Consider the following 109,602-nt stretch of genomic DNA (forward strand, 5'->3'; position numbering starts at 1 on the left):
CAGAAAGCGGCGCAGGAAATCCAGATGCTGTTCGCCCCATTCCGAAATCAAATCATAATCTTCACAGTCGCAGATCGTGCCGCAAACCACCAGAAACAGCACTTCCCGCAACCGGTAGGCGACACGCCAGGGATCGCGAACGTCCTCGATCTCACCGAGATGATCGAGCAACAGCTTCAATCGCGACTTCTCAAATCCCTCCAATGCCACAACGTTCATCACCATGCCCTCCGAATCATCGAGGCCATAGGGAATCAGACTTCTGGCAAGCGGGAAATCGCGTTAACCCGAGTTCGGCACCCTGGGGCGGCACTACGGGGCTTGAGCTTGCGGTTACTGGGGTCTTTAGATGCCAGGCTTTGGCTGCTTGGTGGTCGCTTTAGAAGCGGCCATTTGCCAAGCATTCAATCACAGATCGATAAGCCGTTGGCGCAGTACTGCGTTCTCACACTGGTGGCTAAGACTTGGGCGGCTTCTTGAAGCCATTTCTGGAAAGTGACCTAATACATCTGGCCGCCGCTACCTTGGAGTGAAATCGTGTCCCAAATCTACGCATATGACGGTGTGATACCCGTCATCGACCGAACCGCATTTGTTCATCCAGCGGCAGTGCTTATCGGGGATGTGATTGTTGGGCCGGGCTGCTACGTGGGGCCTTGTGCGGTCCTTAGAGGGGATTTCGGGCGAATTTTGCTGGAGACTGGGTCGAACATTCAGGAGACTTGCGTCGTTCACAGTTTCCCCAACTTAGAGGTCATTGTCGGAGAGTCCGGTCACATCGGTCATGGAGCCGTACTGCATGGATGCAAGATTGGTCGAAACGCCATGGTCGGGATGAATGCGGTCGTGATGGATGAAGCTGTCGTCGGCGAGAACTCCATTGTCGGAGCAATGAGTTTCGTGAAAGCCGGGTTTGCCATTCCGCCAAACAGCCTCGTCGTCGGTTCGCCCGCAAAAGTCATTCGTGAGCTAAGTGACGAGGAAATCGCATGGAAGCGACAAGGCACCGGCGTCTATCAGCGCTTGGCCCTCGACGCCAGGGATAAGCTGGTAGCGACAACCGCGTTGACAGAGGTTGAGCCCGATAGGCGGCGTATGAGCGCACCGGAGTATGATCCTTTAATTCTGGAGAGACTTAAGTTCAACGAACAGCCTTAAGGCCTTCTAGCATCAATGTTGTCGCGATATCAGCGTACTCGTCTCTGCTGATCGGGCCATTAGGGCGGAACCACATGTACACCCAGTTCATCATTCCGAAGAGTGACATGGTGACTGGCATCAGCAATGGGCGGTCCTTACTTAAGTCGGGATTTATTTCGCGAATGACTGACGAGAATCGCTTCACAATTTGCCGTTCGATCTGTTGCAGCTCAGCCAACTGGGTCTCCGAGAGCGCGGTGGTACCCATCAGCTGAACCTGATGCTCGTTGTCGCGACCTTCATAGTTTCTCAAAACCGCTTTCACCAGCAACCGTAGCCGATCATGCGGAGCCAAGTCCAGTTTGTCGGCGGCCTCGATCGCTGCATCAAGTTCCGTCAGGTGAATGCGAACGATGTCGAAGATCAGCGCGTCCTTGCTCTGATAGTAATGATAGAGCAGGGCCTTTGACACACCTCCTTGGGACGCAATCATAGACATAGACGCTTTCTCCATGCCTTCCTTGGCAAATACAGCCGCAGCGTTCGCGAGGATTCCTCGACGCTTTTCTTCAAAGTCAACCGCTCGTGTTCGTGCCATGCAACCCTGTTTCTCTCGTTCACGCAGTTTTAGAAAGCTAAACTTCCTATAGACTGAGATTTGGGGGTCGGGCTATCCCGACCTCCCGGTCATTCCTTCGGTCGTTTATCCACCACCCGTTTTGCCTTGCCTTCGGAACGAGCAACACCACCAGGCGAATGCACCTCGATCTTTGTCGAAACGCCCACGATGCTCTTGATGTGATGCGCCAATTCCTTGGCCGAACCGGCCCGAACACCGTCTTCAGCCGCATCATCGATGCATTCGACATGGACGATCATGTTGTCCATGCGACCAGCACGTGTCAGCTCGATCTGGAAATGCGGTGCCAGGCCACGGCATTTGAGAATCTGCTCCTCGATCTGTGTCGGGAAAACATTCACGCCACGCAGGATCATCATATCGTCGGAACGCCCGGTAACCTTCTCCATACGGCGCATGGTACGGGCTGTGCCTGGAAGGAGACGTGTGAGATCGCGGGTCCTGTAGCGAATGATCGGCAGGCCCTCCTTCGTCAACGTCGTAAATACCAACTCGCCGAGTTCACCGTCAGGCAGCACTGCTCCCGTCTCGGGATCGATGATCTCCGGGTAGAAGTGATCCTCCCAGATGTGAAGACCGTCCTTTGTCTCAACGCACTCGTTGGCAACTCCTGGTCCCATAACCTCGGACAGGCCATAGATGTCAACAGCATGCATGTCGAAAGCCCGTTCGATTTCCTCGCGCATGGCGTTCGTCCATGGTTCGGCACCAAAAATTCCAACGGCAAGGGAGCTTTCCCTGGGATCAACGTCCTGACGACGGAACTCGTCGAGAATCGAGAGCATGTAGGATGGCGTTACCATAATGATGCGCGGCTTGAAGTCCTGTATCAACGTGACCTGGCGCTCTGTCATCCCGCCGGAGATCGGGACCACAGTACAGCCGAGCTTTTCTGCGCCGTAATGTGCCCCAAGCCCGCCCGTGAAGAGACCGTATCCGTAGGCGACATGGACAATGTCCCCGGCTCTACCACCGGAGGCCCGGATCGAGCGCGCAACGACGGTCGCCCACGTATCGATATCCTTCTGCGTGTAGCCAACAACGGTCGGCTTGCCGGTCGTTCCTGATGAAGCATGGATTCGAGCAAGCTTTTCACGCGGAACCGCGAACATGCCGAAAGGGTAAGTGTCCCGAAGGTCTTTCTTCGTCGTGAACGGAAATTTGGCAAGGTCCGAAAGAGTTTTCAGATCAGACGGGTGCACGCCAGCTTCATCGAAACGTTGACGATAGAAAGACGAGTTTTCGTAGGCGTGTGTCAGGGACCACTTCATACGCTTGAGCTGGAGGCCCCCGATCTCGTCGCGAGATGCAGTCTCAATCGCCTCAAGGTCGCCGCCAGGGCGTGGTTCAAGATTTTCCATATTGTCCTCCTCCAAGGAATTAACGCGTCAGCCGGCTACCGATTTTCAGGAATGTGCGTGCCTTTGACCGTCCGAGAATGACCCCGGAATTCGGCAATCTGTTCACCCTGTTGGTTGACGACGGTCACGTCATAGATACCTCCGCGACCCCGTCGGGAGACTTCCTTTGCGCTCGCTGTCAGGACATCGCCTTCGAAGGCCGGAGCGATAAACGTCACTGAACAATGTTGGGCCACTGTCCACTGGTTGTAGCCGTTGCAGGCGAAGGCGAGGGCCGAATCCGCCACCGTGAATATGTACCCACCATGACAGGATTGATGACCATTCAGCATGCATCGCGTGACTGTCATCTGGATCGAAGCTTTGCCAGGTGCCACCTCGATCAGCTTCATGTTCAAGAACTGAGACGCGTGGTCATTTGCCCACATGGCTTTGGCGCATGCCTCAGCAAGCTCTTGCGGTGAGAGCTGTTCAGCAACGCTCATTGTCCCTTGAACTCCGGCTTCCGTTTGTCGAGGAAGGCAGAGACACCCTCGGCATAATCAGCACTGTGGCCTGCCTCACGCTGAAGGTCGCGTTCGAGGTCAAGCTGTTGATCAAGAGAGTTCGTTGCGGCAGCCTGGATTGCTCGCTTTGTAAGTCCCAGTCCTTTCGTCGGACCGCTTGCGAGCTGCTGTCCCAGCTTCGTGGCTTCATCCAGGAGCTGTTCGTCGTCAACAGCCTTCCAGATCAGGCCCCAGTCAGCTGCCTTTTCCGCACTCAAAGGCTCAGCGGTCAGCACCAGGGCCTTTGCACGTGCTTCCCCGATCAGGCGAGGCAAGCTCCAGGTTCCGCCCGAGTCCGGGACAAGGCCTATCTTTGCGAACGCCTGAATGAAGCGAGATGAGCGAGCGGCCAACGTGATGTCGCAGGCAAGTGCGATGTTTGCGCCTGCGCCAGCGGCGACCCCATTCACGGCGCAGACAATCGGCTTTTCGATTGTCCTGATAAGGCGGAGCAGGGGGTTGTAATAGGTCTCGATTGTGTGCCCGAGATCAGGCGTACCTTTGCGGGGATCGCGGTCTCCCAGGTCTTGCCCAGCGCAGAAGCCCCGACCCGAGCCCGTCAGAAGGACCGCGCGAATCTCTGCATCATCGCGCGCACGCTCAAGGCCCCGTCGAAGGGCGAGATGCATATCCTCGTTGAACGAGTTGAGCTTGTCGGGTCGGTTGAGCGTCAGGCGCAATAAGCCCTGGCTGAAGTCCTCAAGGACAGTATCGATCTCGAGCATATTTCCTCCTCGGCCGCGACAGGGCGATAAAAAAGACTTGCATAAACCGACCGGTCGGTCAATTGTATTCTCTGCAACAAGGGAGGCTTTCTTGAGCGAATTGTTTGAAAGACATCGGGTCCTGCTGGAGCGGGCTGTGCAGGCAACCCAAGAGCGCACATATTGGTCAGCATTTTCCGAGGTTCCCAGCGGGAAAATATATGGCGAATCCGCCAAGGCCGATGCAGCTGCCGCGTTCGATTCAAGACTTGGAAAGCCGTTTAATCTGCCTGATCATCCGGCTGAGGCGCCTATCGGAAACGAGGTTTCACCATATGGATTTCGCCTTGGCATCACCTATCCATCTGCCTCCATCAACACCTTGGTGAACGCCTCAAAGGCAGCTTCAAAAGCGTGGGCGGAAGTCGAGCCGGAGGCTCGTGTCGGGTCTTGCCTGGAAGCGTTGGTTCGTCTGAACAATCGAAGCTTTGAAATTGCGAATGCGGTGATGCATACGAGCGGACAAGCGTTTGCGATGGCTTTTCAGGCTGGTGGGCCTCACGCTCAAGAACGAGGACTTGAGTCTGTCGCCTATGCCTACGCGGAAATGAAGAAGGTGCCGTCCAAAGCCATTTGGTCGAAGCCCCAAGGCAAGGGCGAACCCATTGTGCTGGAAAAACATTGGCGAATCATACCAAAGGGCATCTCAGTCGTCATCGGATGCAACACTTTTCCGACGTGGAATAGCTATCCCGGGCTTTTTGCGAGCCTAGCGTGCGGCAACACCGTGATTGTGAAGCCTCACCCCTCCGCTATCCTTCCCTTGGCAATGACAGTCGACATCGTACGCCAGGTCCTTGCTGAGCAGGGTCTTCCACCAGATGCAATTTTGCTTGGTCCAGATACGGCAGGTTCTGAAATCACGCGGGACCTCTTAAGTCACCGCGATGTCGCTATTATAGATTACACCGGTTCAACGTCATTCGGGGAATGGATTAAAAACAACACACAAGGTGACGTTTACACAGAGGAAGCCGGGATAAACTCTGTAGTTATAGGCTCGACCGAGAACTTTGCCGGGATGTGCGACAATCTGGCGTTCTCTCTGTCGCTCTATAGTGGGCAGATGTGCACGTCTCCGCAAAATATCTTCATCCCGAGTAAGGGGATTGAGACGAACGAAGGTGCAAAGACGTTCAACGAGGTCGCAAATGGCATCGCCTCCGCCGTCGACAGGCTACTTGCGGACCCGGCCAGAGCGGCGGGCGTCTGTGGAGCGATCGCGAACCCTGCCACACTAGAGCGTGTAGACAGCGGCAGGACGCTCGGTCGTCTCATCCGAGACTCTTCAGCAGTCGAGGGGCAGGGCGATGCCAGAACTGCTACGCCACTTATCGTGGCAGTCGAACCCGACGCCAGCGACACTTATGGCGAAGAACGGTTCGGTCCGATTTCGTTCGTCATACCGGTGGATGATGTTCGAGATGGCATCGACCGCGCAACTGCGTTGGCGTCGAAAAAGGGAGCTATAACAGCAGCTCTGTATAGCACGAACGTTGACGACATTGATTTTGCCGCAAATCGATTCGCCCGAGCTGGGGTGAATCTGTCAGTCAATCTCACCGGCGGCATTTTCGTCAACCAGAGTGCCGCGTTCAGCGATTTTCATGTCACTGGCGGCAATCCGGCGGGAAATGCAAGTCTAACCGACGCTGCATTCGTGGCGAATCGGTTCCATGTGGCGATGTGGAGAAAACCATTTCAGGAAGCTGCTGAATAGGTCGCCCGTCCAACCGAATCTTCTTCCTTTCGCTCATCGACCACATGAGATTCTCATATGACCGTGACCACTTCATATCAGGGCCAGATTGCTGTTGTTTCAATCGATAATCCGCCCGTCAACGCCTTGTCCAAACACCTGCGGCACGACCTTTTAGATGCTGTTATCCGCCTGGATGCTGAGCCCGCTGTCGAGGCTGTTGTGCTGGCATGCGAGGGTCGCACGTTTATCGCTGGCGCTGATGTGAATGAATTCGGTAAGCCACCTGAGGCACCGCATCTGCCGGATGTTGTCGCATCGATCGAGCATGCCAAGAAACCTTGGGTGGCTGCGATACACGGCAACGCGCTCGGTGGTGGCTTGGAGATAGCTCTGGGCTGCAGTTATCGACTCGCCGCGCCCAAGACAAACTTCGGCCTTCCGGAAGTGAAACTTGGGATCATTCCCGGCGCAGGCGGCACAGTCCGTCTGCCGCGACTGATCGGTGTCGAGGCTGCCGTTGACCTCGCGACGTCCGGAGCAGTGATCGGTACCGATAAGGCGCGGGTTCTCGGTCTGATAGATACCGTCGTGGAAGGTGATCTTCGGGAGGGCGCAGTCTCCTATGCGCAATCGATTGTCGGTCTGCCGAAGCCGCCACCACTCTCCCTGCGCAGTGCACCACAAAAGGACGGCGACTTCTGGGGCCAAGCCGAGTCCACTGTCAGATCCAAGTCAAAGGGGGAGATAGCGCCCTCTAAGGCGTTGGCTTCCATTCGTAACGCCACCGAGGTCGACTTCCATGCCGCAATGGCTTTCGAGAGAAGCACATTCCTGGACCTTCGGGCTTCCAAACAGGCTGCGGCGTTGCGACATGTGTTTTTTGCGGAACGCGCTGCCCCGCGTCCTCCGGAACTGAATGGCGTACCCGCGCTGGAAATTCGTTCGGCTGCGGTCGTCGGCGGCGGCACGATGGGGGCGGGCATCATTGCTGCTCTTAGAAACGCCGGACTTCCTGTTATCCTGATCGAGAGGGATGAAGAGGCTGCAGAACGAGGTCTGTCCAACGTCCGCGCCATTTTCGACGGCTTGGTGAAGCGTAGCCGGTTAACGGCTGAACTCGCCGCAGATCGCCTTGCGGGGGTGCAGACGTCCACGGATTACGACACGCTCAAAGATGTTGATCTGGTGATCGAAGCCGTCTTCGAAGATTTGGTTGTCAAGCAAGCTGTCTTCAAGAGCCTTTCTGAAGCTTGCAGTGCAGAGGCCCTTCTGGCCACCAATACGTCGTATCTCGACCCCAACCAGATTGGGGCGCACGTAGAGAACCCGGAGCGGTTCCTCGGCCTGCACTTCTTCAGCCCAGCCAACGTCATGAAGCTCTTGGAAATCGTGCCGACCTCTGTGACAAGTCCAGAGGCCGTTGCAAGAGGGATCGCCTTGGCTCGCTTGCTCGGGAAAATTCCAATCCGCGCCGGTGTATGCGATGGCTTTATCGGCAATCGCTTGCTTAAAGTTACCCGTGCGCAGGCCGAGCGCCTTCTCCTTGCAGGCGCAACGCCGTCTGCTGTCGACGCCGCCATGAGGCAGTTTGGTATGCCGATGGGACCTTTTGAAGCTCAGGATCTTGGCGGACTTGATATTGCCGCCTTTCAGAGGAAGGCGGCGAGGACTCGGGGTGAGGCAGTATTTGCCCCCATCGCTGATAGGCTGTGTGAGATTGGACGCTTGGGCCAGAAAACATCGGGCGGCTGGTACGACTACGCTCCCGGTGACCGCAAGCCACTTCCGTCGGACGTCGTTGCGGGAATTATCTCCAGCGAAGCTGGTGATCGCCCGTCTTTTCCATGGGACGGTGAAACTATTGCCGAAGCTATCATCTTCCCCATGATCAGCGAGGGAGCGGCGATTTTGGACGAAAGGATAGCCCTTTGTGCTGCCGATATCGATCTCGTGGAAATCCACGGATACGGCTTCCCGCGTTGGCGAGGTGGCTTAATGCACTATGGACTGGAGGTCGGTCTCACTAACGTCGTTGAACGGCTTAAGGATCTGTCGTCGCAGGGGCTCGCTCCAACGCCATCACGAGGCTTGGTTGAAGCGGTCGTTTCGGGCTCGTTCGGGGGCTGATGGAGCAGTCTCTCTCGTGGCGCGATCGTGCATCGACGAGTTTGCCCATGTCGGCGGAGGGCCCGATCCGCGCGACAGGCCGAAGCCGGTTGCTCCGCGGTGCATATTCGTACCTGATCTTCATACCGATACGCTAAAGGTGAAAAGCCGGATTTTCATTATCGTCCTTTAAGTGAAACGCGGCAAAAGCGGGACCATTTCAATCGCCCGCCGGAGCATTCCCCCTTGAACAAACATCGCGCAATTTGGAAAAACGAGCCACTCTTCAAATAAACCGTCACCGTCGTTTACTACTTCCGCATCGCTGATTGAACGCGGGAAGGCATCCCAACTTATAAGGGGTGGGGCTCGCTTTGACTTTCATTATCAGACTTTGCCGTCTATATCTGTTGGCAAACGTGGCCCTATTTGCGAGTAGGTTTTAGTCCGTGAATGACGTAACTACAACAAAGATTGAAAACACTACCTTGGCCTCATCGGGTAAGCCCCTGTCTATGCAGCGGCAATCATCCGTGCGTCGGACCATGGAGATTGTTCTGGATACCTGGAACTTCCTGATCCTTCGGGAAGCCTATTTTGGGGTGCGCAGGTTCGACAAGTTTCAGCAGCGGTTAGGAATTCCGCGGCAGACCCTCTCCTCCAGACTGTCTGCGCTTGTCGCAAACGAAATCCTAAGCACCGGGAAACGACCGAACGAACCAGGGCAGCAGTATTTTTTGACGGTGCGTGGCAAAGATCTTTTCCCAACAATGCTCTCTCTTATGGAGTTTGGTGACAAGTGGCTGGCCGGCTCAAGCGAGCCACCCCTCCAACTCATCCACAAGAGCTGCGGCTGCAATTGCCATCCTGTAACCGTCTGCGGTGAATGTCTTCAGCCATTCACCGCCAAGGAGGTGGCACCGAGGGACGGGCCTGGGGCAGGCTATGCTCCAGTTGAAAATCGCCCCACATCGCGACGAAGCTCCGATCCTAGCCTCTTGGAGAGGGTCCGACCGTGTTCGGTGGCACGCACGCTGGGGATTATTGGAGACCGCTGGAGTTTTCTGATCCTCAGGGAAGGATGGAACGGCGTGCGGCGTTACGAAGAAATGCGGGAAAATCTCGGGATCGCGACGAATATCCTGTCCGACCGTCTGGCGCGGCTGGTGCAGGCCGGCGTGTTTCGGAAGGTCCCGTACAATTCCGGCGAGCGGTTCGAATATCGGTTCAGTGAAATGGGTCTCGATCTCTACAAGCCAATGCTGGTGATGATGGCATGGGGGGACCGTTGGCTGGCTGACGGCAAGCCCCCAATGAGGCTGCGCCACAAGGCCTGTGGTCAGGACTTCTCGGCGATCGTCGTGTGCTCGGAGTGCCGCAAGCCGATCGCGGCCAAGGATACCGACTATGTGCTCCGATATCAGTTCGACCTATAGCCGGTCGGCCATCGATTACGGCGCGCCTGTCGCTTCCGTGGAAGTCTGACGTCTCTCGCGGAGCATCTGGAAGATTCTTTCGGGCGTGACCGGGAGTGTCTCCACGGACACGCCGAGATGAGCCAGTGCGTCGGATACGGCGTTAGCGATTGCCGCCGGTGCACCGATCGTGCCGCCTTCGCCCATACCGCGGAAGCCACCGATATTGTTGGGTAGATCGGCCTCGATATGGACGATGCCGATTTCGGGCACGCTGCTCGCGACCGGCACAAGATAATCCGCCAGGCTGGCGGCCACCGCCTGTCCCTGATCGTCATGGACGATTTCTTCGAGCAAGGCTGCGCCGATTCCCTGCGCGACCGCGCCGTGAACCTGTCCGTCCACGATCATCGGGTTGATGATCTTGCCGCAATCCTCCGCCACCACGTAGCGGAGGATTCTCACGCCGTAGGTTTCCGAATCGACCTCGACCATGGCAAGATGCGTCGACGAGCAGGCGGTTCCGAGGTAGGGGTCATAGGTCTCCGATGCCGTCAAGTCCTCGCGCTGGTCGCGCGGAATGCGGCCCATCTGGGTATAAACGGCGGAGGCGACCTCTCTCAACGTCATCGACGAATTCGAGTTTCGGCTGGTGATGATGCCGTCATGAATGTCCAGATCCTCGACACCTTGCTCCATCAGATAGGCTGCTGCGCGCAGCACCTTTGCCTTGACAACGCGTGCGGCAAGCGTTGCGGCGCCGCCACCGAGTACGGCCGAACGACTGGCATAGGTGCCGCTGGCCATCGGAACAAGAGCGCTGTCGCCGTGCTTGACCTCAATGTCCTCCAGCTTGCAACCGAGTTCGTCAACAATGACCTGCGCCAACGTCGTCTCCAGCCCTTGACCATGAGACGAAATGCCGAAGGCGGCGGTGATCGCGCCGGTGGCATCGATCTCGATCCTGGAGGTCTCGGTCCCGGTATTGATCGGCATGCCAGGCGCGACCGAAATCCGCGAGCCTATGCCGGTGAGTTCCGCATAGCTGGCAAGCCCGATGCCGACCCAGCGGCCGGCCTTTCTCGCCTCGTCGCGCTCGCGAACGAGCACTGGATAATCGACATGCCTGCAGGCGCCTTCGAGACACTCCTGAAAGGCCGACTTGTCCCAGATGATGCCGGAGGCGGTGCGGTACGGAAATTCGTCATTCCTCACAAGGTTCTTTCGGCGAAACTCGACCGGGTCCATGCCCAATTTTCGGGCCGCCATCTCAATCAGGCGTTCCATGGCAAAGGTGGACGAGGGACGGCCGACGCCGCGATAGGGGCCGGTGGGCGGCTTTGGGGTCAGCACGCCGCGAATGCGGCCACGGTAATGCTCCATCCGGTAAGGGCCGGGCAGGAAGCTGACGACCTGCACCGTTTCGAGCGCAGCCGTCCACGGATAGATCGAATAGGCGCCGACATCGCCTATCACATCGGCGCGCAGGCCGATCAGCATGCCATCCTTTGTAACCGCCAGTTCCGCCTCGATCAGTTCGTCGAACGCCTGGCTGGTGGCGGAAAGATCCTCGAGGCGGTCGCTGATGTATTTTACGGGCCGCTTCAGCTTCCGCGCCAGTGCGCAGACGAGAATTTCCTCGCCGTAGAGCGATCCCTTGCCACCAAAGCTGCCGCCGACATCCGGCGCAACGACGCGCATCCGCGTTCCAGGGAGATCGAGACAGCTGGAGAGCACGTCTCGAATGACGCCTGGTATATTCGAAGAGGTATAAAGCGTCAGCGATTGCTTGCGACTATCCCATTCGGCGAGATAGGACCGGTTTTCCATGGCGACGGCGGTCTTGCGGGTCATCCGGAACTGGCCCCTTACGGTGACCGCCGCGTCCTTGAAGGCTTCGTCGACATCGCCGCGTTTGAATTCGCGGCGGATGATGGTATTCGTTCCCGCTTCTTCATGCAGGAGCGGCGCGTCGTCCCTGACCGCATCGACCTGCCGGATCGCGAAGGGGAGGGGCTCGTATTCGATGGTAATGTGTTCCAGCGCGTCTTCGGCGGCATAGCGGCTTTCTGCCACGACCGCGACGACCGGCTCGCCGACATAGCGGACCTTACCCCGTGCTAATGGCCAGATCGGCGTGGCGTAATAGCCCGGCATCCGTGAGGTTGGAATGGCAGGCTTTATTTCTCCCTCGAGATCGCTTGCATCATAGATCGCGACAACGCCCGGAACCGAGAACGCGTCACCAATATCGATCTTCAAGATTTTGGCATGAGGCTGGTCGGAGCGGCGCAACGCGACATGAAGCATACCGGCAGGCGCCATGTCGTCGACATATTGTCCAACCCCGGTCAGAAGACGAGGATCCTCCGTGCGCTTGACGCGCTTGCCGACCAGTTTGGGGCGAAGCTCGACGGAACGGTCAGAAGGGGTCATTCATAACACTCCGGACCTTTTTTCAGTCCCTGCCACTGAACGTCGTCATGGCCTGAGATAATCGTATCGCCGCTGTCGCGTAAGGCCTTGAGCCGCGCGAGCGATGTCGCTGCCTTTTCCATGTCCCACGTGTTTTTCGGCGCAAGACCAGTTTCGACATTGGCCTGAAGGGGTGCCGCATCCGAAGCGAGAACGAAGTTGCCGTCCTTCTCCAGCTCGACGCGCGCCACGCTCATGCCCGGCGTATGGCCGGGCATTGGCATGACGACGATACGGCCATCGCCGAACACGTCATGGTCTGCATGGAAAGTCTGGAAGCCCTGCGGCTGTTCCCATTCCGTTCGAAGATAGCCAAGATTTTCTGCACCCTCGGCCTTGGCTGCCGCGGCCTCAGCTTCGTGGCACAGGATGGTCGCCTTGCGGAAATAGGAATTGCATCCGCAATGGTCGGGGTGAAGATGGGAGCAAATGACGACATCGATGTCGTCGGGCTGCAGGCCGATGGCTTCGAGCTGGTGGACGACGGTCTGCTCCGGTGAAAAGATTGGCGTCATGACCTTGCTGAGGCCGCCCCAACGCGCCTGCGGGTCGATCGCCGCTTCCGGATTGCAGCCGCTGTCGAAGAGCACATTGCCCCGGATATGGCGCATCAGCGCGGCATGCACGGGCAGTTCGGTGGTTTCTTCCTTTGCAGCTCCCGCTACAAAGATCGAGCGGCGCATCCGCAGGCGGCCGCCCTCGAGAAAATGCATCTTCATTAGAGAGGTCCTCTTTCCCGCGCCAACTCGCGCACGGCATTGACGATGTGCTCATAGCCCGTGCAGCGACAGATGTTTCCGGAGAGCGCTTCACGGATCTCCTCGTCGCTTTCCAGCGAGTGGTGGCGCAGAAGATCGGTGATAGCCATGATGAAGCCCGGCGTGCAGAAGCCGCATTGCAAGCCATGGTGTTCCCGAAACGCCTTCTGGACGCGCCCGAGCCTGTCGATGCTTCCCTGGCCCTCGATGGTCTCGATCTCCAAACCTTCTGCCTGAACGGCGAGCGTGAGGCAGGAGCGCGCGCTACGCCCGTCAAGAAGGACGGTGCACGCGCCGCATACACCGTGTTCGCAGCCGACATGGGTTCCCGTGAGCCCGAGTTCATGCCGCAGGACATCGCTGAGGAGCACGCGGGGCTCAACTGTGCACGTATAGGACTGGCCGTTGACGCTGAGAGTGATCTGCTTGTCAGCCAAGGCGTGATATCTCCCCATTGGCGCGGCCCCATGCTGCACGCAGCCCACGCCTTGCCAATACGCCAGACAGGTGCCTGCGATAATCCGCTGATGCGTGGATATCTGAGTTGGGGGTGAGGATGTTTGCCAGTCTCTCTACCACCATATTGAGGACGGGTTCGGAAAGATCGGTGCCCTCAACAATCTCCTCGATTTCGGGCAGGCGCAGCGGGGTTTCACCGACGCCCATCATGCCGATGCGAACGCCGCTCGCCGTACCGTTTTCGATGCAAAAAGTTGTTGCGAAGCAGGCAAGCGCAAAGTCGCCGTGGCGGCGGGCGAATTCTTCGAAGGCCCATCCCGCATCATTAGGCATGGCATCGATTTCTACTGCGATGACGAGTTCGTCGTCTTCAAGGGCATTGACGAGTGAACCGGTAAAGAAGTCCGCGGCCGGGATGCGGCGCTCGCCACGCTCGGAAAAGGCAATGATAGTGCCGTTGAGGAAGCGGGTCATCAGCGGCATTTCGGCTGCCGGGTCCGCATGCGCGACGCTACCGCAGAACGTGCCACGGTTGCGCACAGTCATGTGCGCGACGTGACGCATAGCGTCACGAATGATCGGCAGGTGCCGGGCGACGAGCGCATCGGTGGCCGTCATGCGATGACGGACAGTTGCCCCGATCTTCAGCCGGCCGCGGTCGAACTCTATCTTATCCAATCCCACGATCCGGTTGATATCGATAAGGATGGCGGGCTTCACCAGCCGGAAATTGATCATCGGCATCAGGCTCTGCCCACCGGCGATGATCTTGCCGTCACCAGCCGATGCGGCGAGTGCCGCCGCTGCTTCCTCCACAGTTGTCGGTGCGATGTAATCGAACTGCGCGGGCTTCATGGATTCGCCCGTGGCGCCAGCGTGGCCGCCGCTCTGACTAAAGGTCGTGCCATAAGTGTTCCTCCGGCATCATCTCCAACAATGAGGCTCATTGAATATTTGACTTGCATTATTAGACTTAAAAAGAGAATGTCAAGCACGCTGCTCGCGCCGTGCGGGGCGTTCCCGTTCCGATGACAGTTGAGGAGGATTATCCATGGAAATGTCTGGCCAACAATTGATCCCGGCCACCAAGGAAGAGGTCTGGGAAGCGCTCAACGATCCTGAGGTGCTCAAGGTCTGTATCCCCGGCTGCCAGGAATTGACGAAGTCATCTGACACGGAAATGGCTGCCGTCACGGTCATGAAAGTCGGGCCGGTCAAGGCACGGTTCCAGGGGGCGGTAACACTGTCAGATCTGGATCCTCCAAATGGCTACAAGATAACCGGCGAAGGGCAGGGTGGCGTTGCTGGATTCGCCAAGGGGATTGCTGTAGTCAAGCTTTCCGCAACGGATGGCGGGACCGTATTAGACTACATCGTGGACGCGCAGATTGGCGGAAAGCTTTCGCAACTTGGCGGTCGATTGATCGACGTGACGGCGAAACAAATGGCCGGCCAGTTCTTCAAGCGATTTGCCGAGGAAATTCAGGTGCGACAAAACCCGCAGGAGGCCTCCATGGCCGCGGGGTCGGTAGGCGCCGATTCAATGCCGCTACAGGCCAAAGCCGGTTCGTCGCAGTTGGATATGCCTGCGCTGCCCGTTGTTCGACCTCGCGCCCAGGCGGCAGCGACGGCCGGCTCCGGCGTCTCGCTGCCGGTGCTTGGGCTGGTGGTCTTTGCTTCAGTGTTTGTCGCCCTTTGGGTCGTCTATGGTGGGTTGTTGCCGAGCCTTTCTTCCGCGCCCGATCTGCCGGCGCGCATCTCGCCCGATCTTGCCAGCATCGTTCAGCTGGTCATGGCGGCGAGTATCGGCTACCTCTTCGGGCGAACGTCAAAGTAGCCTTTCCCCGCCCCAGCAAAAAAGCCGAAGCGCGAGCTTCGGCCTTTTAATTTTTGCTTGCACAGGAAGACTTCTATTCGCTCCTACGTCGCTCCAGTAGGAGCTTAAGTTCGCCGAACACGCCCCGTCTGAACATCATCACACAGACCACGAAGAACAGGCCGATGATGAATGTGATGGGCAGCCCACTGGTCGACAGGAAATGCTCGAGCCCGAGGACAATTGTTGCGCCGACGATCGGGCCAATGAGCGTTCCCATGCCCCCGAGAAGGGTCATCAGAATAACTTCCCCGGACATGTGCCATGTGACATCGACCAGCGATGCGAGCTGGAAGGAGATCGCTTTCAGTGAACCGGCAAAGCCCGCCAGAGCTGCTGAGAGCGTGAATGCGATCAGCTTGTAACGCTCCGGCTTCAGGCCCAGCGAGATAACACGCGTTTCGTTTTCGCGAATTGCGGACAGCGTATGCCCGAAAGGCGACTTGACCGCGCGCCAGATAACGAGGAGACCGATGACCGTGCCGCCGAGCACGGTGTAGTACATTGCGGTGATGTTCCTCAGATCGATCAGGCCGAGCAGATAACCGCGGGGCACAGCCTGAATGCCGTCTTCACCGCCTGTGAACGGCATCTGGACCGCCATGAAATAGACCATCTGAGCAAGTGCCAGCGTGATCATGGCGAAATAGATGCCGTGACGGCGGATGGCAAGCGCTCCAAAGGCGAGCCCCAGCAAGGTCGCAAACAGCGTTCCAGCCAATACCGCCAGTTCGAATGGCCATTGCCATACCTTTGCAGCCTGGGCCGCGATGTAGGCACCGCCGCCGAAGAAGGCGGCGTGTCCGAAGGACAGAAGACCTGCATAGCCGAGCACAAGGTTGAAGGCCGCCGCGAACAACACGAAGCAGAGGATCTTGATGAGAAAGAGCGGATAGACCACGAGTGGCGCAATCAGCATGATACCCGTAATGGCGAGCATCAGGATGCGGCCGATCATCTGGCCGTGACCGGAGGTGGTGGCCGCATTGGAAAAGGTTGCGCTTTTCATGTCATGCCTCCCGGCTGAACAGGCCAGCTGGCCGGATGAGGATCACGAGCACCATCACGACGAAAACCGCGATCGAGGAGGCTGCCGGGTAGAATGTCTTGGTGAGGCCTTCGATGATACCAAGACCAAGCGCAGTGACGATCGCGCCGCGGATCGACCCCATGCCACCGATGACGACGACGGCGAAGACCGTGATGATGATGCTCGAGCCCATGCCGGGGCTGACCTGATAGAGAGGTGCCGCGAGTGCGCCGGCAAAGCCAGCGAGCCCGACGCAGAAGGCATAGGTTAGCGTCAGCATGAGTGGCACGTTGATACCAAAGGCCTGGACCAGCGACGGGTTTTCGGTCGCCGCCCGCAGATAGGCGCCGAGCTTGGTCCTCTCGATCGCAATCCAGGTCAGCAGACAGATAATGAGCGAGATGACGATTACCCACGCGCGGTACATGGGCAGAAACATGAAGCCGAGATTGATGCCGCCCGTCAGTGCCGCTGGAACTGGATACGGTTTTCCGGCTGCGCCGAAGACGTGTCGGAACAGACCTTCCAGCATCAGCGCGATGCCAAATGTGAGGAGCAGGCTGTAGAGATGGTCCATGCGATAAAGCCGCCTCAGAAACAGCTTTTCAACCACAACGCCGGCGAAACCGACCAGTATGGGGGCCGCGACGAGTGTTCCCCAATACCCAAGACCAAGTGTCGACAGCATGTACCAGGCGACGAAGCCGCCCAGCATGTAGAACGCTCCATGGGCGAAATTGATGACGTTAAGCATGCCGAAGATGATCGCCAGCCCGAGGCTGAGCAGAGCGTAGAATGAGCCGTTGATCAGCCCGAGTAGCAGTTGGCCGAGGAGAACGGGTATCGGCACCCCGAGAAAATCTGTCATGTGATTTTGACCTGTTGAAGTGGGCGCATGGCAATCAAACCCCCAGATATCGGTTTAGCCGGTCCATGTTGGCGTCGAGCGCATCATTGGAGATTTCGTCGATGACCTTTCCTTGGTCGAGGACGAAGTGCCGGTCGGCGACGGAGGCCGCAAAGCGCAGGTTCTGTTCGACGAGAATGATGGTCATGCCGCGATCCTTGAGGATGCGCAGCCCCGCGCCGATCTCCTCGACGATGACGGGGGCGATGCCTTCGGTCGGCTCATCGAGCAGGATGAAATCGGCGCCGGTGCGCAGGACGCGTCCGATCGCCAACATCTGCTGTTCGCCGCCTGAAAGCCGCGTGCCGGGCGTGGTGTCGCGGCCCTTGAGATTCGGGAAGAGGCTGTAGATTTCCTCTACACTCATCCCGCCCGTTTGCCAGGCTGGCGGGAACATCAGATTTTCGATGACGTTCAGCGTTGAAAAAATGCCGCGCTCCTCCGGAACGTAGCCGATGCCGAGCCGGGCGACTTTGTGCGCCGGTGTCCGCAAAAGATCGACACCTTTGTAGATGCTGCTGCCGGCCCGCTTGCTGACGACGCCGATCAGGCTGCGCAGGGTCGTGGTCTTGCCGGCGCCGTTGCGGCCGATCAGGGTGACAACCTCGCCCTTCCTGACGTTGAATTCCACGCCGTGAAGCACGTGGCTTTCGCCATACCAAGCCTGAAGATTGCTGACGTTTAAAAGTGTTTCAGCCATGGGTTCCTCCCATATAGGCCTTGCGAACTTCGCTGTTCGTCGAGACGTCAGCATAGGTGCCCTCGGCAATCACCTCCCCGCGGCGCAGCACCGTGATCGTGTCGGAAAGATCCGCGACGACGCCAAGATTGTGCTCGACCATCAGCACCGTGCGACCCGTGCCAACGCGGCGGATCAACGCCGCCGTCCTGCCGATGTCTTCCGTGCCCATGCCGGCCATGGGCTCGTCGAGCAGCAGCACGTCCGGTTCGAGCGCGAGCGTCGTCGCCAGTTCCAGCGCACGCTTGCGTCCGTATGAAAGCTCGCTGGCTTTTGTCCGGGCCTTTTCGGCGAGACCAACGCTTTCAAGGAGCGCCATCGTCTCTTCGTCAAGGCGTTCCAGACACCGGTTGGACTTCCAGAAGGAGAAGGTTTCCCGCTCGCGGGCCTGCAGCGCCACGCGCACGTTTGCAAGGGCGCTGAGGTGCGGAAAGACCGACGAGATCTGGAAGGACCGGACGAGGCCAAGCCGGGCGATGTCGGCAGGCGCCATCTGTGTAATGTCGCGACCCTTAAAAAATATCTGACCGGAGCTTGGCGAAAGAAACTTGGTCAGCAGATTGAACAGCGTGCTTTTGCCGGCGCCGTTCGGTCCGATCAGCGCGTGGATGGTCCCCGGCCGAATCTGGATGTCGACATTATTGACGGCAATGAAACCGCCGAACGAGCGCGTCAAACTACGCGCCTCGATGATGGGTGCGTTCTCCGGCACGAGTCCTCCCTACCGGCTTGATTTTCTCCTCCGGTGGCCGGGTCGAAACCGGGCCACGTGCCTCATCTAGTAGAAGAGGCAATTTCAGAAAAACACATAAAGTCTAATAATGCAAGCTTGCGTGACGGCGAAAACTCTGCTTATCTTACCCAGGCATAAGGGTGCAGCGCACCATAACGCCGGTTCTTAATCAGAAACAAGTATGATAGCGCAAGTTTAACGTCGGCACTTGAGGAGGAGTTCCAGTGCCGCATCTGGGAGGATGGATTGATGACGCATTTGCGAATTTTGCTGTCTTGCACCGCGGCTTTCGCTGCAATGAGCATGGGGGCTCACGCTCAGGATTCGGGGCCGATCCGGATCGGCGTCCTGACCGATGTCAGCGGCCAGTTCTCACATGAGGCGGGCGAGGGGGCGATCGCTGCGGTGAAGATGGCCGTTGAAGATTTCGGCGGCAAGGTCCTCGACCGCCCGCTGGAAGTAGTCGTGGCCGACCACCAGAACAAGCCGGAAGTTGCCGTCTCCACCGCCCGAGAGTGGTACGAGTCGCAAGGCGTGACGATGATCAACAACCTCATCAATTCTGGCATCGCGCTGGCTGTCACGCAGGTTGCCAAAGACGAGGACAAGATCGCGATCGTCAACGGCTCCGGTTCGTCACGTTTGACGAACGACGGCTGCACGCCAAACAGCATCCATTACTCATACGATACCTACGCGCTGGCCAATGGCACTGCCAACGAACTGATCCGGGAGGGCAAGAAGAACTGGTACTTCTTGACTGCCGACTATGCCTTCGGCCATGCGCTGGAAACGGATGCTAGCCAGATCGTCAAAGCGAACGGGGGAACTGTTTCCGGCGCTGTTCGCTACCCCATAGAAACCTCCGACCACAGCGCCTTTATGCTGCAGGCGCAGGCTTCGCCCGCCGATGTCATTGCGATGGCAGGGTCCGGAACGACCTTCGTCAACGCGGTTAAGTCCGCCGCCGAGTTCGGTCTCGTGTCTTCGGGAAAGACCGTTGCCGGTCTGCTCGTCTGGGATACGGACGTCCATTCACTCGGGCTTGAAACCGCACAGGGCATGATCCTGACCAACGCCTTCTATTGGGATCGCGACGAAGAAACCCGTGCCTTTGCCAAGAAATTCGAGGCGCGTGTCGGCCGTCCGCCACATATGGGCGATGCGGGTGATTACTCCTCAACCATGCACTACCTTCAAGCCGTGAAGGCCGCCGGAACCACCGACACGAAGCAGGTGATGGCGAAGATGAAGGAAACACCGGTCAATGACTTCTTCGCCAAGGGCGGCAAGATCCGCGAGGACGGCCGCATGGTGCATGACATGTATGTCTACCAGGTCAAGACGCCGGATGAATCGAAGAGCGAATGGGACCTTCTGAAGCTTGTCACCACCATTCCAGGCGACCAGGCCTTCCGTCCCCTCTCCGAAAGCCAGTGCCCTCTGGTCAAGAAGTGATCCGAACAAGTGCCCGGCTCTCCTGCGCCGGGCATACCCCAAGCACCGAACGCGGTTGCGATCGGCAGGAAGAGACGAGCAGGCATGACAGAGATTCAGGTCGAGAAAACTGATGGCGTCGCCATCGTTACACTGAACAGGCCCAACCAACGCAACGCCGTGACCTATGCGATGTGGTGCGAGCTTGCCGAGCGGTTTCGCCAGTTCGACGCGGATCCTGATGTTCGCGCCATTCTGCTGACCGGCGCCGGCGCGGACTTCTCCGCCGGCGCCGATATCAGCGAGTTCGATGCGGTAAGGAACGGGGCGGAGGAAAGCACGCGTTACGAGGTCGCCGTCGACGCTGCGGGCGATGCCATCTACGACGTTTCGAAGCCCACGATCGCGGCGTTGCGCGGCTATTGCCTTGGTGGCGCCGCACATTTGGCCATGTCTTGCGATTTCCGGATTGCGGAAGAAAGCGCCGTGTTCGGTATTCCCGCCGCCAGGCTGTCGATTGTGTATGGCGTCTCCGCGACGCGCAAGCTGTTCTCGCTCGTCGGGGTCACGGAGGCGAAACGAATTCTCTATTCGGCTAACCGCTTCACCGCCAGTCAGGCGCTTGGCAACGGCTTCATCGACGCGCTGGCAGATGATGCCACGGCGGCAGCCTTGGAGCGCGCCAATGCCATGGTCGCGAATGCACCCCTGACGATCAAGGGCGCGAAGTTCATCCTTAATGGCTGCGCCCGGGGTGATCTCGACCGAACCGAAGCTGAAAGGCTGATAGACCAGGCGAGTTCCAGCGAGGACTACGCCGAAGGACGCAAAGCCTTCGCCGAAAAACGGTCGCCGCGATTTATGGGCCGCTGAGGGCCAGGTTTCAACCAACCCATCAATCCGCTGCAAAGGCAGCATCTCATCCCAAGGAGACATTCAATGGAAACCAATCTCAAGGGCAAGGTAGCGCTCGTCACGGGCGGAGGCCGCGATGTCGGCGGTGACATCGCGCGAGCTCTTGCGGCCGAAGGCGCCACCATTGCGGTAAACTACGCCCGGTCGAAAGACGAAGCCCAAGCGGTCGTGCAATCAATCGAGGAAGGCGGCGGCAAGGCGAAGGCGTATCAGGCGGATATCAGCGAAAATGCTCAGGTCAAGACGATGGTCGCCGCGATCAAGTCTGACTTCGGAACGATTGACATCCTCGTCAATAATGCCGGTTACGTCAAATACCAGCGATTTGTGGATTCGACGCCGGACGAATGGAAAAAGCAGATCGACGTGTGCCTCTATGGCGCGATCAATTGCTGCTACGAGGTGGCACCGATGATGATCGCCCAGAACTCCGGCAGGATCATCAATCTCGTCGGCGACAGCTCCCGTATCGGCGAAGCCAACCTTGCCCTGGCCGCGGCAGCGCGCGGCGGCACAATCGCGCTCGGCAAGTCGCTTGCTCGCGAATTCGGTCGCAACAACATCACCGTCAACACCGTCTCGCTCGGCCTGATCGAGACCTCGCACTCCGATCCTGACTTCCTCGAGAAGAACCGCGAGAAGATCGTCAAGGCCTATCCGCTTCGGCGGATCGGCAAGCCTGACGACGTGGCGCCGATGGTGACTTTCCTTGCCTCTGGCGCGTCCTCCTGGGTGACCGGCCAGGTCGTCAGCGTCAATGGCGGGTTTGCGATGGTCTAACCGGAGGAAGGGGAGGAACTGAAATGATACATTTCGAACTCATTGCACCTGTCGGAGAGATTCTTCGGCGGAACGCTCGCCTGTACCCGGAGAAACTGGCATTTGAGGACAAGACGAGAGCTGTCTCCTACGCCGAGCTTGATCGTGAAACAGAGGGCCTGGCGGCACGTCTGATCGCTCTCGGTCTACAGAAGGGTCAGGCGGTCGCGATCTATCTGCCGAATTCCGTCAATTGGGTCATGGCATGTCTCGCCGTGGTCAGGGCCGGCGGCGTGGCGGTCCCGATCAGCATTGAATCGACGGAAGCCGAAACAAGCTATCGCATCACCGATTCCGATTGCGTTGCCGTCATTACCCTACCGGACCAGCGCGCGGCGACCGAGTCGTTGCTGCGGCGCCTGGATCAGACCGCCGTCCTCATCACGGCGAACGATAATGCCGTCTTCGATCTGGCGGACGCTATCGACTTCAAAGACGATCAGGACGTCGACCGCCCCGCCTATATCGTCTACACCTCCGGAACGACAGGCCAGCCAAAGGGCGTGCTGCTCTCGACGCGGTCGATGCTGTGGGTCACGAGTGCGTGCTGGGCTCCGATCGCCGGGATGAACGGCAACGATGTCGTCCTCAACACGTTGCCGCTCTATCATTCCTATGCCCTGAATATTGCCGTGCTGTCGATCATCGCGACCGGCGCCAGCGAATATCTCATGGAGAAATTCTCCACCAGTCAGGCTACCGAATTGTTGCGTTCGGGCCGCTTTACCTTCATGCCCGGCGTGCCGACGGTCTTTCATTATTTCCTGTCGGCCTGCCAGGCGAGCGGTGAGAAGCTGTTGGACTCAGTCAGGGTTTGCGTGTCGGCCGGCGCGATCATGCCCGGAACCCTTAATCGCGATTTCGAAGAGTTTTTCGGCGTGCCGCTGCTCGATGGCTACGGGATAACCGAAACATCGACAATGGTGACTATGAACTGGCCCGGCCGCTGGCGCGTCTCCGGATCGTGCGGTCTGCCGCTTCCGGGGCTCACGGTACGCCTCGTAGATCCGAAAACCGGTCTCGATGTACCGGTCGGCATAGAGGGTGAGTTGATCTGCAAAGGCCCCAACCTGATGCAAGGTTATCACAACAAGACGCTGGAAACTCAGAAAGCTGTGGTCGACGGCTGGTATCATACGGGCGATCTTGCCAGGAGCGATGAGAACGGCTTTTTGACGATCACCGGCCGGCTCAAGGAGCTCATCATCCGCGGTGGTCAGAACATTGCCCCCGCAGAGGTCGAGGAAACAATCCTCCTTCACGACGCGATCATGGATTGCGCGGTGATTGGAATGCCGCACACCATGCTCGGCGAGGTTCCCGTCGCCTGCGTGGTGCTGAGGTCGGCGGAACTCTTCGACCAAGGGACGCTGCTGCGCCACTGCAAGGAGCGGCTGTCCGCCTACAAGGTCCCGGACAGAGTGTATGTCGTCAACGAAATTCCCCGCACCGGCTCCGGCAAGATCCTGAGGATCAAACTCAGGGAAAGCCTGCTAGGCGCATGATGCAATACCATAGGAGGTGCCCATGAACCCGTTTGTTTTCAGCACGACCAGCCAGATCGTGTTCCGGCCCGGCGCTTCGGCGGAAATCGGTGGTCTCGTCAAGCCGAAGCTCGGGAACCGGGTCCTGTTCGTCACCGACCCTGGGTTGCGCAAGCTCGGTCTTTGTGATCCGGCGCTGACGTCGCTTTCTAAGGCCGGCATCGAGACGACCGTTTTTGATAGTGTCGAGGCGGATCCGTCGCTTGCGACTGTGCTTGCAGCCAGCCATGCTGCGAAATCCGCCAGCGTGACGGGTGTCATCGGCTTTGGAGGCGGCTCGTCACTCGACGTTGCCAAGGTCGCAGCATTGCTCAGCGGATCCGGCGAGGACATCGAAGGCGCCTGGGGCGTCGGCAATGCCAAAGGGCCGCGGCTGCCACTTGTTCTCGTGCCGACGACTGCGGGGACTGGCTCGGAAGTCACCCCGGTGTCGATCATCACCGTCCAGGGCGACGAAAAGCGGGGTGTATCCTCGCCGATCATCCTTCCCGACATTGCCATCCTCGATGCCGATCTGACCGTCGGTCTGCCGGCGCACATCACGGCTGCAACGGGGATCGATGCCATGGTGCATGCCATTGAGGCCTATGCGTCCAGGAACGCCAACAATAATCCGCTGTCGAAGATGCTTGCCCGTCAGGCGCTTCAATTGCTCGGCGCAAACATCGAGAAAGCGGTTTTCGATGGCAAGGATCGTGACGCCAGAGGTGCCATGCTGCTTGGCTCGATGCTGGCCGGCCAGGCATTCGCCAACTCGCCCGTGGCGGCCGTCCATGCGCTTGCCTATCCGATTGGTGGGACTTTTCATATCCCGCATGGGCTCTCCAACGCGCTCGTGCTGCCACACGTCCTGCGCTTTAACGCACCCGAGGCTGCGTCCCTCTATGCGGACATCGCAGCGGACGTCTTCCCCGATCTCGCGTCGGAACAAAGCACCCAAAGCCGCTGCGCCGCTTTCATCGAGCGGCTTGCCGATCTTTCCTCGAAGCTGGGATTGCAGCCTCGCTTGCGCGATGTCGGTATCGGTGAGGAGCACCTCGCCGCCATGGCGCGCGATGCGATGAAGCAGACGCGGCTTCTCGTCAACAATCCGCGTGACGTCAATGAGGCGGATGCGCTTTCGATCTATAAGGCGGCATGGTGATGGCAGAACGCGCAGCGCCCGCAAGCAGGTCCTCCTACAAGGTCTTTCGCACCATCGCGACGCGCTGGTCCGACAATGACACCTACGGTCACATGAACAATGTCGTCCACTACAGTTTGTTCGACACGGCCGTGAACAGCTTCCTGATCGAAAACGGCGCCTTGAATATCAAAGACGACGCGCATGTCTTTCTCGTGGTCGAAACGGGTTGCCGGTATCACGCTGAGATGACGTTTCCCGATATGGTTACCGCGGGAATTCGCGTTTCGAGACTAGGCAGCTCATCGGTTCGCTACGAGATCGGACTGTTTCGAAACGACGAAGACACGGCGTCTGCGGAAGGCTTCTTCGTCCACGTCAATGTAGACCGCATCTCGCGTAGGCCGAGCCCGTTCGGCGACGCGGCCCGTCGGCTGCTGGAACCGCTCGTCGTCTGAGCAAGAACAAATTTCACGAAAGGACAGTCAAAATGGCAGCACTCAAACTCAAGGATCCATCCCTTCTGCGCGGCCAATGTTTCATTGCGGGCGAGTGGCTGGACGCTGATGACGGCCAGGCGATTGATGTCGACAATCCGGCAGACGGCACGACGATCGCTACCGTTCCGAAGATGGGCCGCACCGAGACCAGACGAGCCATCGCGGCGGCGGAGGCGGCATTGCCGGCCTGGCGCGCACTGACCGGCAAGGAGCGGGCGGCGATCCTGCGCAAATGGTTCGAGCTCCTGATGGAGAACCAGGACGACCTCGCCTCCATCATGACCGCAGAGCAGGGCAAGCCTTTTCCGGAAGCCAAAGGCGAAATTGTCTATGCCGCGTCTTATATCGAATGGTTCGGCGAAGAAGCAAAGCGCGTCTATGGCGACACTATTCCGGCTCCGACCGCGGACAAACGTATCGTCGTCATCAAACAGCCGATCGGGGTGTGCGCAGCGATCACGCCATGGAATTTTCCGGCTGCAATGATCACCCGGAAAGTCGGACCAGCGCTGGCCGCGGGCTGCACGATGGTGATAAAACCGGCGAGCCAGACGCCATTGTCGGCGCTAGCCCTGTGCGTGCTGGCCGATCGGGCCGGCGTGCCGAAGGGCGTGTTGTCGTGCGTGACCGGATCGGCCTCGGACATCGGCGCTGAGTTGACCTCAAATCCCACCGTTCGAAAGCTGAGCTTCACCGGTTCGACGGAGATCGGCAAGGCCCTGATGGCGCAATGCGCGCAGACGGTCAAACGGACGTCAATGGAGCTTGGGGGCAACGCGCCGTTCATCGTCTTCGACGATGCCGATGTCGAAGCGGCGGTCAAGGGTGCGATTGCTTCAAAATATCGAAATGCCGGTCAGACCTGCGTGTGCGCCAACCGCTTTCTGGTCCAGTCAGGAATTCATGACGCTTTCGTCAAGCGGTTGGCAGAAGTAGTGTCCGGCCTCAAAGTCGGGAGCGGTTTTGATGAAGATGTCCAGATCGGTCCACTGATCGACGACAAGGCCGTCGCGAAAGTCGAGGAGTTGGTCTCGGATGCCGTCGGCCGTGGCGGCCGTGTCGTGGCAGGAGGACGCCGCCACGCCCTCGGCCACCGCTTTTTCGAAGCAACGGTCCTTGCCGATGTATCGCCCGATGCTCAGATCTTCGCTGAAGAAATCTTCGGGCCTGTTGCGCCCGTCTTCCGTTTCGACACCGAGGAGGAGGCGATCCGCCTCGCCAACAACACCCAGTTCGGGCTGGCCGCCTATTTTTATGGCCGTGACATCGCGCGCGTCTGGCGCGTCGCCGAGGCGCTCGAATACGGCATCGTCGGCATCAACGAGGGTCTAATCTCGACCGAGGTCGCTCCTTTCGGTGGCGTGAAGGAAAGCGGCAACGGTCGCGAGGGATCGAAGTACGGCATGGATGATTATCTAGAGATCAAATATATGTGCATGGGGATTTCATGATGGTCAATCTGGTCCTCATTGGCCCCCCGGGAGCCGGGAAAGGGACGCAGGCCGAGCGTCTCGTGCGGGACTACGGGCTTTTGCATATCTCCACCGGAGATCTGCTGCGCGAGGCGATCAGAGCAGAGACATCGCTCGGGCTTGCGGCCAAGGCGGCAGTCGATAGCGGGACACTCGTCCCGGATGAGGTCGTAGTCGACCTGGTTGAACAACGTTTGTCTGACAGAAAACCGGAACAAGGATTTATCCTGGACGGCTTTCCGCGAACGGTTGCGCAGGCCGAGGCGCTAGAGCGCCTGCTTTACAGCCTAAACAGGCCGCTCGATCACGTCGTCATATTCGATATCGCGATCGACCTCCTCGAAGCGCGGATTGCGAAGAGAGCCGAACAGTCGCGCGCCGTCGGCGCTCAAACACGCTCCGACGATAACGCCGAGGTGTTGAAGAAAAGAGTCGAAGAGTTTGCTCGCGCTACGGCGGCGTTGTCGCCGTTCTACGAACATCGCCGGTTGCTTCGTCGTGTTGACGCTGCGGCCGGCATTGACAACGTCGCCGCCCAAATCGGCGCTTTGCTGGAGCGGTGAATTAAGTCTGGTGGTGAACTTCTGACCAATATTGATGGGAGGTCGCTAGTGACCCGGCAGGATTTTTGTGAGAACGATGTGGTGGTCCCGACGGTCGCGCTTGTGACAGACGAACCGGCCAGAATCCTGCGCTATGCGCGCGATTCTTTTCTTGCCGGTGTCCCAGTTGCCTTGGTTACGCTGGTTGAGGTTCGCGGCGGCGCGGCGCGCGCGGTTGGAGCACAGATGGCAGTGCGAGGAGACGGCCGATACTGCGGCTTTGTCTCCGGTGGCTGTACCGAAGCAGCCATTGCCGCGGAAGCTGTCGAGGCTCTGCGCAATGGGCGTGATCGATTCCTGCGGCTTGGAGAAGGTTCGCCATTCTTCGATATCGTGCTTCCTTGCGGGGGAGGGATCAACCTCTCAATTCACATCCTCAAAAATGCAGATCCGGTGGGCCAGGTTTTGTCACATCTGGCCTCCCGACGCCCCGCTAGTCTTCGGTATACGCCTGGATCAGAATCAATGGAGTTCGGTGGAGAGGGCAGCCGGAACCAAATCGGCTGGTTCGACGGAACTTTCATTACGCGCTACCAGCCGGTCATCCGCCTCCTTCTTTGCGGACGATCGGTCGAACTGGCAACAACCGCCGCTGTGGCGACGGCGGCCGGCTATCAGGTCGAGCAGATGGACCCGACCATCGAAAGTAATGCGTTCGCTTCTAAGATTGACATGTTTTCCGCAGTTGCGTTGCTGTTCCACGACCTTGACCGGGAGTTGCCATTGCTCCAGGGCGCGTTGTCCTCCGATTCATTTTACATCGGCGCTCTGGGAAGCAGGCGGACCCACGAGAAACGGATCGCCTTGCTTCGCAAGCATGGCTTTGATGACGCGGATATCGCCAGGATCAAAGCGCCGATAGGCATCTTCGACAAGGCCAGAGATGCTTCGTCGATAGCGCTTTCTGTAATTGCCGACATCGCAGTGACCAGAACTTTGGCTCAACAGGGATGGGCGGAAGGATAGATGTTCGACTCCGTGGCCCCGGCTATGATTGGTTCCGAGCTGTGTCAGAAGCATCGCGCATTGTCGGAATAGTTCGGGCGGCGTCGCGAACACACGAGAGATCGATCAGATTACGCTTTCAGTATTCCGCCAGCGGCGCGTATCGCCTCGGGCGTGTCCACGTCCAGCAATGCAGCTTCCCCGATCTCTACGGAAACGATTGGCAGGCTGGACGTTTCTATAATCTGACGAGCTCCAACATCGCCTTCGAGGTGCGCCACCGCCTGGAACAGCGATTTTGGAAGTATAACGGGATTTCCCGGCTTGCCGTCTCCCGTCGCGCGGACGACCACTTCGCCATCGGCGATACTGAAAGCCGCAATAAGCTGATCCAGATCGTCGCTTGTCAACCCAGGCATATCGGCGAGCATGACCAACACCGCATCTGCTCCTAGAGCATTGCAGCGTATAACCCCTGAAGCAAGTGATGTTGCCATCCCTTGCTCGTGTATCGGGTTTTCGACACACTCGACAGCCAAGCCATCGAGCGCACCTTCAATTTCAAGTCGGCGATGACCTGTGACAACGATCACAGTATCGGCAGTCGAACCGAGCGCCACCTGGGCGGAACGTCGTACGAGAGCAGTGCCGTTAAATTCCGCAAGCAACTTGGACGCACCTGCCTTTCCTATTCGACTGGAACGTCCCGCCGCAAGCAAGATAACGAAAACACGGGGATCGAGAAGGCGCTCTTTGGGTCGCTGATCATTGTCTTCTCTGTTAGACATTGTTTCTCCTACCATATCCGTGCGCGCTAGCCGTCAGCCTCTGTGCGTCCGGCGCTCCTTGAGCCTGCAATACCCTATGATTGAGATCAATGGCCGGATTCATGTTAAGAGGACGCCGTCGCTTTGTCGCAAAGGAATTGTTCGATCTGTCAGGCGACCTCGTCGGCTTCGGTGATCGGAACGCGGCGTTCAACCTGTCGACCGGTCGTGGCGATGAGTTTGCGTATGGCGGACGGCCCTATCCGAGCGACAGACCGAAGCCCTCTGTCCCACGGGACATGTTCACGCCCGATCTTCGTATTGATGCCCTGAAGGTGCAAAAGCAGAAATTCACTGATTTGCGTTTGCAAGCCAGAGGTCGGAGGTTCGGAATTGGTTCAACTGCAAAACGTTGGCTGAAAGGAGGCTCGCGCGGCACGCGGCTTTGCGGAGCGTGTCAGGATTGGCACCAGTCCTCATCCGCGGATTGGAGGCGCGTCCAAGTGTACGCCGCAGTGACGCGATATCCGATAGATTCTGCGGTGCAGACCTCGAGCGAAAAGAGGAATCGTCAGGTGATGCGCCGGATGCTGTCGGCGATTTCCTTGGGCTCGAATACTTTCTTCCAGTCGTCCCTCATCAGAGCAGGAATGCCAAATTCGATCGCCTTGTTGCACGCGTCTGAGAAGACACCAGGCGTTTCCTCGAAAATCACCGCGCCTAGGACGTTCAGGTGGCCGAGCAGGAAATCCCGAGCCGCTTCCTTCGGGACTCCCCGTGCGACGCATTCGTCCATGGCCTGGCGCATGACGACAAGGAGCGAAGCGCAGACCGTTTCCGACAGGCCGGGTTCGAGCAAGGCGATTTGTTCAACCGTGACCCGGTGCGATCGCATGACAGGTGCCCAGATCACTTTGGCCACCTCTTCCCCAAGAGCATAATGTTCTTCGGGGCCTTGCATCAGCGCGGAGACTATGTGCTGCTTGGCCGCCATTCCTCCGAAGAAATCGCGCTTCGCGTGCGGGTCCGTCTCGTCGTTGAAGATCGGAGGATGGCATGGATGGGTCACGAAGTACGTGAGGTCCGGACGATCCGGCAGGTGTCCGGCCGCCGGAGCCGCAGCGTCGAGCGCAATCACCATCGTGCCCGGTCGGAGTTTCGCCTCAATGCTCGAGGCCACTTTGCCTATTGCAGTGTCCGGGACGGCCAATATGACCACGTCGACGCCGTCAAGCGCCTGATCGACATCAACGGTGTCGATGCCAAGTTCTTTCTCAAGGCGAGCCTTGCCGCTGGCGCTCACTTCGACGTGGCGAACGTCGAACCGAGAGCCCTTGAGATTTTTCGTCAGGCGGCATCCCATTTTTCCACCAGCACCGAACAGCGCAACCGAGGTCATGAACTCCCCCTCATTGAGTGATATGACGTTATACCTTATTGCCTGGAGTGGTGATTAGTCAATCACTCAGAGAGGCAATGTGATGTGGTCGCGATGGCGGAAGCGACGCAAGTCTACGCGAAAGCTGTGATGGCTAATCAGTGCTGGCAAGGGCGCCCCCATTCAATCGGACTCCACGAGTATGCGTGAATAGCGGCTCTGCATTGAGCTTAAAAATCAGAGTTGACAGTCCGCGTGGGGCGGTCCTTCGACGCGAAGCTGTAGCCCCATTGCGTCTCCTCTCTCCTTATTAACTCGTAAGCGCGACTTGCAGGACGAAAGTGATAGCCAACTCTGTCTTCGTCCCTGCATCTTTTTCAAGATCTCCTGCGGCCGCCTTCACAAGTCCCCTGTCTGCGATCGATGATTTTATGTCAGCCCATCCTTTCAGAGGCGTGGGAGCCTGGGCTTGCTGGAAACACTACTGTGCGGTTTCCATTAATGAACGTTCGATGATGAATGTGAGCATGAACGGCACGCGCCAGTACTTGACTCTCGACATCTCTGCCGATTGAGACATAGTCGTCGGCACTCTGGGCGTGGGTAATGCGGGCGGTATCCTGCTCGATGATTGGACCCTCGTCTAGGTCGGCCGTGACATAGTGCGCTGTCGCCCCGATCAGCTTGACGCCACGCTCATAGGCCTGCTTGTAAGGGCTGGCGCCCTTAAAGCTGGGCAAGAAAGAGTGGTGGATGTTTATGATCCGCCCTGACATCTCCTGGCACATCCGATCGGAAAGAACCTGCATGTAGCGGGCCAGGACGATCAGGTCAGTGCCGGTCGTCAGCACCAGATCCATGATTCGCTCCTCTGCCTGCGGCTTGTTCTCCTTCGTCACTGGGATGTGATGGAAGGGGATGTCGTGATTGACGACGATCTTCTGATAGTCGAGATGGTTGGACACCACCCCGACAATATCGATCGGCAGGGCACCGATGCGCCAGCGATAGAGAAGGTCGTTGAGGCAGTGGCCAAAGCGCGACACCATCAGCAGAACCTTCGTCCGGCTCTTTGCGTCGTGGATTTCGGATGTCATGCCGAATTTTTCCGCGATCGGTTTGAAACCTGCGATAAGCTTGTCCCGTGTCTCTCCTCCCTCCGAGATGAACGAGACCCGCATAAAGAATCTTCCCGTGTCGAGATCGTCGAACTGTGACGAATCCACAATATTACACCCCACATCGGCCAGATAGCTTGAGATCGCGGCCACGATGCCGCGCGCCGACTCGCAGGATACGGTCAGATTGTAGGTTTTCATCGTCTTCTTATCCTTCTAAAAAAATGGCGTTCAAGCTTGATCCAGCATTCTCAGGAACGCGCCCATCTCTTCGGCATTGATCCCGACGAGATGCTTTTCTTCAGGGTAAGCACCGGTTCTGACATCCTCAGCAAACTCCTTGAAAGCGGCGATGCGCTCACGCTGCAGCCGGTCATGTTCGGCGGCGAAGTTACGGTAGACCTTGGCATGGCGGGGATAGTGGTCACGATTGGCGCCGAGCACATCGTCGGCGAAGAGATATTGGGCGTCGCAGCCGCCGCCTGCCCCCATCGAGATCATCAGCATCGAGGTGTTGCTGCTGATGGCGGCGGCGACGTCCCCCGGCACGACTTCGATTTCGGCGGCGAAGGCGCCGGCCTCTTCGAGCGCCTTGGTCTGCCGCCAGATCTCGGCCGCGCTCGCCGCCGTCTTGCCGACGGCGCGGAAGCCGCCCGTCCAGGTCGCTTTCGACGGGATCAGCCCGAGATGGCCGCAGACGGGGATGCCCTCGTCGCGCAGGCGCCGGATCGTCTGCAGGCTTGCGGCGCAATAGACGGCATCGCCGCCGGCCTTCAGCGCCGCGAATGCGGCGCGCAGATAATCTTCGGCCGAGACATGGTCGCCATATTCGAGACCCGGAATGGCAAAGGGCGTGGGGGCGATCTCGCGGAAGACCGGACCGAGCAGCGACGGCGGCACCGAGACAATGTCGATCCCGGCCTTTTCGGCGGCTTCGGCCTCCTCGAGCGAGGTGACTCGCAGCATAGTCAGCTGGCGCTTGCCCTTTTCCGCAAGCAGATCGGCAACGGTTGCACGCTTATGTTTTTTCATCATCAATTCCTTTGAAAATAATTGGACGGCTCAGGCGGCCAGAAGGGATTTCAGCTTGACGTTGCTTGCCGTCAGCGCAGTAGGGTCCGGACGGGCGCCGGCCGCGATCAACATTTCCGCAAGTCTGATGTCGCGCGCCACGGCGTTGCCCGGTCCGATGCCGCTTGCGGCGACCAACCGGCCATCGGCATCGAGGTGGAAGAGAATGAATGCGTCTGGGCCGAGGTCGCGGCGCAGATGCAGCACCGCCCCTTCGGCGAGGCCCGATATCTGCAGCGTCATGTCATATTGATCCGACCAGAACCACGGCACGGATGAAACGGCTTCGTCGAGGCCGAGCATGTTGGCTGCGGCCAATGTGCCCTGCTCCTGGGCATTGCGCCAGGATTCGAGCCTGACGCGCCGGCCGCCATAGATCGGCAGCGGAAAGGAGCAGCAGTCGCCGGCGGCAAAAACATCAGGCGCCGAGGTCCGGAGGCAGGTGTCGACGGCAATGCCGTTTTCGATCGTAAGCCCCGCCTTTTCGGCTATGTCGACATTCGGCCGCGCGCCGATGCCGACGACGGCGAGATCCGCCTCTGCCACCTCGCCAGTTGATAGTTTGACGACGGCCTTCCCGCTTTCCTCGGTCAATGTCTCGATCGAGACGCCGCAGCGGATATCGACACCTTCGGCCCGGTGGCGTTCGGTGAGCAGATGGGCGATCTCCTCGGGCACACCGCGTTTCAGCACCCGCTCCAGCCCCTCGATAACGGTGACGTCGGCGCCAAGCAAGCGCGCCGTCGCGGCAAGCTCCAGCCCGATGAAGCCGCCGCCGATAATGGCGATATGCCGCCCCGGCTTCATGGCTTCGCGCAGGGCGGCCGCATCATCGTGGGTTCGAAGCGAACGAATATGCGGATTGCCTTCGGGGGCGCCGGGAAACGATCGGGCGGCAGCGCCCGTCGCCAGCAGAAGCTTGTCGTAGGAGAGCGTGGTGCCATCCGCTAGCATGACGGTCCGGGAGGCAGGATCGAAATCCCTGGCCTCAATGCCGGTCAGTAGCCGGATGGCGCTTTCGGCGTATTTTTCCGCAGCGGCGATGAATTTCGGATCGCCGGCATCGGCAGCAGACGCCTTGGAAAGGGGCGGCCGCTCATAGGGGTGAAGGGGTTCGGCACCAACAAGCGTTATCTCGCCGGCAAAACCCTTTTCCCGCAAGGCGAAGGCGGCGCGTGCACCGCATTCGCCGGCCCCGATGATGACGAAATGAGCCACATCCGCCTCCTTCAGACCGATATGAAGACGGTGTCGCCTTCGACCTTGACCGGATAGGTCTTGAGATTGACGCAGACCGGCGCGCCCTTGGCTTCGCCCGTCTTGTAGTTGAAGCGGCCATTATGTTTCGGACATTCGATGATCTCATCCATGACAAGCCCGTCGGCGAGATGGATATGTTCGTGCGTGCAAAGCCCGTCGGTGGCGAAGAATTCGTCATCCGGGCTGCGGTAGACTGCAAAACTGCGCCCGCCGTGATCGAAGCGGATGACATCCTCTTCGTCGATCTCGTCCTTGGCGCAGACTTCGATCCAGTTTCCGCTCATCTTATCCTCCCTCGATCGTGATTATTGTGCCGCAGGGGCCAGTTCGTTGTGGAATTCTTCGCGATAGGGCCGAGCGGTTGCCGGCAGTTCGCGCCTCAGGAAATAGTCCTCGTTGCGCAACTGGCGCAGGAAGGCCGGGATCATCTCGCGATAGCCGGAACAGATCGACGGGTTCGGTGCCGGCAAGTCATGCTTGATCATCGCATGCAGCTTGGGCAGCGCATGGTAGGGCACCATCGGAAACATGTGATGTTCGACGTGGTAGTTCATGTTCCAGTAGATGAAGCGGCTGACCGGGTTCATATAGACCGTGCGGCTGTTCAGCCTGTGGTCGATCACATTGTCGGCAAGACCGCCATGCTGCAGCAACCCGGTGAGCACATGGTGCCAGGCGCCATAGAGGCGCGGCAGGCCGATCAGCATCAGCGGCAGGATCGAGCCCATTGCGACGGCGGTTGCGATCGTCGCGACATAGATTGCGAGCCAGATGCGGGCGAAGCGGATCGCCTTCGGTTGTTCCATCTCAGGAATGAAGGTCTTTTCCGCGGCGCTGAGGGAGCCGAAGGCATTGCGCAGCATGTCGATGAGCGCGTGCCAGACGTCGAGAATGCCGAAGAAATTGAGGACCAGCCGGAGAAGATCCGGCGGCCGCATGACGGCGATTTCGGGATCACGGCCGACGATGACGGTATCGGTATGATGGCGAGCATGGCTCCAGCGCCAGGTCACCGGATTGCGCATGATCATGAAGCAGGCGATCTGATAGATGGCATCGTTCATCCAGCGCGTCTTGAAGGCCGTGCCATGGCCGCATTCGTGCCAGCGGCTGTCGGAGGCTGAGCCATAGAGCACGCCATAAGCGAGGAAGAAGGGCAGCGCGATCCATGAGCCCCAGAAAAAGATGCCGAGCCCGGCAAGGACCACCATGCTGCCGAGCCAGATGATGGTGTCACGGATCGCCGGTGCATCCGAGCGCTGCATCAGCGCCTTCATCTCCTTGCGCGGAATATCGGTGTGATACCATTCGGCTGCCGCCAGCCCCGTCTCGACGGCGGTGCGTCCGCTTTCGCCTAAAAGGCTGTAATCGCGCTTTCGCTTCGCTTTTGGCATACTGCTCCTCCAGTCAAGACGAGCCGAGGATATGCGAGCGTTATCCGAACCTCAACGCGAGTATGATAATTTCTATCAAACTCATCATGGACCCATGGACTGTGATGATGATTTCATCATGAATGCGGCTTGCGAATCCTACGAGATTGCGAAATCCTGTCGCCGGCTGGGCCCACTTTAGGAAGGAGGCTGAAATTGGCGGCAAAACCAAGACCGACAGCTGCCGATATCGCAAGACTTGCAGGCGTTGGCGTGGCAACGGTCGATAGAGTTCTCAACGGCAGAGCCCCTGTGAGAAAGGAAACGGTCGATCGCGTAAGAGAGGCGGCGGAGCATCTCGGCTATCATGCCTTGCCTCTCATAAGGCGCCGGGCGACAGCGAGGATTGCAAACGTCCGACTTGGCTTCGTGCTTCAGAAACAGGCGGATCCGTTCTATCAGAACGTCGCTGCTGTTCTTCGTCGAGAGTTTTCATGCAGGCCTGAGGTTAACGGAAAGGTCGAGATTGTTTTCGTGGATGATATCTCCGCGAAGTCGCTGGGGGAAAAAATCTCAGAGGTCGGAATCAGGACGGACGCAGTCGCGTGTGTGGCGATCGAACATCCGCTTGTCGTGCAAGCGGTCGATGAACTGAATCTCCGAGGTAAGCCGGTCTTCACCCTACTGTCTGGAATTTCAGCGCGAGGGATTACCGGCTATATTGGTCTAGATAGCCGCAAGGTAGGCCGCACGGGTGCGTTCATCATCGCGAAGATGGCCCGCGCCGAAGGCAAGATCGCTACATTGGTAGGAAGCCATAGATACCGGGGCCAAGAGCTCAGTGAGATTGGATTTCGATCCTACTTCCGGGACATTGGGGAAGAGGCCCGGCTGCTTGAGACAATCGTGAATCTTGACGACCCAGAGGTGGCTCGGGAAGTCACAACAAGCCTCCTTGATCGACATGTCGATCTCGCGGCTATCTATGATGCAGGTGGCGGACGGGATGGAATAATTCAGGCAATTCGAAGTCATGGCAGTGGGCTGCGGCCGGTCGTCGTATGCAACGACCTTACCGGTGCGACGCGATCCGCACTGATTGACGGCATTATCACTTGTGTCCTCTGCTTGCCGGTCGAGGCATTTGCGCGTGCCGTCATTGACGAGATGGTTGCCTCCATTATAGGCGTACGGCCGGTTGCGCCAAACCGGACTTTACCGTTCGACGTCATTTTTGCCGAGAATTTGCCGTCATAGGCCGGCAGCTCGTTCAAATCTCGCTATGAGCTTTCACCGCGCTCGTCCCTTCGGTACCGGCTGGAAAGCTGAGGTCGCCAACGCTTCAGCGATTGTGGAAGGACCCACTCACAAAAATAAGTATCTGATACACCACCACGTCGATAGCAACTGAGGCGCTGTTGTTGGTGCTGTTCACATACTAGCGGCTGGAAATAGCGCCTCACTTCGACGGGGGACGTTTGCTCACGCGCGTTCTGCCGGACGACACTGCCGGCATGGCGGGTCGTACTGCTCCAGTTTGGAGCTCTCAGAGCACCGCCTCCAGCTCTAGTTCTCTGCTTTCAAAGCATGCTTGACGCGGAGGATGGTGATTGCAACAGCTCCCACAACCACTGGAACAGCGACAAGCATGATCACCGGATCGATGTGGAACCCTGCGTGGTCAGCTGTCTCATATAAAAACTTCAGCAAGCTCAGCAAATAGTAGCTGATGGCGATGATCGAAAAGCCTTCGACCGCACGTTGGATCTTGACCTGCGTCGCAGCTCGCTCAGCCATTGCCTGGATCTGTGTGGCATTCTGGAACTCGATCTCGACCTGAATTCGGGTTTGTAGCAGATCGAGTAGGTGCATCGTAGCCCTTGATAGATGCTCGAGCCTCAACGCGGTCGCTTCGCATGTACGAACCGCGGGCTTGAAGCGCCGCTCGACGAAGGTGCCGAAACGTTGGAAGCCGGGGACATGGGTTTCCCGTAGGAGGGCAATCCGTTCTTCCACGATTTTGGCGTAGGCAGCGGTTGCTCCGAACCTGTTTCTGGTTTCAGCGGTGGCGGAAATGATATGCGACGAAAGAACCGTGATCTCGTCAAGCAGCCGCTTGTGCTGCTGTGTAGGCGTGCTCAAGTTGCGATTGGTCAGCTGAACGAGCTCCGCATCATATCCACCGAGAAGCGGGGCAAGCCGTCGCGCCTCCGGCAATCCGAGCAGCGCCATTGATCTGTAGGTTTCGATCTCAAAGATACGGCGCACCATGCGCCCCAGGCGATGTGCGTTCAGGTCCTTGTTGAACAGGATGATCCTGCTTGAATTGTCCGGTCTAACGCGAAAATCGGAGCAGACTTGTGCCGATCCACCGCCGATCGAGGACGCAGCCGTATCGCCGAAACCGAAGGTTTTCAAAACCGGTCCCAGCTCGTCAGGAGAGTTCCCGAGGGCAAGGATACTTACGTGGCAAATAAGCCGAGGAGAGTTCAATCCTGCGAGCCGCGCAAGATCACTTTCCGTGAGATCGGATTCGGGCCAACGCTCGGGGTCTGAGTCCAACTTCCGTAGGCGTGTGACCGTCACGAATTCAGTATGCCGTTCGACCCTGACTGAAATCTCGCCATCGACTTCAAGGGTATCGTGAAACTCCTCGATCGCCCCATCCAAAGGCATGAATGCAACGTGCTCGACGATCGCCGGACCGATGAAATATATCGATGGCCGAGCGTGAAGCTCGGAGTTGAAGTCGGCTGTCTCCGGTTTAAAAGTAGCGGAGCTGCAAACATCTTGTGTGGAAGCGGACGTCGTCGCCGAAACTGCTTCTTCTGCCCAACTTAAAGTCACGTCTATTTCCCCATCCCATCAATACACGAAACGGCGAACCTATATGAACCGGACGGAATCAACTTGAAAACCCCGCTGGTGCAAAGAATCCACCAGCCCGGCGTGCTCGAAGAGCCGCTGAACGTCCAGCCTCTAAGAAACTTCCGTTCGACCGTCGCGCCAGCTGTATCTGGGACGATATCCAAGAATGTCTTGGGCCAACTGGCTTGAAACAAGGCTGCCATGCTCGCCAATTTGTCCTTGGATCGGAACATCGGGATAGTAAGTGGCCACAAGGGCACGTGTTGGCCGAGCCATTACGGTATCATCTGCTGCGATCACGAAATGGTGGAACCCGCTGAGGTCTGAGTTCAATGCAAGCGAAATAGCCTGGGCACAGTCTCGGCTGTCAACGTAAGACCACAAGTTCCATTTCTGAAGTTCTGGATTCTGTTCGGTAGCCTTGAACTCATTGTATTGGTGGGGTTCTTTCACCCAGGAGAACCGCAGACCAATCATCTTGAGAGAAGGATCCCAACGGCAGAACTCGGCTGCGACGGCTTCGTCCACAAGTTTGGACAGAGCGTAACTACTTTCCGGCTTTGAGGTGACGCTATCGTCGACCGGGAAGTAGGGCGGTGGCTCGGCAAAAGGGATGCCAAGCAGGGTCTCGCTGCTTGCAAAAACAATGTTTTTGACGCCTGCGATCTTTGCCGCTTGGAAAACATTGTAACTGATGGCGGTATTTGTGTGAAATATGTGTGTGCTCGGAGCGACGCTCGCGCCCACAATCGCAGCAAGATGAACAATCGCATCAATCTTCGGTTCGAGATCAACGACCGCGTCCAAAACCTGGCCGTAATCCCGCATATCAACGCGAGCGAATGGCCATCTGGTGTCCGACGATGGTACCTCATCAATCCCGATAACCTGATGCCCCTCTTCAAGGAGGCGCTCAATCGCGGCCCGTCCGACTCTTCCACTGCTTCCAGTTACGAGAATTTTCATGAGACAATCTCCTATCGTGGCTGGCTCAACAGTAGGACGCCAAGGCGAAGCGTCGCAACTCAAGCGCCGTCATGTTAACATTCGAGGACATCGGCGAGCTCCGCCAGATCCTTGACAGCTATGTCGCACTCGTCGTCGGCCACTAGATCAGTCGTCTGATCCGGCCCATGTTCGGTCGGCCTGCGGACAAAAACGGTTTTCATTCCGCACCCTCGCGCAGCTTCAAGGTCGTCGTTATGCGCGGCGACCATGGCGGTCTCCTCGATTGATAGGCCGGCACTCTCCGCCGACCTGAAATAGACTTCGGGGCGTGGCTTGTAGTTCTTCGCCGTCTCCGCACCCAGAATGACATCCCAATGCAATTCGGCAAATTTAGAGAGCCACAGCATACCCGCTACGTGTCCGTTCGAGATTGTACCGACGGCGAATTTCCGCTTGAGGCGGTCGATCGCCGCGACCGAGTCCGGCCAGGGGGCGAGTCTTTCCCAGGCCTTGTTGAGATCATTGAGGCCCTGCGCTGTAAACCGTGTCGCATCGACGCCGCTGTAGGCCAGAGTCACCTTCAGATTCTCCAGATTCAAGACGTCAAGGGGCACCCAGGAGCGCTCACCCGTACGCACTCGTTCCATCGCCGGCTGGTACAGAGAGCGCCAATCGCTCGCGAACTTGTACGGATCGAGTACGATGCCTTGGGAGGAAAAGACCTTGTCGACGTGACGGGCCACACTGCCTCGCCAGTCGACGACGGTGCCGAACACGTCGAAACCGAGAAGCTTTACGTCCTTGAAATCTGGCATCTCAAAATCTCCTTGTGTGTGGCCGGACGCTTCCGTCCGGCCATTCATTTCAGACAGTCTTGGGTTTCACGAACATCAGCGCGATCAGCGCGGTGGCCGCCCAGACGGCGGCTACGAGGTAGATGCCCGCATCCGGACTTCCGGTCAGGGTTGTCAGGTAGCCGATGATGAAGGGCGCGACGAACCCAGCGGTAAGGCCGATGCTGTTCACGAACGCGATACCTGTTGCGGCTGCCTTGCCCTTGAGGATCGCGGTCGGGAGCGTCCAGAAGACGGGTAGCGATGCCATCACACCGCTGATCGCCATGCTCATGCCGAGGACAACCATGACGATGTTCGCCTTGAAGATGGTGCTGACGATGAAGCCAGCGATGCCGAGCACGCAGCTACCGAACAGGTGCCAGCGCCGTTCGCCGACGTGGTCCGAATGGCGGTTGACGATCAACATCACAACGACCGCGGCGCCATAAGGTACCGCTGATAGGATGCCGAGTTGAATGGTATCGGTCACGCCAGCGTTTCGGATGAGCGAGGGCATGTAGAAGAAGACGCCCGTCTGGGACAGAACGATACCGAACAATATCCCAGCCAAGAGCAGTACGCCCTTGTCGGAGAAGATTGCCTTAAAGTTGATATCGTGCTTGCGCGTGTCTTCGGCGTCGAGATTGCCGCGTAGCGTCTTCTTTTCGGACGTCGAGAGCCAGGAAGCCTCTTCGATGCTGTTGGTCAGCCATTTAAAGACCACGATTGCCATCAGCACCGCAGGAAGGCCTTCCAAAAGGAACATCCACTGCCATCCCGACATGCCCCAAGCTCCATGCGTTCCCGCGATGATGAAGGCGGAAACTGGAGCACCCAGGACGCCTGCGAATGGAGCGGCGAGATAGAGAAGTGACGTGATGCGCGCCCGGCGATGCGCGGGATACCAATTGAGCAGATAGAAAATCACGCCCGGAAAGAGGCCAGCTTCGCCGACGCCGAGCAGGATTCGTAAAACGTAGAATGACGCTTCCGAGTACACGAAGAGCATCGCCATCGAGATGCAGCCCCAGGTGAAGAGGATTCGCGCGAGCCATCGTCTCGCTCCGAAGCGATGAAGCATGAGGTTGCTTGGCACTTCCGCAAGAGCGTAGCCAATAAAGAACAGCCCGGCGCCCAGGCCATACACCGCTTCGCTGAAATTCAGCTCGGCATTCATCGGTATCTTCGCGAAACTGATGTTGATGCGGTCGAGATATGAGATCGTGTAGCAGGCAAGCAGAATTGGCAGCAGCCTCAGCGTCACCTTCTTATACAAGCTATCCTCGGCGTCCTCGCCCACTTTTACAATGCCGGCTATCGGCGGGTTGTCTGCCCGTTCCATCATGCGTCCTCCTCTTGGTGTTTCGGTTTAGTGCCGCCCCTCCGGTCGGTCACTTCGACGGATCGATTAGGGCACTCCTCTGCTCCTCCGTGAGCGGTCGGATTTCGTGGTTCTGCAGCAGCAAGAAGAGCTTGGCCGTTTCCTCAAGCTCCTCCGTTGCGTATTGGGCGTCGGTGAGTGTCTTCCCTGCGACGACCGGGCCATGGTTTGCCATCAGCACTGCATGATGATCCGCGGCGGCGGCTCCCACCGCCGCCGCCAAGGCTTGGTCTCCGGGAGGAAAGTACGGCACGAGCGGCAGGGCGCCGACGCGCATCACGTAGTAGGCGGTCAATGGGGGCAGGACGTCTCGGTGATCGACCTTTTTGAGAACGCTGGCGGCCACCGAATAGGTTGAATGCAGGTGCACGACAGCGCGTCGCCCGTCCTTGCCGCAGTACATGCACTGGTGAAGGAACGCCTCCTTTGTCGGCCTGTCCCCGCTCTCGTGAATGCCGTCCGCGGAGAACAGCGAGAGTCTTGCGGGGTCGAGGCCGCCGAGCGACGCGTTGGTTGGTGTCATGAGCATGCGACCATCTGAGAGTCGGACGCTGATGTTGCCGGTCGACCCAGCTGTCAGACCACGGTCAAAGAGAGATTTGCCAACGTCGACGATCTCGTCACGGACTTTTGTTTCTTCGGATATCGTTGCAACCATCAGAGGCGATCCCATGCATCGATGAAGAAGCGCGGGCCACCGAAGTTGCCAGACTTTAGTGCTAAGGAAAGTTGCCGTCCATTGCTGGTCGCGCCGACCCAAGGAACGCCGGGAGTGATCTCGTTCCCAATAGCAAGTTGGTCGACGCCAAGCGACTTCACGACCGCGCCCGAGGTTTCGCCGCCGGCGACGATCAGCTCGTTCACTCCGTTCTCGACAAGCTTGCGTGCGATTTCCGACAGGGCTTTCTCGACCAGGTCGCCGGACTCAGCGACACCTAGCCTGCTCTGGTTTGCCTTCACTTCGTCTGGTTTAGCGGTGGCATAGAACAGGAGCGGCTTCGGGCCGAGCCGCTTGGACGACCAGTCGAGAGCCTCGCCGACGACGTCGCGTCCTTCAGCAAGGCTTGCAACGTCGATGCGGAATCCCTCGTGATCGGCCAGCATTGTCTTAACCTGGTCGTTAGTTGCGACGGAGCAGCTCCCGGAGATGACCGCGCGATGCCCGCCCTTGCCGAGGGGGAGTGGCTTCTCGCAGCGATTCTGGTCCTGATCAAAGACACGCGTCAGGCCGTAGGCGAGACCGGATGCGCCGGTGAAGAGCTTAAGCCTCCCAAACCCGGATGCGATCTCGATGAGGTCGTCATCGCTTATCGCATCAACCACCGCGATCTGGGGCGCGCCCTTGTCTGCTGCCTCGCGCCATTTTCGGATGGCTGCGGCGCCGAGCTTCACGGTATCGTAGTAGCAGCCCGAGACCACTGCTTTCGTCTGCGGCGCAAGCACCCGCAGGAGGTTGGCATCGGTCATCGGCGTGAGCGGATGGTTCCGCATCCCGGACTCGTTCAGCGGAACGTCACCGACGAACAGGTTGCCCTTGTAGATCGTGCGTGCGTTTGCTGGAAACGCCGGGCATGCGATCGTGAAGTTCTCGCCCAACTCTGCCAGCATGGCGTCCGTCACCGGGCCGATGTTGCCTTGGGTGGTAGAGTCGAAGGTCGAGCAGTACTTGAAGAAGAATTTCTCCGCACCCCGTCCGCGAAGCCAGCGAAGGGCGCTTAACGACTCCTCGATGGCCGCTTTGGGATCGATCGTTCTCGTCTTCAACGCGACCACGATCGCGTCGGCGTGGATTTGCCGATCGTCATCCGGAATGCCAATGACGACGATTGTCTTCAACCCACCCCGTGCAAAGATGTTGGCAACATCGGTCGCACCCGTGAAGTCGTCGGCTACGCAGCCGACAAGCAGCTTTCCGGAGACTGTCATGGTTCACCTCATGATGAAGGGGTTGGCAACGTCCTCGGCTGTCGAGATCATCACGCTCTTCGTCTGCATGTACTGCTGGATCGAGGCAATGCCGTTCTCGCGGCCGATGCCGGAGTGCTTGTAACCGCCGAGCGGCGACATGTAGCTGATGACGCGGTAGGTGTTCACCCAGACGGTGCCCGCCTGGATGGCTGCCGAGACCTTCAGAATGCGGCGCATGTCCTGCGTCCAGAACCCGGCGGCAAGGCCGTAGTTCGTGTCGTTGGCAATGTGCACGGCTTCCTCATCGGTGTCGAACGGGATTACCGAAAGCACGGGACCGAAGACTTCCTCTTGCGCGATCCGCATGTCGTTGCGGACGCCGGAGAAGATCGTAGGCTCGACGAACCATCCGTTGGACAGCTCCGGATTGCTGGGGCGACCGCCGCCAAGGACACACTCAGCACCTTCGTTCTTCGCTATTTCGATGTAGTCTAGGATCTTTTCGAGCTGAGGCGGTGTTGTTACCGGCCCGACCTGCGTGTTCGTCGACAGCGGGTCGCCCATGCGCGCCGTCTTGGCGAGATTGACGATCTTCTCGAGGAACTGGTCGTGGATGCTGCGCTGGACGAGAAGGCGCGAACCCGCGATGCAGGTCTGGCCGGTTGCCGCGAAAATGCCTGAGATGACCCCGTTCACCGCGTTGTCGATCTCGGCGTCGTCGAACACGATGTGCGGGCTCTTGCCGCCAAGCTCGAGCGTAACCTTCTTGAAGTTGCGTGCAGCGAGCTCACCGATCTTGCGCCCGGTTCCTTCGCTGCCTGTGAAGGCGATCTTGGCGACGTGCTTGTGCGTGGTCAGCGTCTCGCCGACATCCACGCCGAACCCTGTAACGACGTTGAAGACGCCTGCCGGGAATCCTGCCCTCTCGACAAGCTTCGCGAATTCGAGCGTCGATGCTGAGGTGAACTCCGATGGCTTGGCCACGAACGTGTTGCCAGCCGCGAGCGCGGGCGCGAGCTTGTACGCAAGCAGCAGAAGCGGGGAGTTCCACGGCGTGATGCCGACGCAGACCCCGAGCGGCTCGTTTCGGGTGAAGTTGAACGTGTCCGGCTTGTCGATTGGAACGACCGCGCCTTCGATTTTATCTGCAAGGCCGCCGAAGTAGTAGTACCATTGAGGAATATATTTGAGTTGGAACAGCATCTCGTTGATGAGCTTGCCGTTGTCGATCACCTCGATATTCGCCAGGTGCTCAGCACTCTCAGCGATGAGATCGCCGAGACGGCGCAGCAGATGGCCGCGCGCACTGGCGGTGTACTTCGGCCACAGACCGCTGGTGAAGGCCCGGTGTGCTGCCTCGACCGCACGCTCGGCATCTTCCTTGCCGCCCTTCGGGATCGCTGCCCAGACCTTGCCATTGAAAGGGTTCTTCGTTTCGAACGTCTCTCCGCTGGCAGCGTCTTCCCACCGGCCGTCGATGAACATCTTGTAAGTCTGCATTGTCTTTCTCTCTTCTAGCATCCGAGCTGCCGAGCGAGGTTTTCGATATCGTCGGCGACGTAGTCCCAGTTCTGCTCGGCCGTCAGGTCGGTTGTCTGACCCTCGCCGTATTCGGTGGGCCTTGCGATGAATGCGGTCCTAAGACCAAGGTTGCGCGCGGCGGCCAGGTCGTAGTTGTGCGCTGCGCACATCATTACGGCGTCCGGCTCCAGATAAAGGAGCTTGCAGACGCCGAGATAGGTCTCGGGGTCGGGCTTATAGTGCTGGAACAGCTCGCAGGAGAACACATTGTCCCACGGGAGGTCTGCGTGCTTTGCCATGTTGACCAGGATGGCGACGTTGGCGTTCGACAGAGGCCCGATGATGAACTTTGTCTTCAGCCTGTGGAGACCGCGTGAGGCATCGGGCCAGCCCTCGAGGCGGTGCCAGACCTTGTTGATGTGCATCATCCGGTCTTGATCAAGCTCGGCAAGTCCCATTTCGCCAAAGACCGCCTTAAGGGCGTCGAAATGAAGCTCGTCGAGGTTGGTCCAGGGGAGCTCACCGCCACGCACGCGCGCCTTCTGCGGATTGTAGCGCTCACGCCAGCGGTCAACGAGATTGGCCCAGTCGACCCTAATATTCTGTGTATTTCCCCATGCGGTGAGATCACGAATGATCGAGCCGCGCCAGTCCACGACCGTGCCGAATGTATCGAAGACAATCGCCTTGATACCGGACATCAGAATTGCTCCTTCTTTGCTGACGAGACGCGTTCGAAGGTCTCGACCTTCTTCTCTGTGACCCAGTCGCGAACGGTCTGGTCGAAGTCGAGGAAGTGCGGCGTCTTCAGGTGGAAATCGAAATCGGCCTTCGAGCCGTAGACTTCATAGAGGTAGATGCGCTCCGGCCGCTTGGGGTCGCGGCAGACGTCGAACACTTCGCAGTTCGGCTCGTCTCGGAGCGATGCTGCCGCGTTCTCGATCATCGCCGTGTGAAAGTTCGCCACGAACTCGCCGCTGACGATGAATTCGACGATAACGACGAATCCGGTGGAAGCAGGCGCGCTCATGCGACCTCCTTTCGGACCGCACCGAGAGCGCCGATGACGCTACGGGTCATGTCCGCGCAGTTGGCGGTGCCGCCATACTCCATGGGAACCGCGGCCTTCGTGAAGAGGGTATGCTCGACCGCAGCCTCGATAAGACGCGCGGCATCAGCAAGTTTCGGCTCGCAATGCTTCACCGCCAGCCAGTCGAGCATCATTGCTCCCGACAGGATCATGGCGCTGGGGTTGGCGACGCCTTTCCCGGCGATGTCGGGCGCCGTTCCGTGAGCGGGCTGGAACAGTCCGTAGTGCTCGCCGATGTCGGCGGAGGCGGCCATTCCCATGCCGCCGATCAGTCCGGCTGCGAGGTCGGACAGAATGTCACCGAACATGTTCTCAGTCACAAGAACGTCGAGGGCCCAGGGCTTCTTCACCATGTTGAGCGCAAGCGCATCGACGTAGGCGTAGTCCTTCTGGACGTCCGGATGCTTCTCTGCCACTTCGTCGAAAATCTTCCTGAAGAAGGCCATCGAGCTGAAGACGTTGGCCTTGTCCACGCAGGTAACAACACCGGGCCTCCCACGGCGCTTGCGCTGCGCGGCGAGCTGGAAGGCGAATTCGGTGACCCGCTCGGTACCCGCGCGGGTGATCTGCATCGTGTCGTAAGCTTCCTGGTCGTCCCGGATCTCACCGCGGCCTCGGGCGTAGAACAGTCCTTCGGTCTGTTCGCGGACAAGGACGAAATCGATCCCTTCTGCACGCGGATCTGACAACACCTTCGGAAGTCCCGGAAACCAGCGGATGGGGCGTACCCCTGCGAATAGGCCGAACTCCATGCGCAGGTCGAGCTGGGGAATGATCTCCGTGCCATCAGGGAAGCGGATGTCTGGCCAGCCCATGGCGCCGAAAAGGATTGCATCGGCTTTGCGGCATGCTTCAAGAGCGCTCGCGGGCAGGGCTTCCCCGGACTCGGCGTAGAATTGTGCGCCTGCCTGATGGGTTTCGAAGGACATGGGTGGTGCGCCAGCCGCCTTGACGGCAGCGTCGATGACTTCGAGGCAAGCGGGCATGACCTCGCGGCCGATACCGTCTCCAGGAAGGACTGCGATCTTGAACGAGTTTTTCAGGGATGACATTATTCAGCCTATTCTAAAGATGATTGAGCCCGAGGCGTTCGAGGAGCGCGAGCAGTTCCGTGCCCGCACGCTCGCGGTGCGCCCTATGAATGTTTCTGGCCTTCTCGCGGTCTCCTGCGCGAATTGCCTCCACCAGAGCGGCGTGTTCGCGCGTGGAATTCACGGGCTTCGGACGCATCTTCAAAGTCAGCATCCGAACGCGATGTGCCCGGTCGATGAAGTTGAGCACCACCGACTTCAGCATCTGGTTTCCGCCCAGCTCTAAGAGCTGTTCGTGGAACCGCGCATCGGCCTGCGCCCAGCCTTCCAGATCGTCTTCCGACAATGCGTGATCCATGTCGGCGGTCGCCTTTTCCAGACCATGAAGCTGCTCGTCGGAAAGGCCGCGCCCGGCGGCGAGTTCGGCCGCGGTGCTTTCGAGGGACGTGAGGATCTCGTAGATCTCCTTCATATCCGCCGTCGACACGGGAAGAACACGCATGCCGTGGCGGGGGATCACAGAAACGAGACCGTCCTGCTGCAGGCGCATGAGCGCCTCGCGGACAGGGGTGCGACTCATGCCGAGCTGAGAAGCGACCTCCTGCTCGGTTGCCTGGAAGCCCGGCGGCCATTTGTTGTTCAAGATAAGCTGCCGAAGCTTAAGGTGAGCCGTCGCGGTCATAGTTTTCGCAAAGGATTCCTCCCTGATCTCGGCCGTTTCGGATTGACTGGTCGACGCCATGTGATTCCCCCTGGTCTGGCTGGTTTGCTTAGCCTTCGGCATATCTGCGCCAACTGTGCTCAGGCTTATATCCGAGAACGGACGTAGCCTTCTCGATCGAAAGCAAGGTTTCGGTCCCGTGGGCCGGACGCTTGAACGGAACGCCCGGATACCATTTGGCCACGAGTTCTTCGTTTGACGTGCTCATCACGCTATCGTCGTTAGCGATGATGAAGACTTCAGCACCCGTACCCTGCCATTCAAGCGAGAGTCTGATGGCCTGCGCGCCGTCGCGCGCGTCGATGTAGGTCCACAGGTTGAAGCGACGGCTGCCTGGGTCCTTCTCGAAGTCCGGGAAGCCCTCATATTCGCTCTCGTCCATGACGTTAGAGAAGCGGAGGCAGACGATCTTGAGATCCTTGTCCCAGCGGCAATACTGCTTGGCCATCTCCTCGCCGAGGTGCTTGGAGAGCGAGTAGGACGTTTCGGGGCGGGATTCATACTCCTCGTCGGCGGGGAAGTAGTCCGGCTTGATCGCGTAAGGGATGCCGAGCAGCGTCTCGCTTGATGCCCAGACAATGTTTTTGATGCCGAGCAGCCTGCAGGATTCGAACACGTTGAAGGTCGAGATCGTATTCACCCGGAAGACCTCGGCCGGGGGAACACGGCCCGGCATCGGGACGGCGGCCAGATGCACTACGGCATCGGTCTCCCGGTCGTGATTCCAATCGTAGCCAGCGATGGCCTCCATGGTCGCCCGCATGTCCTCGAAGTCGACCTTGATGAACGGGCACGTGTTCGATTGCGGCTCGACTGTATCAGCGTTGACGACGTCGTGACCGTTCTCGAGAAGATCCTTGATCGTGGCCCGGCCAAGTTTGCCGCTTCCGCCTGTCACTATTACTCGCATTGAAATATTCCTCCTGAATATCTGTTATGGTTAGCGGCTGCGGCCGACCGCGACTGCGAGGATGATGAGCATCCCGCGTGCGATAAGCTGCTGGCTGTAGTCGAGACCGCCAAGGATAAGCCCGTTGTTGATGACACCGATGAGCAGGGCGCCGACGATGGAGCCGATCACGGTTCCGCGTCCTCCGAAGAGGCTCGTCCCACCAAGCACCACGGCTGCAATGACGGACAGCTCGTCGCCCTCGCCAAGCTGGAAGCGTCCCGACTGCAGGCGTCCGGCATAGAGCATGCCCGCGATCGCCGCGGCTGTTCCGGTAAGCAGCAGCACCTGGAACTTGATCTTTCGGACATCAACGCCACTGTAGCGGGCTGCGATCGCGTTGCCGCCTGCGGACATCACCTTGCGGCCGAATGGAGTCTTGCGCAGCGCGATGTGGGCGATCGTGCCGAGAACGGCGACCCATAGGACGAGCACGGGAACGGGGCCGATGTTGCCGGAGCCGAAGATGAAGATGAACGTGTCATCGATGATCGGAACAGGGGAGGTGCCGCTCACCCACATTCCGACGCCGCGCGCGATCCCCATCATGCCGAGCGTCACTAGGAACGACGGAATGTTGAGGTAAGCTGTGAGGCCGCCGTTGATCGCGCCGACCAGCAAACCGAGCGCCAAACCCGCCAGAATGCCAGGGACAAGGCCATAATGCGTCAGCACCAGGCCAGCGATCACGGATGACAGTCCAGCGATCGCGCCGACGGAGAGATCTATTTCGCCTGCGGAGAGGACGAAGGACATCGCCATGGATACGATCGCGACGATCGCCGTCTGCCGAAGGATGTTCAGCAGGTTATTCGAAGAAAGGAAACCGCGGTCCTGCAGCAGGATCGCAAACACGATGAAGATGACGACGAAGCCGATATAGACGACGTAATCGCGCCAGTTGCTGTGCCAGGGTCTGCGGAGAGATTGTGAGTCAGCCGCTGGCTTCAAAACTTTGACCTCAGTGGACATTTTGGGTTGCCTTCTGAATCGCGACCTGCAGACCGAGTTCGGTGCGGATCAGCGGAGATTGCGTTTCATCGCCAGCACTGGTGGCCCAGCTCTCGATTTCGTCGCGTTCGATCTCGCGCGCGAGCCGTCCGTTGTTCATGACGAGGATTCGGTCACTAGTTGCCAGCAACTCGGCTGGCTCGGACGAGATGACGATGACAGACTTGCCGGACGAGGCGACGCTGCGGATCAGTTCGACGATTTCGGACTTGGAGCCGATGTCGACGCCCGCCGTCGGTTCGTCGAGGATGACGACCGAAGGGTTGGTAGCCAGCCACTTCGCAATGACGATCTTCTGTTGGTTTCCGCCGGAAAGGTTCCTCACCTTGTTTTCCGCAGAGGGCGTCTTGATCCTAAGTTGCTTGATGAGATCGGACGTCAACGAACCTTCCCGCCGACGGTCGATGAAGGGGCCGCGGACGAGCTGGTCTATCTGCGGCAGGCCGAGATTTTCGCCGACGCTATGCTCGACGACGAGGCCTTCGTCGTGCCGGCTCTCGGGAACGAGCACGATGCCAGCCTTGATCGCGTCCGAAGGCGACTTGAATTCCACGGCCCTCCCACTGAGCTCCACGGTTCCCGCAGTCTTCTTGTCGACGCCGAAGAGGAGGCGGGCGAGTTCGCTCCGGCCTGCGCCCAGGAGGCCCGCGATCCCTACGATCTCGCCCTTGTGAACGTCGAAGCTGACATCGCTGGGCTTTCCTGAGGGCCCGGAAAGGCCACGCACGGTCAGCGCTGGATTGTCGCTGCGGTTAATGGGGCGCGCCTGGTACTGGAAGCCCGTAACACGCTTGCCGACCATGTGCTGCACGATCGAGTCAAGCGTGAACTCTGAAGTCCTTCCGGAAGTCACGTTCTGACCGTCACGTAGTATCGTGATCTCGTCCGCGATGGTCATGATCTCGGTCATGCGGTGCGATACGTAGATTACGGCTGTTCCCGCGGCGGTGAGCTTCCTCAACATGCCGAACAAAGTGTCGGCTTCCTGTGCGCTCAGCGACGAGGTCGGTTCGTCGAGGATCAAGATCCTGGCCTTCTGGTGGATGGCCTTCGCGATCTCGGTGAGCTGGGCCTGGCCAGGGCTGAGTTCGGAAACAGGTGTCCGGGGATCAACCCTGAGATTGAGCTGTCTGATGATTTCTGCTGCCTGTGCGATTTCCCGGCGCTCGTCGACCAAGATCGACAGGCGGCGGGGCTCGCGGTTCAGGAAGATGTTCTGGGCAACCGACAGCGTGGGGATCAGGCTAAGGTCTTGGAAGATCATCTCAATGCCGAGCCTGCGGGAGTTCTCTGGAGTGTTCGACGACATGTGCTCGCCGAAGACCTCAATGGATCCCTCTGTCGGTGTGACGACACCCTGAAGGATCTTAAGCAGGGTAGACTTGCCGGCGCCGTTTTCCCCGACCAGCGCATGGATGGTTCCAGGCTGGATCGTCAGGCTGACACCGCGCAATGCGTGCACGCCGCCAAACGATTTCCGGACGTCGCTCATCCTTACGGCCGCGACGCTTTCGGTGATTGATTGAGGTTTCATGGTCGTTGTCCGCCGCCTGGGGACGGGGAGCGACCTGAGTCGCTCCCGCGCACCTTTAGTTCATTGCGTCGGTGAGGATCTTCGGAGCTTGGTCGCCGTTCGACTGCGGCCATGCCTCGATCAGGTTGTCGCGAGTAACCGCAAGCGCAGGGAGCACGACGTAAGGAGGTGCGTCCTTTCCAAGGAGAGCGTATCCCGCAAGGATGCCCTCGGCATAACCTGCGCCATACGGACGCTGGGAGCCCGTACCCTTCACATAGCCCTTCTTGGCCATGTCGAGCGAGATATTCACGCCCAGATCGCACGTCGTGATCACGAGATCCTTGGAGGCGCCTGCCGCACGCGCTGCCGAGAGCACGCCTTCGGTCGGAACGTCCCATACCGCCCAGATGCCGTTGAGGTTCGGATGCGCGGTCAGCATCGCGGAGGCTACGCGCTCGGATTCACTGGAGAAGTCCGGACCGCCGACGCCCGTTTCCTGCACGACCTTGATATCTGGGTAATCCTTGATTGCTTCCTTGAAGCCCACGAGGCGCTCCTTCGTGGCGAAGAGGTCAGAAGCGTGCGGAATCAGGCCGATATCCCCCTTGCCATTGAGAGCCTTGGCCATGAGTAGCGCGGCGACCTTGCCCATGCCGCGGTTGTCCGAGGAAACCAGGCTGACGTAGTCCTTCCCGGCAACCATTCCGGCGCCCGTCTGGTCGAGGAATATGATCTTAATCCCTGCAGCCGCAGCCTTCTTGTAGGCTGCTGCCGTGGCAGACTGCTCGGCCGGGACGGTGATCATAACGTCCGGCTTGAGGGCCATGACGCTCTCAATGTCGGAAACCTGCTGTTCGGCGCGGTAGCCTGCGTCCGTCGTGGCTACGATTTCGATGCCAAGCTCTTCAAGAGCCTTCTTTTGTCCTGCCATCTGGGCCTTCGCCCAGTCGGACGCCGTATAGTGCATCACGATGGCAGCCTTGGCGTGCTTGGCCTTGATCTTCTCGATCTCGTCTGGCGACAGCTTGAGATCGCTGGCGAGCGTAGCCTCTTCGCCGTTCGGTCCCTTGGCCGGATGGCTCTCGATATCCTTGATCTGCTGATAGATGTCGATCGCGAACGCGCTGGGCGCATATGATGCGCTGAGAGCGAGGGCGGCGACTACCATCAGGCTACGAACTGGCTTGCGAATTTCTACGTTCATTGGACTCCTCCCAACGAGTAAACCGCGAATGCGTACGTCGTCGCATCCGGTAACGTATACATTAATCCAATTTGGAACGGAGTCAACATGCTGGTCGGGCTTGAGACCATTAAGATCACCAAACGAGCGCGAGATGTGGCCGAGCGGAAAAGGTTCATGGCTTGATGGCAGGCGTCGTTCCGAGATACGAGCCGATCCACGCTCATTTGGAGTAAGCAGACTGCTCGCCGATAAGTAAAGTTCAGCGTTGCATTGAGCAGAATTCGCGCACCGCCACTTGCGCACGCCATGTCGATCCCCATTAATGTATTCGTTAGCGCATGCATTGCGAAGTTCAGATGAAAATTGCTCATCTATTTCGCCAAAATATGCGTTTGAATTTGAATTCCGAAAATAACAAGGTTCGGCTCCAGGGGTGACTGGAAGGAACTCACCCGGGTAGGTCCAAGCGAAGCGCAGTACAATCATACGATTATCCTTTGGAACGCGATTCCGAAGACGGGAAAGTACTGCCCAATGTTCACAAAGGGAGGATAAGCAGATGAGCGTATCTGCCAACAAAGTCGTGCACCCTCAAACCAATTCTGTCCTGGCTGGTCTGGAGCCAGCGGTATTCTTTGGCTTCTTCGAGGAGCTAAGCGCAATCCCGCGCGGATCCTACAACGAGAAGCAGGTTAGCGACCATATTGCTAACTTTGCCCGTGCCCGCGGTCTTGAGGTCTATCAAGACGAAATCTGGAACCTTCTCATCAAGAAGGCTGGAACGCCCGGTTACGAGAATGCCCCGACGCTTATCCTGCATGGCCATACGGACATCGTCTGCGAAAGCGATGAAGGGGTCGAGCATGATTTCGAGAACGAAGGCATCAAGCTCCGCCTCGACGGCGACTTCATCCATGGAACCGGGACCACGCTCGGCGCCGACAACACGGTCGGCGTTGCGTTCGCCATGTCGCTTCTCGCTTCCGACGACATCCCGCATCCGCCGCTGGAAGTGGTATTGACCGTCCAGGAGGAAGTCGGCAAAGGCGGCGCTCAGCATTTCGACGGCACGAAACTGACAGGCAAGCGCCTGCTCGACATGAACTGGCATGACCCGAAGTCGCTGTTCGCAGGCTGCGCCGGCGACATCTCCGCGCACTTCAGAATCCCGCTGCAATGGTCCGAGCGTCCTAACGGACAAGAAGCTGCGCGGCTGCGTGTATCGGGCCTTAGCAGCGGCCATTCGGAGTTCGATATTCATCTCGAGCGGGCGAACGCGATCGTACTGCTCGGTCGCTTGCTCCGCCTCGCGATCAAGGAAGGTGACATAAGCATCGCCAAACTTGAGGGCGGCGTGAACCGCTATGTCATTCCTGGTGAAGCCGAAGCGCTTATCAGTTTTGACCGCTCCGTATCGGGGGCTTTGCGCAGCAAGATCGAAGCGGAGGCTGCAGCCATCGCGGCCGAATACTCGACAAGCGATCCGAACCTGAAGATCACATTTGAGGAAGACCCGGGCCTGTTCTTTTCCGTCTTCTCGGAGAAGGTCGCAACGGGCGCGGTCAACGCAATGTGCCTGCTGCCGAATGGCGTCCAGAGCCGCAGCCTTATTGTCGACAACCTCGTCGAGAGCTCCAACACCGTCGCACTGATCTCCAACGACCAGGAGCGCATCGAGATCACCTCGACGATCCCGAGTGCGGTCAGCTCGCGCCGCTACAACATCGTCGATCGCATCCGGCAGCTTTCGGAAGTGATCGGGCTGGGCGCATCGGTCGAGACATTCGCGGATTGCCCGGAGTGGCCGTACAACCCGCAGTCCCGCATGCTGGCGGCCGGACGTGCGGCATACGAGCGGGAATTCGGTGAGCAGCCGCACGTCGAAGTCTCGCATTCGAGCCTTGAACTCGGTCTCTTCCGCAAGAAGGTGCCGGACATCGACATGCTCTCGATTGGACCGGAGGCGTTTGACGTCCACACGACGCGCGAACGCCTCAACCACACCACCGTCGAAGCCACGTGGCGTCTCCTTAAGGCGCTGCTCTCCGAACTGAGAACCTGAGGCTGCCGCAATGACCATTCCCGCATACTTTGGAAACTTTCCGTTCCCGCCGGACGAGAAGAGACCCCATCATCTGACGGCGGACCGCTTCAAGATGTTCATCTATACGGGCAACAAGCCCTATTCGAGCGACTTGAACTACCTGCTTGCCAGCACCGACAAGATGACCACGGGCATCTATCAGCTGGCACCGGGCAGCAACTTCGACCCCGCTGACATCCATGCGGGGGACGAGGTCTACTACGTCCTCGAGGGCGAGGTGCACCTGCTTAACCCGGAAACCGGACAGACCGAGCGGATGGGGCCGGGGGACTCGATCCTCATACCGATGGGCGTGCCGCATCGCGGCTACAACTTCACTGACAAGGCAGCGGTCATCCTCTTCTGCATAGCGCCCCGGATTTGGGACGAGAAGGGTCCGCCTACTGGCTACTTCGGTGCAACGCGTCTCTTCAAGTCCGAACGGAGGGCTGCCGAATGAGCCTGAAAAAGCTTGCGAACTATCCGGTCGATGGCGCCGAGGCAAGGACCAAGGGTGACCTCGTGAAGGTTGCCCGCGAGGATCGGGTGAATCTCATCTTCGGGCAGGATCATCCTGTCCTGATGGAGCTGTGCGTGACCAACGATTACATGCACGTCGGAGAGATCGTGATCCCGGTCGGCGGCGTTGGTCCCAGAGCGAGCGAACCGAACAGCCACGAGGGCGACGCGATCTTCTACATCCTTAAAGGACCGGCCACTTTTTACGTCGCCGATGGCGACGAGACATTCCACGTCCGCGACGGGGAGGCGTTCTTCCTGCCAGGGGGCGTCAGCTATCAGTGCCTGAATTACGGCTCCAATCCCATCCGGATGGTTTTCACCATCGCGCCTGGCCTCTGAGCCTTTGATTTCATCGCTTCAATGAATTCCTCCGCGGGATCGTCCCGCGGACGGGAGGAGTGTGTCTTGTCACAACAAGGGAGGAACCTCGTGACAATTTTCAAACGACGTACCGTGCTTGCCGCCGCTCTCAGCCTGATGGCGACCGTCAGCTTCAGCCCCGCGTTCGCGCAGGATCCCGACTACAATGCAGTGTTTCCCGGGATCTTGATGAACAAGGATATCAAGCCGACAGGTCAGGAAATGAAGCCGGTCAAGAAGGACAACCGCCCTCTGAAGGTTGGCTTCCTTCCGACCGCTATGGACACCTACTATCAGCGTGTTCTTGCAGGCGTGAAGGAAGAGATCGACAAGCGCGGCGGCGCGGACACGATCGATCTGCTCGTTCAGGCTCCGAGCAGTCAGTCGGCCACGGATGACCAGATTAGAACCATGGAGGCTTGGATCAACGATGGTGTCGATGCCATAGCGGTCGCGCTATACAACGAAGGCGCTCTCCTGCCGTCCATCCGTCGCGCGACGGAAGCGGGCATCCCGATTTTCTTGTTCAACTCCCCGGTCGCCGACAACCCGTATTATGTCAGCGACATCGGCTACGACCAGTCGGACGGCGGCCGCGCGCAGGCCCAGTGGCTCGTCGACACCTATGGCGACAAGGAAGTGAAGGTAGGCATCCTCGAAGGCCTACCCGGTCCCCACACGAGCCAGCGCATGAAGGGCTTCAACGAGATCATCTCGAAGCATCCGAACTTCAAAATCGTGGCTCAGCAGCCAGCGGGCTGGGTGCGCGCCCAGGGCCTTTCGGTGACCGAAAACATGTTCACGGCCAATCCGGACATCCAAGTGCTTGTCGCTCTCTATGACGAGATGGCACTCGGCGGACTGCAGGCACTCAAGGCCAAGGGCCTGAACGGCAAGGTCGCGATCGTGGGCTACGAGAACATGAAGGAGGCCAACGACGCGATCCTGACGGGCGACTTCGCGGCGACGGTCGATACGGGCGCCAAGGAAGAAGGCAGGAACATCATCCGTGCCGTCGACGAATTTCTGATGAAGGGTCATCCGCTGCCGAAGAAGATCTTCGTCACGCCCAAGACCTACGATGCCAAGAACATCAAGACGTTCGACCAGAGTGACTACGTCTACGTCCCCCAGCAGAAGATGTGATCACGACGCGGCCCCCACGCCGGGGGCCGCACTCAATCCGAGGATCTTAGAGATGACCCACAATCCGCTGCTAGAAATGAAGGGTATCGGCAAGCGCTTCGGCAACACGGTCGCGCTGCGCGATATCGACCTCGCCATAAGCGCGGGTGAAGTGCTCGGCCTGGTCGGTGAAAATGGAGCGGGGAAGAGCACGCTCATGAAAATCCTTGCCGGAGCATATTGTCGCGATGGCGGTACGATCTCGGTGCGTGGCAAGGCTGTCGAGCTCGCAGACCCGAAGGCCGGAGCAGACGCTGGCATTGCCATCATCTACCAGGAACTCAGTCTGTTCCCCGATTTCGATGCCGCCCAGAACATTTTCGCGGGCCGGGAACTGCGCACCAGTGATTTCGTGCTTGCTCCGTTGGCGCACGCCCGCATGCGCAAGGAAGCACGCCGCATCCTGTTCGACGAACTCGGTGTCGACGTACCCGTCGACCGCCCGGTGAGAGAACTCAGCCTGTCAGACCGCCAGATGGTGGAAATCGCCAAGGCACTCAGCACCAACGCCGACATCATCATCATGGACGAGCCAACGGAGGCTCTCGAGGAAGTCGAGCGCAAGCAACTCTTCGCCATCATCAAGCGCCTTCAGGCTGCTGGTAAGGCGATTATCTATGTTTCGCACCGCATCAAGGAACTGCTCGGCATCTGCAGCCGGGTGATGGTTCTGCGGGATGGGCGCACTGTCGCCGACCTCCCGGTCGCAGATCTCGATGTCGACAAAGTCGTCAGCGCCATGATTGGCGGATCGCTGTCCAAACAGTTTCCTCCCCGTGTCCCTGCGAGGTCCGAACCCTCTCTGGAGTTGCGGGGCCTCTCGAAGGCCGGAGCCTTCGAGGATATCTCCTTCTCGCTCTCGAAGGGCGAGATCTTCGGCATCGCCGGGCTGGAGGGCTCAGGCAAGAGCGCTCTGCTACGATCCCTTTTCGGCCAGCGGCCCTACGACAGCGGGACCGTTGTGATCGGCGGCAAGGATGCTCGCATCGTCGACGTCACCGACGCGATCAGGGAACGGTTTGCTTTCTTGCCCGCCGAGCGCAAGGTGGAAGGGATCTTCCCCGAGCATTCCGTGGGCTGGAATCTGTCTATCGCAAACCTCGGTGTTCTCGGCAAAGTTACACTGAAGCCGGCCCGCGAGAGAGAGATTGCCGGAGACTACATCTCCAAGCTGGGCGTCAAATGCGATGGCCCGCAGGCGGAGATCGCGTCGCTCAGCGGCGGCAACCAGCAGAAGGTCATGCTCGCCCGATGGCTCCTCACCCAGCCGAAGGTCCTGCTCCTCGAAGAGCCGACCAGAGGTGTCGACGTCCGAGCAAAATCCGAGGTCTACGCACTGGTTCAGGCCGCTGCCAAAGACGGTTGCTCCGTAATCGTCGTCTCGGCGGACAACGCCGAACTCCTCGGACTTTGCCACCGCGTGGCGGTCATGTTCGAAGGCAAAATCACCACGGTGGTCGATGCCGCCACGTCCAAGGAAGAGACGTTGGCCCTGCATTCGGTCAGGCCGCCGGAAACCCTGAACACCATGGGAGGCATCAATGGCTGAAGTTGCAGTCACTCGTCCAAGGCTAGGCTTCAAGGTCGGCCGCGCCAGCGGCAACGCTGGTGTCTACGTCGCATTCGTCATTCTTCTAATCGGGCTGGGTTTCGCGGCTCCCCGTTTCTTCACCTTCGGCAACATGACTGACGTCCTGCGGCAGGCAGTGCCCATCGCCGTCATTGCTTTCGGTGCGACTTTCGTCATCGGCATGCGGGGTATTGACCTCTCCGTCGGCTCGACGCTCGCGCTGACCGGGCTTGTCACCGCCAATGTTCTCGTTCTCGGATACCCCGTTCCCGTCGCCTGCTTGGCAGGCCTCGCGCTCGGTGCGTTCATCGGCCTCGTCAACGGCTTCCTAATCACCAAGGTAGGGATTACCGACTTCATAGCGACGATGGCGATCATGGTCGTCAGCCGCGGCGTCGTCATGGTTTACACACAGGGCATCCCGATCACGGGCGCCTCGGATCCGGCCTTTCGCGCCATCGGCCAGAGCTATCTCGCGGGCATCCCAGTCCCTGTGATCCTGACCGCCATCGTGTTCGCTGCGGCCTACTATCTTCTCTACTACACCCGCTTCGGCCGCTTCGTTCTGTCGATCGGCAGTAATCCCGATGCGGCGCGGCTCGTCGGTATCCCCACGGACAAGATCAAAATCGCGGTCTACGTGCTGGCCGGGGCGCTCTCCGCCTTCGCCGGGATTATGCTGACCTCCCGTCTGGAATCGGCGATGCCGGAGGCAGGACAAGGCTACGAGCTGGACGTTATCGCCGCGGTCGTCATCGGTGGCACCGGACTGTCCGGCGGTCGCGCGACGCTCTTCGGCACAGTCGTCGGCGCCGTTCTAATGGCGGTCGTTCGCAACGCCCTCAACTTGCTGAACGTCAACACCTTCTGGCACCAGATCGTGATCGGCACCATCATTCTCGTAGCCGTCGCAGCCGACCGCTTCAACCGCAGCCGGAAGGTTTAAGAGGTGGCGAACGTGAAGTATTCCGCACTGCGCAAGGCCGTCCTTGATGCCAACTTCGAACTCTACGAAAGCGGGCTCGTCATTTCCACGTTCGGAAATGTCAGCGCCATCGATCGCCAGAACGGCATCGTCGCCATCAAGCCGAGCGGCGTCTCCTATAAGGCGATGAACACGAGCGATATCGTCGTCACCGACCTGGATGGCACTATCATCGACGGCGACATGCGCCCGTCGAGCGACCTCGACACCCACATCGAGCTCTACAAGAGCTTCAAGGCGATTGGCGCGGTCGTTCACACTCATTCCTTCTACGCCACGGCCTGGGCCCAGTCCGGCCGTGCGATCCCGGCGATGGGTACCACCCATGCCGACTACTTCAACGGCACCATTCCGGTGACCCGGCAACTGACGGACGCCGAGATCCGCGACGACTACGTCCGGAACACCGGGAGGGTGATCGCCGAAGCACTCGGCAACAATGATCCGCTCGCGATTCCCGCGGCGCTGGTCAACGATCATGGCCCTTTTTGCTGGGGTGTCGACGCAGCCGACGCGGTTCACAACGCCGAGATGCTGGAGGCGGTCGCCAGGATCGCGTTTCATTCACGCCAGATCAGCCAGGAGAGTCTCGAAATTTCGGCGGCACTCCTCGATCGGCATTTCCAACGAAAGCACGGAAAGTCGGCCACCTACGGCCAGCCCGCGCGATCAAAGCAGGTATGACGATGTCGATTGTAGCTGGTGTTGATTTTGGCACGCTGAGCGTCCGCGTGACGCTCGCCGATACGGAGCGAGGCCCTCTAGGCACCGCCATCGCAGAATATCCGCTCGGCAGATCCCGCTCCGAGCCCGACCTAGCGACGCAATCGCATGCCGACCATATGGACGGTCTGGTCCAGGCCATGCGGCGCGTGTCTGTCGAGTGCGGGATTGATTCGACGACGGTGCGCTCGATTGCTGTCGACACGACAGGGTCATCGGTGATCCCTGTCGATCGGAATCTAAATCCGCTCAGCGACTACTATCTTTGGTGCGACCACCGAGCCAAGGCCGAGGCCGAGGAAATCACGGCGACCGCGCACGAGACCCATCTCGAAGCCATCGAATGGTGCGGGGGCACTTACTCGCATGAGTGGGGATTCGCCAAGCTTCTCCATTGGCTCCGGCACAATCCCGGACTCCGCGACCGTTTCGGCACCGCGCTGGAACATTGCGACATGGCTGCTGCCGTCTTGACAGGTGTCACGGACAGCTCCGCGGTGGTTCGAAGCGTGTGCGCGATGGGCCATAAGTGGATGTGGAACCCGAAGTGGGGCGGGCTGCCGTCCCAGGCGTTCCTTTCACGCGTCGATCCGCTTTTCGATGGAGTTCGGGAGAAAATCGGTGGGACCTACCAGACTTCTGCCAAGGTTGCCGGCCGCCTGAGCCTCGAATGGGCGGAGAAGCTCGGATTGACCGCGGGAATTCCAGTCCCGGTCGGAGCCTTCGATGCGCACTGGGACGCAATTGGAGCAGGCTGCCGTTTGGGCGATGTCGTGAACGTGATCGGGACCTCGACCTGCATCATCGCGGTGAGCGAACGCGTCAAGCTGATTCCGGGAGTTTGCGGCGTAGTGCCGGGAAGTGCCCATCCGGACCTAGTCGGCGTCGAGGCTGGCCTATCCGCGACGGGAGACATTTTTGACGCTATTGCTCGCCGCGCATCAACGACGGTCTCGAAACTGTCCGAGGGCCTTGGGAGGATTGAGGGCGGGAAGACGGGCCTCATGCGGTTTTCCTGGGATAATGGTGATCGCACCGTTCTGGTCAGGTCTGATCTTGGGGGCATGACGATCGGCTGGCACCTGGGGCATACTGCACAGGATGAGCTCTATGCTGCGATCGAAGGAACGGCGTTCCACACGCGTATCATTCTCGAGCGGATGGAACAGCACGGCGTTCCCGTCAACCGGGTCATCAACGCCGGCGGTGTGCCGCAGAAGAACGCCTTGCTCAATCAGATCTACGCCAACGTGCTCGGCAAGCCTATCCTCGTGCCCGACGGCCTGCCAACCGGACTGGGATCAGGTATCTTCGCAAGCCTTGCATCGAAGGACCACGGAAGCATCGAGACGGCTCAAGCGGCCATGTGCGTCGGCTTCAAGAGGTTCGACCCGGATCCGGCGACCCGCGAGCGCTATGAGATGCTCTACCAGCTCTACAAGCAGGTCTACATGGGATTCGGCACCTCTGGCCGAAGCAACTTCTCCGAGGTCCTCGGCGATATTAAACGCATTGCGGCAGGCGAGGAGGTGCGTTCCGACTTCGGACAGCGCGCGCAGCGGAAGGTAGCCTCATTATGACGAACGCATTCGCGCAGTCGGGCGGGGCGCGCGTCCGGGACTGGAAGACCTCATGACGGCGCTTCCCTCGATACGCGCGATCCAGTCGTTCGTAGCAGCCAGCCGCTTGGGTTCGTTCCTAGAGGCGGCGGCGCAGCTCCAACTCACCCCCTCGGCGATCAGTCACCAGATTCGCCTTATGGAGGAGGACCTCGGAGAGAAGCTGTTCCATCGTATCGGACGCAACGTGTCGCTCACGGATATCGGCGAGCGATACTATCGCGACCTTGCGGAAGCGCTCTCGATTATTGAGCACGCGACCAACGAAGTGTCGAGACGCAATAGCGTCGACGTTCTCAGTGTGGGATGCGTTCCGAGCCTCGCATCGCTCTGGTTGATGCCGCGCCTGCCGATGTTTGAGGAACTCTACCCGAACATCGAGACAAGATTGCTCTCATCGTCGGATCCGGCCAAGCTGAACGATGGTTCGGTCGACGTCGACATTTGCTTCGGCAGCGTTCCCAAGCTCGGCTCGATCGCTGCGGAAGAGTTTCCCCTAGAGACGATCGTAGTCGCGTGTTCGCCGGAAATCGCATCGGGAGAGAAGGCCATTCGAAAGCCGTCCGATCTTCTGGGCCAAGCTTTGATCCGATCGGAGCAGACACTATACAGCTGGCACCAGTGGGCCAAGGACCACAATCTCGAAATTGACCTTACACGCGGCCCGCGGTTCCGTGACGCGTTCATGTCGATCGCGGCGGCTGTGGAGGGCAGAGGGGTCTGCCTCGAGAGCTACCGCCTACTTGAGCGCGACGTCGAGAAAGGCAATCTTGTTCTGCCATTCGGCATGACGGGACCCAATATGGGCTGCCACAGCCTCACCTACGTTAGGTCTCGGCTCCGTTCGCCGAAGATCAGCGCGTTCAAGGCCTGGCTAGAGACGGTCTGGACTGATGAGAGACAGGTAGTCGAGATCATTCAAAGCAAATCGTCGAACGATGGCCGCCGTCGTATGGCGTGAATGAGTTGGGAACCCTTCAAGATGTTCGAAGCGATGATTGAAGACCTGCCTCCATTTGACAAAGAGACCTTGGCTGTAGCCGTCCAGATGAGCGATCGGTTGGTTTCGCAGAACTGGCCACCTCAGCCAAAGAGCTTGCAGGAGCCAGCCTGCAGAATGGGTTGCCAGCGTGCTCCTTCGAGCCTTGGATGCCCTGAAAAGTGATCCTGTACCATTGGGCTACCGGCACCTCGTTTGGGTGCAGACATCGTCGGCGGAAATGCTTCTTCTGCTCGATTTAAGGTCACGTGCATCTCCGATTTTCTGACCAAAAGGCACGAACCACGCTGGCTGACCGTTACCGCCAGCTGATTGCGAGCGAAAAAGCCTGTGCGTTTCAAAAGATAATGCGTTACGGATTCTCACAAGATAACAAAAGTAAATGTTCTTTTGTGATTCTCTGTTGTGATTTTGCGCGAAGTGCGTCACAATAGGATCGGTTAAAAGGGAGGAAGACTTGTCAGCAGCAGTTTCAATCCGTGATCTCGCGAACGCCATCCGTGTCCTGTCGATCGACGGGGTTGAGGCGGCAAAATCCGGTCACCCCGGTATGCCGATGGGTATGGCGGATGCGGCGGCCGTCCTTTTCGGCAGGCACCTTAAATTCGACGCAAGCGAACCCGGGTGGCCAGACCGGGATCGGTTCGTTTTGTCGAATGGTCATGGCTCAATGTTGCTTTACAGCCTTCTGCACCTCACCGGTTACAAAGACCTGACCATTGAGGAGATCCGCAATTTCCGCCAATGGGGCTCTAAAACACCGGGCCACCCGGAATACGGCCACACAGCCGGCGTCGAGACGACGACGGGCCCATTGGGGCAGGGAATCGCCTCCGCAGTCGGAATGGCGATAGCGGAACGACGCCTGGCAACTGAATTCGGCGCTGCACTTGTCGACCACCATACCTACGTCTTCTGCGGAGACGGGTGCCTCATGGAAGGTGTCGGTCAGGAAGCTGCCTCACTGGCGGGCCACCTTCAACTCGGCAAGTTGATCGTCCTCTATGACGACAATTCCATCACCATCGACGGTTCGACCGCGATAGCGTTTTCGGAAGACGTGCTTGGGAGATTTGATGCTTACGGATGGCACACGCAACGCGTAGATGGCCATGATGCTGAAGCGGTCGATGCGGCGATCTCGAACGCGAAGGCGGAAGCGTCAAGGCCGTCCCTGATCGCTCTGAAAACCATCATCGGTTACGGTTCTCCCTCGAAGGCAGGAACAAGCTCAGTGCACGGCGCACCGCTGGGCGCGAGCGAAGCTGCCGCGGCAAAGGCAGTTTACGGCTGGACGGCAGATGCTTTCGAGATTCCCGCCCAAATCCTGGAAACATGGCGCGAGATTGGTGCAAAGGGCGCTACGGCACGCAGGGAGTGGCAAGCGCGGCTCGCAACCACGGAAGCGGACGTCAAAAGCGAATTTCAGCGTCGCACCGATGGATCGTTGCCGCCGCAATACACGGAAGCGGTGAGCGCCGCCAAGGCAAAGCTGCTCGACAAACCTCAGTCGGTCGCCACGCGTAAGGCGAGCCAGATTGCGCTGGAGGCGCTGACGGAGTTGCTGCCTGAAATGATAGGCGGCTCGGCGGACCTCACCCATTCGAATTTGACCCGTGTTCCTGCCGTGGACAGTGATTTCACCGCTGCTGCAACCGGGCGTTATGTTAGCTATGGCGTGAGGGAGTTCGCCATGGCGGCCGCGATGAACGGCATGGCGGTTCACGGCGGCTTCATACCATATGGCGGCACTTTTCTCGTATTCTCGGACTACTGCCGCAACGCCATTCGCGTGGCGGCCCTGATGGGCGTCCGTTCCATCTTCGTGATGACGCATGACTCCATCGGTCTCGGCGAAGATGGCCCGACGCACCAGCCCGTCGAGCATCTCGCAAGCCTCAGGGCGATGCCGAACCTGCACGTGTTCCGGCCGGCCGACACGATCGAGACGCTGGAATGCTGGGATCTTGCGATCACCAGCAAGAATACCCCATCCGTTCTGGCACTCTCGCGCCAGAACGTTCCCCAGCTGCGCTCGGAGCGTGACGGCACCAATCGCTGCGCACGGGGAGCCTATGTGCTCCGGGAAGCAAGTCGCGAGCGTGCGGTCACACTCATCGCCACCGGAACGGAGGTGGCGCTTGCGATCGAGGCTGCCGAAGAGCTGGAGACGAGAAACATTCCGGCCGCAGTTGTGTCGATGCCGAGCTGGGACCTCTTCGAACGCCAGGCCAAGGACTACCGGAACGCGGTCCTGGGGGAAGCACCACGCATCGCCGTAGAGGCGCTCTCGAAGTTCGGCTGGACGAGGTACGTCGACAGTGAAGACGACGTGATCGGGATGTCCGGCTTCGGCGCTTCCGCGCCGGCGGAGACGTTGTACGAAAAGTTCGGGATCACTCGTGACGCGATCGTCGCTCGCGCCGTCGCAAGGGTGAGGGGTGACGAATGAGCGCGCTGGTGACTCTCGCGAACGACCAAGCCCAAGTCTTGTACGGGTCGGTTGATGCGTACCTCTCGACCTGGGTCGGTGAGGACACGGCCCGCCAGGGCGTGGCGGCGTTGATCAATGGTGTCTTGGATGCTGCCTGTCTTTTGTCCGAGCGCATTGCCGCGGGCTCCCTCGAGGGCGATCCTGCGCGCCTGGTGGGATCCAATTCCGACGGTGATGCGCAAAAGGCCATCGATGTCTCGTCGCACGAATTGTTTATCGAGATTCTGGAACGAGCAGGGGCCGCGCAGGTCCTGTCGGAGGAGGCGGACGCGCCGCTTCTGTTTAAGGGCCAGAGTTTCGCCGTGGCGATCGATCCGATCGACGGTTCGGGAAACGTCGGATTGGGTACACCCGTCGGGACGATCTTCTCGATCCTCCCACTTAGCGAAGCGGAAGACCCTTTTCTGCTCCCCGGAAAGCGACAGGTCGCCGCGGGTTATGTTTCCTTCGGCAATACGGTGGATCTGGGCTTCTCGGTAGGGGAGGGTGTGCTGCTGGCGACGATGCATCCGCAGACGGGCGAATTCTTGATCGTGAGAAGGCAGGTCCAAATACCTCGTGACACATCGGAGCTTGCATATAACGCCTCCAACCACCGTCACCTTCAACCTGGTCTGAGCTTGTATCTTCAGGATTGTTTGGCTGGCAAGGACGGAGCGCGTGGCCGCGATTTCAACATGCGCTGGCTCGGGTCAGCCGTCGGCGAGCTCCACCGGATCCTGCTCAGGGGCGGTGTATTTTTCTACGCCGCCGACAAACGACCGGGGTACCAAAGTGGGCGGCTTCGCCTGGTTTACGAGGCAAACCCCATCGCGTTCCTGATGGAGCAGGCCGGAGGGCTGGCGACGGATGGCATTTCGGCGATCCTCGATAAGGTTCCGGCCTCCCACCATTGCCGCACGCCGCTGGTCTTCGGTTCGGCTACCGAGGTCGAATTGATCGCAAGCTATCTCGATTCCAATCCAACCAGCGAGTGAGATTTCATGGCCAGGATTACTCTTCGCCAACTGTTAGACGACGCTGCAGAACAAGGCTACGGCGTCCCGGCGTTCAACATCAACAATATGGAGCAGGCGCTCGCCATTATGGAAGCGGCAGATGACACGGATTCGCCTGTCATTCTGCAGGCGAGCCGTGGGGCGCGGGCCTATGTCAACGACATCATGCTCAAACACATGATGGATGCGGTGACGGAGATCTACCCGCATATTCCGGTGTGCGTCCATCTCGACCACGGGAATGAACCCAGCACCTGCGTCACTGCAATCCAACATGGCTTTACGTCAGTGATGATGGACGGGTCGATCCGCGCGGACGGGAAGACGCCGGCGGACTGGGAGTATAACGTTAAGGTCACGAAAGACGTCAGCGAGATCGCTCATTGGGCAGGCGTCTCGGTGGAAGGGGAGCTTGGTGTTCTAGGCTCGCTGGAGACCGGTATGGGCGAAGCCGAAGACGGTCACGGCTTTGAAGGCAAGCTCGATCCGCATCAGCTTCTGACCGATCCGGACGACGCCGCGAAATTCGTCAAGGAGACGAAGGTGGACGCGCTTGCCGTCGCAATGGGGACGAGCCATGGCGCGTACAAATTCTCACGTCGCCCAGACGGAGATGTTCTCGCAACGGATGTTATCGAGGCGATCCACCGGAAGCTGCCGAACACGCATCTCGTCATGCATGGTTCTTCGAGCGTGCCGGAGGAGTTGCAGGAAATTTTCAATCGGTTCGGCGGCCAGATGAAGCCGACCTGGGGCGTACCGCTCGAGGAAATTCTGCGGGGCATCCGGCACGGCGTGCGAAAGGTCAACATCGACACGGATTGCCGCATTGCCATGACCGGGCAGGTGCGCAGAGTGCTGGCCGACGATCCGACTGAATTCGATCCCCGCAAGTACTTGAAGCCCGCGATGACGGCTCTTTCAAAGCTTTGTCGCGAAAGATTCGAAGCCTTCGGAACGGCCGGACGCGCAAGCTCTATCGACGTCATCCCGCTTTCAGAGATGGCGAAGCGGTATCGGGCCGGATCACTTTAGGTCGGGCAGCGTCAACTGAAATGGAAACGCGGTGAAGCGGGACATGACCGAGAAGAAACGCATCTGGATTGGCACCAGCTGGAAGATGAACAAGACACTGGCCGATGCCGAGCATTTTGTGCGCGATCTCAAGGCAAGCTCGACGGATCATCCACGCATCCAGCGCTTCGTCATTCCGGCTTATACAGTTCTTCGCGAGGTTAAGGCGATGCTCGCGGGAACCTCCGTGAAGGTTGGCGCGCAGAATATGCATTGGGCCGAACGGGGCGCCTGGACGGGCGAAGTCTCGCCGCTGATGCTGAAGGACTGCAAGCTCGATCTGGTCGAACTCGGCCACTCTGAGCGGCGTGAACATTTCGGCGAGACTGATGAAGCAGTGGCTCTGAAGACAGAAGCCGCCGTCCGGCACGGTCTCATTCCGCTCATCTGCATAGGTGAGACGCTAAAAGACCGCGACAGCGGAAACGCGGCCGAGATTTTGGCGACGCAGGTGCGTGGAGCGCTTTCGAAGCTGACCGCTCCGCAGAAGGATGCCGAGATCCTCCTTGCGTATGAGCCCGTCTGGGCCATCGGCGAGAAAGGCGTTCCGGCAACCGCTGATTACGCTGACGCGCGTCAGGGCGAAATTGTCGCCGTCGCCGCGGAGGTGATTGGCCGAAAAATCCCGTGTCTCTATGGCGGTTCGGTCAATCCCGAGAATTGCGAAGAACTGATCTCGAGTCCGCACATAGACGGACTTTTCATCGGCCGTTCGGCGTGGAGCGTCGAAGGATACCTCGACATTCTTCAGAAATGCGCCGCCAAACTCTAAGGAGAAAAAACATGAAGGTAGCCGTTGCAGGAGACAGCGCTGGCGAAGGTCTTGCCAAGGTTTTGGCCGAACACCTGAAAGGCCGCTTCGACGTGTATGAAGTGTCCCGGACCGATGCAGGCCCAGATGCTTTTTATGCCAATCTGTCCGAACGCGTGGCCTCGGGCGTTCTCGATGGCACGTATGACAAGGCGATTCTCGTTTGCGGAACCGGAATCGGCGTCTGCATCGCAGCAAACAAGGTCCCGGGCATCCGGGCCGCTCTGACGCACGACACCTACTCCGCCGAGCGCGCTGCCCTTTCAAATAACGCGCAGATCATCACGATGGGCGCCCGTGTGATAGGATCGGAGCATGCCAAGGCGATCGCCGAGATGTTCCTGGGCAAAACGTTCGACGAACGTGGCCAATCAGCGGGCAACGTCAGGGCGATCAACGATCTGGACAGCAAGTATCATCCCGGCGCACCGACCTAAGCCGCTAGTCGGATAGGCGCAGATCGACCCGGCTGGCACGCCTTGACCGCTGATCGTCCTGGCCCGCCTGGGAATGGGGCGGGCCGTGCGCCTCCGCATCGAGGCTCAGCGGCCGCCTCGGTTAAACAGTCCACTGTGATATTACGCCCAGGACCAAAAACAAGGCATCCCTAATCACACAAGGAAGACCAGGAACCCCCGTCATTTCAGCAACGACGTGCGGAAGTGCTCCATGTTCTCCTCGACGCTCTCGCGGCTAAGGTCGCCGGTCTTCCTGTCGCGGATCATTTCGAACATGTGTTCATGAAGCCCGACAGCCCGCCACTTGCCACTGACCTCAAGCGATTTTTGGACCCATGGTGCGACCATGTTCAGCACGAAATCCGCAACCACGGCGATCAACGGGTTTCCCGCAGCCTTGTATATGGCTCGATGAAAGTCGAGGTCGGCCTTGAGCAGTTCTTCGATCGGGGAGTTCGGATCATCCGACAGTCTCTTCAGCCGGTCGATGCACTCCCTCATGATGGCAAGATCTTCGTCTGTGCGCCGCAACGAGGCGAGTTCCGAACAGTTGCGGTCGAACACGAACCGCAGTTCCATCAGCATTTCGGGCGTCGAACTCTGAAGATAGAGCTGGAACATCGCAAGCGGCATTGCCGGAAGGCCTTCGTCTTTCCGGATATAGTTGCCAAAGCCGTGTCGGGTCTCGACGAGACCCGACACGGCAAGTGTTTTGATCGCCTCCCTAATCGGAGTACGGCTGATGCCGAGCAACTGAGCCAGCTCCTTTTCATTGGGAAGTTTGTCGCCGGGCCCAAGGTTTCCTTTGGCAATTTCGCCCGTGATATAGTCGAGCGCAATGTCCAACCTGCTTGGGATTTTTTTGGGGTCAACAGACAGCATTCCTAGTCACGCTCCAATCAGAAAATTGAGGAAGGTACGAGGTCATACCGCGTTTTGCGTTTTGCGACAAATGCCGAACGGTGGAACTGGCCACTTATCGAAGTTATTCGCTGATCTGTCCCAGTCGCTTCGAGGCCTTTGGATCGAATGGGAACATGAGGCCAGCGGCCAAGAAGCCGCCGTCGACGTTCAGCGTGTGTCCCGTAATATAGGCAGCCTCGTCGCTCGCCAGGAACACCGCGGCGTCGGCGATTTCCGACGGCTCGCCGTAACGGCGTTGCGGAACAAGTCGATGATAGGCTTCACGAGTCTCGACCGTATGCATGACCTTCGACACCTCGGTTAATATCGGGCCGGGGGCGATGTTGTTGACGTTGATACCCGATTCGGCGAGTTCGACCGCCATCACCTTCGTGAGGAGCTCGACGCCTGCCTTGGAGGCGCCATAAGCGGAACGGCCGACCCCGCCCTTTTGACCGGACAAGGAAGCGATGTTGATGATTCTCCCGTAGCCCTTGGCCGCCATGATCCGCGCGAAAGCCTGCGCTACGAGAAATGTCCCCGTCAGATTGATCCGGACAACACGCTCGAATTCCTCCCTCGAGCTTTCAAGGAACAAGGTGGTCGCGCCCACGCCTGCGTTATTAACGAGTATCTCGACTGTACCGAACCGGCCGACTGCTTCCTTAACGATAGCCTCGACGTCTTCATCGACCGAAATATCGGCGCGGACGGCCAGCGCCCGGTCGCCAAGCCGGACCGCGGCCTCGTTAGCAACCTCCCGATCGCGGTCGACGATGACGACGTTCGCGCCTTCGCGAACGTACGCTTCAGCGATTGCAAGTCCAATGCCTCGGCCGGCGCCGGTCACCACCGCAGTACGTCCAGACAGTCTCATTTTGTCCTCCAATTCTTGAGATACGAGGTATAAGGTATAAGGTATGACCTTGACAGAGTTATGAGCCGCTTCTATTAGTATTGTCAAGAGTGGAGCACGGCTGAAGTATGGAGGCAGATATCCTCGGCCGGGAGATTGGGAGAATTCGATGCCATCAGCTGGTAGGCTCAAGGCCGTGTTTTACGGCGACGACTTCACGGGCTCGTCCGAAAATCTGGCGCAGTTCCATCGGAGCGGTGTGAAGGGCAAGTTGTATCTGGCGCGTCCTTCCGTAGAGAAAGCGGCCGCGGATTCTCGATCCTATGACGTTCTTGGTTTCGCCGGCACCGCGCGGGCATTGTCGGGAGTCGACCTCGATGAGGAACTCGACAGCGCCTTTTCGATCATGCGCACCCTCGATAGTCCGTTCATTCAATACAAGATCTGCTCGACGTTCGACTCGTCCCCGACCGTTGGAAGCTACGGTGCCGTCCTGGAGCGCGCCGCAGCCCACTTCGGGAAAAGGGACGTTTCGGTCCTGGCCGCCACTCCGGACTTCGGGCGCTACACATGTTTCGGAAACCATTTCGCGCGCTTCGCCGACCGGATTGAGCGGCTTGACCGTCACCCAAGCATGTCGTGCCATCCCAGGACGCCGATGCACGAGGCCGATTTGCGCAAACATCTGGCCGGGCAGACGGACAGGGAATTCATCAATGTCACGCTGCCCATCATCCGGAACCGTTCAGCCATGGAAGACCGCGTGTTTAAGGCTTTCCAAGAGGGGGCAGGGGTCATTTTCGATGGCCTCGAAAACACTGATCTCGCTGCTGTCGCCGATTTGCTTTGGGCGCGGTGTCCCAAGCTGCCTATGTTTGCGCTTGCGGCTCAAGGCCTTGCGCAACAACTTGGAGCGCTTTGGGCCCGTTCGGGGTTGCTATCTTCGTCCATGCCGGTGAAGACCGAAATCGCCGCAGTCGAAAATCTCTTGGTGTTATCCGGCAGCTGCGCCCTCCAGACTGGACGCCAGATCGCGGCGGCGGAAGCTGCGGGCTGGAAGATGGTCCACTTGGATGTTTCCAAGATAGAGTCAGACGACCAGGCTACGGCTGTTGCTCGAGAGGCCGCTCTAAAGGCGATCGAAGGCCTTGATCGTGGCCGCCCCACAATCATCTACACGGCCCGCGGAGAGTCGGGCCGCGTGACCGGTGGCGATGTGCCGGCGGAACGTTTGGGAGCCATCTACTGCGACGTTGTTCGGGCCGTGCGCCGCGTCATTTCCTTGCGCCGCATCGTTTTTTCCGGCGGGGACAGTTCGAGCTACGCGGTGCGGACAGTCGGAGCGGAAGCGCTCGAGATCGCAGTTTTCGATGAAGTTCAGAATTGCCATGTCTGCCGTCTGGAAGCGCCAGGAGATGCCGAGGTCGATGGCCTCGAAGTCATGCTGAAGGGTGGGCAGGTTGGTGGCGATGACTTCTTTCTGCGCGCCAAGGCGGGCACTGTGGGTTCAGTGGCGGCATAAGGATCGGGCGATGCAAAAGAAGATCATCCTCGAAGCCAGGGTCAACGAGTACGCTCCGCGTACCTCCAACCCAAATATTCCATACACCGCCGACGAGATCGTTGAGGCTGCTGTTGCCGCTCGGAAGGCCGGAGCGGCGATCCTCCATTACCACGCGAGAACTCCTGATGGAGGCGCGACCAATACCGTCGAAGCGAATGCCGAAATCATCCGCAAGGTCAGGGGCGCCACCGACCTGCTCATCCTGCCCACTCTTGGCTTCATCTCGAACGACTCCGACGCCAAGAAACGCATCGACACGGTGGCCACCCTGGCATTGGATCCGGCCACGCGGCCTGACATCGCTCCTATTGATACCGGATCGGCCAATCTCGAAAGTTGGGACACCGAAAAACGCACATTCGAAAACCCCGAGAGGCTTTATCTGAACACGACCGAAAGCCTCGCGCATTATGCGCGCACCTTGGCCGAAATACGCGTGAAGCCGAAACTGGTCTCGTGGTCCGTTGGATTTACACGTCGCGCCGTCGCCCTGATGGATGCAGGTCTCGTGACGGGTCCTGCTTACTTTCTCCTCCACCTCACGGGAGGGCGATACATCACCGGGCATCCGCCAACCGAGGCTGGTCTGATGGCGCACCTTGCATTCCTCCCGGACGACAGACCGATCGAATGGACGGTGAATTGCCTGGGGGGCAATCTACTGAACATCGCTCCTGCGATTTGCCGACTGGGCGGCCATATGGCGATTGGCATCGGCGATTACCCCTATCGTGAGCTCGGTACACCCACGAACGCCGATATAATATCCCGTGCTGTGGACGTCGCCCAAAAAGTTGGACGCGAGCCTGCCACACCGGACGAGGCGCGCGCGATCCTGAAATTAGAGAGCGCCTAGAGCCAGCGCAAAATGCCGCGCGCTTACAGCGGCGTAGTTTTCGATTTCATGAGGTATGACGTCATATCATGGTCAACGCAACTGAGAAGATTGAAGCCCTGTCAACCGCGCTTGCTTCGCCGGAACGCATGCTTCTCCGGGCTGAGGGCGTGCAAAAGTCGTTCAATGGTGTTCCGGCGCTGGTCGACGGACGACTGAGCCTAAAGGCCGGCACGGTCCATGCTTTGTGCGGTGGTAACGGAGCGGGCAAGTCGACCTTTCTCAATATCACGATGGGATTGCTCCGCCGCGATGGAGGAACGGTTGAGATCGATGGTGAACAAGTCGACTTCAAAAGCGCGGCGGACGCTCTGCGCCACGGGATCGCCATTATCACCCAGGAGCTTTCTCCCGTTCCCGAGATGACTGTCGCCGAGAATCTTTACCTTGGCCGTGAACCGAAGAGGCTGAGCGTTTTTGTAGATTTCGCTCAGATGCGAAAGGACGCTCAAGCTTTCCTCGACGAACTGGGTTTCGGGGTCGACGCCCGTAAGAAGATGGGGGAACTTAGCCTCGCCCAGGTTCAGCTCGTCGAAATCGCCAAGGCGCTCAGCTACCGCGCACATATCGTCATTATGGACGAGCCGACTTCGGCGATCGGCGAACACGAAGTCCACGTCTTGTTCAACGCGCTCCGTAAAATCACCGCGCGTGGCTCCGCGATTATCTACGTGTCGCACAAACTCACCGAAATCTTCGAGATCGCGGATGAATACACGGTATTTCGTGACGGCCGTTTTATCGAGACCGGAAATATTAAGGACATCGACCGTCGTCATCTCGTGACACAGATCGTAGGCCGAGAAGTCAAGCTGGTCGAAAAGGGCAAGCCTCTCGAAGATGCGCCAATCCTCCTTTCCGTCTCGAATCTGGCCAGAGGCACCCACTTTCGGGACATCTCGTTGGACGTGGCATCGGGCGAGGTGGTCGGCATCTACGGCCTGCTCGGGTCCGGACGAACCGAATTCCTCGAAACGATATTTGGACTGCATTCGCCGACTGGAGGTGAGGTTGTTTTCAACGGCGGCAGGGTGAGACCGGGCAGCCCCAAGGAAGCGATCCAACGTGGAATGGCGATGGTGACCGAGGATCGCAAGGATAGCGGGCTCGTGCTGTCGGCGTCGATTGCTCATAACATTACGCTGTCCTCGCTCGCCTTGATGGCTGTCAGCGGTTTTATCCGAGGCGACAAAGAGCGGAGCGCGGTCAAAGACATGATCGCCTCCCAGCGGATCAAATCGTCTTCGCCGGACGTCGCCGTGGAAACCTTGTCGGGTGGCAACCAACAGAAAGTCGTGCTGGCGAGATGCCTCCTGACGAATCCGAAGCTCCTGATTTGCGACGAGCCGACGCGCGGCATCGACGAAGGTTCGAAACAGGAGATCTACGCGTTCCTGCGCGACTTCGCGGCAAAGGGTAACGGCGTACTCGTGGTTTCTTCCGAGGCACCGGAGATCATGCAGCTGAGCGACCGGATCGCGATTTTCAAGCAGGGGCAGCTCGTCAACATAATCGACGGTGCCGAGGCATCACAACAGACGCTCATGGATTTGGCGAGCTGATCGATAGCGCCAATCTGTCAATGGGAGGATTCGAGTAATGAACACAATCGCTATCGGAAAATCAGGAAGTTTCCGTGCCGGAGAGATCATAAGGCAATTCAGTATTGTGGTGGTTTTCTTCCTGATCGTCGCATTCTTTTCGTTCGCCAGCCCGTATTTCATGAGTTGGCCGAACTGGCTCAATCTGGTTCGCCAGTCGTCGATTAACGGCATTCTGGCGATCGGTGTCACCTTTGTGATCCTGACCAAGGGCATTGACCTGTCCGTTGGATCGGTCATGGCCATCGCCGGCATGATTGCTGCGAGCCTGGTCACCGAAACGAACGAACACATCGTCCTCATCGGCATCTTGGCGGGACTTGCCGTCGGCGCCGGACTAGGGCTCGTGAATGGCGTTCTCGTTGCCGCGATCAAGGTCCCGCCGTTCGTGGTGACGCTTGGAATGCTGAGCGTGGCCCGCGGTCTGACCTTGATCTTCTCCCAAGGAAGCCCGATCCCCAATCTTTCCGACGCCTACAAGTGGATCGGCTCGGGCCAGGTCATGTACATCCCGGTTCCGATCATCATCCTGTTTCTCGTATTCATCATCGGATGGGTCGTTCTGAATTACACGACCTTCGGTCGCTACGTCTACGCTGTCGGCGGCAATGAGAAAGCAGCGCGTACGAGCGGCATTTCGACGAAAATCATCGTCGGCGCGACCTACGTCATCTCCGGCCTCTTGGCAGGCCTGGCTGGGCTTGTGTTGACCGCGCGGACAACCGCGGCGCTGCCGCAGGCGGGTATCGGCTACGAGCTCGACGCCATCGCCGCCGTCGTCATCGGCGGCACCAGCCTCGCAGGCGGCCGTGGGTCATTGCTTGGCACTCTGATCGGCGCGCTGATCATTGGCACCATCAATAACGGCATGGATCTGATGGGGGTGTCGTCCTACTACCAGCAGGTGCTCAAGGGCACCATCATCGTGGTCGCGGTCATCGCCGACCAAATCCGCAAATAACGAATTTCGGAATTGCCGCCGACGTGGTCGGCGACAATGCCCGGTCATGCGAGGCGTGTTCGGGCAGTTTTTAAACCAGAGGAGATCAATAAAATGCAGACGTTTAGGAGGAGCCTGCTCAAGGCAGGTGCGGGACTGGCACTTGCCGCGGTAACACTTGGCGGACCGAAATTGGCGGTCGCGGAAGACAAGATCCGCATCGCAGCCCTGTCGTTTGGTGAGTCAGGCGAATACATGAAGGCCTGGTCGACGGAAATCAAGAACCACCCCGCCGTGAAGTCCGGCGAGGTCGAGATCACCGTCTTCGACGGCAAATACGACCCGCTGACCCAGGCCAACCAGATCGACACTGCGATCACCCAGCAGTTCAATGCGATCATCATGGCTCCGTTCGACCTTGAGGCCTCGGCACCGCCGATCGACAAGGCCGCCGAAGCGAAAATCCCGCTGATCGTGTCGGCGCTCAAGACGAAGTCGGCGAACTACACCGCGTCAATCATCGTCAACGACACCGAAGGCGGCCGCATCATTGCTGAAGAGCTCGGCAAGCGTCTTCCGAACGGGGGCAACGTCGTGCTCATGGAAGGACCGATCGGCCAGTCCGCCCAGATCGAGCGCCGCGCCGGCATCGACGCTGGCCTGGCCAAGTTCCCGAACCTCAAGCTCATTGAGAACAAGACCGGCAACTGGAGCCGCGCCGAAGGTCAGGCTCTGATGGAGAACTGGCTGCTCGCCCATCCGGGCCAGATCAACGGCGTCCTCGCCGAGAACGACGAAATGGCGCTGGGTGCTATCGAAGCGATGAAGAGCTCCGGCATCGACCTCAAGACGGTTCCCGTCCTGGCGATCGACGGTATTCCGGACGCCAAGCGCGCCGTGAAGAAGGGCGAGATGGCGGTCAGCCTTTACAAGTACGCCCGTGCCGAAGGCCAGGGCGCGGTCGATCTCGCTCTTCGCGCGATCAAGGGCGAAAGCTACAAGCCGCAGTCCGAAGTCTGGGGCTCGCTGATGGAATGGAAAGACGGCACCCAGAAGGACTACACCGTGCCGTGGCTGATCCTCGATTCCACCAACGTAGAAAAGTACATGTAATTGGACAACGGCGGACGGCCCGCGCCGGCCGTCCGCCTTACAAGACTGGGAAATAGGATCGACCACCATGTTGGAAAGAAAACTTGGAAAGACGGATGTGACGCTCACCTCGCTCGGGCTGGGAACGTCGCCGCTCGGAGGCTGCAACATCGACGTCGGCTTCCCGACATTCGAGGCGGTGGTTCTCAAGGCCTACGAGCTGGGTGTACGTTACTTCGATACGGCACCTTTGTACGGGCTGGGAAAGTCGGAACACTCCCTCGGCCATGTCCTGCGGAACAACGATCTCGTGGGCAAGGTCGTCGTCAGCACCAAGGCGGGGCGCATCCTTAAGCCGGAAAGCCGCGCCAAGCGTGCCGAAAGCCTGTATGGCATCGACTGGGTTAAGGCGCTGCCGTTCGTCGACGAGTACGACTATTCTTATGATGGCATCATGCGTGCGTTCGAGGACAGCCAGCAGCGTATGGGGATGGACCATATCGATATCCTCTATCTCCACGACGTGAGCGGCGAATGGCATCGTGAGGCGTACGACACGCATCTGTCGGCGCTTAGGGCCAGCGGCTACAGGGCTTGCGACGAGTTGCGCCGGACGGGCTCCGTCAAGGCGATCGGCCTCGGTGTGAACGAGACCGCTTCGGTCCTGCAGGTGGCGGAGGAGTTCGACCTCGACTGCTCCATGGTGGCCGGACGCTACACCCTTCTGAACCATGGCGCGCTTGAACATTTCTACCCCGAAATGCAGCGTCGCGGCATCGGCATCATCGCCGCCGGCATCTACAACTCGGGCATTCTCGCCGAGGGCAGCAAGTCGATGACGACGACGCGGACCTATGATTGCCAGCCCGCGCCTGAAGCGATTGTCCGTAAGGTCGAAGCGCTCGAAGCTGTCTGTGAACGCCACGGCGTATCGCTTCCAACCGCCGCCACCCAGTTCGTCTACGCGCATCCAGCGGTGACCGCCGTCGTCCAAGGAGCGCTGACGCGCGAGCACGTCGTGGGGAATGTTGCCGCGATCTCGACGCCGATCCCGGTGGCATTCTGGGACGATTTGAAGTCCTCGGGCCTCATCCCCGCGGCCGCGCCAGTACCGACGACGTGACTCCCATGAGGATAGAATTGGCTCAACCGAGGCCCTCTGACATCCTGGTCACTTACCGGATCGAAACGGCGGGGAGCCCTGAGGCATTGGCCGCAAAGATCGCGAGCGACCAATCCACCGGAACGTTCGTTGAGTTGCCGGGTGAGACGCCGGAGCTCAAAGCTCGGGCGGCCGCCAGGATCGTGGCGTTCGAGAAGCTGGATGTAATCGACGCGCCGTCTCTTCCCTCTGAGGGGAGAGCGTTCAATCGCGCCCAGGCCACGATCGCCTATCCGCTTGAAGCGGTAGGCACTGACCTATCGGCCCTGACGACGATTGCCCTCGGCGGCGTTTGGTCGATCAAGGGGTTTTCCGGGCTGCGGATTGTCGGGCTTGAGTTGCCGTCGGAGTTCGACGGCGTCTATCCCGGTCCCCAATTCGGCATTGACGGTTCCCGGCGACTTACGGGTGTCTATAACCGGCCAATCATCGGCACCATTATCAAGCCCGCGCTTGGCCTAACCCCGCATGAGACAGCGGATGTGGTCGCCGATTTAGTCGCGTCCGGCGTCGACTTCATCAAGGATGACGAGAAGCTGATGTCGCCGCCGTACTCCTCGTTGGAGGCGCGGGTGAAAGCTATCATGCCGATCATCCGTGACGAAGAGCAGCGCACGGGAAAAAAGGTGATGTATGCCTTCGGTATTTCCGATGTCGATCCCGACGAGATGGTCCGCAAGCACGACATGGTGGTGCGCGAGGGCGGCAACGCCGCGGTGATCAACATTAATTCGATCGGCATGGGCGCCTTCCTGTTTCTGCGTCGACGTTCATCTCTGGTTTTGCATGCCCATCGAAACGGTTGGGATCTTCTCACTCGGCACCCAGGCCTGGGGTTCGACTTCTCGGTTTACCAGCAGCTTTGGCGCCTGCTCGGCGTCGACCAATTCCAGATCAACGGGATCTCTGCCAAATACTGGGAACCGGACGACTCTTTCGTGCAGTCGTTTCATGATCTCCAAAAGCCGATCTTCGGTGACGGCGATCGCCCTCTACCTGTCGTTTGCTCGGGCCAGTGGGGCGGTCAGGCACCGGAGACGTATCGGAGGACGGGGCAGACGATAGACCATCTTTATCTCTGCGGTGGTGGGGTGGTCAGCCATCCCGGCGGGCCGTCGGCTGGCGTGAGAGCTGTCCGCGCAGCCTGGGACGCTGCAGTCGGCGGAATTGATCTCCATGAATATGCCAAATCTCACCCGGAGTTGGCGCAGGCGCTCGCCAAGTTCGGCTCGAAAACCGTATCAGAAGGAAAATAGAAGATGGAATACCGTCAACTTGGCCGGTCAGGTCTGAAAATCTCGCAACTGGTTCTCGGCTGCATGAGTTTCGGCGTCGCGGATCGCGGCAACCATGCGTGGACCCTGTCCGAAGACGACAGCAGGCCCTTCATCAAAGAGGCGCTCGAGCTGGGCATCAATTGTTTCGACACGGCCAACGCCTACTCGGACGGCACCAGCGAGGAGATCGTGGGCAGGCTGCTGAGAGAGATGGTGCCTCGTGACGAAGTCGTCATTGCCACCAAAGTTTACGCAAAGATGCGCAATGGAGCGAATGCGATCGGACTCTCTCGCAAAGCAATAATCGCAGAGGCCGAGGCGAGCCTGAAGCGCCTGGGGACCGACTACATTGATCTCTACCAGATTCATTTCTGGGACAACTCTACGCCCATCGAAGAGACGTTGGAGGCGTTGACCGATCTGGTTCGGAGCGGAAAGGTCCGCTACATCGGGGCAAGCAATTGCTACGCGTGGCAATTCGCAGGCGCGCTCTACAAGTCCGACGCTGCTGGATGGTCGCGTTTCGTATCGATGCAGGCCCAGATGAACCTCCTCTACCGCGAAGAGGAGCGGGAGATGCTGCCTCTCTGCCAAGCGGAAGGTGTGGGGATCATCGCGTTCAGCCCGCTTGCTCGCGGCCGCCTCAGCCGGCCCTGGGAGGAGAGCAGCTTGAGGTCACAAACCGACAACGTGACGGCCCGGTTCTACGGCCACGCTGACGACGCGGACCGGCAGGTGGTGGACGTCGTCGCAAAGATCGCGGACGCCAAGAACGTTTCACGATCGCTCGTCGCGATGGCTTGGCTTAACAGCAAGAGGGGCGTGACGGCTCCTATCATCGGCGCAACAAAGCTTCAGCACCTGAAGGACGCCGTCGCTTCTTTGGACGTCAAGTTGAACGACGGCGAGATCCGCGAACTCGAAGAGCCATATGTGCCGCACAGGGTGGTGGGCTTGAACTGAGTTATCTCGGGGGGCGCATTTGAAAAGTCCGGGGCAATCGGACCTTGGCTTCCGCACACGTGGACAGGTCGTTTCGATCTAGCCTTCGAGACAAGGGACGCCGGCCCACGAAGGCGTCTCGTTAGACGAGTGGACCAAGCAAGTGACGACTCCAGTATCATCGCGAGGAAAAGATGCCCGTGACCCGCCGGTTTGACGTTAGCGACAGCGCGATCGAAGCTGCCGCACATCTAATGCGAAATGGTGAAGTTGTGGCGTTTCCGACCGAGACGGTTTACGGGCTCGGAGCGGATGCCAGCAACCCAGCAGGGATTGAGCGGATCTACGAAGCCAAGGGGCGCCCCCGACATAACCCGCTGATCATCCACGTCTCCGATCTGGAAATGGCGCGCCGAATGGCGCATTTCCACCCGGAGGCAGAGGTGGTTGCTGCGAGCTTCTGGCCCGGACCCCTGACATTGCTTCTTCCGAAGAGGGCCGACGCGGGGCTTGCCTCCGCGGTCACTGCAGGCATGAACAATGTCGCGATCCGTTTTCCCTCATCCAGTGTCGCGCAACGGCTGATCCGAGCCGTTGGATTTCCGGTGGCAGCCCCATCGGCCAATCGCTCGGGTAAAATCACCTCGACACGGTTCGCAGAGGTCTCTCGTCAGTTGAACGGGCGGATATCGGGACTCGTCGAAGAAGACACATGCGATCACGGCCTCGAATCCACCATTCTGTCGCTAGTCGGGGCCCCGATCATTCTACGCCACGGGTCCGTTCCTCAGGAAGCACTGGAAGCTCTCCTCGGTCCGATGGGCGAAGACAGCATGCCCCAGAAGGTCGCGGCCCCGGGCCAGTTCAAGAGCCATTACGCTCCGGAAGCAACAGTGGAGATGAATGTCAACAACCCCGTTGGCAATATGGTTTGGATCGGTTTTGGACCGGCAAGCAAGGGCTGCGATTTAACGCTGTCCTCTTCTGGTGACCTCCAGGAAGCTGCCCGCAACCTCTACGCCGTCATGAGCGAAGCCGACGCTCTCGCAAGGCCAGGTGACGTGATCGCATTTGCCTCGGTGCCGCTTGTCGGTCTTGGCAAGGCGATCAATGACCGATTGAAACGTGCTGCCGCGCCGCGTTCAACCTAGCCGATCGCAACCAATTATGCATTGGGCAGCGCACATGCCTGCGCAAAAAAAGCTTGCATCTAAAGGTATGACCTTATACCTTACACCTCACTGATAGAGGAGTCAGAGGAGGATGTGTTCATCATGCTTTTTCTGGTGAGTGGGGCGGACATTGGCACCGCAAGGCGCGTCCTCTCATGGCGTATTTCAATGAGGGTCTTTCCCGAAATTAGGACGGCGAGGCTGAAATCACGTCGTCCCGACACTTCATATCGACATCAAGGATGAACACATGACTGAACTTGGAATTCGGCCTCTCGGTAAAAGCAAAGTACAGGTGACTTCGCTGGGGCTGGGCACCGTGCCGCTCTCTGGCTTCAACGCCGATGTCTCCTACGATGAATTCGAAGCTACCATCCTCGCTGGCTACGCGGCGGGAATACGCTACTTCGATTGCGCACCGATGTACGGCTTTGGCAAATCCGAGCATTATCTCGGTCACGTCCTCCGGGCGAACAAGCTCCGCGAAAACGTGGTGGTGAGTACCAAGGTCGGGCGCGTGTTGAAGCCCGCAAGCAGGACGAAGAAGCTCGAGACCGTCTATGGCATCGATTGGATCGACCCGCTTCCGTTTCTCGACACCTACGACTACACCTATGACGGCGTGATGCGTGCATTCGAAGACAGCCAACAGCGTCTGGGGCTTGACTATATCGACGTTCTTCTGGTTCACGACGTTGGACGTGCCTGGCACGGGGACGAAAGCGAGTTCTACTGGGATCAACTCCGTGCCTCCGGTTATAAGGCACTCGACGAGCTTCGATCCTGCGGCGCCGTCTCAGCCATCGGTCTCGGGGTCAACGAAACGGAATCCGTCGTCGGTGTCGCGCGTGAATTTCCGATCGACTGCTCGCTGATCGCCGGCCGATACACGCTCTTGAACCATGCTCCTCTTGAGGCTGCGTTCGACGAGTTGCTCCAGCGGAACGTATCCGTGATCGCGGGAGGTATCTTCAACTCAGGGATCCTGGCGACTGGAGTTGGCGGCGCCACCGCCACGTACGATTACGGCAAGGTTCCGACCGCCGTCGTCGAAAAGGTGAAGGCCATCGAAAACATCTGCTCAAGATATTCGGTGAGCCTGCCTGCAGCTGCGATGCAGTTCGTCTACGCGCATCCCGCCGTAGCCACTCTCGTCATGGGCGCGAAGAACCAATTCGAAGTTGCCCAGAACGTCAACGCTATCAACGAGGCGATTCCCCCAGCGTTCTGGAATGATTTGAAAGAGGCAAACCTTCTCCCGCCGAACGCTCCGTTGCCGACGACTGGCCGATAATGACCAGCGGTACGGTCCGCCGCAACTTCAAATGTGATGCGATCGTCGATCCTGTCGCGTTGAGCGAGGCGCGCGCAGGCTTCGAAGCGCTGGTACGGACATATGGCGAGCTCATCGCGGTGTACTCGTTCATGCATTTCGCGTCGAGGGAGAAGACTATGCGCCTCCTGGCTGGCGAACTCGCCGATCGCGCCGCCGAGATAAAGCGGTCGATTCGTCACGTGTGGTCCGTCGCACTCGGTTTTACGCGCGATACCCACGCGCTGGTTCATCTCGAAAATACCGACCGCCTACTTGTCGAGGTGGATGGGCAGCTTCAACGCGGCGTGTTCGGTTCACCCGCGACGCTGGTGGGTTTGCTTTCAAATGCGACGGCCGAACTGGATCGTTCGGCCGCTATCCTGGGCACGACGACCTTCGATACGAGCGCATGCTGTGGAGGGTCACTATTTAGACACGGGGAGGAAAACCATGGGAGCACATTCGATCTGGGTGCTTGAATACTCACGCAGCCCGGTGCACCCGGTCAGCGGAGTGTTTTATGGCGCCCACAATCAAGGCACGATGAACCTGCCGTTCGCCTACATTCTCATTAAGACAGGAGACGCCGTGGTATTGGTCGACGTCGGGCATGACGCCGCGGATTTCGGAGGCCAAATCGCCCACTCAATCGGCGTCACCGGATGGACACCTCCGGACATCGTTCTCGGGGAATGCGGGATAAGACCCGCAGACGTCACGCATGTCATCCTCACGCACGCGCACTTCGATCACATCGGCGGCCTCAAGTTCTTTCCAAATGCGAAAATTTTCATTCAGAAAAAGGAATTGGAATCCTGGATGTGGATTTTGGCAAACGGTCGCCGCTTCCGTTCATTGCAGGCGGGATTGAACCCGGCGGACATCCTCTATTTAACCAAGGCGAATATCGAAGGCCGGCTGGAGTTGGTGGAGGGGGAACGTGAGAATTTGGTGCCCGGCATTCATGTCTATCCCGCCTTCGACACTCATACGGCAGGGTCGCAATATGTGGTGGTCGAGACCGGTGATGGAGCCGACAAGTATGTCTTGTCTGGCGATGTCGTCTATACCTACAGCAATCTTACGGGCGGGGACGCAAATGACCCCTGCTTCGTACCTCCCGGCCTCGCCAATGGCAGCCAGACACGCCTGATCGAGTCCGCCGATGAGATGCTCAAAATCGTCGGCATGGACGAACGCCGCATCGTTCCCATGCACGAGGAAAAGTTGTCAGAAATCTATCCATCACGCGTGACCGATCGCGAGCTCACGCTCGTCGAGATATGTTTGGCCGACGGAGAGCGGTCCAGAGTGTGACCGATCAGGTCCGCTAACGCGAAGCCACTCAGTTCACAATCGTCCTCCCAGACGATGCGCAGAGGGAAAGGCCGGGTGTCGATGACCCCGGCCTTTTTCCAATTTCACTTCTTCACATCTACCTGAGCAAAGGGATTAGCTGGCTGACGGAGTTCTTCGCGTCGCCATAGAACATTCGGGTGTTCTCCCTGAAGAACAGAGGATTCTCGATCCCCGAATATCCGGTACCCTGTCCACGCTTCGATACGAACACCTGCCTCGCTTTCCATACCTCGAGAACAGGCATGCCGGCGATCGGCGAGTTCGGGTCATCCTGCGCCGCCGGGTTCACGATGTCATTCGAGCCGATGACAATGACGACGTCCGTCTCCGGGAAGTCGTCGTTTATTTCGTCCATTTCGATGACGATGTCGTAAGGCACCTTTGCCTCGGCAAGGAGCACATTCATATGGCCAGGCAATCGACCCGCCACAGGATGAATCGCGAAGCGCACGGTCTTGCCGGCGGCGCGCAGCTTGCGCGTCAGTTCCGATACCGCAGCTTGCGCCTGAGCCACAGCCATTCCGTAACCGGGTACAATCACCACGCTCTGCGCGTCGTTGAGCGCGGCGGCCACCCCGTCGCCGTCGATTGCGATCTGCTCGCCTGTGATTTCCATCTGCGGTCCAGCGGAGTTGCCGAAACCACCAAGTATGACCGAGAGGAAGCTGCGGTTCATGGCCTTGCACATGATGTAGGACAGGATCGCGCCCGACGATCCGACGAGGGCTCCGGTCACAATGAGCAAATCGTTGCCGAGCAGGAAGCCCGTGGCCGCCGCTGCCCAGCCGGAATAGGAGTTCAGCATCGACACTACGACGGGCATGTCGGCACCGCCGATCGCCATGACCAGATGTGCTCCGAGAAGAAACGCGATCAAAGCCATCAGATATAGCGTCCATGATCCCGCGTCGATCATGTAGAGGATCATCAACGAGAGCGAGATGACAATCATGGCCGCGTTGCACAGGTGGCGGCCGGGCAGGATCAGCGCCTTGCCGCCGACCCGTCCAGAAAGCTTTCCATAGGCAACAATCGATCCTGTGAACGTGACCGCTCCTATGAAGACCCCGATATAAATCTCGGCTTCATGAATGACTTGCTCGCCCGCAGTTGCGAACGTGTGCGCGGTGAGATCGGAATTGATGCCTATCAGCACCGCGGCGAGGCCCACAAAACTGTGCAGCGCCGCCACCAACTGCGGCATCCCCGTCATCTCGACGCGCTTTGCCAAGACTGTACCAAGGATCGCACCGACGACCAGAGCAAATCCGAGTGTCCCGGACAGCCCGACACCGGGGGCGAAAACGGTGGCTACGATCGCGATGCCCATGCCCGTGATGCCGTACCAGACGGCACGCTTGGCGCTCTCCTGACCGGAGAGTCCGCCGAGCGCGAGAATGAAGAGGACTGATGCCGCGATGTAGGCGGCGGTTTGAATTCCGTTGGTCATAGGAGCCTCCCGCTCAGGATTTTTGAAACATCATCAGCATGCGTCGGGTCACCATGAACCCGCCGACGATGTTGATGGTCGCGATCAAGACCGACAGGCTCCCGAGCAACGGCACCAGCCAGCCGGGGGAACCTATCTGCAAAAGAGCACCGAGCACGACGATCCCGGAGATCGCGTTGGTGATTGCCATCAATGGCGTGTGGAGGGAATGGCTCACTCCCCAGATCACCTGGAAGCCGACGAAGCACGCAAGGACGAACACGATAAAATGCGCCATGAAAGCAGGCGGCGCGTAGGCGCCGACCAGTGCCATAAGGAACCCTCCCGCTAAGAGCAGGCCGACCTGCGTGCGTGTAGCAGAGCGAAAGGACGCGCTTTCAGCAGCGCGTTTTTCCTCGAGCGTGAGTTCCCGTGTCTTCTCCTTGGGCTTCTGCGCGGCAATCGCCTGCACCTTGGGCGGCGGTGGAGGGAAGGTGATGTCACCCCGAAACGTCACAGTTGCGCCGCGGATAACATCGTCGTCCATGCTGTGAACGATCACTCCATCCTTGCGCGGAGTAAGGTCGGCGATCATGTGCCGGATGTTGGTGGAATAAAGCAACGATGACTGGGCTGCCATCCTGCTCGGATAGTCCGTATAGCCGACAATTGTCACACCGTTGTCCGACACCACCTTCTGATTGGCGACCGTGAGCTCGCAGTTTCCACCGCGTTCCGCAGCGAGATCGACAATGACGGATCCTTGTTTCATCGCCGCGACCATGTCTGCCAACCAAAGTCTCGGAGCATCGCGGCCCGGTATCAAAGCGGTCGTGATGACGATGTCGATCTCCGGAGCAAGCTCGCGGAACTTGGAGAGCTGCTTCTCGCGGAACTCCGGCGACGAGGGTGCCGCATATCCGCCCGTCGCTGCGCCGTCGGTCTGTGCGTCAAAGTCAAGATAGACGAACTGAGCTCCCATCGATTCGATCTGTTCGGCCACCTCAGGCCGGACATCGAAGGCGTAGGTGATCGCGCCGAGGCTGACGCTGATGCCGGTCGCCGCCAACCCCGCCACGCCGGCGCCGATGATCAGCACCTTTGCCGGCGGTACTTTGCCAGCCGCGGTGATCTGCCCGGTGAAGAAGCGGCCGAAATTCGTACCGGCTTCGATGACAGCCCGGTAGCCAGCGATATTCGCCATGGAGGACAGAGCATCCATCTTCTGTGCGCGGCTGATGCGCGGCACCATGTCCATGGCAATGACGTTCGCGCCGGAAGCTCTTGCGCGTTCGAGCAACTTTTGGTTTGCCGCGGGACAAAAGAACGAGATCAGGGTCTGCCCAGGCGAAAGCAAAGCAACTTCATCATCGGACGGCGGGCGGACCTTGATGATCACGTCGGCGGCCGCAACAAGCGCCTGCGCGCTCTCGACGATCGCGACGCCTGCCGCACGGTACGCGTCGTCTGAGATGCCAGCCCTAATCCCGGCGCCCGTCTCGACAATCGGCTCGTGTCCAAGTTTTTGAAGTTGCCGTGCGGAGTCCGGCGTCAATGCGACGCGCGCCTCACCGTCCAACCGCTCACGCAGTGCTCCTATCTTCATTCAAAATCCCTCCTGTTCCAAACAGTGCCTCAGCGCTTCCAAGCGACAATCTTCTGCGCGGCTGGGTCGGATGATGGCGGCCAATCCTCGCTCGCAGCCGGCACCTCAATAACATTAAGCGGGGGGCTTCACAAGAAAATCAAACAAAATCACACAAAAGTACGTGATTATGTTATTTTGTATTGTGGCGATCTTGATGTTAAAGGTTCGGGTTCATCGCGTCGGAGGACTGAAAATGAAGAGAGATGATCGGAGGCAGGCCATCATGGATCTGTTGGTCGAACAGAGAATGGTGGACCTGGACGACCTATCCGATCGATTTGCAGTATCCAAGATGACTATTCACCGAGATCTGGACGATCTTGAGCAGGCGGGCATGCTCCGAAAAATTCGTGGCGGGGCGACGATTGAGGCAGGAGGCCAATTCGAAAGCGATTTTCGGTTCCGGCAGCAGCAGGAGGGCGATGCCAAACGCCGCATGGCCGAAGCGGCTCTCGAACTCATCGACCCCGGAATGACGGTCATGATCAACGATGGGTCAATGGCGTCGGTGCTCGGCGAAATGCTACCGCAGAAAAGGCCGCTGACGGTGATCACCAATAATGCCGCGGTGATCGACCGGCTCAAGACGGAATCGGGCGTCAACCTGATCGCAGTCGGCGGAAGCTATTCGATGAAGTTCAACGGTTTTTTCGGCGTTGTCGCCGAAGAAACCCTGTCGCGCCTTAGCGCCGACATCGCCTTCATATCTACGCCAGCCGTTTCAGGTGCGCGTGTTTATCACATGGATGACAACGTGATCCGCTCGAAACGAGCAATGATCGCAAGCGCTGCGCGTCGGTGCCTACTGGTGAACCACAAGCGTTTCAATCACACTGCTCTTCATGTCCTGGCCACTGTCGACGAATTCGAAGTCATCATCACTGACCAAGAACCGCCGGACGGCGCCCGCGTGGCGTTAGAGCGAGCCAACGTGCCACTTCGCGTGGCATCACTCGAGAGCGAGTAAATATTCGGCGAACGACCTTTCGAATAAGGCGGGCAATGAAGCCGCTGAAATCTAGTCAGCCCCGTCGATGGCCCCGACCTTTGTCACGGCGAATGCTGGCACACACTGAGCCGTTGCGAAACTCCGCAATTGGGTAACCGCACTTGGTGATCCGGCTCACCGGACCCGAGCTTGAGCCATTGGCTTTAGTCCTTCATTGCATTCCGAGGGGAAGCGGGCGTCCTCGTCTGCATGTTCGCTGGGCCACATACATCGCCGGGCAAACCGATTTAACCACGAATTAAAGGTATTAGGTATAAGGTTATACCTTACGTTAGTTTAAAAAGATTCGTCAGTCGCGGAGGGGATAATGCGAGATATTCGGAAATTTGGCGTGGCGCTCCGTTTGTCGATCGCTTTCGGGTTGCTGCTAACCGCGATGGGAATTCTTTCTTTTTCATCAATCAATCAGGTGAATGAGATAAACGCCAAGCTCAGCCTCATTAATGGCACTAACAGCCAAAAATACAGGAATGGCGTTGATATGCTCGGAGCGGTCCGTGATCGAGCGGTCGCTTTACGCGATATTGTTTTGACCGACTCAGATACGGATCAAGCGACCACGATCGTGATGATGAGAAAGCTGCAGACGTCCTATGCCTCCAATGCGGTGGAATTGCAGAAGGCCGTAAGTTCTGACGATTCCAGCACTGCCGCTGAGCACCGTCTGGTTGACAGTCTGAAGGCATTTCAGAGTGAAGCGGAGCCACTAATTGCGGACGTTATCAAGCTGACACTTGATGGAAACAGAGAACAGGCCAAGCCACTCCTCTTGAATGAACTTCGACCCAAGTTGACGGCATGGATTGGTGGTTTGAGCAAATTGATCGATTACGAGCAAGCATTGAATCAGGGCGTGGGCGGCAAAGTCAAAGCGGCTTCTGACGAGTTCAAATCACTGACACTTACGGCCCTAAGTGTGGCTGCTTTATTTGGAATAGTCGCGGCAGGGCTCACCACCCGTTCAATCATAGCGCCTCTGGCGAAGCTTCAGCAGTCAGTCCGACAAATGATAGCCGGCGATATGCAGATTGACCGGGTACTTGAGCGACGGAGGGATGAAATCGGTCGGCTCGCCAGGCAGATATCCAGCCTCAAGACGCATATTTCAGAAAAAGCTGAACGCGATGCCACGGCGGAACATCATCGACAGGACGCTGAGCGGCAGCGGTTAGAGAAGGAAGCTGAGGAGCGCCAGCGGACTGCCGAAGAGACGAGTTCTGCCGTTGAGCAAGTTGCTGATGCTTTGAAGCAATTGTCGCAGGGCAACCTGCACATTCAGCTCAATTGGCCTTTTGCGGGGGCTCTTGAGCCGCTCAGACTGGACTTCAATTTGGCTGTCCGCCAACTTTGCGACGCGATGTCTGAAGTCAACTATAATGCACAGGCAATTGCTGCCGGCGCTGAAGAAATCCGTACATCGTCCATCGATCTCGCGACGCGGACGGAGCAGCAGGCTGTAGTTGTGGAGCAGACGGCGTCGGTCCTGGCAGATATGACAAGGCAGGTGGTGGACGCGAGCCATAGAGCACATGAAGCAGGGGTACTGGTAAGCGAAACCAAAGAGAATGTAGAGAGGTCAGGCACTATAATGCGCGAGGCTGTTGAGGCTATGTCGAAGATACGAGTCTCATCGGTCGAAATAGGCAACATCATCGGCGTTATCGATGAAATCGCCTCTCAGACAAACCTTTTGGCCTTAAACGCAGGCATCGAGGCGGCTCGCGCCGGTGAAACCGGTCGTGGTTTTGCGGTGGTAGCGCAGGAGGTCAGAGATTTGGCGCAAAGGTCTGCGGCGGCGGCAAAGGAAATCAAGTCCCTGGTTGAGGTTTCTAACATACACATAAATGATGGGGTTCAGCGCGTGCACCAAGCCGGCAATGCCTTAAGCCAAATCGTTGTTCAGGTGCAGAGTGTGAATCAAAACGTCGACGTCATTGCTCAAGTCTCTCGCGTGCAAGCTGACGGGCTCAAGGACATCAATTTCTCAGTAGGAAAAATTGAATCAGCGACGCAACAAAACGCAGCGATGGTGGAAGAGTCGACCGCTGCCGTCAACAATCTCGCGAAAGAGGCAGCTTCGCTTTTCGAGATGTTATCCAGGTTCCAGATAGACGACGGGAGAGCAAACAGTAGCTGCGCTGAACAGCCATCGTTCTCTGTGGTCCAAGCATCGTCAACGTCGATCCTGCAAAGCAGGGTCTCAAGGCTAACAGCATGATCTGCCTCTAACAAATTACCGCAGAATGAGTTAGAGGCGTAAGGAAGCGCGAATGCGCGCTCCGAGATATTCTCTCATGGGCGGTCGACGCGATATCTGAGATGTACGGAGCCAAGGCGGGCTGGCTCGACGCTGAGAAGCGTGAGCCTCACCTTGTCCGCGAGCCCATCGTCACCACCCTCGAATATAGCCGGAGAATTCGACTTGCCTCCGATCGCCGGAAAGACGACCACACTGATCTCGTCAACAAGACCCGCGTTCAGGAAATGCCCATTCGTTTGTGCTCCGCCTTCCAGCATCAGACGCTTCACGCCGAATTGTTCGCCGAGAACGTCTAGCGCATTTTTTAGATCGACGGCAACGGCCTGGGACACAATATAGGAAACGCCGGCCTGCATCAGGCCTGCCAGGTATACGTCGTCTACGTCTCGTGCGGTCAGGACGACAACGTGAGCGCCCTCGATGTCGCCCTTGTCCCAGCGCAGCCGACCGTCTTTATCGACGATCACGGCGAACTCGTTGGCATCTGGATCGGCGATATGGACCGGTCGCTCGGCTATGCCGGTTGTTTCATAAGGTTGGTCGACCGCGTCGGCAAATTCCTCTCCCGTCGCTCTTCCGGAAAGCCACGCGTCGGCGCCGATTTTCTCATGCAAGTAGTCGTAGACGTTCACGAGTTCATCAATCGAATGGCCGGTTGCCTCGGCCCAGTCATTGACGATCAGTCGGCCATCCAGCGGCGACATCATGTGACAAATCACATATGGTCTTGTCATTGGACTATTTTCCCCCGCTAAACATTCGCCGTCAGCGTCCGGCGTTTAACCATGCCGCGAACTTTTCTTTCCAGTCGGGATGCCAACGTGAAAGCGCCGGCCGGTTCAGGATCATATCATCGGCTGCCCAGCGGATCCGCCTGGCATCAGTCTGCGACGTGACCGCGTTATCCGGGCAAATTATATAGAAGTCCTCGTTTAGAAGACGAGCCAGGAAGTATTCCACCACCTGCTCGGCGGTCCATGCCTCATCTGGCTTCGTTACGCCCTGTGGCTTAAGAGCCATGTTCATCGGTGTCCATGTGTAGCCTGGGACGAGAAGATGTGCCGATACGCGGCCTGCCGTCACCTTCAGTAGCTCGTGCGCCAGCTGTTCGGTCAGTACCTTAACCGCTGCCTTCGCCACCGAATACGCAGCGTTGCCCGGAGGAGTCGTGATACCTTCCTTGGAACCAAGGTTGATGACCGCCGAAGTGCGGCTCGACTCGATCAGGTACGGCACGAAAAGATGCTGCGCGGCAAGGACACCTCCAAAATTTACTTCGATCTGACGTCGCCACTTTGCGGGATCATCCCAGGGGCCCGCTCCTTGCGTAATGCCTGCGTTATTTACAAGCACGGCCACCTCGCCAAACCGGGAGAGCGTTTCGTCGCGCAACCTCGCCAGCGCTGAGAGATCTGACACGTCGCCGCTCACCCAGAGGGCTTCGGCGCCAAGTGTTGAGGCAACATTCTGGAGCGCGTCCGCGTCTAGGTCGAATAGCGCAAGCCGCATGCCGCGGGCGGCAAAAGTCCTCGCAATTGTCAACCCGATGCCGCTCGCAGCGCCCGTGACGACTGCAACGCGACCGGGAGCAACGATCCCTTCCATTCTCTCGCTCATGTTTTTCCTTCTTATTTTCGACCCGTGGCCCTCACCAGTGGAAGTCGCGCCGTCGAGCAGGTCCCGCCAGTGCATGCGGTTTTCCATTTTCGATTCGGCTGACGACCGCGGTACAAACTTTCCATCGCCTTCAGGCCAACTTCAGCCAGATCGGGTCATTTGCCTTGCGGTAGCACGCCGCCGTTTCATCGTTGGAAAGAGATAGTTTACTCGGCCGAACGCTTAAAGTGAGGCTGATTGCACACGCTGATGATTACTGCTCACGCATCGCGAACGAGCTTGAGACGCCGTGCTGAAGTTCGGCGGTCATCGAGGGTCTCTGTGCGCGTCATAATAGGTGGCCAATGCAGATGGTCGGCTTTTGGTTTTCTCCGGGGTCATCTCGATGAATTTCGCTCACGGCCCCGGTCGATTTTGCTCATGTAACAAAAGCGGCTCTCCCTGACTTTCTTAGGCGACGCCCTGGGACGACCCCGGGCGTCGGCGGAAAAGCAATGGAGTTAAATCATGACAGACAATAAACCCCTCGCATTGGTGACTGGCGGTTCGTCGGGGATCGGCCTCGAGCTTGCGAAGCAGTTCGCTCAGAATGGTTTCGATGTCGCCATCTCGGGCTCCAGCGACAAGGTAAGCGAAGCGGCCGACGTCCTCCGACGCTTAGGCGCCGAGGCCTATCCATTCAAGGCGGACGCCTCGACGTATGAGGGCGTTGAGAGCTTCTGGACCTTCACCCAAGGACTAGGCCGCCCAGTGGAAGCCGCTGCTCTAAACGTTGGCGTCGGTATTGGTGGTGCCTTCGTGGACAACAACCTCGATGATGAGCTTCGCCTGCTCGCAATCAACGTCACGGGTACCGTCCATATGGCTAAACGTGTCGTCCAGCACATGGTTAAGAACGGCCGCGGCAGGATTCTCATCACCTCCTCCGTTTCAGCGACACAGCCGACTCCGTACGAAACCGTCTACGGTCCTTCAAAAGCGTTCGGTTACATGTTCGCGGAGTCCCTGCGGGAGGAGTTGCGTTCGACCGGGGTCACCGTGACGGCGCTGCTTCCAGGCGCCACCAACAGCGACTTCCACACAAACGCCGGAATGGGAGGCACAAAGCTGGGCGGCCAACAGAAGAACGACAAGACGCTCGTCGCCAAGCAAGGGTTCGAGGGCCTCATGAAGGATGTGGACCATGTCGTTGGCGGAGATCAGGAGACCAAGCTGCAGGCGATAGAAAACCGGACGATCCCCGAGCCCGTCAAAGCCGCCCGCCAAGCTGAGCTCACTCGACCACAGTGAAGGAGCCCGTTATGTCGAATCTTAAAGAGAAGGTCACCATTGTCACAGGAGCTTCGTCGGGAATTGGAGCGGCGACAGCTAGACGCCTTGCGGAGAAGGGTGCACGCGTAGTCCTTGCCGGCCGGAACGAGGGACGCCTCGCGAAGATCGTCGAGGAAATCACCACATCGGGCGGCATCGCCAGCCACCACGTTGCCGATGCGACCGATTTCGAAAGCACCAAAACACTCGTCGCTTTCGCCAGGAGGACATACGGCCCGGTCGATATTCTGGTCAACAATGCGGGGCTCATGCTGTTCTCATATTGGAAGGATGTCGCGATCGACGACTGGAACAAGATGATCGACACCAACCTGCGTGGCTACTTGCATGCAATCGCTGCGGTGTTGCCTTCGATGTTGGAGCGACGGTCGGGCCGAATCTTGAACATGAGCTCTATCGCTGGCGTCCATGTCGGCGAGGCGGCAGGCGTTTACGGCGCGACAAAGTTTTTCATCCGCGGAATCACCGAAAGCCTCAGAAAGGAGGTCGGGGTCGGAAATGGAATTCAGATCTCGATGGTCAGTCCTGGCGTAATCGACACCGGCTGGGCCGAAAAGGTCCAAGACGAAACGGGTAGGAAGATCGCTGGCGAGCTTAACAAGCAAGGTATTCCACCGTTGTCGGTCGCGGACGCCGTGATCTATGCCCTAGACCAGCCTCCGGAGATCACGATCAATGATATCGTCGTGCACCCAACTCGGCAGGACTGGTAGATCGTCGGCGCTGGATGCTGGTCGGTTTTTCAGCGCCGTTGATTTCGAGCCTCCAAGACTGCCGGCGGGCAGTAAGTTCATTCAAGGCTGGATCCTGTTCGGCGTCTACGCAATCTCACCTGTCAATTGGGCCATCTCTGGTGGCCTGAGGATCACGAAGGCCTTATTGCGTAACCGCGGGCAGCTTGGAGCTCATCATTATGTGCGGCGACCCTCGCCATCTCGTCAACCGAAGACCACCGACGAGACGCTAATGTCGTACACGCTGGGGTCCGATCGTTCAACGTGCCCAAATCGGGCATCTCGAGATTGACCCATCCTGCCTGCAACAGGACCAAACTGTTTAGGCATATGTTTAACTTCCTTTTCCCGCATCAAATACCCGGGGAAGACAAGACCAATCGGATTAGGAATGACGGAGCCGTTTGCAACTCCGTCTCGATTTGTGTAAAGGCAATTTTAATTCAGCGCAGGCGTGAGTATTGTTCACCCATGGCATCGACGCGAGCGGATCTAGCCGACCTTGAAGCTTTCGTCGCGATCGCGCGGGCGGGAGGGTTCCGAAAGGCCGCCGCAATTCGCGGCGTCTCGGGCTCCGCTCTCAGCCACTCGATCAGGGGTCTGGAGAACCGCCTCGGCGTTCGTCTGTTTCATCGGACAAGTAGGAGCATCAGCCTCACCGCTGCCGGCGAAGTGCTCCTTGCCGAGCTTGAACCACGTTTCCTCGGCATACAGGCCGCGATCGATCTTCTTGACAGCTTCAGAAGCGGGCCTAGCGGCAGAGTGAGAGTGAACACTCTCCGTGACGCGGCCCAGCTGCTGATTGCTCCCCGAATGCCAAGTTTTCGGCGCAGCTACCCAGATGTCGAAATCGAAATCAGCGTTGACGATCGCTTTATCGACATGGTCGCGGAAGGCTTCGACGCCGGAATCCGCTACGGGGGAACCGTCCCCGAGGGAATGATCGCTTCGCGCCTGACGCCCGAACTCGAATGGGTCGTCGTCGGTTCTCCAGCCTATCTCAACGAGCGCGGGCGACCCGAACGGCCGACGGACCTCTTAAAACACGAGTGCATCCGGATCAGAACCGGTACAGATCACGTCTACAAATGGGAACTCGGCAACGGCGATCGCATGGTGACTCTCGACGTTCCGGGATTGCTCATGCTCGGAGATTCGGAACTGTCGATCCGCATGGCGGAGGAGGGGTGCGGCCTCTTCTATTGTTTGCGGGCACGGGTCGAGGACAAACTCGCCGCTGGCGTGCTCGAGGTAGTATTGCCAGACTGGACGTCGCAAGGGCCAGGTTTCCACGCCTATTACGTTTCACACCGACAAGTGCCGTCGGCTCTCCGGACATTTCTCGATCACCTTAAGGCGCCGATTTCGGATGTATGAAGGCGGACGACCCTGCGGAAAGGCGCGCCTCTAGCGGAACACCGCGCGGCTCCCGCAACGGCGACCGCAAGGCGTTCCTAATATTTCTTTGCGCCGATTTACGGCGGTACGAAACCTACTTCGCGAAGAATACGAGCAGATGGTTGCAGGACCTCAGCGGTCCGGCTGTGCATCCTTTTGACACCGCGACTGACGCGCAGACTTGCATGAACGTGTACGATAAAAGCGATTCAGATGAAAAAACCTCATCCATTTCACGAAATAATGCGTTTGAAATGGCAGCAAAAAGCGAAGATGGTTCGTTGCAAGGAGGGCCTCAGAGCGTGGATCAAAAGCATAAGCTGGCCCCGAGCCCACGATTTTCCTTGGTTACTAGGGGTGAGCCCAATTCCGCGCCGTTCTTAGATAGAGAAACCATGTCAGGATCACAGCGGAGATTTTGCCGCGGCATCGATGTCTGCCGGGATGATATTGCACTCTCCTGATCAAAAATACCGGTACTCCCGGCTACCAAAATTCTCCGACAGTCATCCTCGATGAGCATACAGAATTGTCTATGAGGGCGTCCAGCACTTCAACATGAAGGCGTCAATCTCCAGGTCTTCGGCAGTTTCATCCACGGCACGGGCACGACACGGCGGACAACATCATTGGCATTTGCAAAGTCCTTGCTCGCGTCGGACGACATTCCGCATCCGCCGCTGGAAGTCGTTTTGACTGTGTAAGATGAAGTCCGGGCGCGGAAATCAACACTTCGACGGTGCGAAACTCACTGGCACGCGCTGCCGAGTTCCATAAAAAGTATTATGCGATATGTTATAACATAACACAGGGAATGCGAATGGGAGAATTCTTTTCCCAAGCCTCCTCCCGAGGCGCCTTGGCTGCCGCTGGACAGGTCCTGGCGGCAGCCCTTTTGTCTCCGAGCGAGGCCGATGAAGCTGACGTCCGTTGAAGCAATATACCTCCGGTGGATATCTCAAGGCAGGAGCCTCGCTGAGATCGCGAGCATCGAGCAGCAACCCGCCGAGGAAATCCGGCAGAAGCTGGATGCGGTTTGCCGACGCCTCGGCGTTACATCGATCATCGAGGCGGTCGAAAAGGCGAAGTCCACCAATATCATCTAATCGCCAGGCGCCGATTGACCTGTCCGGGCCGGCACCGCCACATCAGGCGGCAATGTGGCACGTAAGCGGATGGCGCGCACCGACCGGCTTCGCCCATGAACGGGTCCAATCCCGCTCTCTTTTGATGGCGTCCTGGCCCGTCTCCGCATCTTCCACGATCAACCCGCGAGGGGTCCGCTAGCAAGCTGCGGCCGCTTCGTCTCGCGCCTTCGCGGTGATCGCGCCTGAAGCCGGGCCTTTTGAGGAGCCATCGAGCGGGAATTGGCCCGCTCCAGCATGGAGCCCCTCAGATGTCGCACGATCTTTCCCTCGCACAGTCCCACGCCTTCCAGCTCTCCCGCGACCTGATGGTCCCAGTCACAGTCTTCGAAGTCGACGGCGAATACGGCGTCCTGCCCTCTGACGAGATCGACCCCGGCGACGACCTGGCAATCGTGAACGAATTCTTCCCTTGGGCGGCTCACTGAGCCGCCTTTCGCCCGGCTGCCGCTTGCGAGCGACTGGCCGCAAGGGAGGCTTCGCCGCGGCGATCGTCCCGATCACTGCCAGATTCGTCAGTTGCCGGCCGCGCCCTTGCGGCCATTGCTCTTCGCGGGGATCTGAACGGTGCCCCCGAGGCGACGGGCAAAGCAAAGGCAGGAGAAACGAGAATGAACAGACGAGAGATCGAGGATCTGCGCAGCCAGGTAAGGTGCGCCGCCGTGCTGGAGCAGGCGGGATTTGCGGTTGACCTAAAGGGGAGCACGCGTCGTGCCGTGAAGTTTCGACGCAACGGCGAGATCATCATCGTCACCCACGAGGGATGCGGCTGGTTCGATCCGCTGACGGACGCGAAAGGAGACGTGTTCACGCTGGTCGAGCACCTCGATCACGTCGGTTTTGTCGAATGTATCGCGAGGATTGCCGAGCTCGTAGGCTTCAAAACCATGGAACCGGAATGGCCAGGCCAAAAGCATCATAGGAAATCTGAAGGTTCCCTTGGAGATCGTTGGCGGGAACGGCGTCGCCCCTGCCTGGGCTCGGCGACATGGAATTACCTCCACGACGAGCGTTGCCTGCCGGCGCGGCTGCTCCAGGTGGCGATCAAGGGCGACATCTTACGGGAAGGACCGCTGGGCAGCATGTGGGCGGCTCACACCGATAATGGCGGTACTGTGACGGGGTGGGAGGCGCGCGGTCCGCAGTATCGCGGCTTCGCGTCGGGCGGAGCCAAAGTTCTCTTTCGTCTCGGACCGGAGGTTTCGTCGCGCCTCGCCGTCACGGAGGCTGCGATCGACGCGATGAGCCTCGCGGCGATTGAAGGTTCGCGTGAAGGCACCCTCTATCTCAGCACGGGAGGCGGATGGTCGCCCTCCACCGAGGAAGCGTTGCGGGAGGCGGCGGCCCGGCCTGGGGTCCAACTCGTCGCGGCGACCGACGCCAACGCCCAAGGCGACCTGTATGCGGAACGGTTGAGGGCGCTTGCCGAGACTGTCGGCTGCGACTGGATGCGGTTGCGCCCGCCTATGGAGGATTGGAACGAAACCCTGAAGCAAAGAGAAAAGCGAAGGAGGGAAAGACGGGAGAAAGGCGTGCCGCATGCGCGCCGCCCGCATCAAGGGAGGCTTCGCCCGGCGGAGCCGGCCCTTGACACCGGCGATCGCGATGCCGGCGGCCCGGAAGATGTCATGAAGGACTGAAGAGGATGGCAGGGTCGAGAGGACACGGTCGCGCTTCGGTCCGGAAATCTCCGAAGGAGCCGCAGATGAATTCCTCTCCCGTAATCCGCAAAGTTTACCAGGGCGTCGCATGCCGCCACCAGATGTTTCGGATGTTCGACCGGCATGCGCAGCGCCCAAACCGATGGGACAGCGATGATGCCGAGGCGCTCTATGCTGGCGAATGGTTCGAGATCGACGAGGCCGGACACGACTACATGTTCGAAATCCTGCCGCCCCTCTGGATCCGTGGCTCGATGTTCGCCATGCGCGAATTCCTGACAGGCCGGGTGACGAGCGTGTTCTTTGCGCTCAGGATCGATCAGACGATCCGATATTTTCATGGCTACTGCGATCTTTCGGACAAGGAGTCCGTCGAAGCAATGCGCGTCGCCATCATCGAGCGCGAAAGCCGCCCGGTGCGCATGATGACGCGTGAGGAGCGCCTCGAGCATATTTGGAGCAGCACCGCCGACCAATACCGTGGATATGCCGATCTCAGCTCGCCCGAAGCTTCTCGCGGCAAGCGCACGATCGCATTCTACGGCGGCCGGGCCGGCAACAGGCTGAGGATCCTTGAGGACCTCACTGATCAAGAGATAGCCGCCAAACTGCCGGTGCATTTGCGCAATCTCCCTTCCCAGGCTGCCGCCTAAGTCTGGCGCCGGTCGCGATGCAGCGGCCGATCGCCCTCTAATCCACCCGCCTGCAGCACAGGCATTCCCATCATTCGCGCCCATCAACTGCCCTCGATCGGCAAGACGATGGCGCTTGCCTTCTCAACAGGAGTTCTTCGATGAGCAACGATCCTTTCACGCTCGATATGTTCGGCAGCAGCGCAGTTTCGTCCGGCCTCGGATTAGGTGTCACGGCCTTCGGAGGTTTTGCCGCCAATGATGACGAGCCGGATCCAACCCCGCCCGCTCCCGTTCTCAGTCAGCCCCAGCCGATTGCCAAGCCGCCGGCGCCACGTAAGCAAGGGCAGCGCGCCAACTTCTACCTTGATCAGGGCGACCGCGAGCTCGCCGGGTCCTGGAAGGAACGGGCGCGCATCAACGTTGCCGCAATCCTCACCGCCAATGAGCTCGTCAAGCACGATCTGCCGGCGACTCCAGCCGTGCAGGCGAGGCTCATCCGCTTCACCGGTTTCGGCGCCGGCGAACTGGCGAACGGAATGTTTCGGCGACCGGGCGACGTCGACTTCCGCGCAGGTTGGGACGACCTTGGGGGCTCGCTGCAGTCGGCCGTCAGCGAGGGAGACTATGCGTCGCTTGCCCGCTGCACGCAGTATGCCCATTTCACGCCGGAGTTCGTCATCAGGGCAATCTGGACGGGCTTGCAACGCCTCGGCTGGCGCGGCGGCCGCGTGCTTGAACCAGGCATCGGCACAGGCCTGTTTCCGGCGCTGATGCCCGAAGCCTTCCGTGACAAGAGCTACGTCACCGGGATCGAACTCGATCCGGTCACCGCCCGCATTGTCCGGCTGCTTCAGCCGAAGGCGCGCATCATCAACGGCGATTTCATACGCACGGATCTGGCGCCGATCTACGATCTTGCGATCGGCAACCCGCCCTTCTCCGATCGGACGGTTCGCTCAGACAGGCAATACCGTTCGCTCGGTTTGCGGCTGCACGACTATTTCATCGCCCGATCAATCGATCTCCTGAAACCAGGCGCACTTGCAGCCTTCGTGACCAGCGCCGGCACGATGAACAAGGCCGACGGGACCGCTCGTGAGCACATCGCCAAGTCGGCCAACCTGATCGGCGCCATCCGGCTGCCGGAGGGCAGCTTCCGCCGTGACGCCGGCACCGACGTCGTGGTCGACCTCCTCTTCTTCCGAAAACGTAAGCCCGGCGAGGCAGAAGGCGATCTCACATGGCTCGAAGTGCAGGAGGTTCGGCCCGCGAGTGAAGACGAGGGCGCGATCCGCGTGAACCGCTGGTTCGCGCGCCATCCAGAGTTCGTGCTCGGCGATCACGCCCTGACGTCGGGCCCATTCGGCGAGACCTATACATGCCAGCCCCGTGCCGGCCAGGATCTTGACACAGCGCTCAAAGCAGTCATCGCTCTGTTGCCGGAGGACCTCTATGATGGCGAACCGACCGCGATCGATGTCGATCTCGAGCACGAGCTCGGCGAGATCGTCGATCTACACCCCGCCGAAGCCAAGGTCCGCGAGGGCAGCTATTTCATCGATGTCAGGCATGGCCTCATGCAGGTAATCGACGGCGAGGCCGTGCCGATCAGGGTGCGCAGGGCCCGCAGCGGCGGCGGGATATCGGAAAGGCACGTCCACATCATCAAGAAGCTGATCCCCATCCGCGACGCCCTTCGTGAAGTCTTGAAGGCCCAGGAGCTGGACCGCCCGTGGCGCGACCTCCAAGTTCGTTTGCGGATCGCCTGGTCGACCTTCGTCCGGGATTTCGGGCCGATCAACCACACGACCATTTCGATCACCGAGGATCCTGAAACCGGCGATGTGCGCGAAATACATCGCCAGCCGAACCTTCAGCCCTTCCGCGATGACCCCGATTGCTGGCTTGTGGCCTCGATCGAGGACTATGACCTCGAGACAGATACGGCCAAGCCCGGCCCGATCTTTTCGGAACGGGTGATCTCGCCCCCTGCCCCACCCGTCATCACATCCGCGGCGGACGCTCTGGCGGTCGTGCTCAACGAACGCGGCCGTGTCGACATCGAGCATATCGCGGAACTCCTCCACGCGGATGCCGACGCTATGCTCGACGAACTCGGCGATGCTATCTTCCGCGATCCGGCCAATGGGTCCTGGCAGACGTCCGACGCTTATCTTTCAGGCGCAGTTCGCACGAAGCTTGCGGCTGCTGAAGCGGCTGCCGCACTCGACCCCGCGTTCGAACGCAACGTTCGCGCGCTGCGGGCGGTGCAGCCGGCCGACCTCAGTCCATCCGACATTACAGCCCGCCTCGGCGCACCCTGGATCCCCGCCGATGATGTGGTCGCCTTCGTGAAGGAAGCCATGGGGGCCGAGATCAGGATCCACCACATGCCGGAGCTTGGCTCCTGGACCGTCGAGGCTCGGCAACTCGCCTATAGCGCCGCCGGCACGTCGGAATGGGGCACAAGCCGTCGCCACGCCGGCGAACTGCTCGCCGATGCCCTCAACAGTCGCGTGCCGCAGATCTTCGACGTCTTCAAGGATGTCGATGGCGAACGCCGCGTGCTCAATGTCGTCGATACCGAAGCCGCGCGGGACAAGCTGCAGAAGATCAAAGAGGCATTCCAGAACTGGGTTTGGAGTGATCCCGATCGGACCGATCGGCTGACGCGCGTCTATAACGACCGCTTCAACAACATCGCACCGCGAACGTTTGACGGTTCCCATCTCAAGCTTCCCGGCGCATCTGGCGCCTTTGTTCTTTACGGGCACCAGAAACGCGGGATCTGGCGGATCATCTCGTCAGGATCGACCTATCTCGCCCATGCCGTCGGCGCCGGCAAGACGATGACCATGGCAGCCGCGATCATGGAGCAGCGGCGCCTCGGCCTGATTGCCAAGGCGATGCTGGTCGTGCCGGGGCATTGCCTGGCGCAGGCTGCGCGCGAATTCCTTGCGCTCTATCCAGCCGCAAACATTCTCGTTGCCGACGAAACCAATTTCAGCAAGGACAAGCGGGCTCGCTTCCTCTCCCGTGCCGCAACCGCGACCTGGGATGCGATCATCATCACGCATTCCGCTTTCAAATTCATCGCCGTGCCATCGGCGTTCGAACAGCAGATGATCCAGGACGAGTTGCAGCTCTACGAAGACTTGCTCACGAAGGTCGACAGCGACGATCGGGTGTCGCGCAAGCGGCTGGAGCGCTTGAAGGAGGGGCTCAAGGAGCGGCTGGAGGCGTTGACAACCCGCAAGGACGATCTTCTGACGATCTCCGAAATCGGCATCGACCAGATCGTCGTCGACGAGGCGCAGGAATTCCGCAAGCTCTCCTTCGCCACCAACATGTCGACACTCAAGGGCATCGACCCGAACGGGTCGCAGCGTGCTTGGGACCTCTATGTGAAGTCGCGTTTCATCGAGAGCAAGAATCCCGGGCGCGCACTGGTGCTGGCCTCCGGCACGCCGATCACCAACACGCTTGGAGAAATGTTCTCGATCCAGCGGCTGCTCGGCCGCGAAGCCCTCCATGAACGGGGACTGCACGAATTCGACGCCTGGGCATCCTGCTTCGGTGACACGGTCACCGAACTCGAGATCCAGCCGTCGGGCAAATACAAGCCGGTCAGCCGGTTCGCGTCCTTCGTCAATGTGCCGGAACTGATCGCCATGTTCCGCAGCTTTGCGGACGTCGTCTTGCCCAACGATCTAAAGGAATATGTCCGGGTTCCTGATATCTCGACCGGCCGGCGGCAGATACTCACGGCCAAGCCGACGCCAGCCTTCAAAGCCTATCAGCAAATCCTCGACGCCCGGATCAAGGCGATCGAGATGCGGGAGGGACCGGCTGAGCCCGGCGACGACATTCTGCTCTCGGTCATCACCGACGGTCGTCACGCGGCGATCGATCTCAGGCTTGTCAGCTCTGCCAACGACAACGAGGAAGAGAACAAGCTCAATCTCCTGATAAAAAATGCATTCCGCATCTGGCAGGAGACCGCCCTAAATTCCTATGTCCGGCCGGACGGAAAGCCATTCGAACTGCCCGGCGCCGCGCAGATGGTCTTCTCCGATCTCGGGACGATCAATGTCGAGAAGACCCGCGGCTTCTCCGCCTATCGATGGATCCGCGACGAGTTGGTCCGTCTCGGCGTGCCGGCGAGCGAAATCGCCTTCATGCAGGACTATAAGAAAACGGAGGCGAAGCAGCGCCTCTTCGCCGATGTCCGCGCCGGCCGGATTCGGTTTCTGATTGGATCGTCGGAAACCATGGGCACCGGCGTCAACGCCCAACTCAGGCTCAAGGCGCTCCATCACCTCGATGTGCCGTGGCTGCCATCGCATATCGAGCAGCGCGAGGGCCGTATCGTGCGCCAGGGCAACCAGCATGACGTCGTCGATATCTTCGCCTATGCCACCGAAGGCTCGCTCGACGCCTCGATGTGGCAAAACAACGAGCGCAAGGCGCGCTTCATAGCGGCGGCGCTCTCCGGCGACACCTCCATTCGCCGCCTTGACGATATCGGCGAAGGAGCTGCCAATCAGTTTGCGATGGCCAAGGCCATTGCGAGCGGCGACGAGCGTTTGATGCTGAAGGCCGGCCTCGAAGCCGAGGTAGCCCGCCTCGAGCGGCTTCGCGCCGCCCATGATGACGATCAATATGCCGTCCGCCGCCAGATTCGTGATGCAGAACGCGATATCGAGGTCTCGACCCGGCGCATCGCCGAGATCGGCCAGGACATCGAGCGCCTTGTCCCGACCACGGAGGGCGACGGGTTCACTATCACCGTCAACGGCAAGCCTTTCGATGAACGGAAGGAAGCCGGGCGCGCGCTGATGAGGGAAATTCTCACCCTCGTCCAGTTGCAGCAAGAGGGCGAGGTCGTGCTCGCGGCCATCGGAGGCTTCGATCTCGTGTTCGAGGGCGAAAGCTTCGGCAAGGGTGACGGCTATCGTTACACGACTATGCTTCAACGCACCGGCGCCGACTACGAGATCGATCTCTCCATCACGGCAACGCCGCTCGGGGCCGTCTCCCGTCTCGAACATGCACTGGACGGGTTCGAGGAGGAGCAGGACAGGTATCGCCAGCGTCTGCAGGAGGCCGAGCGACGGCTCGCTTCCTATCGCTCCCGTGAGGGAGGCGTGTTCGCGTTTGCGGCGGAACTTGCCGAGAAGCGCCGGCAGCTTCGGGAGGTGGATGCCCTACTCTCCGCCGAGGCGCGCAATAACACCGAGCTAGATGCGGAGGCGGCGTGAGGCATCGTGACCATCAGCGGCGTGCATCTGGGTGCCGGTGCGCCAATGCATAGGCACAATAAATGTTTTCCGTCTGGTCAATATTCGGGCATCTTGCACGTAGCTGATGCACATGGCGGTTTTCCTCCCAGTGCCGCCGCAGCAGCTGTTCCCCTCTGGAGGTACAAATTACCTTCACACTTCATGGGCCGCGATTTTCGCAGGCCCATTTTTTTTTGCCCGACGTGCGTCCCTCCCCCGCGGGGGTGGGCCAGGCAGCCTCATGCCGTTTCCCGGTCGAAAAGATTGAGAAGCGAAAGGAGGAAATAACCGGGTCGCAGACCGGTCCTCCCGCCGCCGCTTACGCTCAACCGCCGCCTCACCATCCCGGCCGCTCGTCCTTCGCAAGGCGCTGCGCACCCTGCTCGTCCCGCGCAGCAGGGACGCTCGCCCGCAGTTGCGCCCGTCGGGCCGCCCTGCCGTCCGGAAGGTGTCTTCGGGAAAAAGAAGACATGAGAAGGACCGGCAGAGGGCCGGATCCGCATCCATTGGAAGGAAAAGGCCATGCAGCTCGTGAAGATCGATCCCCGCCTCTTGAAGGAGAACCCCGACAGGACTCGTCAATCACCATCCTCGCCGCAAGCCGATGCGCTGATGCTCGCCACCATCCAGGTCGTCGGGCTCGTCCAACCCCCGGTCGTCGAGTCGGAGAAGAATGGCGGCAACGGATATATCATCGACGCCGGGCACCGGCGTGTGAGGCTGGCGATCGCCGCCGGGATCGAGGAAATCGATGTGCTGGTGGAGGAGGCGTCGAACGATAACGGCGCCATGCGCTCGATGGTCGAAAACATCGCGCGTGAACCGCTGAACCCGGTCGACCAGTGGCGTGGGATCGAGCGCCTCATCGATCTTGAATGGACCGAAGACACGATTGCCATCGCGCTCGCCCTGCCCGTCCGCCAGATCAAAAAGCTGCGGCTTCTGGCGAAGCTCCTGCCGGCAATGCTCGATCAGATCTCGCTGGGCGACATGCCGAATGAACAGCAGCTTCGAACGATTGCTGCCGCAGGCATTGAGGAGCAAGGCGAGGTGTGGAAGGCCAACAAGCCGAAGAAGGGTGACACCGCGCAGTGGTGGTCGATCGCCAACGCGCTGACCAAGAAGCGGATGTACGCCAAGGACGCGAGTTTCGGCGATGACCTGGCGGCTGCCTATGGCATCGAATGGGTCGAGGATCTGTTCGCACCAGCCGATCAGGACAGCCGCTACACCACCAATGTCGAGGCTTTCCTCGGCGCCCAGCATGAATGGATGACGAACAATCTCCCGAAGAAGGGATCGATCGTCGAGGTCAACAATTATGGCCAGCCGACACTGCCGAAGAAGGCGGAGCAGGTCTATGGCAAGCCCCAGAAATCCGATCACGCCGCCATGTATCTCGATCGTGACGGTAAGGTGAAGACAGTCCATTATCGATTGCCGGAGGCCAAGAAGCCGAAGGGCAATGACGCGGCGCCAGCCGCTGCTGGCAATGAGGCGGATGAAGAACCGATTGTGGGCTCGAAGCCCCGTCCTGATGTCACGCAGAATGGGCTCGACATGATCGGCGACTATCGCACCGACGCGCTTCACGAAGCTCTCGGTCGCGCGCCGGTCGAGGACGATATGCTGATGGCCTTGCTCGTGCTCGCCTTCGCCGGCTTGAACGTCCGTGTCGACTCCGGTGCTGGCGGAACATTCTACGCCGACGCCCGATTCAAGCGACACGCCGCGAGTCTCCTCGACCAGGACGGCAAGCTGGCCTTCGACATCGACACCTTGCGCGTCACCGCTCGTGCGGTGCTGATCGACGTATTATCGTGCCGGCGAAACGCGTCCAATAGCGGCGTGATCTCTCGGGTTGCCGGCGAGGCGATCGGCGCCGATGCGTTCCTGCCTAATATGGGAACGGAGGATTTCCTTGCATGCCTCTCCCGTCAGTCGCTCGAAGCCTCGTGCGGTGACACCTCCGTGCATCCCCGTGCCCGGGTGCGCGAGACGCGGGCCGCTTTGGTCGACCATTTTAAGGAAGGATACTTCGTGCACCCGGCGGCGCTCTTTGCGCCCGACCCGAAAGAACTTGCGGAGCTGATCAAGCACGGCGAGGTCGCAGACGACGATGACCGAGCTTCACATGAACCTCCGGATGCATCCGCCAACGATCTCACGGCGGACGCGGATACTCGCCTTCGTGACGACCAGATGCCCAACACGGTGGAAGACGAAGCTTCGGGCGACGAAGCGACCGCCTACGGCATCGCGGCGGAATAGCAAGGCTTCTCATCTCACGATCGACAATCCGCCGCCGTCCACCACCGGCGGCGGTTCTGTTTTCAGCCATCGCAGAACCCAACGGAGGAACCCTATGTCTGCGTCACTGATCTACGATCTCGCTCCCGTCGGCTCTATTGTTGCCTGGTCGGACGGCACCCCGCGTCCGCCCGAGCGTTTCAAGAAAAAGCTCGCCGCCTGGCAGACCCACAACAGCAAGGGCCGGCTTATCCGCAAGGAAGGCCCGCGTACATCGGGCAATTACACATCCCCACCGAACTTCACTCTGCATGAGGCGGACTTCGGCGGAAAGAACGTCATCTTGCTACGCATTCATCGCACGTTCGGCACCGATTCCAATCTCGCGTTCAAAGTGCTCGAACGTCCGCCGGCCGGGTCGGTACGCATCTTCAATCGCGCCGGCGAGGCTGGCGAACTCGTTCATCTCGCCGAAAGCCGCGAGGCTGCTCAGGCTTGGCTTTTAAGCCATGGCTATCCTCACGCGGTGCTCGAGGAGGTATCGCCCAACGAGGTGGCCGCCGATCAGGTGGAGGGGAGGACTGCCGCATGAGATCGTCCAATCCGCGGCCATTGCTTGCGACCATGGAGGCGGCACGCCGTCAGATCCATCAACATCTCGAACTCGTGCATCGGCAGATCGCCGGGCGGGCCGAACGCCTGACGGTCACCCAGAAAGCGAAATCGCGGTCGCATCGTCGTGGCCGATCCAACTGGACTCCTTCCGACGAAGAACTCTTTCGCGAACACCTCGACCGCCTGACCTTCGAGCGCCGTCGTGAAATCGAAGCACTGTCGCGCAAGCTGGCGCGGCAGGATCAGGCGCTGGCTGCGTTCCGTGAAAAGCTCGGCGAGAATGTTGGCCGGGTGGCGGCGTAGCTGAGCCGGACGAACACTCTGCCCTGCCAACGGACTCCTACCGGCAGAGAGTGGGATTGGCGATTGGTTGCGGGCATAGCCTCGTCTCCTGACAGCCGGTCTGCAGTTTGGCATGCCGGACCAAGCCGGATCCCCCTTCGGTTTGTCACGGTCGTAAGCCGGCGGCCGGTCGTTTCAAGGCCGCTTGCGCGCCGCGGATCGCGGCCTCCTCCCCCTCCCTCGCAAGACGGCTTCGCGGCCCGCGCAGGGTTTTACCCCGCTTGTCAGCAAACCCGTCCCGCTCACTCAGGGGCTCCGGACCTCTGAAAGCGCCCGTCTTTCGCCGGCTTTTTTCGACCGCACCGAAGGGCGTTCCGGCAGGGGCCAACGCGAGCCTTCGGCGAAACCGGAAAGGAACTCACATGGCTAAGCCCGCAATCAATCGCCAATCCGCCCGCGTCGTCCAGCTCCGCAAGGGCGCCACCATCGAAATGGTCCGGCTCACCTGCCCCGATGCCGCCCAGGCGATCAAGATCGCCGAACGTTTCGGCACCGCAGTCGTCGACAGCGACGGCATCCGCGACCAGCATGAGCGCCTGATCATCGAAACCGCCGATACGCTTAGCGAAGGTCTCGGTGAGAGGGCGATGCAGATCCATCTCCAGCGCATCGTCGGCGCCTTCGTCGGATCGGCGCACGGCGCCGGCCAGTTTTATTCCCGCGCCGTCACCGAGGCGCGGGACGCCACGGCCAAGGCCGCAAACGATGCCCGCGACGAGGATCTCGACGGCCCCGTGGGCTACGACAGCGCCGCCCAGCGCAAGCGCGAGTTTGCCGCCGACATGGGTGTCCAGGCTCACGCCCTCCGGATGGCCGCCGAAGGCGCCGTGGCCGCCTACGAACAGGTCGTCCGCGAAACTTGGAAACCCTTCGACCGCCCTATCGACCAGCCCGGCACATCGCTCGACCGGAAGGCGGCTGCGGCGCAACTGGCGGCGTTCGAATAAGCCGCCCCCCGGCGGGGTTCCGGCCCCGCTACCACACGATGATCCGGATAGGCCGGCCTCTCACGGGACCGGCCATTTTGGTGTCGCCACCAAGGCCCCTGAAAAACCAAACAAAAGGGGAAGCAGACCACCTCGCCCGGCGTCCCCGTCCCATTCGTCGGTCCTGCAGGAGCCGCCGTCAAGCCGCAACGGCTTCGCCGTCCTCCACTTCGTTGCGGCCCTTCTGGTGCAGCTTCCCGCCTCACCGCTCCTGCCATCGTCCCTCCGCGACGGGGCCGCGATGGGCGCGGCCTCCTGAACAGAGGATATGAAAATGAACAGTAAACCGCCAAATGAACGCGCCGACATCTACGCGAGGATCACCGACAAGATCATCGAGGGCCTGGCGAAGGGCGTCCGCCCGTGGATGCAGCCTTGGAAGGCGACTAACGCAAATGGCCGGATTACCCGGCCGCTCCGCCACAATGGCCAGCCCTATAGCGGCATGAACGTGCTGCTTCTCTGGTCGGAAGGGATCGCGCGGGGATATTCCTCACCCATCTGGATGACATTTAAGCAGGCGCTCGAAGTGGGGGCGGCCGTCCGCAAGGGCGAAACAGGCACGACCGTCGTATTTGCCAGCCGCTTCACCAAGTCCGAGGCGGACGATCACGGCAACGAGATCGAACGGGAAATCCCGTTTCTGAAGGCATATACGGTCTTCAACGTTGAGCAGATCGACGGATTGCCGGACCATTGTCGCCACCGCCGAGCCCCCGTTCTCGATCTGGTCGAACGCATCGAGCATGCCGACCAATTCTTCCGCAACACCGGCGCACTGATCCGTCACGGCGGTAACCAGGCCTATTATTCGCCGGTGACCGACCACATCCAGATGCCGCCCTTCGAGACGTTCCAGGATGCGGCTGGATACGTGGCTACGCTCAGCCATGAGGCAACGCATTGGACGTCACCGGCGGGCCGCGTCGGCCGCGATCTTTCTCGCTACGCCAAGGACAAGACCGAACGCGCGAGAGAGGAGCTCATCGCCGAACTCGGGAGCTGTTTTCTCTGCGCCGATCTCGGCATCGCGCCTGAGCTGGAGCCGCGCCCCGATCACGCCTCCTACCTTCAATCGTGGCTGACCGTTCTCTCCGGCGACAAACGGGCGATCTTCCAGGCGGCTGCGCATGCGCAGCGCGCCGTCGCCTATTTGCACGGTTTGCAGCCTAATGAAGCCGAGGAGAAAGCGGCGGCCTAGCGAAATCAGAGCCGGTTGTTGTCGTCGCGCACGACCGAATACTCTTTCGGCTGTCGTTCTGCGGGCAGGTTCTGATCAGGCGCCAGGTCCAGCTTGCCCCAGATCGAGGTCTTCCGGTCGGTGGTTTTTCGCTTTTCGAGACTGCTTGATTTCGACGATAAACGGCTTTGTCTGTTGACGCATGAATCCTCCAGGCGACGAATCGCGCGCTCACGATATCCCGTTGGCGATAGGACGCAACTGCCCGGTCGGCTGGTCGTCATGCCCGCATTGATGCTGCGACTTGAGGCAGTGCAACGGCTCGTCATGTCAGAAGTTCCGGTGCGTGAGCGTGGTAACGAGGCCGCCATCATCATATTCCTCTACCGCTGTTGCCGGCGCGTCCTCCGTGGGCTCGATGAGGCATGTCTGATCGGAGAGCGGCTTCGCCTCGATCGTCCTCCCGCAACGGCCTGTCGTAATTTTCTGACCCCTGTCGGAACCTACCCCACTCGCCAGGTCGAGTGGGGACCCCAGGTTGCCGCCATTCCTCGCCAACTAACAAAATTGCGACTTGCCGCCCTCCACGCTGTTCCGGCCCTATGGGTGCGGTCCGATCGTCCCCGATCCTTGCGACAGCCATCGAGGCCGCGAAGGGCGCGGCCCGAAACCAACGAAAGGAACATGACAATGGCAACCATCGGCAACTTCACCACCACCGAAACCGGCTTCAACGGCTCGATCCGCACTCTCGCTCTCAACGTCAAGGCCCGCATCGCCCGCGTCGAGAATCCCTCCGACAAGGGACCGCACTACCGCATCTACGCCGGCAATGTCGATTATGCTGAGAGTGTGATTATGCGGAGTGCTGATCGCTGAAGGCTGGATTTCTCGACGATAGCGGCGGCTTCTGCTCCGCATAATTCCACTGGTGTGGAAGAGGCGCCCCGCCGTGAAGCGGAGCGCCGATGTGCTGGTCAGCGCGACCAGATGAGCTTGTGCTCGCCCTTGTCGCCCTGGACCAGGGAGGCGTAGACCGGGGCCGTGAAGGACGGATCGTCGAGCTTGAGCGAGAGGTATTCGGCGCCTGTTTCGCGGGCGGTGCGGGTCCAGCCTGCTCCGAACTCGACACCGCCTGCAGTGACGCGGAAGTCCGGGGCGCGGTCGTTATCGCGGTCG

General features: G+C 59.2%; 100 protein-coding genes and 1 pseudogene. 58 read left to right on the plus strand and 43 right to left on the minus strand.

Annotated elements, in window-relative coordinates; all coding sequences use genetic code 11:
• On the minus strand, window positions 1-219 hold a 219-nt coding region (locus K290_RS34915; RefSeq protein WP_037136182.1), incomplete at its 3' end, for a transposase family protein.
• 318 nt (window positions 220-537) lie between these two features.
• Here K290_RS34915 and K290_RS0124380 point away from each other — a divergent pair.
• Window positions 538-1,158, plus strand: coding sequence for an acyltransferase (locus K290_RS0124380; RefSeq protein ID WP_028754270.1), 621 nt, complete (start codon window positions 538-540; stop codon window positions 1,156-1,158).
• On the opposite strand, the gene K290_RS0124385 is transcribed toward K290_RS0124380, so the two are convergent.
• The 4 genes from K290_RS0124385 to paaG form a co-directional block, all read right to left on the minus strand.
• A complete protein-coding gene (locus K290_RS0124385; RefSeq protein WP_028754271.1) occupies window positions 1,142-1,738 on the minus strand; it encodes a TetR/AcrR family transcriptional regulator in 597 nt (198 codons plus the stop codon). The two genes, K290_RS0124380 and K290_RS0124385, sit on opposite strands and share 17 nt — an antisense overlap.
• An 89-nt stretch (window positions 1,739-1,827) precedes the next feature.
• Window positions 1,828-3,141, minus strand: a complete 1,314-nt coding sequence (paaK, locus tag K290_RS0124390) for a phenylacetate--CoA ligase PaaK (RefSeq protein ID WP_028754272.1) — start codon at window positions 3,139-3,141, stop codon at window positions 1,828-1,830.
• A 35-nt stretch (window positions 3,142-3,176) separates the two neighbouring features.
• Window positions 3,177-3,626 (minus strand): hydroxyphenylacetyl-CoA thioesterase PaaI, encoded by a 450-nt coding sequence (gene paaI, locus K290_RS0124395; protein ID WP_028754273.1) that lies wholly within the window; start codon window positions 3,624-3,626, stop codon window positions 3,177-3,179.
• Entirely contained in the window at window positions 3,623-4,411 is a 789-nt protein-coding gene (gene paaG, locus K290_RS0124400; protein WP_028754274.1) for a 2-(1,2-epoxy-1,2-dihydrophenyl)acetyl-CoA isomerase PaaG, read from the minus strand. The genes paaI and paaG overlap by 4 nt, the downstream gene beginning before the upstream one ends.
• A 91-nt stretch (window positions 4,412-4,502) precedes the next feature.
• On the opposite strand from paaG, the gene paaN reads away from it, so the two are divergent.
• The 3 genes from paaN (at window position 4,503) to K290_RS0124415 (ending at window position 9,694) form a co-directional block, all read left to right on the plus strand.
• Entirely contained in the window at window positions 4,503-6,170 is a 1,668-nt protein-coding gene (gene paaN, locus K290_RS0124405; protein WP_028754275.1) for a phenylacetic acid degradation protein PaaN, read from the plus strand.
• 57 nt (window positions 6,171-6,227) lie between these two features.
• A complete protein-coding gene (locus K290_RS0124410) occupies window positions 6,228-8,279 on the plus strand; it encodes a 3-hydroxyacyl-CoA dehydrogenase NAD-binding domain-containing protein (RefSeq protein ID WP_028754276.1) in 2,052 nt (683 codons plus the stop codon).
• Between the two features lie 524 nt (window positions 8,280-8,803).
• Window positions 8,804-9,694 carry a winged helix-turn-helix transcriptional regulator gene (locus tag K290_RS0124415; RefSeq protein ID WP_028754277.1) on the plus strand — a complete coding sequence of 297 codons (891 nt, stop codon included), beginning with the start codon at window positions 8,804-8,806 and terminating at the stop codon, window positions 9,692-9,694.
• A gap of 15 nt (window positions 9,695-9,709) precedes the next feature.
• On the opposite strand, the gene K290_RS0124420 is transcribed toward K290_RS0124415, so the two are convergent.
• From K290_RS0124420 to K290_RS0124435, 4 genes are read right to left on the minus strand one after another with little or no spacing between them, the layout of a single operon-like run.
• Window positions 9,710-12,109, minus strand: coding sequence for a xanthine dehydrogenase family protein molybdopterin-binding subunit (locus tag K290_RS0124420; protein ID WP_028754278.1), 2,400 nt, complete (start codon window positions 12,107-12,109; stop codon window positions 9,710-9,712).
• A complete protein-coding gene (locus K290_RS0124425; RefSeq protein ID WP_028754279.1) occupies window positions 12,106-12,867 on the minus strand; it encodes an N-acyl homoserine lactonase family protein in 762 nt (253 codons plus the stop codon). The genes K290_RS0124420 and K290_RS0124425 overlap by 4 nt, the downstream gene beginning before the upstream one ends.
• Entirely contained in the window at window positions 12,867-13,343 is a 477-nt protein-coding gene (locus tag K290_RS0124430; protein ID WP_028754280.1) for a (2Fe-2S)-binding protein, read from the minus strand. The genes K290_RS0124425 and K290_RS0124430 overlap by 1 nt, the downstream gene beginning before the upstream one ends.
• The gene (locus K290_RS0124435; protein ID WP_028754281.1) at window positions 13,336-14,220 is read right to left on the minus strand and encodes an FAD binding domain-containing protein; all 885 of its coding nucleotides are present in this window, start codon (window positions 14,218-14,220) and stop codon (window positions 13,336-13,338) included. Before K290_RS0124435 ends, K290_RS0124430 begins: the two co-directional genes overlap by 8 nt.
• 196 nt (window positions 14,221-14,416) lie before the next feature.
• On the opposite strand from K290_RS0124435, the gene K290_RS34920 reads away from it, so the two are divergent.
• Window positions 14,417-15,202 carry an SRPBCC family protein gene (locus tag K290_RS34920; RefSeq protein WP_037136187.1) on the plus strand — a complete coding sequence of 262 codons (786 nt, stop codon included), beginning with the start codon at window positions 14,417-14,419 and terminating at the stop codon, window positions 15,200-15,202.
• Between the two features lie 73 nt (window positions 15,203-15,275).
• On the opposite strand, the gene K290_RS0124445 is transcribed toward K290_RS34920, so the two are convergent.
• The 4 genes from K290_RS0124445 to K290_RS0124460 are packed head-to-tail and all read right to left on the minus strand — an operon-like array spanning window position 15,276 to window position 18,629.
• A complete protein-coding gene (locus K290_RS0124445) occupies window positions 15,276-16,250 on the minus strand; it encodes a branched-chain amino acid ABC transporter permease (RefSeq protein WP_028754282.1) in 975 nt (324 codons plus the stop codon).
• 1 nt (window position 16,251) lies between these two features.
• On the minus strand, window positions 16,252-17,139 hold the full coding sequence (locus tag K290_RS0124450; protein ID WP_028754283.1) for a branched-chain amino acid ABC transporter permease: 888 nt from the start codon (window positions 17,137-17,139) through the stop codon (window positions 16,252-16,254).
• 34 nt (window positions 17,140-17,173) lie between these two features.
• Window positions 17,174-17,878: an ABC transporter ATP-binding protein gene (locus tag K290_RS0124455; protein WP_051264204.1), complete on the minus strand. Its 705-nt coding sequence runs from the start codon at window positions 17,876-17,878 to the stop codon at window positions 17,174-17,176.
• Window positions 17,871-18,629 carry an ABC transporter ATP-binding protein gene (locus tag K290_RS0124460; protein WP_028754285.1) on the minus strand — a complete coding sequence of 253 codons (759 nt, stop codon included), beginning with the start codon at window positions 18,627-18,629 and terminating at the stop codon, window positions 17,871-17,873. The genes K290_RS0124455 and K290_RS0124460 overlap by 8 nt, the downstream gene beginning before the upstream one ends.
• A gap of 270 nt (window positions 18,630-18,899) precedes the next feature.
• Between K290_RS0124460 and K290_RS0124465 the strand changes: the two genes are divergently transcribed.
• The 9 genes from K290_RS0124465 (at window position 18,900) to K290_RS34925 (ending at window position 28,028) form a co-directional block, all read left to right on the plus strand.
• Entirely contained in the window at window positions 18,900-20,108 is a 1,209-nt protein-coding gene (locus tag K290_RS0124465; RefSeq protein WP_028754286.1) for an ABC transporter substrate-binding protein, read from the plus strand.
• 84 nt (window positions 20,109-20,192) lie between these two features.
• On the plus strand, window positions 20,193-20,960 hold the full coding sequence (locus K290_RS0124470; protein ID WP_028754287.1) for an enoyl-CoA hydratase-related protein: 768 nt from the start codon (window positions 20,193-20,195) through the stop codon (window positions 20,958-20,960).
• Window positions 20,961-21,026: 66 nt separating this feature from the next.
• Window positions 21,027-21,782 (plus strand): SDR family NAD(P)-dependent oxidoreductase, encoded by a 756-nt coding sequence (locus K290_RS0124475; RefSeq protein WP_028754288.1) that lies wholly within the window; start codon window positions 21,027-21,029, stop codon window positions 21,780-21,782.
• A 23-nt stretch (window positions 21,783-21,805) separates the two neighbouring features.
• On the plus strand, window positions 21,806-23,326 hold the full coding sequence (locus tag K290_RS0124480; RefSeq protein WP_028754289.1) for a class I adenylate-forming enzyme family protein: 1,521 nt from the start codon (window positions 21,806-21,808) through the stop codon (window positions 23,324-23,326).
• 22 nt (window positions 23,327-23,348) lie between these two features.
• Window positions 23,349-24,509 carry an iron-containing alcohol dehydrogenase gene (locus K290_RS0124485; RefSeq protein WP_028754290.1) on the plus strand — a complete coding sequence of 387 codons (1,161 nt, stop codon included), beginning with the start codon at window positions 23,349-23,351 and terminating at the stop codon, window positions 24,507-24,509.
• Window positions 24,509-24,946 (plus strand): acyl-CoA thioesterase, encoded by a 438-nt coding sequence (locus tag K290_RS0124490; RefSeq protein ID WP_028754291.1) that lies wholly within the window; start codon window positions 24,509-24,511, stop codon window positions 24,944-24,946. Before K290_RS0124485 ends, K290_RS0124490 begins: the two co-directional genes overlap by 1 nt.
• Window positions 24,947-24,978: 32 nt before the next feature.
• The gene (gene gabD, locus K290_RS0124495) at window positions 24,979-26,439 is read left to right on the plus strand and encodes an NADP-dependent succinate-semialdehyde dehydrogenase (protein WP_028754292.1); all 1,461 of its coding nucleotides are present in this window, start codon (window positions 24,979-24,981) and stop codon (window positions 26,437-26,439) included.
• The gene (locus K290_RS0124500; RefSeq protein WP_028754293.1) at window positions 26,439-27,023 is read left to right on the plus strand and encodes an adenylate kinase; all 585 of its coding nucleotides are present in this window, start codon (window positions 26,439-26,441) and stop codon (window positions 27,021-27,023) included. Before gabD ends, K290_RS0124500 begins: the two co-directional genes overlap by 1 nt.
• A 48-nt stretch (window positions 27,024-27,071) precedes the next feature.
• On the plus strand, window positions 27,072-28,028 hold the full coding sequence (locus K290_RS34925; RefSeq protein WP_051264205.1) for an XdhC family protein: 957 nt from the start codon (window positions 27,072-27,074) through the stop codon (window positions 28,026-28,028).
• A 110-nt stretch (window positions 28,029-28,138) separates the two neighbouring features.
• Here the strand turns inward: K290_RS34925 and K290_RS0124510 are convergent, their stop codons facing one another.
• The 7 genes from K290_RS0124510 to K290_RS0124540 all read right to left on the minus strand — a co-directional run bounded on the left by K290_RS0124510 (window position 28,139) and on the right by K290_RS0124540 (window position 34,995).
• On the minus strand, window positions 28,139-28,795 hold the full coding sequence (locus tag K290_RS0124510) for a nucleotidyltransferase family protein (protein WP_028754294.1): 657 nt from the start codon (window positions 28,793-28,795) through the stop codon (window positions 28,139-28,141).
• Between the two features lie 550 nt (window positions 28,796-29,345).
• Window positions 29,346-30,173 carry a phosphogluconate dehydrogenase C-terminal domain-containing protein gene (locus K290_RS0124515; protein WP_028754295.1) on the minus strand — a complete coding sequence of 276 codons (828 nt, stop codon included), beginning with the start codon at window positions 30,171-30,173 and terminating at the stop codon, window positions 29,346-29,348.
• Between the two features lie 413 nt (window positions 30,174-30,586).
• A complete protein-coding gene (purU, locus tag K290_RS0124520; RefSeq protein WP_028754296.1) occupies window positions 30,587-31,471 on the minus strand; it encodes a formyltetrahydrofolate deformylase in 885 nt (294 codons plus the stop codon).
• Between the two features lie 30 nt (window positions 31,472-31,501).
• Window positions 31,502-32,305, minus strand: a complete 804-nt coding sequence (locus K290_RS0124525) for a 3-methyl-2-oxobutanoate hydroxymethyltransferase (protein ID WP_172831071.1) — start codon at window positions 32,303-32,305, stop codon at window positions 31,502-31,504.
• 27 nt (window positions 32,306-32,332) lie between these two features.
• Complete coding sequence (locus K290_RS0124530) at window positions 32,333-33,559, minus strand: NAD(P)/FAD-dependent oxidoreductase (protein WP_028754298.1); 1,227 nt, start codon at window positions 33,557-33,559, stop codon at window positions 32,333-32,335.
• An 11-nt stretch (window positions 33,560-33,570) separates the two neighbouring features.
• On the minus strand, window positions 33,571-33,885 hold the full coding sequence (locus K290_RS0124535) for a MocE family 2Fe-2S type ferredoxin (RefSeq protein WP_028754299.1): 315 nt from the start codon (window positions 33,883-33,885) through the stop codon (window positions 33,571-33,573).
• A 21-nt stretch (window positions 33,886-33,906) separates the two neighbouring features.
• On the minus strand, window positions 33,907-34,995 hold the full coding sequence (locus tag K290_RS0124540) for a fatty acid desaturase family protein (RefSeq protein ID WP_028754300.1): 1,089 nt from the start codon (window positions 34,993-34,995) through the stop codon (window positions 33,907-33,909).
• A gap of 195 nt (window positions 34,996-35,190) precedes the next feature.
• Here K290_RS0124540 and K290_RS0124545 point away from each other — a divergent pair, with 195 nt between their 5' ends.
• Window positions 35,191-36,231, plus strand: coding sequence for a LacI family DNA-binding transcriptional regulator (locus tag K290_RS0124545; RefSeq protein ID WP_028754301.1), 1,041 nt, complete (start codon window positions 35,191-35,193; stop codon window positions 36,229-36,231).
• 309 nt (window positions 36,232-36,540) lie between these two features.
• Here K290_RS0124545 and K290_RS0124550 read toward each other — a convergent pair whose 3' ends face one another.
• The 15 genes from K290_RS0124550 to K290_RS0124620 form a co-directional block, all read right to left on the minus strand.
• A complete protein-coding gene (locus tag K290_RS0124550) occupies window positions 36,541-37,821 on the minus strand; it encodes a DUF3422 domain-containing protein (RefSeq protein WP_028754302.1) in 1,281 nt (426 codons plus the stop codon).
• Window positions 37,822-37,953: 132 nt separating this feature from the next.
• On the minus strand, window positions 37,954-38,808 hold the full coding sequence (locus tag K290_RS0124555; protein WP_028754303.1) for an NAD-dependent epimerase/dehydratase family protein: 855 nt from the start codon (window positions 38,806-38,808) through the stop codon (window positions 37,954-37,956).
• Window positions 38,809-38,882: 74 nt separating this feature from the next.
• Window positions 38,883-39,605 (minus strand): haloacid dehalogenase type II, encoded by a 723-nt coding sequence (locus K290_RS0124560; protein ID WP_028754304.1) that lies wholly within the window; start codon window positions 39,603-39,605, stop codon window positions 38,883-38,885.
• 49 nt (window positions 39,606-39,654) lie between these two features.
• Window positions 39,655-40,971: an MFS transporter gene (locus tag K290_RS0124565; RefSeq protein WP_081670429.1), complete on the minus strand. Its 1,317-nt coding sequence runs from the start codon at window positions 40,969-40,971 to the stop codon at window positions 39,655-39,657.
• A 46-nt stretch (window positions 40,972-41,017) separates the two neighbouring features.
• Window positions 41,018-41,665, minus strand: coding sequence for a 3-oxo-tetronate 4-phosphate decarboxylase (gene otnC, locus K290_RS0124570; RefSeq protein ID WP_028754306.1), 648 nt, complete (start codon window positions 41,663-41,665; stop codon window positions 41,018-41,020).
• Complete coding sequence (gene otnK, locus K290_RS0124575; protein ID WP_028754307.1) at window positions 41,665-42,933, minus strand: 3-oxo-tetronate kinase; 1,269 nt, start codon at window positions 42,931-42,933, stop codon at window positions 41,665-41,667. Before otnK ends, otnC begins: the two co-directional genes overlap by 1 nt.
• A 3-nt stretch (window positions 42,934-42,936) precedes the next feature.
• Window positions 42,937-44,415: an aldehyde dehydrogenase gene (locus tag K290_RS0124580; protein ID WP_028754308.1), complete on the minus strand. Its 1,479-nt coding sequence runs from the start codon at window positions 44,413-44,415 to the stop codon at window positions 42,937-42,939.
• A gap of 14 nt (window positions 44,416-44,429) precedes the next feature.
• Window positions 44,430-45,140, minus strand: a complete 711-nt coding sequence (locus K290_RS0124585; RefSeq protein WP_081670430.1) for a haloacid dehalogenase type II — start codon at window positions 45,138-45,140, stop codon at window positions 44,430-44,432.
• On the minus strand, window positions 45,137-45,466 hold the full coding sequence (locus K290_RS0124590) for a putative quinol monooxygenase (RefSeq protein WP_028754310.1): 330 nt from the start codon (window positions 45,464-45,466) through the stop codon (window positions 45,137-45,139). The genes K290_RS0124585 and K290_RS0124590 overlap by 4 nt, the downstream gene beginning before the upstream one ends.
• Window positions 45,463-46,578, minus strand: coding sequence for an isocitrate/isopropylmalate dehydrogenase family protein (locus K290_RS0124595; protein ID WP_028754311.1), 1,116 nt, complete (start codon window positions 46,576-46,578; stop codon window positions 45,463-45,465). Before K290_RS0124595 ends, K290_RS0124590 begins: the two co-directional genes overlap by 4 nt.
• 13 nt (window positions 46,579-46,591) lie before the next feature.
• Entirely contained in the window at window positions 46,592-47,299 is a 708-nt protein-coding gene (locus K290_RS0124600) for a GntR family transcriptional regulator (protein ID WP_028754312.1), read from the minus strand.
• Between the two features lie 28 nt (window positions 47,300-47,327).
• On the minus strand, window positions 47,328-48,188 hold the full coding sequence (locus K290_RS0124605) for an NAD-dependent epimerase/dehydratase family protein (protein ID WP_028754313.1): 861 nt from the start codon (window positions 48,186-48,188) through the stop codon (window positions 47,328-47,330).
• A gap of 30 nt (window positions 48,189-48,218) precedes the next feature.
• On the minus strand, window positions 48,219-49,199 hold the full coding sequence (locus K290_RS0124610) for an ABC transporter permease (RefSeq protein WP_028754314.1): 981 nt from the start codon (window positions 49,197-49,199) through the stop codon (window positions 48,219-48,221).
• Window positions 49,189-50,772 (minus strand): sugar ABC transporter ATP-binding protein, encoded by a 1,584-nt coding sequence (locus K290_RS0124615; RefSeq protein ID WP_028754315.1) that lies wholly within the window; start codon window positions 50,770-50,772, stop codon window positions 49,189-49,191. Before K290_RS0124615 ends, K290_RS0124610 begins: the two co-directional genes overlap by 11 nt.
• A gap of 55 nt (window positions 50,773-50,827) precedes the next feature.
• A complete protein-coding gene (locus K290_RS0124620) occupies window positions 50,828-51,958 on the minus strand; it encodes a substrate-binding domain-containing protein (RefSeq protein ID WP_028754316.1) in 1,131 nt (376 codons plus the stop codon).
• Window positions 51,959-52,499: 541 nt separating this feature from the next.
• Here K290_RS0124620 and K290_RS0124630 point away from each other — a divergent pair.
• The 14 genes from K290_RS0124630 to derI all read left to right on the plus strand — a co-directional run bounded on the left by K290_RS0124630 (window position 52,500) and on the right by derI (window position 67,801).
• Window positions 52,500-54,002: an aminoacyl-histidine dipeptidase gene (locus K290_RS0124630; RefSeq protein WP_037136194.1), complete on the plus strand. Its 1,503-nt coding sequence runs from the start codon at window positions 52,500-52,502 to the stop codon at window positions 54,000-54,002.
• 10 nt (window positions 54,003-54,012) lie between these two features.
• Window positions 54,013-54,483, plus strand: coding sequence for a cupin domain-containing protein (locus K290_RS0124635; RefSeq protein WP_028754319.1), 471 nt, complete (start codon window positions 54,013-54,015; stop codon window positions 54,481-54,483).
• Window positions 54,480-54,884: a cupin domain-containing protein gene (locus K290_RS0124640; protein ID WP_028754320.1), complete on the plus strand. Its 405-nt coding sequence runs from the start codon at window positions 54,480-54,482 to the stop codon at window positions 54,882-54,884. Before K290_RS0124635 ends, K290_RS0124640 begins: the two co-directional genes overlap by 4 nt.
• A gap of 90 nt (window positions 54,885-54,974) precedes the next feature.
• Window positions 54,975-56,051, plus strand: a complete 1,077-nt coding sequence (locus K290_RS0124645; protein ID WP_028754321.1) for a sugar ABC transporter substrate-binding protein — start codon at window positions 54,975-54,977, stop codon at window positions 56,049-56,051.
• A 52-nt stretch (window positions 56,052-56,103) separates the two neighbouring features.
• Entirely contained in the window at window positions 56,104-57,639 is a 1,536-nt protein-coding gene (locus K290_RS0124650) for a sugar ABC transporter ATP-binding protein (RefSeq protein WP_028754322.1), read from the plus strand.
• Entirely contained in the window at window positions 57,632-58,606 is a 975-nt protein-coding gene (locus K290_RS0124655) for an ABC transporter permease (RefSeq protein ID WP_028754323.1), read from the plus strand. The genes K290_RS0124650 and K290_RS0124655 overlap by 8 nt, the downstream gene beginning before the upstream one ends.
• 12 nt (window positions 58,607-58,618) lie before the next feature.
• Complete coding sequence (gene araD / locus K290_RS0124660; RefSeq protein ID WP_028754324.1) at window positions 58,619-59,329, plus strand: L-ribulose-5-phosphate 4-epimerase AraD; 711 nt, start codon at window positions 58,619-58,621, stop codon at window positions 59,327-59,329.
• A 2-nt stretch (window positions 59,330-59,331) separates the two neighbouring features.
• Window positions 59,332-60,948, plus strand: coding sequence for a ribulokinase (locus K290_RS0124665; protein ID WP_028754325.1), 1,617 nt, complete (start codon window positions 59,332-59,334; stop codon window positions 60,946-60,948).
• A gap of 52 nt (window positions 60,949-61,000) precedes the next feature.
• The gene (locus K290_RS0124670) at window positions 61,001-61,948 is read left to right on the plus strand and encodes a LysR substrate-binding domain-containing protein (RefSeq protein ID WP_028754326.1); all 948 of its coding nucleotides are present in this window, start codon (window positions 61,001-61,003) and stop codon (window positions 61,946-61,948) included.
• Window positions 61,949-62,444: 496 nt separating this feature from the next.
• Window positions 62,445-64,439 carry a transketolase gene (tkt, locus tag K290_RS0124675; RefSeq protein WP_028754327.1) on the plus strand — a complete coding sequence of 665 codons (1,995 nt, stop codon included), beginning with the start codon at window positions 62,445-62,447 and terminating at the stop codon, window positions 64,437-64,439.
• Window positions 64,436-65,458, plus strand: coding sequence for a class 1 fructose-bisphosphatase (locus K290_RS0124680; RefSeq protein ID WP_028754328.1), 1,023 nt, complete (start codon window positions 64,436-64,438; stop codon window positions 65,456-65,458). The genes tkt and K290_RS0124680 overlap by 4 nt, the downstream gene beginning before the upstream one ends.
• Before the next feature lie 6 nt (window positions 65,459-65,464).
• The gene (fba, locus tag K290_RS0124685; RefSeq protein WP_028754329.1) at window positions 65,465-66,514 is read left to right on the plus strand and encodes a class II fructose-bisphosphate aldolase; all 1,050 of its coding nucleotides are present in this window, start codon (window positions 65,465-65,467) and stop codon (window positions 66,512-66,514) included.
• Window positions 66,515-66,557: 43 nt separating this feature from the next.
• Entirely contained in the window at window positions 66,558-67,325 is a 768-nt protein-coding gene (locus tag K290_RS0124690) for a triose-phosphate isomerase (RefSeq protein ID WP_028754330.1), read from the plus strand.
• A gap of 11 nt (window positions 67,326-67,336) precedes the next feature.
• Entirely contained in the window at window positions 67,337-67,801 is a 465-nt protein-coding gene (derI, locus tag K290_RS0124695; RefSeq protein ID WP_028754331.1) for a D-erythrulose-4-phosphate isomerase, read from the plus strand.
• A 201-nt stretch (window positions 67,802-68,002) separates the two neighbouring features.
• Here derI and K290_RS0124700 read toward each other — a convergent pair whose 3' ends face one another.
• Window positions 68,003-68,704, minus strand: a complete 702-nt coding sequence (locus K290_RS0124700; protein ID WP_028754332.1) for a FadR/GntR family transcriptional regulator — start codon at window positions 68,702-68,704, stop codon at window positions 68,003-68,005.
• A gap of 103 nt (window positions 68,705-68,807) precedes the next feature.
• Window positions 68,808-69,602: an SDR family NAD(P)-dependent oxidoreductase gene (locus K290_RS0124705; RefSeq protein ID WP_028754333.1), complete on the minus strand. Its 795-nt coding sequence runs from the start codon at window positions 69,600-69,602 to the stop codon at window positions 68,808-68,810.
• Between the two features lie 148 nt (window positions 69,603-69,750).
• Between K290_RS0124705 and K290_RS0124710 the strand changes: the two genes are divergently transcribed.
• The 12 genes from K290_RS0124710 to K290_RS0124765 all read left to right on the plus strand — a co-directional run bounded on the left by K290_RS0124710 (window position 69,751) and on the right by K290_RS0124765 (window position 82,858).
• Window positions 69,751-71,103 (plus strand): four-carbon acid sugar kinase family protein, encoded by a 1,353-nt coding sequence (locus K290_RS0124710; RefSeq protein ID WP_028754334.1) that lies wholly within the window; start codon window positions 69,751-69,753, stop codon window positions 71,101-71,103.
• Between the two features lie 10 nt (window positions 71,104-71,113).
• The gene (locus K290_RS0124715) at window positions 71,114-72,001 is read left to right on the plus strand and encodes a beta-keto acid cleavage family enzyme (RefSeq protein WP_028754335.1); all 888 of its coding nucleotides are present in this window, start codon (window positions 71,114-71,116) and stop codon (window positions 71,999-72,001) included.
• Window positions 72,002-72,069: 68 nt separating this feature from the next.
• The gene (locus tag K290_RS0124720) at window positions 72,070-73,602 is read left to right on the plus strand and encodes a sugar ABC transporter ATP-binding protein (protein WP_037136197.1); all 1,533 of its coding nucleotides are present in this window, start codon (window positions 72,070-72,072) and stop codon (window positions 73,600-73,602) included.
• 37 nt (window positions 73,603-73,639) lie between these two features.
• Window positions 73,640-74,602: an ABC transporter permease gene (locus K290_RS0124725; RefSeq protein ID WP_028754337.1), complete on the plus strand. Its 963-nt coding sequence runs from the start codon at window positions 73,640-73,642 to the stop codon at window positions 74,600-74,602.
• A gap of 93 nt (window positions 74,603-74,695) precedes the next feature.
• Window positions 74,696-75,694 carry a substrate-binding domain-containing protein gene (locus tag K290_RS0124730; RefSeq protein WP_037136199.1) on the plus strand — a complete coding sequence of 333 codons (999 nt, stop codon included), beginning with the start codon at window positions 74,696-74,698 and terminating at the stop codon, window positions 75,692-75,694.
• Window positions 75,695-75,761: 67 nt separating this feature from the next.
• A complete protein-coding gene (locus K290_RS0124735) occupies window positions 75,762-76,796 on the plus strand; it encodes an aldo/keto reductase (protein WP_028754339.1) in 1,035 nt (344 codons plus the stop codon).
• Window positions 76,797-76,801: 5 nt separating this feature from the next.
• Window positions 76,802-78,091 (plus strand): 3-oxo-isoapionate-4-phosphate decarboxylase OiaX, encoded by a 1,290-nt coding sequence (gene oiaX / locus K290_RS0124740; RefSeq protein WP_051264206.1) that lies wholly within the window; start codon window positions 76,802-76,804, stop codon window positions 78,089-78,091.
• 3 nt (window positions 78,092-78,094) lie between these two features.
• Entirely contained in the window at window positions 78,095-79,075 is a 981-nt protein-coding gene (locus K290_RS0124745) for an aldo/keto reductase (RefSeq protein WP_028754341.1), read from the plus strand.
• A gap of 173 nt (window positions 79,076-79,248) precedes the next feature.
• A complete protein-coding gene (locus K290_RS0124750; protein ID WP_028754342.1) occupies window positions 79,249-80,205 on the plus strand; it encodes an L-threonylcarbamoyladenylate synthase in 957 nt (318 codons plus the stop codon).
• A gap of 271 nt (window positions 80,206-80,476) precedes the next feature.
• Window positions 80,477-81,520, plus strand: a complete 1,044-nt coding sequence (locus tag K290_RS0124755) for an aldo/keto reductase (RefSeq protein WP_028754343.1) — start codon at window positions 80,477-80,479, stop codon at window positions 81,518-81,520.
• A complete protein-coding gene (locus K290_RS0124760) occupies window positions 81,520-82,020 on the plus strand; it encodes a hypothetical protein (protein ID WP_210311577.1) in 501 nt (166 codons plus the stop codon). Before K290_RS0124755 ends, K290_RS0124760 begins: the two co-directional genes overlap by 1 nt.
• Window positions 81,992-82,858 carry an N-acyl homoserine lactonase family protein gene (locus tag K290_RS0124765; protein WP_028754345.1) on the plus strand — a complete coding sequence of 289 codons (867 nt, stop codon included), beginning with the start codon at window positions 81,992-81,994 and terminating at the stop codon, window positions 82,856-82,858. The genes K290_RS0124760 and K290_RS0124765 overlap by 29 nt, the downstream gene beginning before the upstream one ends.
• Window positions 82,859-82,976: 118 nt before the next feature.
• On the opposite strand, the gene K290_RS0124770 is transcribed toward K290_RS0124765, so the two are convergent.
• Window positions 82,977-84,350, minus strand: coding sequence for an NAD(P)(+) transhydrogenase (Re/Si-specific) subunit beta (locus K290_RS0124770; RefSeq protein ID WP_028754346.1), 1,374 nt, complete (start codon window positions 84,348-84,350; stop codon window positions 82,977-82,979).
• Window positions 84,351-84,363: 13 nt separating this feature from the next.
• Window positions 84,364-85,935, minus strand: coding sequence for a Re/Si-specific NAD(P)(+) transhydrogenase subunit alpha (locus tag K290_RS0124775; protein ID WP_028754347.1), 1,572 nt, complete (start codon window positions 85,933-85,935; stop codon window positions 84,364-84,366).
• Window positions 85,936-86,170: 235 nt separating this feature from the next.
• Here K290_RS0124775 and K290_RS0124780 point away from each other — a divergent pair, with 235 nt between their 5' ends.
• Entirely contained in the window at window positions 86,171-86,944 is a 774-nt protein-coding gene (locus K290_RS0124780; RefSeq protein ID WP_028754348.1) for a DeoR/GlpR family DNA-binding transcription regulator, read from the plus strand.
• 349 nt (window positions 86,945-87,293) lie between these two features.
• Complete coding sequence (locus K290_RS34930) at window positions 87,294-89,204, plus strand: methyl-accepting chemotaxis protein (protein WP_037136213.1); 1,911 nt, start codon at window positions 87,294-87,296, stop codon at window positions 89,202-89,204.
• Between the two features lie 74 nt (window positions 89,205-89,278).
• Here K290_RS34930 and K290_RS0124790 read toward each other — a convergent pair whose 3' ends face one another.
• Together K290_RS0124790 and K290_RS0124795 are read right to left on the minus strand one after the other, a co-directional pair.
• Window positions 89,279-89,980 carry a RibD family protein gene (locus K290_RS0124790; protein WP_028754349.1) on the minus strand — a complete coding sequence of 234 codons (702 nt, stop codon included), beginning with the start codon at window positions 89,978-89,980 and terminating at the stop codon, window positions 89,279-89,281.
• A 31-nt stretch (window positions 89,981-90,011) separates the two neighbouring features.
• Window positions 90,012-90,863 (minus strand): SDR family NAD(P)-dependent oxidoreductase, encoded by an 852-nt coding sequence (locus tag K290_RS0124795; RefSeq protein ID WP_028754350.1) that lies wholly within the window; start codon window positions 90,861-90,863, stop codon window positions 90,012-90,014.
• Window positions 90,864-91,370: 507 nt separating this feature from the next.
• Here K290_RS0124795 and K290_RS0124800 point away from each other — a divergent pair.
• The 14 genes from K290_RS0124800 (at window position 91,371) to K290_RS0124860 (ending at window position 108,444) form a co-directional block, all read left to right on the plus strand.
• Window positions 91,371-92,153 (plus strand): SDR family NAD(P)-dependent oxidoreductase, encoded by a 783-nt coding sequence (locus tag K290_RS0124800; RefSeq protein WP_028754351.1) that lies wholly within the window; start codon window positions 91,371-91,373, stop codon window positions 92,151-92,153.
• A gap of 11 nt (window positions 92,154-92,164) precedes the next feature.
• Window positions 92,165-92,908, plus strand: coding sequence for an SDR family oxidoreductase (locus K290_RS0124805; RefSeq protein ID WP_028754352.1), 744 nt, complete (start codon window positions 92,165-92,167; stop codon window positions 92,906-92,908).
• Between the two features lie 492 nt (window positions 92,909-93,400).
• Window positions 93,401-94,306: a LysR family transcriptional regulator gene (locus K290_RS0124810; RefSeq protein WP_028754353.1), complete on the plus strand. Its 906-nt coding sequence runs from the start codon at window positions 93,401-93,403 to the stop codon at window positions 94,304-94,306.
• Window positions 94,307-94,512: 206 nt separating this feature from the next.
• On the plus strand, window positions 94,513-94,791 hold the full coding sequence (locus tag K290_RS37450; RefSeq protein ID WP_154668662.1) for a hypothetical protein: 279 nt from the start codon (window positions 94,513-94,515) through the stop codon (window positions 94,789-94,791).
• Between the two features lie 450 nt (window positions 94,792-95,241).
• Window positions 95,242-95,433, plus strand: a complete 192-nt coding sequence (locus tag K290_RS34935; protein ID WP_037136203.1) for a helix-turn-helix transcriptional regulator — start codon at window positions 95,242-95,244, stop codon at window positions 95,431-95,433.
• Window positions 95,434-95,723: 290 nt separating this feature from the next.
• Complete coding sequence (locus tag K290_RS38050) at window positions 95,724-95,900, plus strand: hypothetical protein (RefSeq protein WP_028754354.1); 177 nt, start codon at window positions 95,724-95,726, stop codon at window positions 95,898-95,900.
• Between the two features lie 183 nt (window positions 95,901-96,083).
• Window positions 96,084-97,112, plus strand: a complete 1,029-nt coding sequence (locus tag K290_RS0124825; RefSeq protein ID WP_028754355.1) for a DUF3991 and toprim domain-containing protein — start codon at window positions 96,084-96,086, stop codon at window positions 97,110-97,112.
• Between the two features lie 65 nt (window positions 97,113-97,177).
• Complete coding sequence (locus tag K290_RS0124830; RefSeq protein WP_028754356.1) at window positions 97,178-97,786, plus strand: DUF1419 domain-containing protein; 609 nt, start codon at window positions 97,178-97,180, stop codon at window positions 97,784-97,786.
• 140 nt (window positions 97,787-97,926) lie between these two features.
• Complete coding sequence (locus K290_RS0124835; protein ID WP_028754357.1) at window positions 97,927-103,029, plus strand: DEAD/DEAH box helicase family protein; 5,103 nt, start codon at window positions 97,927-97,929, stop codon at window positions 103,027-103,029.
• Between the two features lie 543 nt (window positions 103,030-103,572).
• On the plus strand, window positions 103,573-105,321 hold the full coding sequence (locus K290_RS0124840; protein WP_028754358.1) for a ParB N-terminal domain-containing protein: 1,749 nt from the start codon (window positions 103,573-103,575) through the stop codon (window positions 105,319-105,321).
• Between the two features lie 94 nt (window positions 105,322-105,415).
• Window positions 105,416-105,892, plus strand: a complete 477-nt coding sequence (locus K290_RS0124845; protein ID WP_028754359.1) for a hypothetical protein — start codon at window positions 105,416-105,418, stop codon at window positions 105,890-105,892.
• Complete coding sequence (locus K290_RS0124850; protein WP_028754360.1) at window positions 105,889-106,218, plus strand: hypothetical protein; 330 nt, start codon at window positions 105,889-105,891, stop codon at window positions 106,216-106,218. Before K290_RS0124845 ends, K290_RS0124850 begins: the two co-directional genes overlap by 4 nt.
• Window positions 106,219-106,619: 401 nt before the next feature.
• Window positions 106,620-107,204, plus strand: coding sequence for a hypothetical protein (locus K290_RS0124855; protein ID WP_028754361.1), 585 nt, complete (start codon window positions 106,620-106,622; stop codon window positions 107,202-107,204).
• Between the two features lie 313 nt (window positions 107,205-107,517).
• Window positions 107,518-108,444: an ArdC family protein gene (locus K290_RS0124860; RefSeq protein ID WP_028754362.1), complete on the plus strand. Its 927-nt coding sequence runs from the start codon at window positions 107,518-107,520 to the stop codon at window positions 108,442-108,444.
• Window positions 108,445-108,449: 5 nt separating this feature from the next.
• Here the strand turns inward: K290_RS0124860 and K290_RS38055 are convergent, their stop codons facing one another.
• Window positions 108,450-108,707 (minus strand): hypothetical protein, encoded by a 258-nt coding sequence (locus K290_RS38055; RefSeq protein ID WP_172831070.1) that lies wholly within the window; start codon window positions 108,705-108,707, stop codon window positions 108,450-108,452.
• A gap of 406 nt (window positions 108,708-109,113) precedes the next feature.
• On the opposite strand from K290_RS38055, the pseudogene K290_RS34940 reads away from it, so the two are divergent.
• Window positions 109,114-109,290, plus strand: a pseudogene (locus K290_RS34940) (DUF736 family protein); the annotation flags it as partial.
• Between the two features lie 110 nt (window positions 109,291-109,400).
• Here the strand turns inward: K290_RS34940 and K290_RS0124880 are convergent.
• Window positions 109,401-109,602: DUF736 domain-containing protein (locus K290_RS0124880; protein WP_028754364.1), on the minus strand; the 202-nt coding region annotated here is incomplete at its 5' end.

Origin of the sequence: Rhizobium leucaenae USDA 9039 (genome assembly GCF_000426285.1) — a bacterium.
Classification (GTDB): domain Bacteria; phylum Pseudomonadota; class Alphaproteobacteria; order Rhizobiales; family Rhizobiaceae; genus Rhizobium; species Rhizobium leucaenae.

Excerpts from the sequence above, each read along its gene's own strand:
- K290_RS0124835 (WP_028754357.1), top strand. The coding sequence starts at position 97,927 with ATGAGCAACGATCCTTTCACGCTCGATATGTTCGGCAGCAGCGCAGTT.
- K290_RS0124590 (WP_028754310.1), bottom strand. The coding sequence starts at position 45,466 with ATGAGCGCGCCTGCTTCCACCGGATTCGTCGTTATCGTCGAATTCATC.
- K290_RS37450 (WP_154668662.1), top strand. The coding sequence starts at position 94,513 with ATGAACGTGTACGATAAAAGCGATTCAGATGAAAAAACCTCATCCATT.
- K290_RS0124635 (WP_028754319.1), top strand. The coding sequence starts at position 54,013 with ATGACCATTCCCGCATACTTTGGAAACTTTCCGTTCCCGCCGGACGAG.
- K290_RS0124500 (WP_028754293.1), top strand. The coding sequence starts at position 26,439 with ATGGTCAATCTGGTCCTCATTGGCCCCCCGGGAGCCGGGAAAGGGACG.
- K290_RS0124735 (WP_028754339.1), top strand. The coding sequence starts at position 75,762 with ATGTTGGAAAGAAAACTTGGAAAGACGGATGTGACGCTCACCTCGCTC.
- K290_RS0124655 (WP_028754323.1), top strand. The coding sequence starts at position 57,632 with ATGGCTGAAGTTGCAGTCACTCGTCCAAGGCTAGGCTTCAAGGTCGGC.
- paaG (WP_028754274.1), bottom strand. The coding sequence starts at position 4,411 with ATGCTCGAGATCGATACTGTCCTTGAGGACTTCAGCCAGGGCTTATTG.
- K290_RS0124720 (WP_037136197.1), top strand. The coding sequence starts at position 72,070 with ATGGTCAACGCAACTGAGAAGATTGAAGCCCTGTCAACCGCGCTTGCT.
- K290_RS0124805 (WP_028754352.1), top strand. The coding sequence starts at position 92,165 with ATGTCGAATCTTAAAGAGAAGGTCACCATTGTCACAGGAGCTTCGTCG.
- K290_RS0124450 (WP_028754283.1), bottom strand. The coding sequence starts at position 17,139 with ATGACAGATTTTCTCGGGGTGCCGATACCCGTTCTCCTCGGCCAACTG.
- K290_RS0124385 (WP_028754271.1), bottom strand. The coding sequence starts at position 1,738 with ATGGCACGAACACGAGCGGTTGACTTTGAAGAAAAGCGTCGAGGAATC.
- K290_RS0124825 (WP_028754355.1), top strand. The coding sequence starts at position 96,084 with ATGAACAGACGAGAGATCGAGGATCTGCGCAGCCAGGTAAGGTGCGCC.
- K290_RS0124755 (WP_028754343.1), top strand. The coding sequence starts at position 80,477 with ATGACTGAACTTGGAATTCGGCCTCTCGGTAAAAGCAAAGTACAGGTG.
- K290_RS0124455 (WP_051264204.1), bottom strand. The coding sequence starts at position 17,878 with ATGGCTGAAACACTTTTAAACGTCAGCAATCTTCAGGCTTGGTATGGC.
- K290_RS0124580 (WP_028754308.1), bottom strand. The coding sequence starts at position 44,415 with ATGCAGACTTACAAGATGTTCATCGACGGCCGGTGGGAAGACGCTGCC.
- K290_RS0124670 (WP_028754326.1), top strand. The coding sequence starts at position 61,001 with ATGACGGCGCTTCCCTCGATACGCGCGATCCAGTCGTTCGTAGCAGCC.
- K290_RS0124540 (WP_028754300.1), bottom strand. The coding sequence starts at position 34,995 with ATGCCAAAAGCGAAGCGAAAGCGCGATTACAGCCTTTTAGGCGAAAGC.
- K290_RS0124470 (WP_028754287.1), top strand. The coding sequence starts at position 20,193 with ATGACAGAGATTCAGGTCGAGAAAACTGATGGCGTCGCCATCGTTACA.
- K290_RS0124415 (WP_028754277.1), top strand. The coding sequence starts at position 8,804 with ATGGAGATTGTTCTGGATACCTGGAACTTCCTGATCCTTCGGGAAGCC.
- otnK (WP_028754307.1), bottom strand. The coding sequence starts at position 42,933 with ATGACAGTCTCCGGAAAGCTGCTTGTCGGCTGCGTAGCCGACGACTTC.
- K290_RS0124665 (WP_028754325.1), top strand. The coding sequence starts at position 59,332 with ATGTCGATTGTAGCTGGTGTTGATTTTGGCACGCTGAGCGTCCGCGTG.
- K290_RS0124560 (WP_028754304.1), bottom strand. The coding sequence starts at position 39,605 with ATGCCAGATTTCAAGGACGTAAAGCTTCTCGGTTTCGACGTGTTCGGC.
- K290_RS0124760 (WP_210311577.1), top strand. The coding sequence starts at position 81,520 with ATGACCAGCGGTACGGTCCGCCGCAACTTCAAATGTGATGCGATCGTC.
- paaK (WP_028754272.1), bottom strand. The coding sequence starts at position 3,141 with ATGGAAAATCTTGAACCACGCCCTGGCGGCGACCTTGAGGCGATTGAG.
- derI (WP_028754331.1), top strand. The coding sequence starts at position 67,337 with ATGAAGGTAGCCGTTGCAGGAGACAGCGCTGGCGAAGGTCTTGCCAAG.
- K290_RS0124845 (WP_028754359.1), top strand. The coding sequence starts at position 105,416 with ATGTCTGCGTCACTGATCTACGATCTCGCTCCCGTCGGCTCTATTGTT.
- K290_RS0124465 (WP_028754286.1), top strand. The coding sequence starts at position 18,900 with ATGACGCATTTGCGAATTTTGCTGTCTTGCACCGCGGCTTTCGCTGCA.
- K290_RS0124555 (WP_028754303.1), bottom strand. The coding sequence starts at position 38,808 with ATGAAAATTCTCGTAACTGGAAGCAGTGGAAGAGTCGGACGGGCCGCG.
- K290_RS0124795 (WP_028754350.1), bottom strand. The coding sequence starts at position 90,863 with ATGAGCGAGAGAATGGAAGGGATCGTTGCTCCCGGTCGCGTTGCAGTC.
- K290_RS0124680 (WP_028754328.1), top strand. The coding sequence starts at position 64,436 with ATGAGCGCGCTGGTGACTCTCGCGAACGACCAAGCCCAAGTCTTGTAC.
- K290_RS0124435 (WP_028754281.1), bottom strand. The coding sequence starts at position 14,220 with ATGAAGCCCGCGCAGTTCGATTACATCGCACCGACAACTGTGGAGGAA.
- K290_RS0124410 (WP_028754276.1), top strand. The coding sequence starts at position 6,228 with ATGACCGTGACCACTTCATATCAGGGCCAGATTGCTGTTGTTTCAATC.
- K290_RS38050 (WP_028754354.1), top strand. The coding sequence starts at position 95,724 with ATGTCGCACGATCTTTCCCTCGCACAGTCCCACGCCTTCCAGCTCTCC.
- otnC (WP_028754306.1), bottom strand. The coding sequence starts at position 41,665 with ATGGTTGCAACGATATCCGAAGAAACAAAAGTCCGTGACGAGATCGTC.
- K290_RS0124480 (WP_028754289.1), top strand. The coding sequence starts at position 21,806 with ATGATACATTTCGAACTCATTGCACCTGTCGGAGAGATTCTTCGGCGG.
- K290_RS0124745 (WP_028754341.1), top strand. The coding sequence starts at position 78,095 with ATGGAATACCGTCAACTTGGCCGGTCAGGTCTGAAAATCTCGCAACTG.
- K290_RS0124850 (WP_028754360.1), top strand. The coding sequence starts at position 105,889 with ATGAGATCGTCCAATCCGCGGCCATTGCTTGCGACCATGGAGGCGGCA.
- K290_RS0124650 (WP_028754322.1), top strand. The coding sequence starts at position 56,104 with ATGACCCACAATCCGCTGCTAGAAATGAAGGGTATCGGCAAGCGCTTC.
- K290_RS0124730 (WP_037136199.1), top strand. The coding sequence starts at position 74,696 with ATGCAGACGTTTAGGAGGAGCCTGCTCAAGGCAGGTGCGGGACTGGCA.
- K290_RS0124600 (WP_028754312.1), bottom strand. The coding sequence starts at position 47,299 with ATGGCGTCGACCAGTCAATCCGAAACGGCCGAGATCAGGGAGGAATCC.
- K290_RS0124855 (WP_028754361.1), top strand. The coding sequence starts at position 106,620 with ATGGCTAAGCCCGCAATCAATCGCCAATCCGCCCGCGTCGTCCAGCTC.
- K290_RS0124860 (WP_028754362.1), top strand. The coding sequence starts at position 107,518 with ATGAACAGTAAACCGCCAAATGAACGCGCCGACATCTACGCGAGGATC.
- K290_RS38055 (WP_172831070.1), bottom strand. The coding sequence starts at position 108,707 with ATGACGACCAGCCGACCGGGCAGTTGCGTCCTATCGCCAACGGGATAT.
- K290_RS0124775 (WP_028754347.1), bottom strand. The coding sequence starts at position 85,935 with ATGAAGATAGGAGCACTGCGTGAGCGGTTGGACGGTGAGGCGCGCGTC.
- K290_RS0124705 (WP_028754333.1), bottom strand. The coding sequence starts at position 69,602 with ATGAGACTGTCTGGACGTACTGCGGTGGTGACCGGCGCCGGCCGAGGC.
- K290_RS0124700 (WP_028754332.1), bottom strand. The coding sequence starts at position 68,704 with ATGCTGTCTGTTGACCCCAAAAAAATCCCAAGCAGGTTGGACATTGCG.
- K290_RS0124445 (WP_028754282.1), bottom strand. The coding sequence starts at position 16,250 with ATGAAAAGCGCAACCTTTTCCAATGCGGCCACCACCTCCGGTCACGGC.
- oiaX (WP_051264206.1), top strand. The coding sequence starts at position 76,802 with ATGAGGATAGAATTGGCTCAACCGAGGCCCTCTGACATCCTGGTCACT.
- K290_RS0124475 (WP_028754288.1), top strand. The coding sequence starts at position 21,027 with ATGGAAACCAATCTCAAGGGCAAGGTAGCGCTCGTCACGGGCGGAGGC.
- K290_RS0124750 (WP_028754342.1), top strand. The coding sequence starts at position 79,249 with ATGCCCGTGACCCGCCGGTTTGACGTTAGCGACAGCGCGATCGAAGCT.
- gabD (WP_028754292.1), top strand. The coding sequence starts at position 24,979 with ATGGCAGCACTCAAACTCAAGGATCCATCCCTTCTGCGCGGCCAATGT.
- K290_RS0124515 (WP_028754295.1), bottom strand. The coding sequence starts at position 30,173 with ATGACCTCGGTTGCGCTGTTCGGTGCTGGTGGAAAAATGGGATGCCGC.
- K290_RS0124535 (WP_028754299.1), bottom strand. The coding sequence starts at position 33,885 with ATGAGCGGAAACTGGATCGAAGTCTGCGCCAAGGACGAGATCGACGAA.
- K290_RS0124615 (WP_028754315.1), bottom strand. The coding sequence starts at position 50,772 with ATGAAACCTCAATCAATCACCGAAAGCGTCGCGGCCGTAAGGATGAGC.
- K290_RS0124810 (WP_028754353.1), top strand. The coding sequence starts at position 93,401 with ATGGCATCGACGCGAGCGGATCTAGCCGACCTTGAAGCTTTCGTCGCG.
- paaI (WP_028754273.1), bottom strand. The coding sequence starts at position 3,626 with ATGAGCGTTGCTGAACAGCTCTCACCGCAAGAGCTTGCTGAGGCATGC.
- K290_RS0124715 (WP_028754335.1), top strand. The coding sequence starts at position 71,114 with ATGCAAAAGAAGATCATCCTCGAAGCCAGGGTCAACGAGTACGCTCCG.
- K290_RS34930 (WP_037136213.1), top strand. The coding sequence starts at position 87,294 with ATGCGAGATATTCGGAAATTTGGCGTGGCGCTCCGTTTGTCGATCGCT.
- K290_RS0124690 (WP_028754330.1), top strand. The coding sequence starts at position 66,558 with ATGACCGAGAAGAAACGCATCTGGATTGGCACCAGCTGGAAGATGAAC.
- K290_RS0124485 (WP_028754290.1), top strand. The coding sequence starts at position 23,349 with ATGAACCCGTTTGTTTTCAGCACGACCAGCCAGATCGTGTTCCGGCCC.
- K290_RS0124620 (WP_028754316.1), bottom strand. The coding sequence starts at position 51,958 with ATGAACGTAGAAATTCGCAAGCCAGTTCGTAGCCTGATGGTAGTCGCC.
- K290_RS0124610 (WP_028754314.1), bottom strand. The coding sequence starts at position 49,199 with ATGTCCACTGAGGTCAAAGTTTTGAAGCCAGCGGCTGACTCACAATCT.
- purU (WP_028754296.1), bottom strand. The coding sequence starts at position 31,471 with ATGAAAACCTACAATCTGACCGTATCCTGCGAGTCGGCGCGCGGCATC.
- K290_RS0124710 (WP_028754334.1), top strand. The coding sequence starts at position 69,751 with ATGCCATCAGCTGGTAGGCTCAAGGCCGTGTTTTACGGCGACGACTTC.
- K290_RS0124780 (WP_028754348.1), top strand. The coding sequence starts at position 86,171 with ATGAAGAGAGATGATCGGAGGCAGGCCATCATGGATCTGTTGGTCGAA.
- K290_RS0124510 (WP_028754294.1), bottom strand. The coding sequence starts at position 28,795 with ATGTCTAACAGAGAAGACAATGATCAGCGACCCAAAGAGCGCCTTCTC.
- K290_RS0124490 (WP_028754291.1), top strand. The coding sequence starts at position 24,509 with ATGGCAGAACGCGCAGCGCCCGCAAGCAGGTCCTCCTACAAGGTCTTT.
- K290_RS0124770 (WP_028754346.1), bottom strand. The coding sequence starts at position 84,350 with ATGACCAACGGAATTCAAACCGCCGCCTACATCGCGGCATCAGTCCTC.
- K290_RS0124790 (WP_028754349.1), bottom strand. The coding sequence starts at position 89,980 with ATGACAAGACCATATGTGATTTGTCACATGATGTCGCCGCTGGATGGC.
- K290_RS0124595 (WP_028754311.1), bottom strand. The coding sequence starts at position 46,578 with ATGTCATCCCTGAAAAACTCGTTCAAGATCGCAGTCCTTCCTGGAGAC.
- K290_RS0124565 (WP_081670429.1), bottom strand. The coding sequence starts at position 40,971 with ATGATGGAACGGGCAGACAACCCGCCGATAGCCGGCATTGTAAAAGTG.
- K290_RS34935 (WP_037136203.1), top strand. The coding sequence starts at position 95,242 with ATGAAGCTGACGTCCGTTGAAGCAATATACCTCCGGTGGATATCTCAA.
- fba (WP_028754329.1), top strand. The coding sequence starts at position 65,465 with ATGGCCAGGATTACTCTTCGCCAACTGTTAGACGACGCTGCAGAACAA.
- K290_RS0124640 (WP_028754320.1), top strand. The coding sequence starts at position 54,480 with ATGAGCCTGAAAAAGCTTGCGAACTATCCGGTCGATGGCGCCGAGGCA.
- K290_RS34920 (WP_037136187.1), top strand. The coding sequence starts at position 14,417 with ATGGAAATGTCTGGCCAACAATTGATCCCGGCCACCAAGGAAGAGGTC.
- K290_RS0124420 (WP_028754278.1), bottom strand. The coding sequence starts at position 12,109 with ATGACCCCTTCTGACCGTTCCGTCGAGCTTCGCCCCAAACTGGTCGGC.
- K290_RS0124605 (WP_028754313.1), bottom strand. The coding sequence starts at position 48,188 with ATGCGAGTAATAGTGACAGGCGGAAGCGGCAAACTTGGCCGGGCCACG.
- K290_RS0124765 (WP_028754345.1), top strand. The coding sequence starts at position 81,992 with ATGGGAGCACATTCGATCTGGGTGCTTGAATACTCACGCAGCCCGGTG.
- K290_RS0124840 (WP_028754358.1), top strand. The coding sequence starts at position 103,573 with ATGCAGCTCGTGAAGATCGATCCCCGCCTCTTGAAGGAGAACCCCGAC.
- K290_RS0124800 (WP_028754351.1), top strand. The coding sequence starts at position 91,371 with ATGACAGACAATAAACCCCTCGCATTGGTGACTGGCGGTTCGTCGGGG.
- K290_RS0124830 (WP_028754356.1), top strand. The coding sequence starts at position 97,178 with ATGAATTCCTCTCCCGTAATCCGCAAAGTTTACCAGGGCGTCGCATGC.
- K290_RS0124725 (WP_028754337.1), top strand. The coding sequence starts at position 73,640 with ATGAACACAATCGCTATCGGAAAATCAGGAAGTTTCCGTGCCGGAGAG.
- K290_RS0124525 (WP_172831071.1), bottom strand. The coding sequence starts at position 32,305 with ATGATGAAAAAACATAAGCGTGCAACCGTTGCCGATCTGCTTGCGGAA.
- K290_RS0124425 (WP_028754279.1), bottom strand. The coding sequence starts at position 12,867 with ATGAAGATGCATTTTCTCGAGGGCGGCCGCCTGCGGATGCGCCGCTCG.
- K290_RS0124630 (WP_037136194.1), top strand. The coding sequence starts at position 52,500 with ATGAGCGTATCTGCCAACAAAGTCGTGCACCCTCAAACCAATTCTGTC.